Raw genomic sequence first — 115,343 nt, 5'->3', positions numbered from 1 at the left:
TATTTCTGAATTGCTGTTCGAGACAATAGAATCAATTTGGACATCAGGGCGAGGGATTACGTGGGTAGAAATTAATTGACCAACTCTTTGAGCGGCAGCTGCGCCTGCATCGACAGCCGATTTAACTGCAGCAACTTCTCCAATTACTTTTACAGTTACTAAAGCACCTCTAACTTTTTCTTTGCCAATTAGTTTTACATTGGCTGCCTTCACCATAGCGTCGGCAGCCTCTATTGCTCCTATTAATCCTTTGGTCTCTATTAATCCTAAGGCAAGTTGCATAAAAAATTACTTAAGCTTTTGGGCGTTTAGGAAGAATTAATTCAACGTCTGAATGAGGACGAGGGATGACATGAACGGAAACTAGTTCGCCTACCCTTTGAGCTGCTGCTGCGCCTGCATCGGTAGCAGCTTTAACAGCACCAACATCACCACGAACCATAACAGTTACATAACCGCCGCCAATAGTTTCTTTACCAATCAATTCTACTTTTGCTGCTTTAACCATGGCGTCGGCTGCTTCGATTGCACCGACTAAACCTTTGGTTTCAATCATGCCAAGTGCATCAAGTGTCATATATTGCTCCCAATTTTAATGAAATTCTTACGGAAAATAGTTGATATATGTAAAAATGTCAATCAAAACTAAACTTTACTTTTATTGTTATTTACTGTTTTCAAATAATCTTGAAGTAATATATACGCTGCATTCATATCGAGTAAAGTTTTATCTCTTCTTTTCTTTTTTGAGGTAACGGATTCAATAATGTTTTTCCTGGCTATTTCGGATGTATATCTTTCATCTAATAGTTCAACTTTCAAATTAAACTTTGATTCTAAATTATCTTTAAATTTTTTCACTAAAGCTGAAATTTTAGCTTCACTGCCATTTTCTTTTAGTGGATTACCTAGAACTATTTTTACAATATTATTTTTTTTTATGATAATATCTAATTCCTTAAAGATTTCCTGGTTATTTGGTAGTGTTGTAAGAGGATAAGCAAATAAATTCAAAGGATCTGTTATTGCTAGTCCAATTCTCACTTCTCCATAATCAATTGCAAGTATTCTTTTTTCTTCCATTAATCTAAGATATAAAATTATTAAGTGTCTGCATCAAATCTTTCAACACTAAATACACCGCGGATCTTTTTTAATCGTTCTATTAATTTATTAAGATGGTCTAAATCTCTTACATAGACAGTGATAGCTCCTTTGAACATAGAATCACCGGTAACAATATTAACAGATTTGATGTTTGTATTCTGGTATGTTGTAATACTATTAGATATGTCTTTTAGGATACCTGGCAAATCATCTCCGCGGATACTGATGCCGGCAACGTAAAAAGTTCCATTGGATTTTGGCCATTGAACAGGTACCAATCTGCTTTCCCCATTTTTAACCATATTAATTAAGTTAATACAATCTTTTCTATGAATTTTTATCCCCTCTCCTATTGTAACGTAACCAATAATTGGATCGCCAGGAATTGGGTTGCAGCATTTTGCATAACTGTAAGCAAAACCTTTTGTGTCGCCTTCCACTATAATACCGCCTGCAGTACTGCGAGCAATTTTAGCAAATTTTTCAAATTCAATTTTTGCTTCTTCTTTTTCCTCTAATCCATAAGATGGGTTTAATACTTGTTCTAAGTTAATCTTATCCTGTGCTATAGAAATAAAAAATTGCCGGTGGTTATCGTACTTAAGTTTTCTAATAAGCTTTGTCAGTTCATCATTAGAAAAAGAAAGCTTTAGTTTTTTTAATTTCTTTTCCCAAATTTCTTTACCAAGTTCTACAAGTTTTTCCTCTTCTTTATTAAGGTATTTTCTTATAAGGCTTTTAGCTTTATGAGTTGCTACAAACTGTAACCAGCTTTTATTTGGGCGCTGATTTTTTGAAGTTATGATTTCAACTTGGTCGCCGCTGTGCAAAATAGTATCTAGTGGAACAATTTTCCCATTAACTTTAGCACCTATACATGTATAGCCTATATTAGAGTGAATATCAAATGCAAAGTCAACTGGAGTTGAATTAACCGGCAGTCTACGCAAATCACCTTTAGGAGTAAAGATATAAATTTCATCTTGATAGAGATTTAGCTTAAAGCTTGCAAGAATTTCCTTGGTCGCTTCATCTTTAGAAGCATTTTCAAAAATGTCTCTTACCCAATTTACCCACTCTTCAAGGTCTTTATCATTTGTTACTAATCCTTCTTTATACTTCCAGTGCGCAGCCACTCCTTTTTCTGCTATCTCATGCATTTTTCTTGTTCTTATTTGCACTTCAACTAACTTGCCTTCAGGACCAATAACAGTAGTATGGATTGACTGATAATTATTTTTCTTTGGAATAGAGATAAAGTCCTTAAAACGATCCGGAATTGGTTTATATAATTGGTTTATTATACCTAATACATAATAACATTCATTAGGGTCATTTTTTTCGAGAATTATTCTTACTGCCAGCAAGTCATAAATATCCTCAAAAGGACGATTTTGTTTAATCATTTTACGATAGATACTATATAAGTTTTTTGGGCGAGAAACAAGTTCATACGCAATTTTATGTTCTTTTAACTTTTCTTTAATTGGCTTTGTAAACTTATTTAAAAAGCTTTCGCGTTCCTTGCGTGTATCTTTAATTTTTTTAGCGATATCTTCATAAGCTTCCCTATTTAAATACTTAAACGCTAAGTCTTCATACTCCCACTTAATTGCACCTAAACCAAAACGATGAGCAAAAGGAGCATAAACCTCTAAAGTTTCTTTTGCAATTCTTCTTTGTTTTTGAGGATGTACAAATTCTAAAGTGCGCATATTATGAAGTCTATCTGCAAATTTAACAAGGATTACTCTTACATCCTTAACCATAGAGAGGAGCAATTTCCTGTAGTTTTCAGCTTGAGTAATTTCTTGACCTTTAAAAACCCCACCAATTTTTGTTACACCATCAACAATCTCAGCAACCTCTTTACCAAATTCTTTTGAAATAAAATCTAAGCTCGTGTCCGAATCTTCTACTACATCGTGTAACAAACCACTTGCTACAGAAATATCATCAAGTGGAATTTCACGGGCTATAATCATAGCCACTTCGTAAGGGTGATAAAAATATGGTTCGCCAGAAGCACGAAAATCATTTTTGTGAGTTTCATAACTAAATTGGAATGCTTTACGTATAAGATTTTCATTAACAGAGGGGAGGTTTGATTTGCACGCTTCTAACAAATCTTCAAGCATTCTTTCATGCCGAACACTTATAGCGGTCGATGTATCCATTACTTAACTCTTCAAAAAATCATTCTCTTATTAATACCTAACTATAATGAAATTTTGACTATTTAACAATACCAGTCTTGTAAAGGTTCTAAATAGTACCAAAAGTTCTATCTCCAGCATCTCCTAAACCAGGCAATATGTAGCCATTCTTGTTTAATTGCCTATCTAAAGATGCGGTATAGATAGGTATATCAGGATGTTCATTTTGCAATTTTAGGACACCCTCTGGAGCAGCAATTAAATTAACCAGCATACATTTTTTAGCTCCTCTTTCCTTTAGGAAATTAAAAGCAGCTGAAGCACTTCCACCAGTAGCAAGCATTGGGTCAAGAAGTATGGTTAGTGATTTATCAGAAAATTTTGGGGTTTTATAGTAATAATCAACTGGTTTAAGTGTTTTTTCATCCCTTTGTAAGCCTATGTGTCCAACATTAGCGTCAGGAATCATTTCTAAAAATGGTTCAACTAAACTCAACCCTGCACGAAGCACGGGCACCAAAATAACTTCATTTTTTAATTTGTAACCAGTTGTAATTTCTAAAGGCGTTTCTACTTTAATTTCTGCAAATTCTAAATTCTGACTGACAGCAATTGCTAAAGAAAAGCTGATTCTTTTTAGTGCTAATCTAAACTCATTAGGCTGAGTATTTTTATTACGTAAAATTGTTAAGTCCCTTTTAATAAATGGGTTATCAACTATAGTTAAATTTTTAAAATGCATTTTGAGTTACTTTTCTCCCTAATATGGATAAGATGTTTATAAAAGGTGAGGCAGGCGGTGTATAATTATAATTTATATTCGCCAAAGTCTCTATTTTGTTTTTATTTAAAATAAATGATGAAATCATATCACCAAAGCCTATTACTTCTTTGCCACCAAAGAAATTTGCTCCTAAAACTTGATGACTAAACTTATCGTAAATTATCTTGCCAAACACTTTACTGCTTTCAGGCATCACTTTTACTAAATTTTGAGCAACTGCAATAACAACAGTATAATTAAACTTCGTTCTCTCTAATTCTTTAGTACTTAATCCAACTGAAACTAAAATATTATCAAAAATTTTTACCGCAATATTTTTGATTACTGGCTCTGCTTTTAAATTACCACCTGCTGCATTTTCTCCAGCAATGTGTCCATACTCGTGAGCAATTGTAGCTAAAGGTATGTAATCGTATTGCTTTGTTATAGCATTAAGTACTTCGATATTATCCCCAGCTGCAAATATTGAAGAGTCGCTTGTTCTTAATTTATTGTCAGTTCTTATGCCGCCATAATTACCCAATTTTAATGAACTACTAACGGCTAAATCAACATTTGGGACAAAACCAATTGCTACCAATACTAGGTCAATCTCTAAAATATTACCCAAAATGTTTACACCTACCACTTTATTATTTTCAGTAATAAATTTTGCATTGTCTACTTTGCCATAAAATTCAACATTGTTTTGTTTTAATTTTTCCAGTATAAGATGACGTGTTTCAATTTCAATACCTGGAAAAGGCAAATCTTCTTTTTCAACTATTATTACATTATAACCAAGTTTTACAAATGCTTCTGCTGATTCGATGCCAATATAACCTGCGCCAATAACTAAAACATTTTTTACTGTGTTGTCAGTCAAATAGTGTTTTATCTTTAAATAGTCTTGTACTGATTTTAAGCTAAAAACATTTTTAAAATTATTTAATAAAGGTGGATAAGATTTTGCTTTGGACCCAGTAGCAAGAATAAGAGCATCATACTCAAATTCAGTCAAGAAATTTGATTTTAAGTTCCTTACAAAAATTTTTTTCTTCTTAGTATCAATTTTTTCAACAAAATGGAAGTTATAGACCTTTACATTTTTTTCTTTTTGGAAAGACTCAGGATCAAAAAAAACAATATTCTTATAATCTTTAATTTCACCAGAGAGAACGTATGGCAGTTCGCACGTACCAGTAGAAATAAATTCGCCAGCCTCAATTAAAATCACTTCTGCAGAAGGATCCACACGTTTTGCTTTTGCAGCAGCACTTGGACCTGCAGCATTGCCGCCTACAATAATAATTTTTTTACTAGATTTTTTATACATAATTCAGCGGTTATAAAAATCGCATTAAATATAAAGATTTTCGTGGAATAAAATAAAATTGTAAGTTGATTTACTTTTCACGAAAAGAAAGTGTAATAGGTACCCCTTCAAAGCCGAAGTGGGACCTAATCTTTTTTTCAAGAAATCGTTTATAATGCTCTGGTATGTATTTATGTTGATTAGCAAAGAAAACAAAAATAGGGTAATGACTACCAACCTGCGTCACATATTTAATTTTAATCTCTTTACCTGTAGGGGTAGTTGGGGGCGGGTTTCTTTTTATTTCTTCCAGCATTATTTCATTTAATTGGCTGGTTGGTATTTTTTTCTTTCTCTCTAAATATATTTTTTTGGCTAAGTCGATAATCTTAAATATTCGTTGTTTAGTTAATGCAGAAACAAATATAATAGGTACGTAATCGAATGAACCTAATTTCTTATAGATGCTTTGTTCATAAAACCTTGCAGTGTTAGTTTGTTTTTCTATTAAATCCCATTTGTTAACTGCAAGTATAATACCTTTTCTTCTCCTCACCGCTTCTTGAATTATTTTTTGGTCTTGGGAATCCAAACCTTGCTGAGCATCGATTAATAAAACAGCAACATCAGAATGCCACAATGCTTTGTAAGTTCTAACATTAGAGTAAAATTCAATGTTTTCCTTTATCTTGGATTTTTTTCTTAAGCCCGCTGTATCAACCAAAATGATTTCTTCCCCATAGTATTTTAGAACAGTATCGATACTATCACGTGTTGTACCTGGAATGTCAGTAACAATACTTCTATCATAGCCAATCAAAGAATTAACTAATGATGATTTGCCAACATTTGGTCGACCAATAATTGCCAATTTAAGCACATCTTTTTCTTCTGTTTTTTGCTCAACAAATTCAATTTCCTTCACTAGATCATCTAATAAATTGCCAAGATTTCTGCCATTCAATGCCGAAACATCATACAAATTTTTCAATCCAAGTTTATAAAATTCTGCTTTGTAAGATTCCAGCTGTGGAGTATCAGCTTTATTTACTAAGGTATAAATCGGTTTTGCAGATTTTCTAAGAATACTTGCAATCTCAAAATCAATAGGGGTTAAGCCAGCTTTACCATCTACAACAAAAAAGATAGCATCAGCTTCTTCCAGAGCAATTTGAATTTGTTCTCTAATAGCTGACTCAAAGGTTTCATCAGAGTTGGGGATGTATCCACCAGTATCTATCAATCTAAAAATTTTCCCGTTCCAATCCACTTCTCCATAAATTCTATCACGTGTTACCCCGCTAACATCATCAACAATAGCTTTTTTAGTTTTAGTCATTCGATTAAAAAGTGTAGACTTACCAACATTTGGTCTCCCAACTATAACTACTAAAGGTATTTTCATTATTGAGTTGTGCAAAAAAATTAAAAATTATAACGTAAATTTAATTTAGGATAGTAATCTGTCCTAATACCATATGTAGTTTTAGTTAACTCAGCTGAAATTGAAATATGTTTATTATAACTATGGGCTGTCCACACTGCATCTATAGCACTAATTAAATGATTCAAAAAGACAACGATTACAGCTTTAGATGCAATATCGTAATAATCATTGGCTTTGCCTCGTAAGCCTGAATAATAGTGGAAATTTGGTGTAACCGGGTCACCATAATTAAATTGAGGTGGGGCGTCATCCCAGCCTTGATTAAATTGAGGGTATTTACCTATTTCTTCATAATACTGTTGGTCGCCATGACGGGGCAAAGTATGAGAATAATAGCCGCCAATATCGCGTTCCATTCTATTAAGCTCAGACCAATTAACTTGTTCCCAAGGAGGAAGGTTCTGTTTATCTGGATAAAAAAGTTGGTAAGGACCTCCTGGCGGGTCTTTTGGAGCTAAATGTTCTAAGGCATACTGTGCATACCTTACAACACTCCAGTGCTCGTCTGCAAAATTTTGAAAAAAGTTTGTTTGGTCATCACCCTTTTTGTTATAAATTAAGCCAACAGTAACTGCGGTTACTTCAGCAACAAAGAAAATACCTGCTTTAATGTAACTTTTCGAATAAAATTCTCCTGTGCCTGGCACTATTAAGGAAAGTAATCCTGCCAAGAAAGGTGATTTGGTGTTTTTAATTCCGGAGTCATTTAATTCATTTATCTTTTCACTGTTAAGATAGGCAGAGTAAGAATCAAAATTAAGAACGCCTGTTAAGGGAAATTTTTGGTTTTTTTGCGCAAACAATAGTGTTGAAAAAGTAATAGACACAAATAAGAAGATTCTTCTCATTTTATAACCTCATTCATTAAAAATTAAAATCGAATAAAATACCTCCATAAAAGCTCCATTCTTTCCCGTAAGTTACTTTTTCATTTAATATTGTTCTACTAAATTTATCAAAAGCATATGCTGCATCAAAGAAAAAGCTTGTAGGGAACAAGTAAAAAGAGTTCATTTTTATTCTAATCTCTGCACCTAGTCCTTTTTTAAAATCCTTAAACGTTGGGAACTCCCCTGTCCATGCATTACCAAAATCGCCGTATACTGAAAAATAAATTTTATCTACATAAAGGTGCCCAACTCTAGTATCAATATTTTTCCACAAAGGGAATCGATAAGAAATATTTAACCAGCCAAGTTTATTGCCACTAACTGAATAAAACGGATAACTCTTCATACCCACTAATCCGCCTAAGTAAAAATCAAAAAAGTCGGGTACAGGTGGACCTAAGATTGCAGCAGCTCTAAATGTAAAATTAAGTGTATTTCCCTTTCTCAACTGCAGATACTCTTTCCAATTTAATTCTACTTTATGAAAATTATAATGTTGATAAACCGGCTTTAAAATGCCGTCTACAATTTCATAAGTGTTATCTTTATTGTATCTATTGAACTCATAATCATATTTAATCTCAAATTGTCTGCCAATAGGATTAATATCGCTATCAACTGTTGGGACAATACCATTGTGATTAAATTTAACTTGTATATCACTGCCTATTAAATATGTATCGTTAGTTGTAGGATACAGTATAGAAGTTTTAGGGAAGATAAAACTACCTATTGTAGCAGAATATTGGCTAAAAATAAATCTTGTTTCAATATAATTTCCTTCTGTAAAAATTTTATTCTTTGCTGAAAGATCAACTTCAAATAAATTGTAAGTTACATCGGTATTTGTGTTTTTAGTCGGGTCAAGCGGGTCAAAGGTCAACTGTGTGTTAGTTTTTCTGCTAACGCTATATAGTTCTAAGGTTAATTCAGGATATATACTAAAGCTGCTTAATATTGGTAATTTATCTCTGTAATTGAATTCTAAAAAAAGGTCCCTTTCAAATTTTTTATTTATTGAACCTCCAGCAAAAATGCTGTATTTGTTTAAATAATCAGTCGATGAAACATACAAACCAGGTTTTATTCTGTCCACAAACGTATTGGAAGTAACATAATTGTCATATCTAATAAAAGGGAAAAAACTAAGTTTAGAAAAAAAGCCGCTGTATTTTTCCTCTTTATATTTTGGAATATTGTAATCGTTGTAATTAATTAAAGAGTTCATATCAAAACGGGATAAATCGCCATTCGGTTTGTCACCGCCAAGTGGTGGGTTATTAGTCCAGACATATTTTTTTGCAGTATCGACTAATCTCTGTTGCTCATTAGACAGATAAAACAACTTAAATCCATCTGAAGTATAGCCTGCGTAGACTAAATTATTACTATCGTCTACAGTTGGCATAAAGGCACCACCGATAACATTTGTTAATTGTATGCTTACTTTATTTTTCATATCGTATTTGTAGATATTAAATATTCCTGTTATATCAGAAGAGTAGACAAAATTACCATCTTTGGTAAATGCAGGATTTCTGTTATCGTGCCCATTTTTAATAATCACCGAATAATTAGCACCTGAGGTATCGATTTTTGATATTTCTCTTGAATTAGAGTAAGAATAATCAAAAATAACATAACTATTATCAGGTGAAAACTTTGGATTAAAAACCTGTTCTCCATTTTCAAATAAAGTTAATCTCTTAAAATTTGTTCCATCAATATCAACCATACCCAAATTTGTTGTACCATCTTTTTGGTAGATAAAGACAATTTTTTTGCCATCATTTGAGACTGATGGGTTATTAGCTCTCATGCCAAAAGTGATTCTTTTCTCTTCATCTTTAGATATGTCGTAAATGTAAATGTCATGAATATTTGCCCACTTAGGATTATCATCACCCAACTTAGCATAAACAATTTTATTTGTGTTGGGTATAATACTTACTGTTGAATTAACAAGATTAACAAGTTTTCTAGATTTTTTAGTTTTAATATTGAGTAAATAAATTGAGGACAAAGAAAGATAATCGTTACCTTTATTACTAACATATATTATTTCATTATTTTTATAGAAAATGGGATAGAAATTGCCAAATCCTTCGTTTTCTATAATTTCTCCTTCGATTTTATTCAACTCCACATCATGAATTCTTTTTTTATAGTCGGATATTAAAAATGATTTCCACTCATTATAAATCTGATTGCCATCTTTTCCCAGCACCTCTTTAAAAGCAGCATCAATAGTAAAATTAAAGGTATTGCCAAGTTTATGTGTAATTTCTCTAAGTTTATTTTCACCATATTTTTGTGATATATATCTTGTTAAAGCAAAGCCGGCGTTATAGACAGATTCATTTCCCAGACTTGTTTTTCCAAACACACCCATTTGATTCCAAGTAAGTAATTTATTGTCCAACGCATAACATCTTAAAATCATATCGCGATGAGTATCCCAGTTATCATAATTAAATTCTTTACGCATATATTGGGCAGTACCCTCAGCAAACCATGCAGGAATATTAACTGTTGGAATTGGGTAAGTGACAATTACATTAGGGAATCCATAAAGTATATCAGGTCTACGTTTTTCTTCATAATTTAAGAACTGGAAATAAAAGGCTGGTATTGTTCTCGCCATTTTCATTCCAGCTTGGATTTGAACCATGTGTGTAAATTCATGTGAAATTACATTACGAAGCCAATTGTGAGAACCTCTTAAATCAAAATCTAATGCCGAAGCCCAGATTTCAATTTTATTGTCAAAAAAGTAAGTAGCACCATTTGAATAGTCATCAATATCTTTAATTACAAAGTGTACTGGTTCGGGTTCGTATTGGTACAAAGAAGTAATAGGTCCCCATACTTCATCTGCAATTTTAGCTATCACCCTTGCTGTTCTCTCAGCTTCAGGATGAAAGTGAACAAAAACATGTTTTCCTTTTATTGTTAGCCATTGATAGTTAGGGTTATATTCATTGAATTGTGCATTAATAACTAAAGGTATACAAAAAACCATAAAAAGTATTTTTTTCATTTACTACCTTAAGAGTATTAAGGAAAAGAATTTACTTAATAATAGCAACTTTAATAACTTTAGTAGCTGTCTTGCCCGTTACAGAAGTTACCTCGATGTGAGCCAGGTAAATCCCACTTTGAATATTGGTAACATCCCAAATAGTATCATGATCAAAACCGCCTACTGCCTTGTCATTTAATTTTGCAACAAGGTCGCCTGAAATATCAAATATTTTTATGCTTACGTCAGAATCTTCAGATACATAATATCTAATATTAGTAGTATTACCAAAGACTGGATTAGGCCAGTTATAAGCTCTATCTAACGGGAAAAACTCAACTTGTTTTTTTGAAACCCCGGCAGCATCAACAAAGGAATTATTTAATGAATTTGAAAACTCTGCCCACCAATTTTTTGAATCGATGTAACGCCCGATAGACCATGTATATAACGTATTAGTTTTATCAACAAGGCTAAGTGCAGTCCAGTCTAATATAGAAGCTGATGGGTACAAAATATGCTTATATAATATTGGTGTTACTATGCTCTTGGTCCCAGAAGAAATTGGGAAAGGGAGCAGAACTTTACCAGTCAGAGGATTAATTGCGTATATGTTTCCATTATCCGCAAAAGCCAATATAAACACCTGCGTTTTATTCTCAAAAACTACAGTCAATGGTGTAGCTACAAAATTAGCATGATTAGGTTCAACAAACGGGAAAAAGTCTGCTTTCGAGCCCTCCAAATTATACGCTTCAAGTTTATCTCCGTTATTAAAAACAATATAGTTACTACCATCGTCAAACAAATTAGCTAACGAAAAATCTGATATGTTATTCTCTGATTTAATATTAAACTCTTTTTTAAGAGCCCCGTTTTCTATTATATAAAAATTATTACCTTCAGTTAGAACTACATTTATATAGTTACCAGCTTCACTTTTTGTAAGAACACATTTTTTAGGTTTCTCCGGAAATTTTATTATTGTTTGATTTGCATCCATAAAAGTATTAGCAGTGAGAAATGAATAATAAGTTGAATTTTGACTTGAGCACACTTGTACTATAGGTTCAGTCGAAATTTTTGTATAATTACCTTCACTTACATTATTATCATTTAATAAATCTTGAATATTAGCTTTAACTATCTCGCCGTTTGCTGTACCGAAAATTACAAACCAGTTACTGTTAATTTCGTTAATAGTTATTGGCGATGTAACAGTTGAAGCAAGTTGGTAACTTTTAAGATTTTCTGTAATACCATCCGAAATCAACACATTTAATTTGTTTTGTATAGAACCTATAACATACTCATGTTCTGCGATTTGAATTGCTGCAGGGTATTGATCGCTGAAATTGTAAAAGGTTTTAGTTTCACTGCCATACTTATTTGTTTTAATCAAGTTTTTATTTACCAATAAATACACATCATCATTAATGCTATTAAAAGGTGTTAGCATCAAAGTGGGCAAATCAGGTAAATTTAATTGAGTTTTAGCAAGTAAAACTAAATTACTATCCGAGAATGACAATTTAAAAGACATCCTATTGCCAGCAGGGGAAAAGTCCGACAGCGTAATCAAGCTATTTGCACCTGTGTATGAAATTGTACTAGGCTTTGTATAAGGGCCAAATATATTTTGATAATATTTTGAAGGGTTATCTTTATACCACATATCCTCTTGGGTTGCCTGTCCTTCAACCTGGTCACCAAAAATATCAGTAAAAATTTGTCCTATATCGGCAATACCATCAGCTTCAACTACAGAGACACCTCTGTGATTAATATCCACATTTATTTTATTATCGGATAAATTATTAGCAATAACACTTTCATCGATATGCCAGATTAAAATGCCATTTCCAGGTACTGCCCAATCAAACTCATCCACATCAGTAACTACGCCCTTTAGAGTATCTGCGCTGTACCATTGAAATCTTCCTTCATCTTGTTGTTTTGTAAAAGAAAAAGACTGATTTCCTATTTTATAATTAATATGAATTCCATCTTTATTCACATCCCGCTGGCGGTTCTCAACCAAAAAATATTCGTTTGAATTTATTGGTATTTTAAGAATTGTTGTGTCAGATACACTCGCTGCTAAGTTAGCAAGTAGATTAATATTTGTTTGAGCGTAAGATATATTTACAGTCACAGGCTTTGCCCAGCCAAGGAAAATTTTTTCCCAAGCTGAGGGTTCAGGTGGAAAAGCTCCGCTGTAAGCAAATATTGCTGCCCCATCCATTAATCCAAATCTTCCTATTGCACTTCGTCCCGTTTCAGTGTTGAATAAATCGGGCAGACCTAAATAACTAGCAATACTCGCAACAATTAATCCGTTGGTAGTCATTTGGAACAGAACAGTAGAATTCAACTGTTGAACTTCACGTGATTCAGTTGAAGGCAGAATTAGCGAGTTTTTTATTTTAAAATTACTATTAACAACAAACCCGTCAAAGTTCTCACCAAAAATCGACTGTAATGATTTTAGTCCCAAGTAAATTGACGGCAAATCACGTTCATAACCAAGGCTTCCGGGTAACTGAATATCACGTCCAACACCCGCATGGAAAATTATAAACAGGTCGTATTTGCTAAAATCAAAATTAGGATTTTGTTGACTTACAAGCTGCCAGACTTCCTGTGCAAACAATCCTAAATTTGTTATTTGATTTGGTGTATCAGAGGGTGGCGAATATTCTCTCATTATTTTAGAAACAGTAACAATGTTAGGTAAAACTTTATAAGAAATATTAAGTTTATTTTTGGAGACCTTCTTAAAATAGTTCTTAGCAAACTCAAGATGATTAGAAAAATAAGAAGCATCAAAAGGTAAAGGGTCCATTATTGTATCGCCATAGTTTTGAGAATAAATTGACCCAAATTTACCATTACCATAAGTATTTGGGTCATCATCCTGCATAAATTCTACCATAACGGCAAGGATTTTTAGAGAATCGGATGGCGAAAAAGACTTTACAGGAATTTGCGGATAATAATTTAACTTGCCGAGCATAGATTGAGCAAATATGCCCAGTCTAACACTGGGCAAAGCACTCAATCCAATTATTAAAATTATTAAGGGAATCTTAATGTTCTTCATTTATATTATATTCCGCGTGGAAACCCCTTTTCGGTTTTTGGCTTAGCACCCCATCCAATTAATAAAGTAAATCTCAAAGTATTTGAGAGAGGATGATTTGCGCCATTTTTGAAGACATCTGTAGTGATATAGCTAAAGTCAAATCCATAAAGGTCATATCTAATACCAGCACCAAGAGTAACAAATTTTCTATTACCATAGGAAGGATCCTCGTAGAAAAAGCCCGCTCTTAATGCAAACATAAATTCTTCTGGTTTGCCATACCAATATTCAAGACCCATAGAAGTTTGAACTTGCCTCAACTCTTGACTTAATGGTTCATCTACCCAAGAAGTAAATATTGCCTTATAAAATTCATCTCTAGCATGCGTACTATCGCCAACCCCAACTAAGAGTTTAGAAAAATCAAGTGTATAAGTAAGCGAATTATAATCATCTTCAAATGGTCTAATTGCAAAGCCTAATCTAAAATTAGTAGGAATAGGGTCGGCTTGCGCTTGGTCTATATAATAGATTTTGGGACCAATATTACTAATATTTATACCCATGCTAAATCTGTTTCCGAAGTCACCTATTAAAGGTAAATTAAAATGTTCTGGGCGCCACATAGTAGCAATATCAAAACTAACTGATGTTGCTACTCCTTTACCTTGCTCTTGTTCAGTAGGTTTATCAGAAAGACGGCTATGAATAAGTCTAAAATTAAACCCAATTCCCCAGTCGTTGCTCAATTTTGTAGCATAACCCAAAGTTAGCGCTGCATCAAAAGAGCGAAAGGTACCAAGTGGTGTCGGGTCATTGGATCCGGTTCTAACAAATTCACCAAAATTCATATATGTTATACTTGCTGTAATACTGCCGTTTAGGTCATCAATGTACTGTCTATAAGTTGCATAATCATAGAATAAATCAAGATTAAATTGAGGCAGCCAGTTACTATGAGTAATAGAGATTTCAGAACCGGATTGAAAAGCAATTCCGGCAGGGTTCCAAAAAATGGCAGCTGAATTATCCGCCAAGCCGCCACCAGATTCTCCTATTCCGCCCGCTCTTGAATCCGGAGCTAAAAGCAAAAACGGAACAGCGGTCTCCCCCTGACTATAAATTCTCTCAATGTTGCCAAAATACATTAATAACAATGTCCCTATTATGAAAATCCTTTTCATTTATTTTTTACCTCCTAAGTATTTTTCTTCCTTTTTATTTTTAAATTATATTCAAGTTGTTTTCTATTAATAATACAAGTTAATTTTATCTAATTACTGCCAATTTTCCAAGTACGTTTTGAGTGTACTGTCCATCAGATGAACGAACTATTAATTTATATAGATATACTCCATTTGCTATTAAGTTGCCATCTTCATCTCTTCCATCCCAGTCAATTTTAACAAATTTATCAGCAATATAGTCTTCCTTAATTTCTTTTATCATTCTGCCGGCTATTGTATATATTTTGATTTTAACGTCTATCGGTTTATTTAAATTATGCTGGAATGTAAAAGTAGTATTTGACATAAAAGGATTTGGATAATTAACAACATTTCTAATAACAAGGTCGTTGCCAGAGACAACTGTAAAATTGCTTTCCTTAGTTGTCAAGTTATTAAAGACATCCCATGCTTTTATTTTTATATTGTAATCTCCAGGTTCAAACCCAGTAAATTTATACTGAATAACACCTGACTTCCCGTTTGAGTTAACATCACTAATGAAATAATTTGAAAAATCAATCGGATTATTTTCATCACCGTTTAGTATGCCTTCTAATTTATGACCCAATCCAGTTCCAGTGGTATTTAATCCAGTCTGATCTGAAAGTTTTACGAACAAAGTAAAATCAGAGTTCACAATATTAGAAGTCGATTCAGAAATCTTATCAAAATATATTTCAATATTTGGACCTTTGCCATCGTTAACAGCATTAGGATTAGTACCTCCGACTATTATCTTGTTGGTAAAACCAACACCATCATTATTTTCATTGAAAATATAAGAAACTATTCTACCATTTTTATTTTCATAAGAAATATCTTTAGGCACAACAAAACCTGTCTGAAAAATACCATTATCAACATTAACGCGGCCTCTGTAAATCAACCCGCCTTGCAAAGTGACCGTATAGTTCATCTCTTTAATAAATACTTGTCTATCAGAATCATACACGCTAACAATAGCATTGCCACTAAAATTATTAATTAGATTATTAGCCGAAACTGAGCCTCGTATATTAACCTCACTTAGGGCACTTATTTGAATATTATTATTTAGCGGAAAATGATTTACAGAATCTATAATTGCAGGTAAAATAGGTTGATCTAACCTAAGAGTTGGGTCGCAAAACAAATGATATTTTTCATCGTTATCTAAAGTCCTGTGCTGCTTAACATAAAAATAAGCTTTGCCAATTCTAATTGGTAATCCCAAGCTGTCCTTTGTACGAAATAAATTAGAATATAGAGAATCGTTTATTATTGCATTTAAGTTTGAGTAGACTAGCCTAGCTGCAGTAAAAGCGCCAATAGCACCAGAGTTTGGTTTGTTTACCAGCAATTCAGTCGAGCTTTGTTCCGATGGGTCATCGTACCTGCCAAAATCACATGTAGCAGCTGTTAAGAAAAAATAATCGTTATTTTTTAATTGCGGAATGGTAGTTGACTTTTCAAAAACTGACTCGTGAGTCCACACATCGGGGTTACCATGCCCAATAAAATTTAAGATTAGCGTTCCATTATTAATTGCATCAATAATAGCTTGATTAACTGCTGGTTTTCTTCGACCTAAGCCAGTATATACTGTTGGGTATAAAGCAAGATAAATTTTATTTTGATCAAAAAATGAAGGTATTCTAAAGCGGGAGAGATTTTCAGATTGACTGGTATGAATGCTTCCATCGTCAACACCAGTTGCTGCTGGTCCATCGTCTGCTACTAAAGTAATAGTATTTCTCCATAACCCCATATCTAATTTTGTTTCGTAAGCAATAATTTTATCAACAATAGCCTTAGCATCGTCTAAGTTTTGAACGGGCAATCTTCCTATTGCTAAATCTGCTTTTAAATCACTGCCCGATACCCTAGCATAAAAATCATCAGTAGGATAAGAATTTATTTCATACAAAGATTCTTTAGTCTCGTAAGCTGGAATAAAATTGTTAGATTTTTTTTCAGTATTGTAATAATCATAAGAGCCATCACCAAACAATAGAACGTAAAAAGGTTTTACTTGCCAATTATCGTAAGCAAATTTTAAAAAATCCCTTATAGCTGAAGGGTCTAACGAGCCGCAAGAAAATTGATTATAAATATCATCAACATAATATAAAGAAGTAGATATTCTTGATGGCGACTGAGAATTTTTATAATCTCTTAATCTTTCAGCTTCTGCTTTAAATGACTTATCTGAAATGATTATAAACTCAGTTCCAGTTAAATCTGCTTTCAAATTTGTTGTTTGTACATTTACAATATTAACAGGTGTCTGAAAAGCAGTTTCAGTTACTGCTAAAAATTTTCTTACATTGCCCGACTGTGCGCTAATTTGAAAATTGCACTGCCCGCCACTAATATGTGCATTAGAAATTTGAGATACGTTAGCATAATCAGTCACATCAAAAATTAGAATATTGCTGTTTGAAAAGTTTGAAAGTCCAAACTGGATATTAGCAGTGGTATCCCGAGAAAAAAACAAAATTTGGTCACCAAACGCCTGCAAATATTTTGTATATGTAATTTCAAAATAATCAATTGCTAATCTAGCGTTTGACGCTGAAGTTTCAATAGCAAATTTTAGTGAGCTGCGATTATCAGTTAATGTTCCATTAAAGACTGCACTACCTATTCGTTCAGTTCCTAAATAATATGATGCTGGAGAACTGCCCGGCAAAGAACTTGAATAAATCAATGTGTTTGACTCACTAACTAAAAAGTTTAAAACGGTCTGAGAAATATTCGCAACTCTAAATTGATAATATATTTTAGAACCTGGCACTATTCCATCTAAAGTATTTAAGTAAACCCTTGACTTAGTATTAAAATCCAACTCATCTCCAAAATAATCTCTGCCGGTATGACCAATATTTGTACTATCCTTATCATTTTGCTTAAAAGCAAGCGTAGTCAGTTGAGAATAAAAATTATTAGCGTTAACTGTAGGCTGAAAATTCATTCTTTTGCCAGGATTTCCGCCAGCTGTTATCCAATAATAATTTTTTTTTGAAAATGGGTTTTTAACCCTTACAATTTTTTTAAATGAGTTGCTATATTCCCAAAATTCAGTACCTCTGCCATAAAATAATATATAATCATTTTGGTCAAATTTACCATCTTGCTCGCCACTAACATAAATAGCAATTTCGTTTAATTTATTCGGCCTGTTCACATCTGGGTTTTCAGGTAATTGATAGCCACCATTATTATATATTTTTATTGTTCTTGGGTCAACAGAGTTAGGGTCAATACCCATAGATTGTAATGTGTTTCTATCTATTCTATAAATGCCCTCTGTCGGGGCTTCAAAACGATACCAATTATTGTTTGAAGCAAAAGGATCATCGGAAATTTTTAGTGCTCTTTTTGCTGGTACTCCCCAATTTTTTGCTATTGGCCAGTTCAATACAACTTGTGAAAGACTTTGATCTCTTATTAGTTGAACGGATGTCGGCACTAAAGCAAAATTGATTGTAAAGATAATTTTACTATATACTCTAATTTGATTAGAACTCGCATCAAATTGAATTGGATAAACTCTAACAGTCTGAACAGGTAAATTACGCACTAAGCCATAATCGCCAAAAGATACAACATTATTAAATTTTGTCGTTAAATATTCTTCAGTAAAAGTTAAATTACCTGGTGAACTTTCAACGTATGCCGGCTTAATTTGACCTTGCATTGTTTTGTATTCAACAGAATTTATTGAAATTCTATTGCCTGATTTGTCAGGAACACCAATATTAACTTCTCTAAAAGGAATTAAAGGACTACCAGCCTTCATTAAAGGATTAAGAGTTCCATTAGCAAGATTAAAGCTGTAATATTTTTGTCCCTTTATCGTAACAAGTGTGGTGTCTAAAATTTGGGGGCTATATAAAATAGTAATTGACTGTGATGATGATGAGATAACTTTTACATCTTGTGGTAGTACAACAGAACTGAAAATTAAAAGGAGAAATATTATAGAGAATATGGCTTTCATCAACCGTTCGATATTTTTAAGAAAATATTGTTAATAAAATAATAAGCTAATTATCAGACGTAGCCAAATGCTCTATAAAATTCCTCCAAATTTGAGCCCTAATTTAGGCAAGTGCGCCTACTAATGTCAAGTCAATTTATTTAATTTATCTGCTATCTCTTCCTAATCAACATATTTTATTTTATGACTCACACATAAATACGATTTTCATTACTTGATACAATAAAGTTGTTAATTGTGCCAATCGCTATCATTAAAAAACTAACCGGGTGTAGAATTAAGTTGGTTAAAATTAAAGGCCTAGCAATTCTTTATTTTTCTTCATTGCCTCAATACAAAAAGCAATATGTTCATCTAAAGGAATGCCTAGTTCTTCAGCACCCTTCAGTATATCTTCTCTGTTTACTGAACGTGCAAACGCTTTATCTTTCATTTTCTTTTTTACTGATTTAACCTCAACTTCTTCAATAGATTTATTTGGCCTAACATAGGTAACCGCTGTTATAAATCCTGCTAATTCATCACAAGCAAAGAGAACTTTCTGAAGTTTTGTATTACGAGGGATTCCGGTATAATCTGCATGAGACATTATAGTTTTCCTAAAATCTTCCGAAAATCCTTTTTCTTTTAAAATCTCATTTCCTTTATATGGGTGTTCCTCCGCAGTAGGATACATTTCATAGTCGAAATCGTGAAGAAGAGCTACATTGCCCCAAAGTTCAACATCTTCATTAAATTTTTGAGCATACGCTTTCACACATGCTTCTACTGCAAAAGCATGCTTAAGTAAACTTTCGCTTTTAGTGTATTCACGAAGAATTGATAAGCAGTAATCTCTATTTCTTTCCAAATTATTTTCCACTATGTACTCCTTTGTTTGAAGCAAATAAATTAAAAGAGGGGCAAAGCTTTCCAATAACACATTCATTACATTTAGGCTTTCTTGCTATGCAAATTTTTCTACCATGCGATGCTAACCAATGCGAGGAGTTTATCCAATATGATTCGGGAAGCAGTTCTTTTAACCTCATTTCAATTTTCAGTGGATCTGAAGATTCAATAAACCCCAATAAATTAGAAAGTCTTTTAACATGAGTATCAACAGCGATGGAAGGTATTCCAAAAGCATTGCCTGCAACTACTGCGGCAGTTTTTCTGCCTACACCAGGTAATGTCGTGAGAAGTTCAAAATCATTAGGCACTTTGCTATTATAATTTTCGACTAAACTTTTACAGCATTTTTTTATTGATTTTGCTTTTTGCTTGTAAAAACCAGTAGAAAAAATATCTTTCTGTAATTCCTCATCAGGGGTTTTTAAGTAGTCACTTGGAGTTTTATATTTTTTGAAAAGACTTTTTGTTACTATGTTAACTCTTGCATCAGTACATTGTGCAGATAATATAGTAGCAATTAATAATTCAAATGGATTTGAAAATTCAAGAGCGGATTTAACATTAGGGTACTCTTTCGAGAGAATATCAAAAATTTTTTTAGCTCTTGTTTTTTCAGATTTATTAATCATTTACTTTTTATATATAGAAAACGTCTATAAACTTTGTAGCGCGTACGGGATTCGAACCCGTGATCTCCGCCTTGAGAGGGCGGCGTCCTAAACCACTAGACGAACGCGCCATTTTTTGTTACATACAAAATTAATCTTTACATATTTACATTTCCATATTATGTAAACATTTTCATAATAAAATTCTCTTTCAGCTTTCTTTCTTGCAACATCTTTCCTTTTTAACGAAGAAAAAGAAAATTATACCGCTCTATAATTTCTTGATTATAATTGCTGTTAGGTATAATTAAAACATATTTTGATGAATAAAGAGCTTGCAAAAAATACTTTTTCAAGAATTGATTAAAGAAATCACTGCGGGTCAATATAACATAGTTATTTAAAATGCCTTTTAATCCATTTAGTTTCATAACATCAAGCTTGTGATAGAGGACATAATAATCAACATCTCGCTGGTCCATTGTTATAAATGTTAAGTTAGGAAATAAATATTGAAGACCTCTTGCATAATAATTAACTGTTGGGTCTAAAAAAATAATTGGTAAATTTTCACTTTCATTCTGATTAATATACTTTTTGATAAGCTCAGACAATTCTTCTATTGAGGAATCGTTATACTTAATCCTTGATATTGCCATTAAATATGAAGATGTTGTTCGTTCGTACCACACTTGATAATTTTTAATTTTACGAGTCATTGGATTTAACATACTTTCTATTGATGGTTTGCTATACGGCAAAAAAAGAAATATTAGAATATCCAGAAAAATAGAAAGTATTAGCGGCTTAACTGTAATTAAGCCATCCTTAAGAAAAAAGCCAAAAATAATATACAAGGGAAGTATAATTATCAAAAAGTATCCTTTTGAATAGGCCACAAAAGAAAACAAAAATAATGGAGGAAGCAGCCAGAATAATAACAACCACAAAGTTTTTTTATCAATTTTCAGTTGTTTGTTTTTTAGTTTCTTAATATTAATTAGTAGTACAATTCCAACTACCACATAAGGGACTAAAATATAAATTAGATAAGAAGACATTTGATAAAAGTTTTGCATTAAAGAGATTTTCGGGAGCGGGCTATTTTCATTGTACAATTTTAAATAATTACTTAAACCACCCGCTGAATCTATCATAGGTACAAACCATAGTAAAAATGCTAAAACTGCAATAACATGGCTAATCAATATTTTTTTGATTTTATAGTTTTTGTAAACCTTGAAAACAAAAAAATAAGTATAAAAAGTAATAGCCATCAAAACGCCTGTTGTTTGCCTTATGCCACAGCCAATTGCAATAATTGGAGGTATTAATAAAAAGTATTTGCTGTCTATTAAAATGAAAATCACAAAAACCGAAAAAAACCAATCAAAGCTGTATGAATCTGTAACTGAGCCGTAAAACCAGACCATAGGATTGGTAATAATTAGGAGGGAAATTATTATAGATGCAATTTGACCAAATATTTTTCTTAGCAGCATATAACTAAAAAAGGCAGCTAACGAAGAATAAACAATCGAAAGAGTAAGCATAGCTGTATGAATATTTCCTAAAACTTTAGACAGTGCAGAAATTATTTTGACATGTAAGAAATAACCTGGTAAATGGGGCCTGGTAAATTCCAGCGAATAAGAAATTGAACCTAAGGCAAAACCTACCGAATCCCAATCAACAAAAAAATGTTCTAAATAAATCAGGCGAGTAAGAACTGTAATTAAAGAAAAAAATAGAGCTGTAATTACCTCTTTATGAAGTCTAGGAAGTTTTAATTTTAATACCATTATAATTAGCTAAAAAGTGATGTCAGTTTATTTATGCCGGATACAGGATCTTGTGTAAAGTTAACACGTATTACATTTCTATTTTTATCCAACAATGCCTCCCTGTCACCAAGCGATTGTGCACTAATTAAAGTACCGAACGAAAAAGAGGAGTCGTTATAGCCAGCTTTTTCAGGTATAGGAACATCATGATAGATATTAGAAGTAAACTGAATAAATAATCCTTTTCCTCCATCGCCTTTATGTAACTGTCCAGTAGAATGCAAAAAACGAGGTCCTATACCAATAGTAACTGCAGACTTATATTTTTTTTGCAAAGCAGTTCTCAAACTTTGTAATGAACTAATTACTTGATTAGTTGGGTTTAGATATGCATGAATTGCAATGTAACTTCTACCTAAACTCGAGCTATCGTTAAAGTTCATAAAGAAATTGGAAAAAGCTTCTTTGATTGTTTTATATTTTTGTGAAGCTATAACTTCAATGTCATTTTCTTTAACTGAGATTTCAAGTAAAGGGAGTTCTCCTTTTTCTTCAAATTGTCTCATCATTTTCCGTGCTGAAACTTTAGCCGCTTCTACATTAGGCTGGTCAAAAGGATTAATACCAAGCACCCAGCCCATTATTGATGTTGCTACTTCCCAGCAGAAAAATTGTTCACCCAACTCATAAATATCGTTTAATTCAATTTTAATTAAAGGATGTTTTGCTTCTTCCAATAGTTTTATTTGCTGCTCGTTAGAATTGTCGCCTTTTAATTTAATATTAACAAACAATCGATCGGCGCTGTAGAATTCAGGTGGTAAAACACTCTCTTGATCCACAGGCAAAATTCCCTTGCCGGATTTTCCCAGGCTTTCAGCTATTAATTGCTCCAGCCAAGAGCCAAAAGATTCAATTTCCTTAGAAATGATAAAAGTCAACTTGTCAACTCCTTTAACAGCTAATTCTGCTATTGCGGCACCTAAGACTGCCGAGGGTATATTATGCACGTTTTCTTCACTTAAAGAATTAAATGATAATTGGGCATTATTTAAAAGTTTTTTCACATCTATCCCTAATAAAGCTGCAGGTACAATTCCAAATAGTGATAGTGCTGAATATCTACCCCCAATATTTGGATCATTCAAAAAAATTTTTCTGAAATTTAGTTTCTTGGCAATTTCTTCTAACCCACTGCCAGGGTCCGTAATAGCGATAAAGTGCTTCGGAGCTTTTTCTTTACCTAATTTTTGAGATACCAAATTGAAGAAGTACTTCATAAAAGAGATTGTTTCTATTGTGCTACCAGATTTTGTAGAGACTATATAAAGTGTTTTTTGTGAGTCAAACTTTTTCTCATAATTAAGTATAACTTCAGGGTGTGTCGAATCCAATATACTTAAATGTAAGTAACCCTTTTTAGTACCAAATGACTTACTAAAGACTTCTGGTGCAAGGCTAGAGCCACCCATTCCCAATAAAACAGCTTCCGAAAAACCGTTGTTAATAATCTCGGTAACAAAGTTGTTCAATGAATGAAGTTCCGTTTTGGTCTTTTCTGGAGAATCTAACCAGCCTAATCGGTCTGATATTTCTTTTGGATTATCACTCCATATTGTGTAATCATGAGTTAAAATTCTTTTTAAAATATCTTCAGACTTTAGTTTTTCGAGCCGATTTAACACATTTTCATAAAAATTGTGTAAATGTACCTCAACGTTTTTTGATTTGATGATTGTATTTTGCAACATTGTAACCTTCTCCAATTTTTTTTAAGAAATTATTAGACACCATAATTTATTTATATATGATTGATAATGTTTACTTAATTAAAAAAATTCCTTATTGCAACTCATAAATAAAATAGTTCTGCAAAGCAAATTATCTTTTACTTAAGCCATTGAAAGAATGAATAAGGCATCATCTAATTGCTAAAAGTAACAATTGGACGCCTAATTTGAAAAAATGATCTTTCATACGCAAAATGTAAAGAAAGATTTATCTAAACTAAACAAGCAGATCAGTGCTGTCCAAAATAATTTTGAAATCAAATCCCGAAGGGATGAATTACCAAATAAATTTAGAAAACTTCATGATTTTGGACTATTCTACTTGTCTTGTAAATCAATCCCTATCTCGTCCATACGGGACTTTTAACTTCAGTTTGATATTTATTTATTCTATAACTATATAATCCCTAAAGGGATTACATTGGTTTAAGCATAATCAAAGCTTTATTATCCCCTCAGAACAAAATATTTATAGGATATTGTAAACAATACTTTTTACAGGCTGGATAATTCTTATGCGCAGCAAGAGTTTCTTCTGCAGACAAATTGGAGTTATAAATGGCATACAAAAATTATGAAAAATTTACTCGATAAAAGATTAGAATCCCTCAGTTAAATTAAACTGCCAAACCCAGCTTTTGTCTACTCTATCTAATGGTTTCACATAATCAATTTCACCAATTGCATAACCAAACAAATTTACACGTATAGTAAATCCAACACTTCTAACTGGTTTTCTACCGTTACCTGAAAGTGCAAGCTTCATTCCCTTATCCCAAGCCAAGCCAGCATCGTAGAAACCACCGAAGTCTATTGGGAAGTAGCCGTAGAAACCTTCACCAATGCCAAATAAACCCAGCAATGGGAATCGAAGTTCAATATTTGCTACAAGAATTTTACTACCCTGCAATCTATTTATTAGAGGGTCAGGAGATAATAAATCAGCATTATATTCTGCATTACTAAAAGAATTGTAATCATAACCGCGTACGAGTCCAGGATAACCCAAATAGTAAGGTAACAGCCTATAATTTTCGGCATCAACACCATATCTGCCAGCATGCAATACTCTAAAAGCCAGCGTAAATGGTCTAACAGGCATAAAATACTGTCTATAATCCAATAAGGCGCTATTAAAAGACAAAGTACCTACAGAAGGTGTAATCTCTGCTCTCCATCTTGAACCGATTATTGGAGCGGTAGCACCAAAAATGCTATTATCATAAACTAAAGCCGCATCTGCCTGCCACAGATTAATATCAGTATCAGTTGGCAAATCCTGAGTATCATCTTTAATTATATTTCCGTACGAAGAGATAATAATAGTTCTAACTGTATTACTAAAACTCACATTTGTAAACCCTGCACCCAACTCCATCCTGAGAGTTTCACTAAAAGGGTACATGATAATACCATTTATTGTTCGGTTGGTTTGTTTGAAAGTAAAGTCTTGCTCTTTGTATACAAGCGAACCATTTAGTGTATCGAAGCCAGCAATGTAGCCAGTGTTAAAATAAGGTATTTGTTGAACTGCAACCCCCCAATTAATTCTATGAGCAGTGTTTACATAACTTAAAAGTCCACCTACATTAGAAAATCCTCCACCAATTTGTAATTGGAACGCTGTAGCTAAGTTATGATTTCCTAAAATATCACTCCAGTACAAAGCAATGCCCCCGCCCACATAAGTACCAAATCTATCAATTCCAACCCCAGCTGATGGTTGAGCAAAACCAACTAAATGTAAAGAAGCATCATAATCAGTGTAGGTAAAAGATGAAGTATCATCTTTAGCAAGTGAGAAGTCATTAAGGTTATTTACAAGCAAATTACTTTTTCTTTTTACAGGAGGCAACGTTTCAACAAACTCAGGGTTGTAATTTTCAGTTGCCGCAACTTGACTAAACATTTTTTCTGGATCCATAGAATAAATTTTATATTTACCTTTTTCATAAACACTATAGACTAATTTATTAGTTTTCATCGCTGTTGAAATAGCAGGACTTAAGCTTGTAATCCCGCTAACACCTGTGAAAAGAGAGGTAATTTTTGAGATTGTATTTGTATTTAAGTCATAACGATAAATGTTAGAAATACCATCTGCATCAGAGATAAAGAATATGTGTTTGCTGTCTGCCGACCATTGCGGGTTTATATTTTTGCCTTTTTCAAATGTATTTAATTCAGAAATTTTCTCGGTTTTCAAATCATAAAGTGCAAGTTTATAATTTCCAAAATCAAGAGAAGATAAGTTAGTAGAAAATCTATCCGTAGAAAAGACTATTGTGTTTCCGTCGGGTGACCAGGCTGGTTGTAAATCGGCATAAGCATCATTTGTAATTCTTTTTGTTGTTCCATCATCGAGATTGTATATAAACAGATCAGTAAAACCATTACTTAATGCAGAAAAAACAATTTGTTTGCCATCGGGTGACCAAGACGGTGAAAATATTTCACCTAACTCTTTAAACCTTATCTCTTTTTCAATTTCACCAGTATTTACATTTAAGATTGACAAAACGGGTCTGCTATCTACAACAGAACTAAAAACAAATTTTTCCCCTGATGGGTCCCATGCACCTGCCGAGTTAATAAACTCAAGATTTTCTAAGTGGGTATTTAATACTGTTTTTAGTACTGTTTTTTTTATCTCTCCAGTCTGTGCATCAGCTAAAAAAAGGTCGATTGAAAACAAATCTCTAGATGAGAAAAATAAAATATATTTGCCGTCGGGACTTATAACAGGTGAAATATTTAGGTCCTCACCATACTTTTTAGCACCAATTAATTGTGGGCCATAAACTGAAGCTGAATCTGTTAGCTGTTTGAGTGCAGCGTAATTATCACGAATTGCCTGGTGCCATTGTTTAGACAGAGTATCAATTTTAGTTGAAAGCACGGTATCTATTGCAAGTCTTAAGTCTCCTTTTCTTACCGCAACTTTTAATATATCTACAAGTTTATCATCACCATATTTACCACCAATATAAGATAGTAATGCCTGCCCATAACGATAAGGGAAAAACTTTGGGTTAGTTAAATCATCAATCGTCGGTATTGTATCTTGAACAGCGTCTCTCATCCACATAGCTGTGAACGGATCAACAGGACCAATAGAAAAATATTCAGCCATTCCTTCAATAAACCAAAGCGGTAAACGATTAATATTGTTAAGACCTGTCCTAGCACTGCTATCAGCCTTAGTAGCAATATCGAACTGAAAAGCATGTACTAATTCATGTCCTAATACATGATCTGTTTCTTTTAATGGTCCAGCAAAAGGCATAACTATTCGTCTTAACACAGGCTCAGTAACACCTCCAGTTCCAATTCCTATTGTACTGCCACCTAAGACGTTAGTTACACTAAACATTGGAAAACTTGAATATAAAATTAAAGGTTGTCTTCCTTTAAGTGTGTCACCTGTTAATTTTGAATGCCGATTGTACCATCTTTCAGCCATTTCAGCTGCATATTTTGCTGCTTCTTTCTCTTCTTCATAATAATATATATCAAAATGTTTAGTCTTTATCATCTTAAAATCCGGCGTTTCATAATTAACCTTGTTTCGCCCAAAATATTGAGAAACTACTTTTGATGGGCTAAAAACTATCAAGGCTAAAAATGATATGGCAAAGAAATATTTTTTCATGGTTATTTCCTTGTTGTTAAAAATAATTCTTTCCACGAAGTGGTGGATTTTCATACTTTCATTTGACAATGCAAGTTTAATATCAGATTAATTTTAATACTAATCAATTGTTGCTTTTTTACATTAACAAAAAGTTATAGTTCCTTTTTAAAATTATTCAAAAATTGATAATTTATTTAAGAATTAAAGATGAGCAAAACCACTTATTAAGATTCGAGAAAGAGAAAAACAATATGGCTGCAAGGGTCAAACACAACTTTTTATGAGACAGGGATAAATAAGTACTTTTAGATTACTATAACTTATTTAATTCCGTAAACTGGCTTCATTGAAGTAAAAATTGTTTCTAAATCAGAATATTTTGCTTCCCAGCCAAGCAATTCTTTAGCTAATTGGCAACTTGCTACAAGTTCTTTTGGATCGCCTTTTCTTCTATTAACTACTGAATAATTTATCTTTCTATTAGTAACTTTTTCTGCCGCTGCTATAACCTCTAAAACAGAATGACCAGTACCAGTACCAAGATTGACCACTATATTTTCATTTTTTTTGTATAAGTAATCCATAGCAAGTATGTGCGCAGATGAAAGATCGTTAACATGGATAAAATCTCTAATGCATGTGCCATCAACAGTTTCGTAATCGTTACCAAAGACTTGCATGGACTCTCTAATATTAGCAGCAGTTTCCATAACAATCGGTGAAAGATTAGCTGGGTTTTTTTCTTTGCCTTTTACTCTGCCTTTAATATCATAGCCTGTTGCATTAAAGTACCTCAACGCCGCATATTTAATTCCATTCAATTTACTAAACCATTCAAGATTTTGTTCAATGATTAGTTTTGTAAAACCATAGTAATTAGTTGGATTTTTAGGATGTTTTTCATCAATAGGCAGATACCGAGGTTCTCCGTAAACTGCAGCAGATGAGGAAAAGACAAAAAAATTTATATTATGTAATAACATTTGCTTAATAATATTCAGTGTACCGCAAATATTATTTTCAGCATAATTAATTGGGTTGTTCATCGAATCACCTGCTGCTTTAAATGCAGCGAAATGAAATACAACATCAAATTCATTAGTAAAAAGTTTTTGTAGGTCTTCTATTTTTCTAATATCGCCTTCTATTGTAACAGCAGTTTTAGGTACGTTTTCTTTTAGGCCGGTAGTAAAATTATCGAATACAAAAACATTATAGCCTAATTCTACTAAATCGTGGGCAACATGGCTACCAATATAACCGGCTCCTCCTGTAATCAATATGTTTTTTATTTGTTTCATATACATTTTTGATAAAAAATGAGCAGTACAAATATAGTATTTGATTTAAACATCCGTACAAATTATAAAGTGTTACTAAAAAAATGAGAAGATTCATGTGGAAATACGAGATTAAAATAATATTAACATGTTATGTTCTTGTAAAATTAGTCAACTGTTTTATTAATTCTGCAATAGAATGGCATTTATATTTATTTGTATTTATTTCTAAATGCCATAATAATTTGCCATTAAAATTTTCTACTTTAACTACGCCTAAGGCATCTTTTTCAGATTGGTTTGCAGTTATTCCAATTCTTTCCAATGCTCTTTCTGTCCAAAAAACTTCTGTTTTACTGCCAATTACTTGCAAGCCAAATCTCCTTTTCGCGTTAGTCTCAAACGTCCCCCTATGCAGTTGAAATCTAACCCCATTTTTATTGAAAGCATTTTCGAAGTGACCATTTAACACCAGGTCCTCTGGAGTATCTATAATCATTTTTTTCTCTCGACTAATCAGGAAAACAGCATCAGCAGTTTGCAATGCAAGGTCAATATCGTGAGAAGAAAGAATAATGGCTCGGTTAAGTTCTTTCGATAATTTTCTAAGTAAAAGAATAATTTCTATTCTAGTTGGTGCATCTAAATATACAGTGGGTTCATCGAGTAAAATTATGGGTGTATATTGTGCAAGTGCCCTAGCAATCATAACTTTTTGGCGTATACCGTCACTTAATTCCAAAAAACTATTGTTCTTAACCGAAGTCAAACAGGTCATATCAATAACATCATTAATAATTTTAAAATCCTCTTTATTTAGTACGCCTAGCCAATTATTATATGGGTAACGGCCCATACTTACTATTGAATAAACTGTTGCGTTAGTTACGCTAAGAATTTCTGTCAAAACTATACTAATTTTTTTTGACAGCTCTTGATTGGAATACTCGGTTATGCTTTTGCCATCAATAAAAATGTCACCATTAATTGGTTTTTGTATTCCGCATAATGTTTTCAATAAAGTAGATTTTCCGCATCCATTAGGACCAAGCAAGCAGATAAAGTCACCAGGATAAATTGAAAAATTTAAATTATCTAAAAGCACGTTAGCGTTTCTTTTATTTTCTTTATAACCGATTGACAAATTATTCGTATATAGAATTGCCTTTTTCTCTTCCATTTTACTCAGCTACCAGATAATATTTTGTTTTTCTTTGTTTAATGATAATCCAAATGACAATTGGAGCTCCTAGAAGAGAAGTCACAGTATTTATTGGAATAGTTTGGCTGCCACCTGGAAGTTGCGATAAAATATCACAAATTAAAGTCAAAATACTGCCAGACAGTGCAACAGAAGGTATTAAAATTTTATGATCAAAATGGTTCAATAAATTTTTTGTCACATGTGGCACTGCAATACCAACAAAAGCAATAGGTCCACAAAAAGCTGTAATTGCACCACCTAGCACGCCAGCAATTACAATAATAAAAATTCTCATTTGGTTTGTCCTCACTCCCAAACTCTTAGCATAATTTTCGCCGAGAAGCAGCAAGTTTAGCTGTTTGGATAAAATGAAAGAGAAAGCTAATCCAATAAAAATTACAGGTATTAAAAAATAAAGGTCTTTCCAAACAACATTTCCGAAATTCCCCATTCCCCAAATAACATAGCCTTGTAAGTTTTCTGGAGAGCTAAAAAATTTTAGAAAATTTTCTATTGAAGAAATAACATAACCAATCATAAGTCCAAGTATTAGAAGTGTTATGTTATTACTAATTTTTCTTGCAATAATCATTATTACAAGCAAAACAATTAACGCGCCGAGAATGGCAGCTATTGTAATACTTAAATTGCCAATCAAACCGCCAAGAAAAAATAAATTAATTCCAAAAGAGCCTGCAGTTAAAATTACCAATGCTACTCCAAAACTTGCACCAGAACTAATGCCCAAGACAAATGGGTCGGCTAAAGGATTTCTGAAAAAAGTCTGCATAATTAAACCACAAACAGATAGAGCGCTGCCAGCTAAAACTGCGGTTATCGCTTTAGGTAGTCTAAATTCTGTTATTATAGTCGACCAGGTAGAATTTAATTCATTTGAACCGAGAATAATTTTGACTACCACTCCAAGTGGAATTTTTACAGGACCCAATACCACATCTAAGGTAAACGAGATTAGAAATAATATTACTAAAAACAACGCTATATATTTATCTTTTTTGGATAGCGACATTACTTATTCTCTAATCTTTTGTAATAGAACAATTTGTATCCAGGCAAAAGTTCTGGGTGAAATATTTTTATAAGGTCAGATAACAAAATATCGCAATTAACCACGCTATCCTCCCAGTACTGATAAAAGCCGTACTTATTAACCAATCTGTTGTAGTTGTATATATTTTTTGCTTGATAGGCTTTAAACTTTGCATTGCGTGGGTCGTTTTTTAATGCGTCACTAAATTTACTCCAGAACAAAACATTAACCCAAAAATCTGCGTTATGAGCTTTTGCAAAAACTTGCTCGTAAGTTAGCCTTAAACTTCCTGTTGAATTGTCATCCTTCCAAATATAATCTGCACCTGCATCTTTCAATAAATTAGCCATAAAACTTTTACCGCCTGGTTCAAACCATATGCCTCCTACAAGAGCTTCAGTAAAAACTGTTGGTCTATTCTCTATATTTTTCGTCATGCTAACTAATTTGTTATACTTTAATGCAAGGCTGTCAAAAATTTTGTTTGCTTTGCTTTCATAATTAAAAAAAGCAGCAATGAACTTTATCCATTCCGCTCGTGCTAAAGGTGTTGTTTCAAGATGAATAGTAGTGGATGCTACTTTTATCCCAAATTCAATTAATTTTGGATTAGCATCTACGAATGGATTGCCATTACCATAAGTTAAAATTAGTCCCGGCTTCAGTTTATATATTTCTTCGATATTTAAGTTATAAGATTCGCCCACTTCATAAATTTTCCCTGAATCAATTAAGCTCCACACCTTTGGTGAGCTTACATACTGAAATTTATCTACAGCAATAAGTTTATCCAACAAACCCAATCTTTCAAGGAATCCAATATAAAGAGATGAAAGAGAAATTATAGAATTTATTGGAATCCTAACAATCATCGCTTGCGAATAACCATTAGGTATAGGTGAATCTTTTGGTAATAGTAAATACTGAAAGATTAACTTATGTTTTTCATCAGCAGAAAAAATATTAATTATTTTGTAATCATTGGTGTATTCAATACTAAAATTTTTAGAATAAATTACTTTGGTTTCAGAATAGGCTTTCGTTGAATTATTTATTTTACTGCCGCTTAAATTATTATTAGGTTTTTTAGCAGTACATGAATTTAAGCTTAGTAAAAGTGTTATAACCAAAAAACAAATTAATTTTGAAAACATAGCTCTATAAAAAATTAGATATTCATTAACAAATCTCTGTACCAAAAGCCACCATCAAAGTTTGTATTTTCTTTTTTATTCTTTGATTCATACTTCTTATATACCAAATCTCCGATGCTGAAATTTATTGGTTTATTAAAAATTGGCCCATCGAAAACGAAAGAATGGAACTCGCCGTTTTCTCCACATGGATCAACGTTAGAAGGCAACTCATTTAATAAAGAATAATCAATTACTTTCCCTGCAAAAGTTTTATTTAGGTATTTTTCATTAACGCAAACTATAATTGCTTTAAATCCGAGTTCAATAAATTCTTTTATAAGTTCAGTTGTTGACCTCCCCCATAACGGAAACAAACCTTTCATAGAGACTTCTGATAATTTTTGTTCACGATATTGCCTCAAATCCTCTAAGAAAATATCACCATATACTGAATAATCAATTCCTTGTTTTTTCAAGCCAATAAGTTTTTTCTTCATTATATTATTGTAGACTTTTAGTGTAGGATTTTCAGGCAAAAAGATTTCTTTAAGTTCAACACCAATACTTTTTGCTTGAGCTTCTAACAATTCTATTCTTACACCGTGCATCGACACTCTTTTGAACACTTTATTTACAGTTGTCAACAAGTATTGAACTTTTACATTTTTTTCCTTCAGACAATAATATAGGCAAAGAGCACTATCTTTACCGCCACTCCAATTAAAAACTGCATTTTTCATAAATTTTCAAATGTAATTTCAAGAATATTTAATAAAAAAGAATTTGGAAGCACAATAGCATTTCTCACATTATTCTTAGCTTTTTACCCGAAAGCCTCGAATAAAAAAATAATGGCAGGTCTTCTGACTTGCTCATTTTTTACCGGCCTTCACATCCTAAATTTCATAAAACTTAATTAGGATATTGACCCGCGGGTGGTAAAAAATTTATTGAGCTCACAGCAGCGGGCACTGTCAAGGACTTTCACCTTGTTCCCTTTTAACCCGGTCATACGGGACATACAACCGAAGACCATTATTTGTACCATTAATATAATTTTATTTATTGCATCAGACAAGAGAAACTTTTTTCTTAAACATCTCATTTTATCCCACAAAAGTGTCTACATAAGCAATTTGTGCGTATCGTTAGAAACTTTAAGAGCCAGCACTCGTCAAAATTCAACGTAAAGTTTTTTCTTTTAGTAAGACCATTATATGTTAAGAATTAACAAATATATTAAATAACATAACTTAATTTGCAAAAGAGAATAAATCTATGTATGTTTCGAACGTTTTATTAAAAAGTTTGAAAAATATGACAAACAAAATAAGTGATTCAAAAAAAGATCTGATATTACAAACTGCACGAAAACTTTTAGCTAAAAATGGATTTGCAAAAACTACTTTAGAAGATATTGCAAACGCATTAGGCATGAGAAAATCATCTTTATATTACTATTATGCAAATAAAGATGAGCTTTTAGAAGAGGTGATGGAAAAAGAACAAAAAAATTTCTGTGCAATTATTGAAGACACATTAAAACAAAGCCGGTCAACAATTGAAAAAATTATTAACTACGAAATAGCAAAGTTCAACTACGTTAAAGAAACCATAAAAATGCACGAGATAAACACAAATATATTCTTAGAAATAAAAAGTAAATTATATGAACATATTAAAGAAGTTCATCAAGCAGAAATTGAAATGCTTAAAAAAATTTTAAATGAAGGAATTAAAAAGAAAGAAATAAAAAAATGCGATACCCAAAAAGTAGCCGAACTAATATCAACTTTATCTGAGGCTTTAAGGCATCGTGAATTTTATTTTTCCTCATTTAGTGTTAATAAGTCAATTGATTTTACAAATGCAATCGATGAAATGATTTTTGCTGTTAAACTCATATTTGACGGTCTTTCTACTAAATAAAACAAATAACTAATTATGAAAATTAGGAGGATTACTTACGTGAAAAAAATTGTGCTGTCAGTTCTATTTTTTGCGTTTATTAAATTTAACTATGCTCAGACCAACCAAACAACATTTCTTAGCTTAGAACAGGCAATCAATCTTGCTTTAGAAAAAAATGCGGATTTAAAAATTGCTGAAATGGAAATTAATAAATCTGAACAGAAACTTAGAGAAGCAAGAAGCGGGCTTTTTCCAAAAATTGATTTAAGTGGTCAATATCAACGTTACATTGAGTTACCAGTTTTATTTTTACCACCTGGTTCACCTTTTGGCACAACACTTAAAATAGGATCGAATAATTCATACTTAGCACAAGCTTCTTTGTCAATTCCACTTTTTTCTTGGTCCCTTTATGAAGGTATTGGCTTAGCCTCCGATGGTTTAAAAATTGCACAAGAAAATTATCGCAGCGTTAAAAACAAAGTTATTGCTAATGTCAAAAAAGCTTTTCTATCAGTTCTATTAGCGAGAGAGACAAAAGATGTAATGCAACAAAGTCTTAAAAATGCGCAGGATAATTTCGAAAATATTAAAAGACTTAATAAAGCTGGTCAACTCTCAGATTATGATGTCCTTCGAGCTGAGGTCCAAGTAGAAAATCTTAAACCTACTGTGCTTCAAATGGAAAACAATTATAAACTTTCTTTAGAAGCATTAAAAGTCGCAATTGGTCTCAATTCAAACGAAGAAATTGATGTTACTGGTGAAATGGATTTTCAGGAGCCTTATGAATTGCCCAATCAAAAAGAGGTGATGGACAAACTATTAGCAAACAATCCCGATTTAGCAATTCTAAATAAACAAGTGGAATTGAACAATAAAAACCTTTCACTTGAAAAATCAGCTTATTTACCTACGTTAGCTGGATTCGGTAATTATCAATACCAGGCACAAGCCAACGATTTTAAATTTTCTGATTATAGATGGGTTAAAACTTTTGTGCTTGGTTTACAACTTCAAGTTCCTGTTTTCAACGGCTTTAAAACACAAGCAAGAGTTAGTCAAGCTGAAATTGGATTAAACCAAGCTGAAGAACAGAAAAGAAATTTTACTGAAGCTCTTAAAACTCAGCTTTTAAGCGTGCTTTATCGTCTTGAACAAGCAGTTAAAAGGATAGAAGGACAAAATAAAACTGTTCAACAAGCTACTGAAGGGTATGAAATTGCTAAAAGAAGACTTGAAAATAACCTTGCCACACAACTCGAAGTAAACGACGCTGAACTTGCTCTCCGACAGGCAAAGTTAAATCGCCTGCAGGCTATTTACGATTTAAAGGTCGCAGAAACTGACCTTAACACACTATTAGGTAAAATTAAATAAGAGATATTAGGAGATAAACCCAATGAAAAATGTGAGAATAATACTAATAATATTTCTTTCTTTACTTGTCTATACAAACTGCTCAAAAAAAGAAAATGTTCAAAATAAAAATAGCAGTGAAGTAATACCTGTTGACGTTACAGTAGTAAAAAAATCAACAATTCAAAGAGATATTGAGCTAATTGGTACGCTTGCTGCTTGGAAAGAAGCAAATTTAGGTGCACAAGCAACAGGCAGAATAGAAAAAATTTATGTGGATGAGGGTTCTAGAGTGAAAGAAGGTGATTTACTTTTTGAAATGGATGATACTCAACTCGCTCAGGCAAAAATTCAGTATCAGCTTGCAAAGGATAATTATGAGAGATTAAAACCACTTTTTGAAACTGGTTCAATCTCACAATCGCAATTTGACCAAGTAAAGGCTGCATACGAAACAGCACAAAAAACTTATAACCTGCTTTTAACAAATACTCAGTTCCGAGCACCATTTAGTGGTGTTATAACAGCAAAAAAACTAAATGATGGTGAAGTTTTTTTGTTGGCACCCGGTGGAGTTGGAGCACCAACTATTGTCTCATTAATGCAAATCAATCCGTTAAAACTTTTGCTTAATGTAAGCGAAACCAATTTAAGAGATATAAAAATGAATCAAACCGTTGAGGTATCTTCAGAAGTTTATCCTAATGAAATATTTAAAGGATATATTACAAAAATTAATCCGGCAATTAATCCCGCTTCAAGAACCTTTGAAGTTGAAGTTAAAATTCCCAATTCGGAAGAAAGGCTGCATCCAGGAATGTTTGTCAGTGCAAAAATATTAATTGGAACAACTGAAGGTATTATCATACAACGTTCTGCTGCGCTTAAACAGTTGGGTTCTTCTGCTTACTATGGATTTATTGTTAAAAATAATATTGCTAAAAGAGTTGAACTTACCTTAGGAAAAGAATTTGATTCATTAGTTGAAATAACCAAAGGCTTAAATGAGGGTGATTACCTTGTTACAAGAGGACAAGGTTTGCTTAAAGATGGAAGTAAAGTAGAAATTAAAAGCAAAGCAGAATAAGGAGTTAACGATGAACTTACCTGAAATATCGGTTAGACGGCCAATTACAACAATAATGCTATTTATGGCGATAATCATTATTGGCTTTGTTTCATTTGAAAGATTACCAATTGACCTTTTCCCAGAAATTGAACCGCCGGTTATAAGTGTACTAACCCAATATCCAGGCGCTAGCGCTCAAGATGTTGAGCTAAACGTTAGTAAAAAAATAGAAAGTGGACTAAGTTCAATAACCAATCTTAAAAAAATAAGTTCCACTTCTATCGATAATATTTCTGTCGTTACTCTTGAATTTGAATATGGCTCGAACCTCGATGAAGCTGCAAACGATATTAGAACAGCTTTGGAATTTACTAAAAGAAATCTGCCCGACGATGCTGAAGATCCGATAATCTTTAAATTCAGTACAAATATTTTTCCTATACTATTTATTGCTGTACAAGCAAACGAAAGCTACATAGGCTTAAATAAATTAGTAGAAAACCAAATAACCGACCCGTTAAAAAGGGTTAATGGTGTGGGAACTGTCCAAGCATTTGGCGGGCCTGTGCGTCAAATTCTTGTAAATGTTGACCCTAAAAAATTAGAAGCATATAATATTTCTGTGGCTCAGATTGGACAAGTACTTCAATCAGAAAATGTTAACCTCCCATCCGGTACAATAAAAATGGGAGACATGGAATACAACCTCCGAGTACCAGCAGAATTTACAAACGCTAATGAAATTAAAAACATTGTAGTAGGTGTACAGAACGGAAGAGCAATATACCTAAAAGATGTTGCAGTTGTAAAAGACAGCTTAAAAGATAGAACAATAAATGTAAGACTAAATGGGGGCAAAGGTTTATATGTAATCGTTCAAAAACAATCAGGTGCTAACACAGTACAAGTAGTTAAGGATGTAAAAGCAAAATTAGAACAGCTTAAAAAAAACCTGCCTGCTGATGTCAAATTAAATATAATTCAAGATTCATCCGAATTTATTATTCAATCTGTTAACAATTTAACCGAAGCAGTATTACTAGGCGGTTTATTTGTTATTATTGTAATACTCGTATTCTTAAGGCAATGGCGAGCAACTATTATAATTGTACTTACTTTACCAGTATCGTTAATAGGAGCTTTCATTTATCTTTATTTCACTGGAAACACAATTAATATTATTTCACTTTCATCTTTATCTATAGCAGTAGGATTAGTGGTAGATGATGCAATCGTAATCCTTGAAAATATCACGCACCATATAGAAAGAGGTGCACGACCTCGAGAAGCAGCAATTTTTGCTTCGTCTGAAGTAGGGCTTGCAGTAGCAGCTGCTACATTCACAATAGTAGCCGTATTTTTCCCTCTTGTCTTTATTTCTGGTATTGCAGGTATTTTGTTTAATCAGCTTGGCTTTCTTGTAACCGTAATGATCTTAGTCTCATTATTAGCTGCTATTACGTTGATACCTATGCTTTCTTCTAAATTGCTAAAATCCAAAAAAGAAACAAAACCCATAACAAATCCACTACTCAAAAAAGTAGATTCAGCTTTAGCTAGAATGCTTAATTCATTAGATAATTTCTATAAAAATATTTTAGAGTGGGCATTAAATCATAAAAAATCTGTCATTTTTATATCTTTAATTATTTTTATTGGTTCATTATCACTAATTCCTAAACTGGGCTCTGAATTTATACCAAAATCTGACTCATCCCAATTCCAGCTAACAATCGAACTTGAACCAGGAAAAAGATTAGAAGAAACAGTCGAATACGTTAAAAAAATTGAACAAATCGTAAAAAAAGATTTTCCGGAAATTGTTTATATGTCGGCTCGATCTGGTGTAAATGATCAAGGTTTTTCATCTATACTCTTTGGTCAAAGTGAGGGCACAAACATAGCTACTTTACAATTTAGAACTACAAAAATCAAAGAGAGAACCCGCTCTGTTTTTGAAATGGCAGATGCACTGCGAGAAAAGTTAAAACCATTTGTTGGAATTAAAAGTCTCAGCATTAATACTGCTGGAGCTGGTGCCTTTTTAACTGGTGCTACAGGTGCTCCAATTGAAGTTGATATTATTGGTCCAGACTTGGAAGAGTCGTATAAAATAGCTAACAAGCTCAAAGATTTTATGACAAAACTAAATGGAACTCGTGACGTGAGAATTGATATTGGAGACCCAAGGCCTGAACTCCAAATTATCTTACAAAGAGATAAATTGGCCCTCACCGGCTTAAACACTGCAATTGTTGGTAATACATTAAGAAACAATTATTATGGCCTAACGCCAACTACATTTAGAGAACTTGGTGATGAATATGATATTTTTATTAGTCTACCTCCAGAGAAGAAAAACAACATCTCAGATATCGAAAATTTACCAATTAAAACATTACTTGGAACTACAGTTAGATTAAAAGATGTTGGGAGAGTTGTGCAGGCATATTCACCACCTACAATTAAAAGAAAAGAGCAAGAAAGAGTTATTGCAGTTCTTTCCGATGTTGCGGGTCGTTCTTTAGGAGACGTAACAAACGACATAAAAAATTATGCATCAAAACTTGAGCTGCCTCCTAAAACTACAATTGAATATTCTGGACAGATAGAACAGCAAAGTGATGCATTTAAAGATTTATTCCTACTACTTATTCTTAGTATTATCCTTGTTTATATGGTTATGGCAGCTCAGTTTGAATCCTTAGTTGATCCATTTATTATTATGTTTTCTGTACCTTTTGCATTTACAGGTGTTTTTATTGCATTGTACATTACAAATATACCTTTTAGTGTGATTGCTTTCTTAGGCAGTATAATGCTAATTGGAATTGTAGTAAAAAATGCAATCGTACTCGTAGACTTTACAAATATCACAAGAGCAAGAGGAGTAGAATTACGTGAAGCTATTATTTATTCGGGAAGGAACAGACTGCGACCAGTGTTAATGACAACTTTTACTACTTTATTAGGGCTATTTCCATTAGCTATCAGCAGTGGCGAAGGCTCTGAAATTTGGAAACCTCTTGGCATTTCTACAATTGGCGGTTTATTCTTTTCATCTCTAATTACACTTGTTCTTGTGCCAGTGCTATATTCAATTGTAGAGACAAGAATCAAAAAGAAAAAAGAAATCGATTAAAGGAGAAAAACATGAAAGCTGTAATGATAGTATACAATCATGGAATCACCGAAGAAATAAACGAAGCTTTAGAAAATTTAGGAATAAGAGGTTTCACAAGATTTTTGAATGTGCATGGGCAAGGCAGCCAAAAAGGTGAACCGCACTTGGGTACGCACATCTGGCCCAGTCAAAATGCTGTTGTATTTACAGTAATTAAAAACGAATTGGTTGATCCTTTATTAGAAAAAATTAAGGAAATAAATAAAGAGGCCGAAGAGCAGGGCCTGCATGCATTCGTATGGGATGTTGAGAAGATGGTGTGATTATTTTATATGATACATAAAAATAATTCTCTTAAAATTGGTTTAGCGCTCGGCAGCGGTGCTGCTCGTGGATTAACTCATATTGGTGTTTTAAAAGCTATTGAAGAGCACGGAATAAAAATAGATTATATCTCCGGAAGCAGTATTGGGGCTTTAATTGGAGCGGCTTATGCCATTGGAATGAGTGCACAGGAAATTGAAGATATTGCTATACAGACTGACTGGAAACTAATGGCAAAAATATTTTTACCCTCTCTGTCTTTATCCTCCATTGTAAACACGAAATACCTATCAGAATTTTTAAGCACTTGGTTTGGCAACAAAACCTTTGATGATCTTAAAATACCCTTCTCAGCGGTTACAACAGATATTCAAACCGGAAGGATGGTCGTCTTAGAAAAAGGCGACTTACTTTCTGCTATTAGAGCGAGCATTTCCATTCCCGTAATTTTTTCACCTGTAACAATCGGTAAATACAAACTTGTTGATGGCGGATTAGTCAACCCAACTCCAGTTGATGTAGTTAAAAAGAAAGGGATTGATAAAGTAATCGCAGTTAATCTGAGAAGATTTGGAACTTACGGAATCGGTCAAGAAAACGGTAAACAAATTCCGGAAGTAAATAAGAAAGTTAAAGAGTTATCATTAAACGAAAAGATACAATACTTTATCAAACACCCCATTAATTTTCTGAATGATAATTCGAATGAAAAAATCCCCGACCCCAAAATTTGGAGTGTGCTTTATCAAATGTTTATCATCGTGCAAGTTCAAATTAGTGATTTAACAATGCAAATCGCCAAACCAGATATTCTTATTGAACCGAATACAAGTGACTTCAAAGTTTTTGAGTTTAGCAAAGCAAAGGAATTAATTGAAGTTGGTTACTCGACAGCAAAAAAACAATTGAAGAATTTTGACTGACCGCAAGTTCAATATGAAATATGTAGCAGTGAAATATTGTATTTGTATCTTTTTAATGACTACTCTTTTTGTTGCCTCTTCAAGTTTTGAAGATAATGATAAAGATAAGCTGTCAAACCAAAATGATACTAAAGGAACTCAATTCCTTGTTGCTGGTGAAGAGCTGACCTATGAAGTTAGCTGGTGGTTTATCAAAATTGGAACTGTACGCACAATTGTAACTGAAATTAAAAAGCAAAACGACGATTATATAATCAAAGCTTCTGCTTTTATTGATTCCTATTCTGGACTTCCCTTTGTTAACCTGCATTCAATATTTGAAACAGAAATGGATAACAACTGTTTTTCAAATTCTTTTATAAGTAAAACAAAAGACGGTGAAACTTGGCTGATAACCAAATATAAATATGACAGAACAAACAATAGGCTATTTGTTGAATACGGGAGGGTTAACAATAAAAACGATAATGAATTCAATATAGAAAAAGTTGATACCGTTACTATTCAAGAAAAAACACAAGATGGACTTTCTCTTCTATTTTTTGCACGTGCTAATGTTAGAAAACGTACAGAGGTGAAAGTACCAACAATGATTAACAGCACAAAAGGGATTACAATACTTAATTTTTACAATAAACATACAAAAGCAGAAATAGATGCAGTTAACTATCCAATAGATGTTATTGAATTTGACGGCAAAGCACAATTCAAAGGAATATTTGGTCTTACTGGTCCATTCAAAGGTTGGTTCAGCAACGACTCTGCTAAAATTCCAATACGAGCAAAAATGAACGTAATACTTGGCAGCATTAATATTGAGCTGATTAAATGGAAAAGAGATGGCTGGATGCCGCCTAAAATATATGAGAAAGAGAAAGAGTAATTGTTCAATAAAACAAGTTATCAAGATGGCTAACGATAATCTATATACATATAACAACTGTACTCTTAAATAAAAATCATTCCCAAAAAATTTTGGAGGTCAGACTTAACTTTTTTAACCGCATAAGTGTTAATTGCTATTTAACAGACTGAATTTTGGGGGTTTAATTGTAACAACAATACAGCATATTTAAATTAACTTGACTCTGTAGCATAATACGGGCATTATATTTATACAGCAGTTCTTTATATTAATGCTTTTGTAAAAGAATTGACAAAATTTTAAAAATGAGTTCTATACTTTACAACTGTCAAAATTATTTCTCTAGTATATGAATTTGTAGATTATGAAAATTAGAATAATATATATAACATTATTTGCAGTGTTAAACTTACTTTTAACCATAACTCAAGTTTCTGCACAGCAAAAAGATTTTGGAGTTAGAGTTGGTACCAATCAATCAAGAAGGGATGTGACCAAACTGCATTTTTTCGAGGTATATTATATAACAAAGCCTCCTTTTATTTTTTCAGGCAACGGTTCTTCTTTTCCATTAATGTTTAGGCTAAATATCTCAATTGGACTGCTTTATGATGACTCAACCAATTCTATGCTTATCTCTGCTGGTCCAATATTAGAACTAAATCCCTTTACTGATAAAATATTATTTACAGCAGGTATAAATCCAAGTATAATGACAAATCATAGCTTTAGCAATTTAGAATTAGGAGGCTCATTTAATTTTATAAGTCACATTGCACTAATGGTTAAACCATTCAGCAAAATTGGAATAGCATACAGATTCGAACATATTTCAAATGCAAGTTTATATGAAACTAACCCTGGAGTAAATATTCACTTTTTGGAGATTCATTATATAAGATAAAAAATGACGTTTACCTTACGAAAATAGGTAAACCATTATTTTGACTAATAGTTTACTTTCACTAAATTTGTTATTACAAAAATGAAAATTATATAATGAAGAAAGACAGAGAGCTCATACTTGATTTAATTGAGGAGAAGATTTTTAATAACAGATTCCCTAAAACCTCAATAAATTACATCGCATCGACAATCAAGATGAGCAAAAAAACAATATATAAAAACTTTAAATCAAAAGATGAACTGCTTGAATCTCTGATTAATAGATTTACTTTACAAATTTCAAATGAAATGGAATCGATTATAAAAAAAAATATTAACGCAGTAGAAAAGATTGCTTTGACAATATATTTATTAAAAAAAATCTCTGAAAAATTATGTGACAAAATGATTGAAGAAATTCACATTCACCACCCAGCTTTGTGGCAGAAGATTGAAAAATTTAGAACTGATGTTTACTACAAGAACTTACTAAAAATTTTTGCTCAAGGAATTGATGAGGGATACGTGATTGAAATTCCGCCATTAATTATAATGAATGTTTTTCAAAGTGCTGTTCAATCAATAATTGATCCTAGTTTTATAATATCACATAGTTTTTCTTTGACTGATGCTTTCAAATTTACGCATAAGCTATTATTGAATGGAATTTTAACTGAAAAAGGTAGAAAAGAATTAGAAAAATTAATTAGAAAAAATAAAATGGATTTTAAGCTCAATTCTTAATATTGAGTTAATTAATTACTTAAAACAATTAAAATTTCTTTGGCAGCGATAGAAAGCGAAACAATGATAGGCATTTTATGAATTTAGCAATTATTGGCGCAGGAGAGAGTTCAAGATTGAAAGCAGAGGGCTTGAAAATTCCCAAGCACTTGATAAAATTAAATGGCGAATACCTCATTGAAAGAATTATAAGAATAGGCGGAGAAAAAGGATTCGATAAGGTTTTTTGTATAATAAATTCACACGAACCTGAACTTAAAAATTATTTGCTTAATCATAAGTTTAATATCTCCGTAAGTCTTATAGTTAAAGATACTGAAAGTTCAATGCACAGCTTATTTGAAATGTCACAGTATCTTTCAAATGAACCTTTTTGTTTAGCAACCACTGATACTGTCTTCTTAGAAAATGAATTCTCTAACTTTATCAATTACTGCAAATCAACTGAAAAAATAGATGGAATACTTGCAATAACAAAATTTATTGATGATGAAAAACCATTATGCGTTAGCTTAGATAATGAAAACAACATAATAAATTTCAGCGATTCAAAGGAAGGTTATTTTTGGGCTACCGGCGGAATCTATTACTTTTCAAACAGAATTTTTGAACTATTGCCAGAAGCACTGAACTTGGGAATTGCCAGACTAAGAAATTTCCTGCGCCTACTTATTAGAAATAATTACAAATTAAAAGCCTACTCATTTTCAAAAATTGTCGATATAGATCATGTTAAAGACATAAAAATTGCCGAAGAACTCATATCATCCTATCACGCTCAATTAGAGGAGAAAAAATAAGTTGACCCGATTTCAGTACATGATATATGGCCTTCAAGAGTTCTCACTGTTAATAAAAGATATAAGTGTTCATTTCAAATCAGTAAAAGATAACTGGGAGGAAACTCTTCAAGAGATGTACTTAATTGGTACAAGGTCATTTTTCCTAATTTTTCTTGGTGGTTTGTTCACTGGTGTAATTCTTGCAATTGAGACTGGACATCAATTGGAAACATTTGGCGCTACTGCTTGGATAGCTAAGACGGTTTCATTAGGTATGGTTCGTGAACTTGGACCAGTAATTACAGGTTTATTATTAGCTGCAAGAACAGGTGCTAAAAACACATCAGAAATAGGCGCTATGCAGCTTAGCGAGCAAATAGATGCATTGAAAGCATTTGGTGCTAACCCAATAGAAAAGCTGGCGGTGCCAAGAACTATAGCTGCACTTACTATGTTTTTGCCATTAACATTAATTGCAGATATTGTAGGAATTGTAGGGGGAATGCTAGTTTCTAATCAAACTTTCAATAGCGATATAAATGTTTTTTGGCACACTGCAATTGTCTCCTTAAAAATGAAAGACCTTTTCGTTGGATTCTTAAAGCCATTTTTCTTCGGATTCTTTATAGCAACTATTAGTTGTTATTTTGGACTTACAACTAAAGGAGGAACTACTGGGCTCGGGAAAAATACAATAAACGCCGTAGTCTATTCTTCTGCAATAATATTAGTGATTGACTTTATTTTTACTAAAGTAGTATGGGAGTTACTTTAAATTCTATGATAGAATTAAAAAATATATCTGTGACCTTAAGTGATAATCTTATTTTAAACAATGTTTCACTTACAATTGAAAAGGGGTTGAACACAATTATCCTCGGTCCAAGTGGTGCTGGCAAAAGTTCAATACTAAAAATTATACTTGGCCTATGGTTACCCGATAGCGGCGAGGTTTTATTCGAAGGTAAGAATATATGCAAAATGAGCAAAGAAGAAATCTTGCAAATAAGAAAAAAAATTGGAATGGTATTCCAAGGCAATGCACTTTTCGATTCATTAACAGTAGCTGAAAATATTCTTTACTTTTTACCAGATAAGAAAAAATTCACTGAAAAAGAACTTAAACTTAAAATTGAAGAACTACTTTCATTCGTAAATCTTTCTGGTACTGAAAATTTATATCCAGAAGAATTAAGTGGCGGAATGAAAAAAAGGGTTGCAATCGCAAGAGCATTGGCCTTTAATCCTCAGGTTATACTGTTTGATGAACCAACTACTGGATTGGACCTCATCAACACAGCGTCAGTCCTCGTTTTAATTGATAAGCTAAAACAAAATGGAACTACATCTGTTGTAGTGACACATATTTTAGATGATGCTATTGAGGTGGGCGATAATTTCGTTGTTATTAATGAAGGCGTTATTGTAGGCTCGGGTACGCTAAGTAATATACTGAAATCAGAAAATCCATTTGTTCAAGATTTTTTCAAGAGATTTATTAAAACAAATAATAATCCATTTGTTAGAATATCTAAAGAGGTTTTATAAATGTTAAACAAGAACACCAAAAATTACAAACTAAAAGTAGGCTATACAGTCTTTATTGGACTAGTGATATTTTTCATTTTTATAATAATGGTAGGTACTGAAGGTTATTATTTTTCTAAGACTTATAAGCTTAATTTACTCGTTAAAAATACTGGCGGGCTTATTGAAGGAAGTAAAGTATATTTAGGCGGACTAAAAATTGGACAGATTGACAAAATCGAGTTTACTTCTGTTAACAACCAAAATCTCGTCCTAATCAGATTAAATCTGCTTAAAAAATACTCTCAGCAAATTACTGTTAAATCTTATGCAACAATTGAAACAAGCGGCTTACTTGGAGATAAATTAATTAATATTTCTCTCGGTAATCCAACAGAAAAAGCCCTTAACGAAGGAGATTACTTGCCCGTTAAAGAATCTTTTTCACTTGATAAACTCTCAGATAAAATCGAGCCCTTAATTGAAAATATTGACAAATTCACTTCAAATATAGCCTCTATAACTGATTCACTAAGAAATGAAAAGGAAGGATTTGTCAAATTAATGCTGGGTAAAGAAACCACCAAAAGCTTAGAGAAAATTTTGACTAATCTTAATTCTTTTACGACAAGCATTAACAATAAAAATGGTACGGTAGGAAAACTAATCAATAACGATGAACTTTATTCTAATTTATCAGACTTAACAACAGACCTCAAATCATTAACTGAAACTATTAATTCGGGAAAAGGTACTGTGGGCAAATTAGTTAAAAACGATTCATTATACGCCAATCTAAATAATCTTTCATTTAGGTTAAATAAGGCTTCTGAATCGCTGCAAAATGATTCTACTTTTATTGGCGGAATGATAAAAAACAAAGAGGGCTACAAAAAGCTCTTATCGTTAATAGATGAACTCAACAAACTAATTACAGATATAAAAGAAAATCCAAAAAAGTATGTTAACCTTTCAATATTCTAAATGAGGAAAAATGTTACAAGTTGCAGGAATTAGGAGAGAACAGTTATACTCACCCAACCACGTGGGGAACGATGCACTTATTTTTATGCAAACCGTAGAACAACTTACTGAATTAGGGGTTATTGTAAAAATTTATGAAGAACAGGATTTAGGTACTATTCAAATAAAAGAAAATTTCATTTTCTCAATGGCGCAGGGTGTTGAAGGAACAAAAAGGTTACTTGAATTAGAAGAAAAAGGAAAGTTTATAATTAATTCACCTCGTGGATCTATCAATAGTTACAGAGCAAACATGGTTAAAATTCTGCCTTCAAAAGGAATACCCTTTCCTAAAAGTTATGTTGTTTCTATTGCGGAAAAGAATAAAATCACATTTAAAAGCTTCAATGCACGAAAAATCTGGGTTAAGCGTGGTGATGTTCATGCTGTTCACAGAGAAGATGTTACTTTAGTTTATTCAGAAGATGAACGAAAAAATATATTCCTTGAGTTCGAAAAAAGAGGAATTAAAAAGGCTGTTTTACAAGAACATTTATACGGTGATGTAATAAAGTTTTATTCAATAGTTGGCAGACCATTTTTTCACTGGTACTATTTGAACGGCATTAATCATACCCCATTTGAAGAAGGAAAACTCATAGAGTTAGCAAACAAATCAGCTGTTGCTTTAGGACTGGATATTTACGGCGGGGATGCAGTAGTTTCTGACAACGGAGATATTTCAATAATCGACATAAATGATTGGCCTAGTTTTGCACCTGTAAGAGAAGAAGCAAGTAAACACATTGCAAAATTAATCTTCCAAAAAATAAAAAGTCTGTAAAAAATTATCGATTAAATAAAACGGCAGAGTTATATGGAAACAACTACAACAAAATTTACAAAAATTATTACTGCTATTCCGGGTCCAAAATCATTGCAACTATTTAATGAGGAACAAAACTATATTGCTCCTGGAATACAAACCATAGCTACAAGATCTAAAATTGCCATTGACAAAGGTGAAGGTTGTTTTGTTTACGATGTAGACGGCAACAGATATATTGACTTCTTTGTGGGAGTGGGAGTTGCAAGTCTCGGATATAATCACCCAGTCTACAATAAAATGATGAAAGAGCAACTCGACCACATTCATGTAGGAAGCTTTACTTCGGAAAACAGGGTAAAATTAACTAAACTCTTATCTGAAATAGCAGTTGGTGATTTGAAATGGAGTCAGTTCTACAGCGGTGGGGCTGAGGCGGTTGAAGCTGCACTAAGAATGGCTAAATCTTATACAAAAAAAACAGAATTCATCGGATTTTGGAACGGATTTCACGGTAAAACCCTTGGCGTACTTGGTTTACTTGGCGATAATTTCAAATTTGAACTCGGTCCACTCCCACCAGGCGTATATACTACACCGTATGCAGATTGCAGACATTGCGAATTTAATAAGACTTTCCCTGAATGTAATTGGGAATGTGTTAAACATATTAGAAAAAAAATTCGTCATGAAACGACAAATGATATTGCAGCAATAATTGTAGAACCAATTCAAGGAACTGCAGGTAATGTTGTACCAGCACCTGGATTTTTAAAAGAATTAAGGAAATTAGCAGATGAAATTGGAGCACTATTAATATGCGATGAGATGATTACAGGGTTTGGCAGAACAGGAAAAATGTTCGGGATTCAGCATGAAGATGTTATACCGGATATTATAACAATTGGGAAAGGATTTGGTGGCGGCTTCCCTATTACTGGGGTTATGTCCCGCAAGGAAATAATCTTTGCTAAACCTTTTGGAAACCCCAGCGGAAGTTCTTCAAGTTATGGCGGCAATCCATTAGCATCTACCGCTGCTTATGCAACTGTTAAAACAATTGTTGAAGAAGGATTAGTTGAAAACTCAGCAACAGTTGGCGCTTTTATGCTTGAGAAGTTCAATGAGATGAAATCAAGAATTCCGATTATTGGTGATGTACGTGGTAAAGGATTAATGATTGGAATTGAATTGGTAAAAGAAAAAGATTCAAAAGAAAAACTTGATAAGAAATATACTGAAATGGTCTTTCAGGAATGCTTGAAACGTGGACTAATTGTAATGGGATATAACGCCGACATTCGCGTTTACCCGCCTTTAATTATTAATAAAGAAATTGCTGAAGAGGGAATCCAAATTATGGAGGAAGCTTTTACCTATGTTGCTGAACAAATACAAAATTGAATCAACATATAAATCATTAGATACAGAAGAGTTCTTAGATAAAATTTTTTACCGCAGAATTGGTTATGGAATGGCAGTAATATCCAAAGCAATTGGTATCACTCCAAATACCATAACTCTAACTAGTGTATTTTTTGGCGTTATTGCTGGACATTTATTTTTTTACCGAAACATTATTATAAATTTAATCGGCGTACTCCTACTTATTACAGCTGAAGCGATGGACGGTGCAGATGGTCAATTAGCCCGGCTTACAAATACTTACTCACGTTACGGGAGAATATTCGATGGCTTCGCAGGCAATCTGTGGTTTATTAGCATTTACCTTCACATGTCAGCAAGATACGTAGTTGAAGGTGGAACAGCAAATATATTTATCATTGCTTTAATCTCTGGCATTAGCCATTCATTCCAAAGTGCAATGGCTGATTATTACAGAATATTTTATTTGTACTTCACTCAAAACAAAAATAATGATATTGACGATATTAATGAGGTTAGAGAATCTTATGCGAAACTAAGTTGGATTAAAACACCAATTAAAAAATTACTCTTAAGAGTATATATAAATTATTTGCGTCAACAGCATCTCCTATCAAAAAGTGTTAGAAAACTTTATAAGCATACAATCGAATATTTCAATGGACAAATGCCTTCCTGGTTCGTTAATGAGTACAGAAAATACAACAAACCAATGATAAAATACCAGAACATTTTGACTACTAATACTCGGATGATTGTTTTATTCATTGCATTATTTTGGGGAAATATTCTACACTATTTTCTTTTTGAGTTAATAATACTAAATATTCTGCTTGTTTACTTTGTAATTAAAGAAGAAAAAATCCACTCTTATCTGCTTAGTTTTACACAGAACAAAACAGGAACCGACCATGTTTAATGGTGCAATTGTAGGATTCGGAAAAATAGCAAGGACTAATCATTTAAGTGCGTTTTGCTCTGATAAACTAAAGGATAAAATCAATATTACTTCAGTTGTAGAAATTGACAAAGACACAAGAGAAAAAAGCGAAAAAGAATTCAGTCACATAAAATTTTATGAATCGTTAGACGAAATGTACTCTAAAGAAAAAATTGATTTTATTGATATTACTACACCGCCAAACTATCATAAGGAAATAATAAACTGGGCGGTAGAAAAAAAACTCCATGTTATATGTGAAAAACCTTTCACAATTTCTTACGAAGAAGCGAATGAAGTTTATAGAAAAATTATCAATTCCAACATCTTTTTCATTCCATGCCATCAATATAAATACTCTCCTCTTTGGCAGGAATACAAATCTTTTTTAAAAGAATTAGAAGACAAATCCAAAGTACTTTTACAATTTAATGTCTTCAGGGCAGGGGCAGACAAGGGATTGAACCCAACTTCGTCCCCTTGGCGATTAAATAAAAAAATTAGCGGCGGAGGGATTTTAAGTGATATTGGCTTCCATTATTTATACTTATCCACATGGCTCTTAGGAAAACCCAATAAAGTTACAACAATTAATTACAATCTTGCCCACAATACTTTTAACGTAGAAGATAGTTCAGAAACTATTTTGGAATTTGATAAAGGTGTTGTCCAAATTAATCTCACTTGGGCTTATCATTCTCGATTGAACGAAGCTAAATTAATCTCTAATAATGGAAGCATTTTTTACTACGGAAACGACCACGCAATAAAAATTAAAAATGGTAAAGAAGAAAAAATTCCCGTGCCTAATGTTTCGGATAAGTCAAACTACACTAAACTTTACGAAGAGCTGTTTCTTGATTTTATAACCGCTTTAGAAAAAAAAGATTACCATAAAAATGGACTAACAGAGGCTTACTACACAACTTATTTATTAGATAAATGTTATGAATCTTCCAGTACAAGAAGAACAATTGCATTATTAAATGAATAAAAAATTCAGACTCATACTGCTCTTGGTTGGTATAGGCATTTTTACCTATTTAGTAATTGATTTTGGAGTAGAAAACATTATTGTCAATTTGCATAAAACTGGATGGTATTTCATTCCTGTCATCACTATTTGGGCTTTCGTATATTTATTTAACTCTTTTGCTTGGAAATTAATTATAGGTAACAACAACAATATACCCTTTCACAAAATAATATCTATAACCATCAGTGGATTTGCTCTCAACTATATAACTCCATCAATTGCCGTTGGTGGAGAACCATACCGAATAGCAGAACTAAAAAATCTAATTGGCACAAGCAGAGCAGTGTCTGTTACTTTACTTTATACAATGATTCATATTCTTTCTTCATTTCTTTTTTGGATGATTATAATTTTACTGGCCTTAGCTTCACTTGCTCTTTCTCCAATTACAAAAATTATTCTTATCTCTGTCCTTTTGCTTTTTTCCATTGTTGTATATTTAATTATAATGCGTCACAAAAAAGGAATTGTAAATTCATTATTAAACGTAACGTTAAAAATTCCTTTTGTAAAAAAATTAACAGCACCACTTTCAAGTAAAGTTACTTCAATACAAAAAGTAGATTACTATATAACAGAGCTTTATTTAAATCGAAGAAGAAAATTTTATCAGGCACTTTCATGGGAAATTTTAGCAAGAATAATCGGTTCACTTGAAAATCTTTTCATACTAAAAGCAATTGGAATAGACATCACCTTTCCTGAAGCCCTGTATATAAGTGCAGTTTCTACTTTTATCATAAACCTATTTTTCTTTATGCCCATGGAGTTAGGCTCAAGAGAAGGTGGATTAGCTTTAGTGCTGGGAACCATTAAAATCTCTTCAGCTCTCGGCATTTATGTTGGCTTAGTAAATAGAATACGTGAGCTGTTCTGGATTTTAATCGGTCTAATTTTAATTGCACTAAGCGGCAAAAAATTAAACAAAGAACTACTAAAAGAAATAGAATATGAAAAAAGCAATTCTGTTTGATTACGGTGGAACTTTGGACACCGATGGTATTCACTGGTTCGAAAAGTTTTACGAAGCTTACCATCATTTTCGTGTTCCTATTGTAAAAGAAAATTTAAGAGAAGCTTTTGTGTATGCAGAAAAAAAATGCTCTTTGGTAATAGAACGTGAATTCGGTCTAAGAAAAACTTTAAAATATAAAATCGAATTTCAGTTGGAATACCTATATAAGAATTTTTATTTATCAAACGTTTATGATTTTATTATAGATGAGATTACAGAATACTGTTACTTATCTGTAATTAAAAATGTAAATGCATCAAAAATAATTTTGGAGTCATTATCTTCAACTTACAAGCTGGGAATTATATCTAATTACTATGGAAATTTAGAGACCGAATTAGAAGAACTGTCACTGAAAAAATATTTTAAAGTTATCATTGACTCAGCCGTTGTGGGAGTAAGAAAGCCCGATTTAAAAATTTTTGAAATAGCAATCAATCAAACAAATGCTTTACCTTCTGAAACTATTGTAATTGGCGATTCATACGAAAAGGATATATCACCTGCCAAATTACTAGGCTGCTTTACAATTTGGATAAACAATAAAGGATGGTCAATACCACAAGAAACAAAAGATGCTGACCTAATAATTAAAACAATAATGGAGTTGCCAGATGCACTAACTAAGACAAATTAAATAAATTTTAAAATTTACATAAGGAGAGAGAGATGAAACCAAATCAAATTCAAAAGCCTGAAGGCAAATTAGGTGTTTTAATTGTAGGACTAAATGGAGCTGTATCAACTACTTTTTTGGCTGGGGTTCACTCAGTTAGAAAAGGATTAGCTAAACCAATAGGTTCATTGACTCAAATTGGTACTATCAGAATTGGGAAAAGATCTGATAATAACTTCCCCTTAATCAAAGATTTTGTTCCCTTAGCTTCAATTAATGACTTAGTATTTGGAGGCTGGGACATACGAGATGAAAATTGCTATGAGGCCGCAAAATATGCAAAGGTACTTTACGATTCAGACCTCAACAATGTAGCCGAAGAATTAAAATTATTGAAACCTATGAAAGGCGTTTTCGATAAAAACTATGTGAAGAGGTTAAATGGCAACTACGTAAAAGAAGGAAATAATAAATATGAACTAATGATGAAATTAAGAGATGACATTCGAAAATTTAAGGAATCAAATTCATGTGATAGGTTAGTAGTCATTTGGTCCGCTAGTACCGAAACTTACATTCCTCTTAGCGAAGTTCATCAAAGTAAAGATGCCTTTATTAAAGGAATGCAGGAGAATCACCCCGATATTTCACCAAGCATGCTTTATGCCTATGCCGCTGTATCTGAAGGTGTGCCGTATGTAAATGGCTCGCCTAATTTAAGTTCTGACATCCCAGCCATAGTTGAATTAGCAAATGAGATGAATGTACCGCTTGCAGGGAAAGATTTTAAAACAGGACAAACCCTAGTTAAGACAGTTATAGCCCCAATGTTAAAAGCTAGATTATTAGGATTAAGCGGATGGTTCTCAACAAACATCTTAGGTAATAGAGATGGTGAAGTCCTGGATGACCCCGGCTCATTTAAAACTAAAGAAGAAAGCAAGCTTTCTGTTATTGATTCAATATTACAACCAAGTTTGTATCCTGACTTATATGGCAACTATTTTCATAAAGTTAGAATAAATTATTATCCACCGCGAGGAGATAACAAAGAAGGATGGGATAATATTGATATTTTTGGATGGCTTGGATATCAGATGCAGTTAAAAATTAATTTCCTTTGCCGCGACTCTATTTTAGCGGCTCCTATTGTATTAGACTTGGTTTTATTTGCTGACCTTGCACAACGAAGCAGCATGAAAGGAATTCAAGAATGGATGTCGTTATTCTTCAAAAGTCCAATACATTCCCCTAATGTTATCCCAGAACACGATTTATTTATCCAAATGATGAAACTAAAAAATACATTACGAAATTTGATGAACGAACCTCTTATAACTCATCTAGATTCTAATGGAGTTCAACATATTGTTGAAATCCCGGAATTTTATGACTGACTTAACTAAACATAAAAATAGGGGCTGGTAAATTCAGCCCCTATCTGCTTTACTTTTTTGAAACTATCTCGCTGCTTCTTTTTTTGTATCAAATATAAAAATCAGAAATTATTTTTTAGGACCAATCATTTTTTCTGGTCTAACAATTTCATCAAATTTTTCTGCTGTTAAAAGTCCAAGTTCAACAGCAGCTTCTTTTAATGTCTTATCCTCTTTGTGTGCTTTTTTTGCCACCTTTGCAGCATTATCATAACCAATTATCGGATTTAAAGCTGTAACCAGCATTAAAGAATTCTCAAGGTTCTTCTTTATGTTCTTTAGATTCGGCTTTATTCCTACAACGCAATTATCCGTAAAACTTTCGCATGCATCAGCAAGCAATCTAATAGACTGTAAGAAATTAAATGCAATAACAGGCATAAAAACATTTAATTCAAAATTACCACTTGCTCCAGCAAAATTAATCGTAACATCGTTACCAAAAACCTGATAACAAACCATTGTCATTGCTTCTGCTTGAGTTGGATTAACTTTGCCGGGCATTATTGAACTTCCCGGCTCATTCTCAGGCAAGATAATCTCGCCTATTCCGCAGCGAGGACCTGAGCCGAGCCACCTAATATCATTTGCAATTTTGACTAAAGATGCTGCTAAAGTTTTTAATACACCATGCATCTCAACTATAGCATCTTTGCCTGCCATAGCCTCAAATTTATTGGGAGCAGTTTTAAATTCTTTTCCAGTTAATTCAGAAATCTTTTTTGCAACCCTTTCAGCATAATCCCCTACTGTGTTTAGTCCCGTTCCTACGGCAGTGCCGCCTAATGGAATTTCAAGCAGTCTTTTTAAACTATCTTTAATTCTTTCTAAACCGTTAGTAAGCTGTTGTGCATAACCAGAGAATTCATTCCCCAAAGTAAGGGGTGTAGCATCCATTAAATGTGTTCGGCCAATTTTAATAATATCTTTAAATTCATCAGCTTTTACTGCAAGTGCATCTCTTAACTTTGTTACCATTGGTATTAAACGCCGAAAAATCTCCTCCACTGCTGCAATATGAATTGCTGTTGGGAAAGCATCGTTAGTTGATTGTGATTTGTTAACATCATCATTTGGATGAATAGGCTTTTTACTTCCCATTTGTCCGCCAGCCATTTCAATAGCACGATTGGAAATTACTTCATTAACATTCATATTGGTTTGAGTTCCACTGCCTGTTTGCCAAACAACAAGCGGGAAATGGTCATTTAATTTTCCTTCAATTACTTCATCTGCAGCTTTTACAATTAATTCGGCTTTTTCAGAAGATAACGTCCCTAATTCTTGGTTAGTAAGAGCTGCTGCTTTTTTAACTATGGCTAACGCTCGAATTAATTCAAAAGGAAACCTTTCTCCGCCTATTTTAAAGTTCATTAATGACCTTGCAGTCTGAGCACCATAATATTTGTCAACAGGGACTTTTACTTCTCCCATGCTATCTGTTTCAATTCTAAATTCCATTTTTTTCTCCAATTTAATTTCATTTTATTATTAAATCAAAATTAAGTCAATCATATCTGAAATTCAATTCATTCCATTTTTTGGTTTTTAATTCAACCCAAATTTTCTATCAGCATGCTGAGAGGTTAGGGAAATTTAGGTTAAACAGATTTTGAGGTTAAATTAGGTTAGCAATTTTTATCTCTAATTCAAAGGGATATTCTCAATTCTTCTTGCACCTACATAACGTTGTTTATAGTATGGTTCATCCAAAGTTGAAATAGTTACGCCCAAAGAACGGCTTGCGTGAACAAATTTATCATCGCCCAAGTAAATGCCGACATGCCCTGGATAGCTTTTTCGTGTTGTATTAAAAAAAATTAAATCACCAAATTGCAAATCATTTTTGTTATTCACTTTTTTGCCCACTTTAAATTGTTCACTTGCAGTTCGTGGGAGCTCAATTGATACAGAAGATTCAAAAATTTCTCTCGTAAAGGCTGAGCAGTCGATGCCATTATCAGAATTACCACCATACTTATATGGTGTATCAATAAATTTAATTATTTCGAATAAGATTTTTTCGCGAGGAGTGAGGGCTACGTTAAAGCTTTTAAGCTTTTCATAATTTTCAATAAATTTTTTTGTTTCGAATGGGCTGTCAGAATTTTGAGGTGGGGGCACATCAAACTCAGTGCTATCGCTTGTTTGGTTATCATAAACTGATATTTCTGGTCCGTTATTTAATGAGGAAGTAGTAATAAAGTCGTTTGCAGTATCTTTTACAGCTCCATTTTTTTCCGAAGTAAATTTAACAGAATTGGAGTTTGACTTCTCCTCGCTTTCGTTAGATTTAGAATATCTTTCTGAATAAGAAGAGGAAGAACACGATAAAACAAGAAAAATGAACACTGGCCACAAAATTAAAATAAATGACTTAGTGTTTTTCACAGTTTATTTTCAACCTAAATAAGCTCTTAAATTTTTACTTCTTGATGCGTGTCGTAATCTGCGAATTGCTTTCTCTTTAATTTGACGTACTCTTTCTCTTGTCAAATTAAACTTTTCCCCTATTTCTTCGAGTGTTAGGGAGTGTTCTTTGTTTAGGCCAAAATAAAGTTTAACTACTTCAGCTTCTCTTTCAGTTAAAGTAGATAAAGCGCGTTCAATTTCTCTTCTGAGGGAATCCGACATTAATAAATAATCAGGTGAGGGCTGCTCTTCATTTTCAAGAACATCAAGCAAGCGATTTTCTTCTCCTTGAACGAAAGGCGCATCCATAGAGATATGCCTACCAGAAATTCTAAGAGCATCTGAAACTTCAGAAATATCCATATCAAGTTCTGAAGCCAGCTCATGAGCGCTGGGTTCTCTTTCGAACTCTTGCTCTAAATTGCTGTAGGCTTTGCCAATTTTATTAAGTGCACCCACTCTGTTTAATGGAAGTCTAACTATTCTTGATTGTTCAGCTAAAGCTTGTAAAATTGATTGCCTAATCCACCACACAGCATAGGAGATAAACTTAAATCCTCTTGTTTCATCAAACCTTTTTGCAGCTTTGATTAATCCTAAATTACCTTCATTAATCAAATCACCAAGAGATAATCCTTGATTTTGATATTGTTTAGCAACGCTAACAACAAATCTCAAGTTTGCTTTAACTAATTTTTCAAGTGCCTTTTGGTCGTTCTTTTTTATTCTAATAGCAAGTTCAATTTCTTCTTCGGGAGTAAGAAGATCGACCTTGCCTATTTCCTGTAAATACTTATCTAACGATTGACTTTCTCTGTTGGTATATTGTTTAGTAATTTTCACGGCACATCCTCCTTATTTGTTAATATTAATAGAATCTACGATACCAACTATAGAAGCATCAACGGGTGCCATATCTACATCGAGTGGAATTACCGCCTCACTTGCTGTTACATAATAAATTACTTCGCCTGGCCCTGCACCAATAGTATCGAGTGCAATAATTGGCTCACCAATTTTTTCATTTTCTGAATTGATAGGTTGTACTAATTGCATTTTATAACCAGTTACAGTGCTATACTTTCTTGTCGCCCAAATTGTACCAATAATTTTACCAAGATACATTATGCATCCGCAGTTTCTTCTATTTTTTCTTTGATGGCTATATCAAGCTTATCTACAATAGCCATAATAACAGCATCTACAGGCTTGTTTTTTGTAAATGTTGTTTGTCTTGCTGAAGAACCCTGAGCAACAAGCACAACCTCACCTACACCAGCTCCAACAGAATCTACGGCTACTACTGTCGCTTCTTTTGGTGTAAGGTCTAAATTAAGGTGGCGCACAATGAGAAACTTGGCACCAACTAAATTTTCATCTTTGCGGGTCGACCAAACAGTTCCAATAACTTTTCCTAATATCAAATTAACCTCGTAATTGTTCTAATGAAATAATTTTTAATCCAGTCTTTTTGTATCTCGAAGTTTGACCTGTTAGAATTGGCAACTTATTATTTTTTGCAACACTACAAAATAATGCATCTCGTACTGTCGCAACTTTATTAAAAAATTCTGAAACGTTCAAACTGTATCGTGAATTTATTCCTAAAATTTTTAACGACTTCATAAGAGAATCTACAGCTTCCTTTTCAAAATCTTCCTTTGCAAAAAAATATAATTCGGAAGAATTCAATACAGTAGTAAAACATACACCTTTCATCATAGCAATTTCAAGATAAGAAAATGAATTCCCATTGTAAGTTAAATGGTCAATTAAAACATCTGTTTCTATAAGATATTGACGAACGCTCCTCATTAAAATTTCACTTTCTTTTTAAATTTGTTTGGTAATCTACCTTTACTTTTCAAAAAATCGAAAATTATATTTTCTGGTAATGATTGTAACTTTTTAATTTTGCTAATAATTTTTTGTTCGGCTTTATCAATTGTCGGGACAGCATAAATATCTACTTTTATTTCTTTCACATTACTTTTTCTTAGTTCGCTTAATTTATCAAAAGGCAGTATAATACTGCCATCATCTTTAATTTTCGATTTAAATGACAACATAATTTTTTGGTTAGATTTCAAGAAAACTTTCTCCCATTAAATTGTTATTTATTTTAAAAAAATGTGCTACAGTTTGAGCTACATCAGAAAAAGTTTTTCTTGTACCAAGATTTTTACCCGGTACACCTTTTTGGAAATAAAGTAGTGGAACGTATTCTCTGCTATGGTCTGTGCTTGTAGAAGTAGGATCATTACCATGATCTGCAGTAATAATAAGTTTATCACTATCATCTAAAATATCTAATATAGTTTGTAAATGATTATCAAACTCTTGCAATGCCCTATAAAATCCTTCTGGGTCTAAGCGATGACCATAGTAAACATCAAAATCAACAAGGTTAGCAAAAATAAAACTATTATTTTCTTTCTTTGTATTGTCAATTATTTTTTGGATACCTTCAGCATTGCTTTTAGTCTTTTCTTGTTTAGCAATGCCTCGGTAATTAAAAAGATCATTAACCTTACCAATTCCAATTGTTTGTATTCCAGCATCGTATAAATAGTCTAAAATAGTTGGACTAAAAGGATCCAGCGAAAAATCTTTTCTATTTGTAGTTCTAGTGAAACTGCCTGGTTTACCCACAAATGGTCTGGCAATTACTCTTCCCACAGCATTTTCATCAACCAAAACTTTTTTGCGGGCAATTGAACAAATTTCATATAGACGTTGTAATGGAATAACTTCTTCGTGAGCTGCAATTTGAAAAACTGAATCTGCTGAAGTATAAACAATTGGATAAGAAGTTTTAAGATGCTCTTCACCTAACTCTTTTATAATCTCAGTGCCAGACGCAGCTTTATTACCTAAAATTCCCCCAACTTTAGTTTCTGAAATAAATTTATCGATAATGTTTTTAGGGAAGCCGTTAGGAAATAAAGGAAATTCTTTGTCTACTTTTAAGCCTCCCAATTCCCAGTGACCTGTTGTAGAGTCTTTTCCTATTGATACTTCAGCCATTTTGCCATAGGATGCTAGCGGGAATTTTTGTGACTGCAAGCCTTTAATTGGTTTAATATTGCCAAGTCCAAGTAAAGTGAGGTTAGGCAGTGACAATCCTCCAAGTTTATCGGCCATATTACCCAACGTATCACTTCCTTTATCGTTATATTTCTCAGCGTCGGGCAGTTCGCCAATTCCAACACCATCAAGTACAATTACAATAAAGTTTTTCATAAGATTAGTTTGTGATTTTAACAGAGTTTCCGCCTTTTTCTTGAGCTTTTTTCAAAGCTAACTCTGCATCGTAAAGAATTTGATGAACATCTGTTTTTCCAGAAGTTGAACTAATTCCAATAGAAACTGTGAAGGTGGTCTGTTTAGAAACAACTGCAATTGGTTTACGCGCTATTTTAATTCGAAGTTTTTCTGCCCATACAAAAACATCTTTAGGAGAAGAATTAAAAAAGTATACTCCAAAAACTCTTTCTTTCAGGCGTCCGAAAATATTTAATGGTGTCATCTCATCTTTAATCATTTGGGATATTGCTTTTAAAACCTTTGGGAAGGGGTTTCCTTCAAAGAGCGAATCTTGTTCTAAAAATTCATCTATACTAATTAAAGCAACTGCACCTGGAATTTTAAGTTCGCTTGCTTTTACGAGGTCTACAGTTAGTCGTTCAACAAAAGAATCGTAGTTCAATGCCTTCGTTTCAATATCTACCGAGAGTAAATTTTTAAGCAAATTAATAGTAGAATAAGAGTATAAAATAAAAGCAAACATTTTCATTGAATTCTTTACAAAATTTACATCTTCGTTTGAATATGCATTTTTCTTAAGACTTTCAAAGCACAATACGCCGTAATTTTTATCATCATAAACCATTGGTATAGCTAAAAATGAACCATCGAAGCTAACTTCTTCCGTTTGAGAGAAGCGGGGATAATCGGAATTTGAAGTATCATCTATTTTTACAGGTATTCCGCTTAAAATTGCCTTACCTACTAGTGTTCTCCCCAAATCAATTTCAAGATTTTCGCCTATGTATTTAAGTGAAGTCCGATTAACAATTTTTGTTGTTTTAAACTTTTGTTCATCAGCGTAATAATAAACAAAAGTAAATGCATCCCATGGAATTAGGCCAGAAACAGAACTTTCTAACGTAGTAAAAAGTTCGGATTCGGTTTCAAATTTTTTATCATAACTAAGAACGCTTAGCAGAGCTTTTAATCTTTGTTCTGCAAGAGTTTCACTAAATTTCTCTTCAAACATCGAAATTATTATTGAAATAATCCTTACTACTCTGCCTAAAGAAAAAACCGATTCAATTCCAAAAGCGTCATTCACTTTTGAGTCTAATGCTAAAATACCTGCAAGAGACTTCCCATAAAATAAAGGAACCCCCACAAAACTTTTTATTCCTTGGGGTGCAGTGTAATATCGTATAACATCAATTTCTGCTGTCGGTGAAATATCTGTTAAAAGTTCAGGCTCTTCTTTTTGAATTATTTTACCTAATATGTCGTCTTCCAAATCAAATTTCTTTCTTGCAATATGCGATGAACTAGATACAAACCTTTCTAAAGTAAGTCGTTTTTTTACTTTATTGTACCAGAAAAAAACAGCACTATGAGCCATAAAAGCATCTTTAACCACATTTAATATCTTTTCCAGCACGAACCCAAACTGTTCATCTTGGTTAACATCATGGGGAAATTCCTCATGAACAATTTTATCAAAGTGTTCTTTAAAGTTTTGTGGTTTAAAGACATCTTTCTTATTACTTGTTGCAGTTCGGCTAAAATTATCCTGCGTTAAAATTTCAACTGTTTTATTAGGTGAAATAATTTGAAATTCTTCTCCCTCATCAGTTTCGTAATCAGTTGCATGTGTTGTTGAATCTTTTGGTGGTTTAGATATTGAAGAGGTACTCTCAATGGGAATCGTTGTTTCGGCTTTTACAGAATCTCTTAAAAAAATTATAAAGGCAACATAAATTACAAGAATGACAGACGAGATTATGCGAAGCATTAAATCATCTGTTAAAAAAGGAATTGCAATCAGCACTGGAATGAAAATAAATATTAAAAGTCTTTTCTTGTATTTATCGGTCATTACAAACCACACTAAATAGAAAAAAATTAAAGCAGGATTAAATACAGTGCCAATAATACTAAACTTTTGTTAAATATTCATTACAAGAAGAGTGCTTTTAGACGACTAATAATTTCTTTCTTCCCGTATTTTGTAACTGATGAATAAGCGAACAGATTTTCTTTAAAAATAAGTTCAGGGAAATATTTCCTAATAACACTCATTGATTTTTCAATTTCTGATTGAGATAACTTATCAATCTTATTTAGCACAACAAGGTAAGGAATATCAAAATTTTTTAAATATGAATTTAGAATCAAATCATTCTGTAATGGGGCATGCCTGCTATCAATTAAATGTATTGCAATTCTTTGATTTCTTTTTAATGAAAAGAATTGCTGCAGTAAATTTTTCCAATGTATTTTTTCTTTTTTTGAAACTTTAGCGTAGCCAAAACCAGGTAAATCTACAATATAAAATTTATTGTTCACAATATAATAATTAATACTGCGGGTTTTACCTGGAGTTGAACTTGTCATGGCAATTTTTGTAGAGAACAAAGAATTTATAAAGGAAGACTTTCCTACATTTGACCTGCCACAAAGAATTGCTTCTGGAAGTATTTTAGTGGGTAGTTCTGAAAGGTTATAAACAGATTTTAAAAAATTTATTTCAAGCATAAAATAAAAAAGAGCAGCTGAAATCAGACTGCTCTTCAAACTAAAATTTAATTAGCAATTGTCAATCTTTCTTTTTTTTACTGCCTTTTTTAGCAGTTGAATTTTTGGTGCTACCTTTTTCAGTATTAACAGAAGAAGCTTGACTTGATTCTTGAACAGTTTCTTCAACTACATTAGCTTCTTCAATTAACTCTTCTTTTTTATTTTCCACTTTAGTATCGTCTTTCTTTTCTTGTTTATTTTGTTCAGCTTTTTCAGTTTTTTCTGTTTGACGATTTTTTGCTTTTTCAAGGTTAATCTCGCCATAGTCAACTAGTTCAAGAAAAGCAAGTTCTGCTGCATCACCTTTACGTCTGCCCAATTTAACAATTCGGGTGTAACCACCAGGTCTATTGCCAATCTTTGTAACAATATCACTAAACAGTTCCTTTACTATACTTTTATCTTTAATTTGCGAAGCCACATATCTTCTTGAGTGCACAGAATCATTCTTAGCTTTTGTTATAAGTGGTTCTACAAAAGTTCTAGCTTCTTTTGCTTTTGCAAGTGTAGTTTTAATTCTTTTATGACGAAGCAGTGAAGTTGCTATAGCTCTTAATGTGGCAAGACGGTGGCTATGCGTTCTTTTAAGCTTTCTTCCTTTTACTTTATGTCTCATTTAATTTTCTCCAGGAATAAACTATTTGTTTTCAGGAACATCTTTTAAATACTTATCTACGTCCATGCCGAACTCTAATCCATAATTTTCAACAATTTCGATTAGTTCAGCAAGGGATTTTCTTCCAAAGTTTCTAAATTTAAGCATTTCATTTTCATCTCTTCTTACAAGGTCACCTAAAGTTTTTATGTTAGCAGCTTTTAAGCAATTATGTGACCTCACACTTAATTCTAAATCGTCTACACTTGTCATTAAAATTTTTCTAATACGTTCAGTCTCTGCATCTTCCTTACTTTCGACTTTAACTTCCTCTTGTTCGGTATCGAAGTTAATAAAATAATTAATGTGGTCTTTCAATATTTTTGCAGCATTAGAAACTGCTTCTTCAGGAGTTATAGAGCCATCAGTTTTAACTTCGAGAGTTAATTTTTCGTAGTCGTTTCTTTCACCAATTCTAACGTTTTCAACATCGTATTTTACGCTTACAATAGGAGTAAAGATAGAATCAATTGGGATAAGTCCTATAGTTTGATCTTGTATTTTCTGTTCACTGGCTGGTACATATCCTTTACCCATACCAAAACGTAGTTCCATATTTATCTTTGCGTTGTTATTGAGTTTAGCTATGTGCTGCTCTGGGTTTAAAATTTCGATATCGGGACAAGCATTTTGCAACATCTGTGCAGTAAAATCGGCAGGTCCAGATACAGAAATTTCCATTGCAGTAGTTTTTTTATTAATTAATCTCATTCTTATTTTTTTAAGATTAAGAATAAGCTCTGTCATATCCTCAACTACGCCAGGTATAGTAGAGAACTCATGCAAAACTCCTTCAATCTTAACAGCAGTAATTGCAGCGCCAGTCAATGAAGATAGTAAAACTCTGCGCATTGCATTGCCCAAAGTAACACCAAATCCACGTTCTAAAGGTTGAAGAAAAAATTTGCCGTAGTTTTTAGAAATAGATGATTCGTCTAAAACTACACCTTCTGGCATTTTTATAAACGGATTGTTCATGTAGAATCCTCTTTATTAATTAGATATTACTTAGAATACAATTCAACGATTAACTGCTCATTAGCATTAAGCGGAATATCCTCTCTTTCAGGAACATTAAGAAAAGTACCGGAAAGAGTTGCTTTATCTATAGAGAGCCAGTTGTACATATTATCTTTTGTTCTTCTCAACGAGTTGTGAATTACATCCAACTTCTTACTCTTCTCACAAACAGAAACGACATCGCCTGGGGCTAAAGAATAAGAAGGAATGTCTACAATACGTCCGTTTACAGTAAAATGTCTATGAAGAACAAGCTGTCTGGCAGCTTTACGCGATGGTGCAAAACCTAATCGGTAGACAGTATTATCAAGTCTTCGTTCAAGTAATTTAACTAAGTTCGCACCAGTGACACCCTTTTGTCTGTTTGCTTTTTCAAAATAATTACGAAATTGCGTTTCTACTAATCCATAAATTCTTTTAACTTTTTGTTTTTCTCTCAACTGAACGCCATACTCTGAAAATTTAGAGCGGCGGCTTACTCCATGCTGTCCTGGAGGATAATTTCTTTTTTCAATAGGGCACTTTTCAGAAAAGCATTTACTTCCTTTTAAGAACAACTTTTGTCTTTCTCTTCTGCATAATTTGCAACTAGAACCAATATATCTTGCCATCTAATTTTCTCCTTTAAACTCTTCTCTTTTTTGGTGGTCTGCAACCATTGTGAGGTATTGGTGTATTGTCTTTAATTGATAAAATCTGAAGACCGGCAGTGCTTAATGCTCTAATAGCTGCTTCTCTACCAGCACCTGGTCCTTTAATATAGACATCTACTTTTCTCACACCAAGATCGTAAGCCTCTTTAGCAGCAGCTTCAGCAGTTGTTTGAGCTGCATATGGTGTGTTTTTCCTTGAACCTTTGAAGCCATTTTTGCCAGCTGACGACCATGAAATTGTGTTACCATAAATATCAGTAATAGTAACAATAACATTATTAAAAGATGCTTTAATATGTGCAACTCCAACTGAGTCCACATGAACTTTCTTTTTAGTTTTTTTAACTACTTTAGCCAAATTTGTTCTCCTATAAAAAATTATTACTTCTTAGCTGGGGTTTTCTTCTTTCCAGCAACAGTTTTTCTTTTACCTTTTCTTGTACGTGCATTTGTTCTAGTTCTTTGACCTCTCACAGGCAATCCTCTTCTATGCCTAATGCCACGATAACAACCAATATCCATTAATCTTTTTATATTTTGCTGAATCTCACTTCTTAGAGCACCTTCAACTTTGTATTCAGCTGTCATAATCGACCGAATACGGGCAATTTCCTCTTCAGTAAGGTCTTGAACTTTTTTATCCGGGTTTACATCAGCTTTTGCTAAAATATCATAAGCTGTCTTTTGACCTATTCCAAAAATGTAAGTAAGGCCAATGAATGCTTTTTTTTGTTTAGGTAAATCGATACCAGCTATTCGAGCCAAATTAATAACCTCCTGCTTAGGTTTTAACCTTGTCTTTGTTTATGTTTAGGATTTTTGCAAATAACCCTTACCACTCCTTTGCGTTTGATTATTTTGCAATGTTCACAAATTTTTTTTACAGATGATCTGACTTTCATTTTCACTCCACTATTTATATCTATATGTAATTCTGCCTTTATTTAAATCGTATGGTGACAATTCAATTGCTACTCTATCGCCTACTAATATTTTAATAAAGTGCATTCTCATCTTACCCGAAATGTGGGCTAAAATTTCATGCCCATTATCCAATTTAACTTTAAAATGGGCATTTGGTAAAGTTTCTACTACTACTCCATCAACCTTAATAGCACCTTGCTTTGCCATATATTAAATTTTGGTTAAAATTTCCGGTTTATTATCAACTATAGCAATTGTATGTTCAAAATGTGCTGATGGCGAACCATCACTTGTATAAACTGTCCACCCATCACTGGCAACTTTTACTTTGTACGAGCCGGCATTTACCATTGGCTCAATTGCTAAAGTCATACCATTTTTTATTATTGTACCGCTACCTTTTTTACCAAAATTTGGAATTTGTGGGTCTTCGTGCAAATACTTCCCTACACCATGACCACAAAGTTCTCTTACCACTGAGAAGCCATTTTTTTCCACGTAATTTTGTATAGCATAAGAAATATCACCAAGTCTATTATTAACCACAGCTTGTTCAATACCTAAGTAAAGAGCTTCTTCAGTTACTCTCATTAGTTCTTTTTTTTCATTCGAAATGTTCCCAATGGCAACAGTTAAAGCAGCGTCACCGAAATAACCATTTTTTTCTACGCCCACATCAATCGAGAGAATCTCACCTTCTTGCAAAATTCTGTCGCTAGGAATTCCATGAACAACTTCATCATCAATTGAAGAACAAATTGAAGCCGGAAAATTAAACGACCCAGCTTGTGAATAACCTTTAAAAGCAGCCCTTGCGTTGTTACTTAAAATATAATCTTCTGCTATTTTATCTAACTCAATTGTTTTTACCCCCGGTTTAGCATATCTTTTAAGCAACTGCAAGGTTTCAGCTACAATAACGCAACTTTCTTTTATTTTATCTATTTCTTTTCTAGTTTTAATTAAAATCACATCAACACGCTTTAAAATCTTCTACCTCTAAGTTTCCCACCTTTCATAAAGCCATCATAATGACGCATCAATAAATGAGATTCAATTTGTTGTAAAGTATCCAGTGCAACACCTACAATAATTAACAGGCTTGTTCCTCCAAAAAAAGAAGCAAAACTGCCTGATACTCCGAAACGAGAAACAAACGCAGGTAAAATTGCCACTATTGCCAAGAAGATTGAACCCGGCAAAGTTATTTTAGTTAAGATATTATCTATAAACTCACTGGTTTGTTTACCTGGTCTAATTCCAGGGATAAAACCGCCTTGTTTTTTCATTGTTTCAGCTACCTCTTGCGGGTTAAAAGCTATAGCAGTATAAAAATAAGTAAAGAAAACAATCATCACTGCATATATTGCCGAATAAGTAAATGACCTGTAAGTAAAATAACCTGCAATTGAAGCTGCAAAATCGCTATTAGGGAAGAACGATAGTACAGTACTTGGCAAAAACATTATTGCTTGAGCAAATATAATTGGCATTACTCCAGCAGTATTAACTCGTAATGGGATGTACTGAGTTACTCCGCCATAAACTTTTCTACCTACAACACGTTTAGCATATTGGACTGGTATTCTTCGCGTACCTTGCGTTACTAAAACAACACCGGCAATAACAAGTACCATAAAAGAAAGAATAACTACTTCAATTACGAGATTCCTTTGTCCAGCTGATAAAAGTCTATATTCATCCAGCACCGCAAAAGGAAATCTATTTATAATTCCAATAAAAATTATTAATGAAATACCGTTGCCGATTCCCTTATCAGTTATCTGCTCACCCATCCACATCATAAATATTGTACCAGCCACAAGAAAAATAATTGTAGAAATTGACCAACCAATTCCTCTAACTGCCTCTGGTACAACAGGCATATTGTTATAGTTTAGACTTAGAAGATGAATAGTTACTCCCCATGCTTGCATAGCAGATATTATCACTGTTCCGTATCTAGTCCATTGAGTTATTTTCTTTCTGCCTTCTTCACCTTCTCTTTGTAGTTTTTGTATATAAGGAATAACAGCACCAGCGAGCTGCAAAATTATAGATGCACTTATATATGGCATAATACCAAGTGCAAAAACTGCAGCATTTGAGAATGCACCACCTACAAATAAATCATATAACCCAAATAAATTATTAGAGGAGGTATTCGACATAGCCTCTGAAAGTAAGTGAGTATCGATGCCAGGCAGTGTAATATGTGCACCGACTCTCACAATAAGTAATAAGGCTAAGGTATAAATTATCCTTTGTCTAAGTTCATGAATTTTAAAAATATTTCTAAATGTGTCCTGAAATTTGCTCATTAATCTTTAATCTCTTTTATGGTTCCACCTAAGGATTCAATTTTTTGTTTTGCTGAAGCACTAAAAGCATGAGCTTCAACATTAATTTTTGTTTTAAGTTCACCGTTCCCTAAAATTTTATATGGTGCTGCAGCCTTAGAAATAACTTTATTTTTATATAGAACAGTCGGATTAATATTACCATCTTCAACTTTCTTTGTATCAATTAATTTTTGCAATTTATTTAAGTTAACCACTTGATAAGAAATGCGAAAAGGATTTCTAAAACCACGTTTCGGCACTCTTCTTTGCAAAGGCATTTGTCCACCTTCAAACCAAATTTTATACTTAGCACCGGATCGTGACCTTTGACCATTCATACCTCTTGTAGCAGTTCCACCGTGACCCGAGCCTTCCCCGCGTCCGATTCTTTTAATTTTCTTTTTAGAGCCAGCAGCATATTTTAGATTACTTAAGATATCCATTTAATTACCCTTAATTCTCATTAATTTCTTCTACTTTTAAAAGATGAGATACTTTTCTAATCATTCCGCGTATTTGCGGTGTATCGTTCTTAATTACAAAATAATTTGGTCTACCCAATCCCAAAGCTTCAATTGTAAGCTTTTGTCTCTTAGGTCTATCAATAATACTTCTTATTTGTGTAATTTTGAGCTTCTTCGCCATGTAAATCCCCAAATTACATATTAAAAAGTTCGTTAACTTTCATTCCTCTCTTATATGCCATTGTTCGAGCATCAATAATTGAAAGTAATCCATTTAATGTAGCTTTTACCTGATTATGAGGATTACTTGATCCTAATGACTTAGTCAAAACATCTTGTACACCTGCTGCTTCAAGTACAGCGCGAACGCCGCCGCCTGCTATTAACCCCGTACCAGGTGATGCAGGTTTAAGTAGAACCTTACCAGCGCCAAATTTACCAATTACTTCATGTGGTATAGTTCCTTTAATAACAGGAACTCTATAAACATTTTTCTTTGCGTCATCAATCCCTTTTGAAATTGCGTCAGTTACTTCATTAGCCTTTCCAAGTCCAATACCAACATGGCCATTGCCATCACCAACCACAACAATAGCATTAAAACTAAACCTTCTACCGCCTTTAACAACCTTGGCAACTCTGTTTATGTGTACAATTTTTTCTTTAAGATTTTCCAGACCTGTTATTCTTTGATTTTTCAAGCTAACCTCTTCTAATTACATTTTTTAATTTACACCAACTTTTTAAGCTGCCGGGGGAGGATTCGAACCTCCACATACGGCTCCAAAGGCCGCTGTCCTGCCTTTAGACGACCCGGCAAGAACTTTTACAAGGAGGTTCAAAATTGCAGCCCTCCTTCTCTTGCACCTTCAGCTACCGCTTTAACTCTGCCGTGATAAGCATAGCCACTTCTGTCAAAAACAACTGTTTTTATTCCTTTTTCAGCGGCCTTTTGAGCAAGAAGTTTACCAACCAATTTACCTTTTTGAACTTTACCCTTTATTGTTTTTATCTCGCCAGAAATTTCTTTAGACAGGGAAGATGCTGCAGCCAATGTAATACCCTTTGTATCATCTATTAATTGAGCATAGATGTTATTTAAACTTCTAAAAACACTTAAGCGAGGACGTTCAGCTGTGCCAAAAACTTTTTTACGTACTCGAATTTTCTTTCTTTCTCTTATTTTATTGTCCTTAATAAACATTTTTATTAACTCTCCTAAATATTACTTTCCGGCGGTTTTGCCTGCTTTTCGAATTAATATTTCATCCGTATATTTTATACCTTTACCTTTGTAAGGTTCTGGTTTTCTAAATGACCTTATTTTGGCAGCAACCATACCTACTAATTCTTTATCATAACCTGAAATTTTAAGCTGAGTAGGCTGAGGTACTTCTATTTTAATACCCTCTGGCGGTACAAAAAAAATAGGATGGGAGTACCCCAGACTAAATAAAATACCGTTCCCTTTTGCTTCTGCTTTATAGCCAACACCAACAATTTCTAAACTTTTAGAATAGCCCTGAGTTACACCTGTTACCATATTTTGAATTATTGCTCTCGTCATCCCGTGTAAAGATTTATTTATTTTTGTATCATCAGGACGTTTTACAACCAGTTCATTATTATTAATTTCTATTTTCATATTAGGGTGCAACTTAGCAGAAAGCTCGCCTAACTTACCTTTTACATGCAAGATGTTTTTTTCAAGCTTTACTTGCACGTCCTTAATTTTAACTGGTTTTTTACCAATTCTTGACACTTTTTCTTACCTCAATTTTATTATTACCAAATATGGCAAATCACTTCGCCACCAACATTTTCTTTACGTGCTTGTTTATCGGTTAATAGCCCTTTAGGAGTTGAGATAACTGCTATACCGAGTCCGTTAAGCACTCTTGGAAGTTTATCTTTGCTTGAATATTGTTTTAAGCCCGGCTTACTTATTTTTTTTAATCCAGAAATCGAAGAAATTCCATTTACGTATTTTAAATGAATTCTTAGAATATTTTGTTTGTTATCTTCGATAATATTATAGTCCCTAATAAAATTATTTGCCCTCAAAATTTCAGCTAATCCAACTTTCATTTTAGATGAGGGAACATCCACATATCTTTTCTTTGCTTTAACAGCATTCTTAATTCTTGTTAAAAAATCTGCTATCGGATCATTAATATTCATTTAGATTCTCCTACATTTACCAACTTGATTTTTTTACACCAGGGATTTCGCCTTTCAACGCCATTTCCCTAAAGACCAATCTCGATACACCAAATTTCCTGTAAAAACCTCTTGGCCTGCCCGTAATTAAACATCTATTATGAATTCTTACAGGCGATGCATTACGAGGAATTTTTTGCAATCCTTCATAATCACCTTTTTCTTTTAGCTCTTTTCTCAATCGAGCATATTTTTCTACTAATTTTCTTCTTTTATTTTCTCTTGCTATTAAACTTTTTCTTGCCATTTTATATCCTTAATTAATTTCTTTTCTGCGAAAAGGTACACCGAAAGCACTAAGTAACTCATATGCTTCTTTATCAGATTTGGCAGTAGTAACAAATGTAATATCCATACCCAAGATTTTTGATACTTTATCAACGTTTATCTCTGGAAAAATAATTTGTTCTTTAATACCAATTGTATAATTTCCTCTGCCGTCAAAAGACTTATCAGATACACCTCTAAAATCGCGCACACGAGGCAAAGCAATAGTTATAAATCTATCTAAAAATTCATACATGCGAGCTTTGCGTAAAGTTACCTTTGCACCTATTTTCATTCCTTCGCGTAACTTAAAATTAGATATTGATTTTTTTGCAGTTCTAATAGATGGTTTTTGACCTGTTATTGTTTCTAGGTCCTTAACTGCTTCTTCAAGTATTTTAGGGTCCTGCACTGCAGCACCTACTCCCATATTAATAACAATTTTTTCCAAACGAGGTACTTGCATTACATTTTTATAAGAAAACTGTTCTTTAAGCTTAGGAACAATTTCCTTTTTAAATTTTTCATAAAGACGCGGCACAGGTGCTTGTTCAGCAGTTGCTGTCTTTTCTACATTAGTTTCTTTTTTGGATTTAGTTTGTTTTTCTTTTGCCATTTCCTTTAGTTATCCTCAATTCTTAAATTAGGATTAAAAATATTATAACATTTCTCCGCTAACTTTGCTTATTCTAACTCTTTTCTTTTTACCTGTTTTATCATCAATAATCACTTTAGAACCTATCCGAGTAGGTTCGTTAGTTTTAGGGTCTATAATCATCACATTAGAAACATGAATAGGCGCCTCTTTTTCTATAATTCCTCCCTGAGGATTTTTTTGATTAGGTTTTGTATGTCTTTTTCGAATATTAACGCCTTCTACTATAATTCTGTTTTTATCAGGGAAAACTTTTAATACTTTGCCAGTTTTGCCCACATAATTACCAGCAATAACAATAACATTATCATTTTTTCTAATTTTCATTTAATCTACCTCTTATAATACTTCTGGTGCTAAAGAAATTATTTTCATAAACTTTTTATCCCTCAACTCCCTTGCGACTGGGCCAAAAATACGAGTTCCTCTAGGCTCATTTTGAGCATTAAGTAATACAGCAGCATTTTCATCAAATCTAATATAAGAGCCATCATCTCTTCTCACTTCTTTTTTAGTTCTTACAATTACAGCTCTAGAAACTTCACCTTTCTTAACCCCTCCGCCTGGCAAAGCCGATTTGACTGAAACAACAATTAAGTCGCCAACGCTTGCGTAGCGTCTGTTACTACCGCCGAGCACTCTAATACATTTCACTCTTTTTGCACCAGAGTTATCGGCAACCACCAAATTTGTTTCTTCTTGTATCATAACCCAAATAATCTCCCAAAACTTTATTTCGCTTTTTCAATAATTTCAACTAACCGCCATTTTTTTCTTTTGCTTAATGGACGGGTTTCCATAATCTTTACAGTATCTCCAATTCCAGCCTGATTAGATTCGTCATGAGCCATTAACTTCGTAGTTTTTTTAAAGTATTTCTTGTAAAGTGGGTGAGAAACTTGTCTCTCAATTGCAACAACAATGCTCTTATTCATTTTGTTGCTAATTACTTTTCCTACTCTAACTTTTCTCGCGTTTCTTGCAGTCTGCATAGGTAAAAAAATACTCCTTATTTATTTTCTTTTTTCTCTTTTTGAGAAAGATTTTCTTCAATTTGTCGCTGTTTAAGTACAGTTTTCAAACGAGCTATATCTTTTTTAACTAATCTTAGTTTAGCAGTATTAGTTAAGTTTTTTAATTCATGCTGGAATCTTAAATCAGTAAGATTGATTTCTTCTTCGAGAATGCGTTTTTTAATTTCTTCGGTTGACATCTCTCTTATTTCATACATTTTCATAGTATAAGCCTCAAATCTTTTATTGTTCGTAATCTGTTCTAGCAACAATTTTAGTCTTAATAGGCAGTTTATGTGAAGCTATTGTTAATGCTTCATAAGCAGTGGTTTTGTCAATTCCGCCTACTTCAAACATTATTCTGCCGGGTTTAACAACAGCAACCCAAAATTCTGGCGCTCCCTTTCCTTTACCCATTCTTGTTTCTAATGGTTTTTTAGTTACAGGTTTATCTGGAAAAATTCTAATCCAAACTTTTCCATCTCTTTTCATCTTTCTTGAAAGAGCGACGCGGCATGCTTCAATTTGTCTACTTGTAATCCAAGCTGCTTGCAATGCTTTTAAACCAAAATCGCCAAAGTTAACTAAGTGTCCCCTAGTAGCTTTCCCGCTTCTTCTGCCTCTATGTGCTTTTCTATATTTAACTCTTTTTGGCATTAACATGTTATGATATCTCCTAAACTTTAATAAAATTCATATTAATCAGATAATCGCTTGCCAAGAATTTCACCTCTGCAAATCCAAACTTTAACACCAATTGAACCATAAATAGTTTGAGCAGTAGCTTTAGCATAATCAATATCAGCTCTCAATGTATGCAAAGGAATTCTACCTTCTTTGTATTGTTCAGTACGAGCCATTTCAGCACCACCTAATCTACCAGAACACATAATTCTAATACCTTCAGCACCCATTCTCATAGCTGATGTTATTGCTGATTTCATGGCTCTTCTAAATGAAATTCTCCCTTCAATTTGTCGAGCTATGTTTTCTGCGACCAAGTATGCATCGAGTTCTGGTCTCTTTATCTCTGATATTTGTATTTTTATTTCTTTATCAGTAATGGTTTTTAATTCTTGTTCTATTTGAGCAATCTCTTTACCGCTCTTGCCTATCACAACTCCTGGTCGTGAAGTATGAATTGTAATTATAATATTTTTAGAGGTCCTATCAATTATGATAGTAGATACTCCAGCATTTTGTAAACGTTTCCTAATGTAATCTCTTAACTTTTTATCTTCCAAGAGCTTAGCCGAGTAACTTTTGCTTTCGTACCAGTTAGAATCCCAACCTCTAATTATTCCAACTCTTAGACCAATTGGATGTGTTTTCTGACCCAAAAATTCCTCCTAAAATTAACTTTTTGTTGCTACTACAATTGTAACATGATTTGATCTTTTTCTTATTCTGTAGGCTCTACCCATTGGAGCAGGTGAAATTCTTTTTAAGGTAGGACCTACATTCACGTAAGCTTCTTTAATAAATAATTCTGAAATATCATGTTTGTTGCTTTCATCTTTGTTCATCAAATTTGAAACTGCAGAGCGTAATACTTTTTCAGCGTTTTTTGAAGCATGTTTTGGAGAAAAGTGTAAAATTTCAATAGCTTCTGATACTGATTTACCACGTATTAAATCAATTAACAATCTCATCTTTCGTGGGGAAGAACCAATATACTTATGTGTAGCTTTAGCTTCCATTAAAAACTCACCTCAATTTTGTAGTACAATTTTATCCTGCAACCTTAGCTGCTTTTTCTGCTTTTGTTCCAGGATGACCTCTAAAGATTCTTGTAGGTGCAAATTCTCCTAATTTGTGACCAACCATGTTCTCAGTAATATAAACAGGAATCATTTTGTTTCCATTATGAACAGCAATAGTATGACCTACAAACTCCGGTGTAATTGTGCTTGCCCGAGACCATGTTTTAATTATCTTTTTTTGGTTGGTTTGATTCAGTTTTCGAATTTTTTCCAACAATTTAATACTAACAAAAGGTCCTTTTTTAACTGAACGAGGCATTTTTCACCTTATTTCCTTCTCTTAATAATATATTTATTAGAAAGTTTATTTTTCTTACGTGTTTTAAGTCCCTTAGCTTTTTGACCCCAGGGGGAAACTGGATGACCTCCGCCAGATGTTTTTCCTTCTCCACCACCCATTGGATGATCTACTGGGTTCATTGAAACACCTCTATTGTGTGGTCTAATTCCTAACCATCTGCTTCTGCCAGCTTTTCCAAGACTTATATTTTCGTGGTCAATGTTGCCAACAACTCCATAAGTAGCCAAGCAGTTCACATCTACCATCCTAATTTCTCCAGAAGGCAGTTTTAACTGTGCAAATTTTCCTTCTCTAGCAGTTAATTGTAAAGAAGTACCGGCTGCCCTTCCTAATTGACCACCTTTGCCGGGTTTTAGTTCAACATTATGCACAAAACTACCTAAAGGAATTTCTTTTAGAGGCAATGCATTTCCAATTTTAATTTCGGAACCAGGACCCGATTGCACTTGATCACCAACTTTCAAACCATCGGGTGCTATAATATATCTCTTCTCGCCGTCCGTATAATGAAGCAAAGCTATTCTTGCAGAACGATTCGGGTCATATTCAATCGAAAAAACTTTTGCAGCAATTCCGAATTTGTCTCTTTTAAAATCTATTATTCTGTATTTTCTTTTATGACCACCGCCTCTATGCCTAGATGTTACTCTACCTAAATTATTTCTACCACCAGATTTTTTAAGAGGACTTAAAAGTGACTTTTCTGGAGTAGTTTTAGTAATCTCCTCAAATGTAGAGTAGCTCATAAATCTAGTGCCAGGTGTAACAGGTTTTAATTTTCTAATGCCCATTTAATTTACGCTCCAGTTTGAAATAACTATACTTGACTAAAAATATCTATTTTTTGGCCAGCCTTTAATGTAACTATTGCTTTTTTAAATCGCGGCGTCTTACCAGTAAAGCGGCCTTTTCTTGTAAACTGTGTTTTTGATTTACCCTTGTATCTTATCGTATTTACAGAAACCACATCAACATTAAACTTTTGTTTAATTGCCTGAGCTATAGCAATTTTGTTAGCATTGTACGAAACTACAAACCCATATTTAGTTTCATCTTTAGCAGTTATGTTCGACATTTTTTCTGTAATTAAAGGTTTTATTAGTATATTATGCATAGTTTATACCGACCTAATTAAAAGTACTTTCTAATAATTGCAATGCGCTTTTTTGCACCAGTAAAATTTGATTATTTACAATATCATAAGCAGAGGCTTTATTAGCTTCTAAAATATTAACCCTTTCTATATTTCTGCCGGATTTAAAAATGTTTTCTCTTTTTCCGTTAGTTAATAATAAAGTTTTTTTACCAGTTAGCTTTAAGTTGTTCAAAAGTTCTACAAACCTTTTTGTCTTTGGCTCCTCGTAATCAAAATCTTCTACAATCATTATTTGATTTGCCTTAGCCTTATAGGAAAGTGCTGATTTTCTCGCTAATGAAATTACTTTTTTATTTAAGTATTGCCTATAATCTCTTGGTTTAGGACCGAATATTGAACCTCCGCCTATCCAAAGAGGGGAACGTATAGTACCAGCTCTTGCCCCGCCTCTACCCTTTTGACGCCATGGCTTTTTACCTCCTCCTCTAACCTCACTTCGTTCTTTCGCTTTATGGGTACCCTGTCTTTGATTAGCTAAATACGCCTTAACTGCCAAGTACAATACATGGTCGTTCGGTTCTATTTCAAAAATTTCTTTAGGAAGTTCTACTTGTTCTTCAGATTTAGTACCATCAATTTTGTAAACATCTAGTTTCATTTTAGACACACAGAATTATTTATTTATTTCGACTATTGAATTTACTGCACCTGGTACAGCACCTTTAACAAAAATTATGTTCTTTTCTGGTATAACTTTTACAACTTTCAAGTTTCTTACTGTAACTTTTTCATTGCCCATTCTTCCAGCCATTCTTTGTCCCTTAAATACTCTGGAAGGATAAGAGCTAGCACCAATGGAACCCGGTGCCCTAACCCTATCACTTTGACCGTGAGTTGTCATTCCGATTCCGCCAAAGCCATGCCTTTTTACAACTCCTTGAAATCCTTTGCCCTTACTCTTGCCTGTAACTTTAACTTTATCGCCGACTTGAAATAAATCTACTTTCAACTCATCGCCAATTTTAAATTGAGAGACATCAAAATTTCTAAATTCTTTTAGTATAGCTGGGGCTTTTAAATTGAACTTTTCAAAAACAACTTTTTGAGCCTTATTTACTTTTTTATCTTTCTTTTGTCCATAACCAATCTGTAAAGCCTGGTAACCGTCTTTTTCTTTTGTTTTAATAGCATAAACAGTACATGGGCCAGCCTCAAGAACTGTTACAGGAATAATATTACCATCATCAGAGAAAATATTAGTCATTTGGATTTTTTTTGCTAACAAGCCTGGCATAATAATTATCCTTATAGCTTTATTTCAATATCAACTCCCGCCGGTATTTCTAACTTGCTAAGAGCATCGACGGTTTTGTTATTAGAGTTATGAATATCGATTATTCTTTTATGAGCTCTAATTTCAAATTGTTCACGAGATTTTTTGTCAACATGCGGAGAACGCAAAACTGTAAACACTGTCCGTTTTGTCGGTAACGGAATAGGACCAGACACAATAGCACCTGTACTTTTAACTGTTTTAATAATTTTTTCTGTTGACTTATCAATCAAAATATGATCATAAGACTTAAGTTTAATTCTTATCTTTTGACCGGGCACTTCATTATCTCCTTTTTCATTCATAAAGAAGGGAAAGCAAAAAAACTTTCCCTTCAAAACATGTATTTCTACTTAATAATTTTGGTTACGAGACCCGCTCCTACTGTTCTACCGCCTTCACGAATAGCGAATCTCAAACCTTCTTCCATAGCAATTTCAGCAATTAGTTCTACTTTCATATTCACCTTATCACCTGGCATAACCATCTCAGTTCCTTCTGGTAAAGTAACAACACCAGTTACGTCAGTTGTTCTAAAATAAAACTGAGGTCTATAACCTTGGAAGAACGGGGTATGTCTTCCGCCTTCTTCTTTTGAAAGAATGTAAACTTCACCTTCGAAAACAGTATGTGGAGTAATAGAGCCGGTTTTTGCCAAAACCATGCCTCTTTCAATTTCTTTTTTATCAATACCTCTTAAAAGAATACCAGCATTATCTCCGGCAATTGCAGCATCTAGTTCTTTTCTAAACATTTCAATACCAGTTACAACTGTTTTCTTGTGCACTCCAAGACCAATTAATTCAATTTCTTCACCTAGTTTAACCTGTCCTCTTTCAACTCTACCTGTTGCAACAGTACCACGACCAGTAATTGAGAACACATCCTCAACTGGCATGAGGAAAGGTTTATCAATATCTCTTTGAGGAATAGGGATATATTCATCGACTGCTTTCATCAAATCCCAAATGCATTGATATCTTGGGTCATCAACAGGTGCATTAGCCATACCAGCTTCTAAAGCTTTCAGAGCTGACCCTTTAACAATTGGTATTTCGTCACCAGGAAATTCATATTGATTTAGTAAGTCTCTTAATTCAACTTCTACTAATTCTATCAACTCAGGATCATCCACCATATCTATTTTGTTTAAGAAAACAACTATTCTTGGTACACCTACTTGACGAGCTAAAAGAATATGTTCTCTTGTTTGAGGCATAGGACCGTCAGTAGCTGCAACAACTAAAATGGCTCCGTCCATCTGCGCTGCACCTGTAATCATGTTTTTAACATAATCAGCATGACCAGGGCAGTCAACGTGAGCGTAATGCCTATTTTCTGTTGAATATTCTACGTGAGCAGTTGCAATTGTAATACCTCTTTCTCTTTCTTCTGGTGCATTATCAATACTATCGAAAGTTCTAACTTGGGATAAACCCTTTTTAGCTAAAGCCATGGTGATGGCAGCAGTTAAGGTAGTCTTACCATGGTCAACGTGTCCGATAGTACCGATGTTTACGTGAGGTTTACTACGATCGAATTTTTCTTTTGCCATCGAATAACTCCTTGTACTTTTATTTTCTAATTAATTATTTGTTTAAGCTATATAGTTTCAATAGACTTTTTAAGTTGAGACTTTTCAGTAATTTCCTCTGCAACCGATTTCGGTACTTCGGAATAATGTGAAAACTGCATAGTATATATAGCGCGTCCTTGCGTCATAGATCTCAGTGTAGTAGCATAACCAAACATTTCTGCTAATGGAACGATAGCTTTAATAACTTGAGCGTCCTTTCTTGCGCTAAAACCTTCTATTTTCCCTCTTCGGGAATTTAAGTCTCCCATTACATCTCCTAAGTATTCTTCTGGAGTTGTAACCTCAACATTCATAATTGGTTCTAAGATAATCGGACCAGCTTTAAGGGCACCGTTTTTAAATGCAATTGAAGCTGCAACTTTAAAAGAAATTTCATCGGAATCAACTTCATGATATGAACCATCAAATAGCTTTGCTTTAATGTCCACCACTGGATAGCCAGCCAACACACCATTTCTCATTGCTTCTTGAATTCCATTGATAACCGGGTTAATATACTCTTTAGGAACAGCACCGCCAACAATAGCATTTTCAAATTCAAAGCCTTTGCCAGGTTCATTAGGTGAGAGTTCAATCCATACGTGACCATATTTACCTCTACCTCCACTTTGTTTAATAAATTTACCTTCAGCCCGGACAGTTTTAGTAATTGTTTCTCTATAAGCGACTTGTGGTTTCCCAACATTAGCTTCAACTTTAAATTCTCTTTTCATTCTATCAACAAGAATTTCTAAATGCAGCTCTCCCATCCCGCTAATTAATGTTTGTCCAGTTTCCTCATCAACTTTCACCTTGAAAGTCGGATCTTCATCTGAAAGTTTAGTAAGAGCGTCGGATAATTTATCTTGGTCAGCTTTAGTCTTAGGTTCAATTGCAATTTGAATAACAGGTTCAGGGAATGCCATTTTCTCTAAAACAATGGGATCATCTTCTGTACACAAAGTATCACCTGTTTTTGTATGTTTTAGTCCAACTACTGCTGCAATATCACCAGCTCTTACCTCATCCATATCTTCTCGATAATTAGCATGCATTTGCAAAACTCTGCCTACTCTTTCTTTTTTATCAGAAATTGAATTATAAACGTACGAACCAGCTTTAAGCATTCCTGTATATACTCTTATAAAAGTTAATTTACCCACATAAGGATCTGTCATAATTTTAAAAGCAAGAGCCGAAAATTTTTCATTCGGATCAATTTTTCTAGCAACGTTATCATTTTTATGAATATGATGCGCTTTAAGATCGCCTAAATCTAAAGGAGATGGTAAAAAATCAACCACGGAATCAAGTAATTTTTGCACGCCTTTATTTTTAAATGAAGAACCACAAAGAACGGGGACTATCTTTAGTTCTATAGTTGCTGTACGCAAAACCTTTTTAATTTCCTCTTCTTGAATTTCTTGTCCCTCAAGATACTTTTCAAGCAATGTATCATCAACATCAGATACTGCTTCGAGCATTAGTGTTCTATATTTATTTGCTACAGGCAACAAGTCAGGTGGAATTTCTTTATCTTCAAAAGTTGCACCAAGTGTATCTTCGTGGTAAATGCGTGCTTTCATAGACATCAAATCTATAATACCGACGAACAGGTCACCTTCGCCAATTGGTAAAGTAATGGGAATTGCATTAGCACCCAGTTTATCTTTCATCATCTGAACAGCATTGTAAAAGTCAGCGCCTATTCTATCCATTTTATTTACAAAAGCTATTCTCGGCACACCATATTTATCTGCTTGTCTCCACACAGTTTCTGATTGAGGTTCAACGCCACCGACTGCACAAAACAGAGCAATTGCGCCATCGAGCACTCTTAGCGACCTTTCAACTTCAACGGTAAAATCGACGTGTCCCGGAGTATCAATAATATTAATTTGATGTCCTTTCCAAAAGGTAGTAGTAGCAGCACTAGTTATTGTTATACCTCTTTCTTTTTCTTGTTCCATCCAATCCATAGTAGCAGCACCGTCGTGTACCTCACCAATTCGATGGACTTTGCCTGTATAATACAGTATTCTTTCAGTCGTTGTGGTTTTACCGGCATCTATATGAGCCATAATACCAATGTTACGAACCTTATCTATGTCAACTCTTTTTTGATTCATTTAACTTTTAATACCCTTTCCTTATTAATTTACCATCTAAAGTGTGCAAATGCTTTGTTTGCTTCTGCCATTCTATGAGTATCATCTTTTTTCTTAATTGCATTACCTTCACCATTTGCAGCTGCCATTAGTTCTGCTGCAAGTTTTAGAGACATTGATTTATCTTTTCTTTCTCTTGCGTAAATTTTAAGCCAGCGCAATGCTAATGCAATTCTTCTTTCTGGTCTAACTTCCATAGGCACCTGATAAGTAGCACCGCCAACTCTTCGACTTCTAACCTCTACTAATGGTTGAACATTTTGAACTGCTTTTTTAAATATCTCGATAGCAGGCTTTTTAGTTTTCTGCTCTATTAATTCAAACGATTTGTACAGTGTACGCCTAGCAACAGATTTCTTGCCATCCCACATCAAATAATTTATAAATTTAGCTACTAAGACGTCGTTATATTTGGGGTCTGGCTTTAAAAACTTTTTTTCAGGTTTTCTCTTTCTCATAATAGTAACTATTTAGCTTTTGGTTTTTTAGTACCGTACTTGGACCGGCCTTTTTTTCTATCTTCTACGCCGCTTGTATCAAGAGTACCACGTATAATATGATACCTTACACCTGGCAAATCTTTAACTCTTCCACCTCTTATCATAACGATTGAATGTTCTTGCAAGTTATGTCCTTCACCAGGAATATAAGCAGTAACTTCGATACCATTTGTTAACCTTACCCTTGCCACCTTTCTTAAGGCGGAATTAGGTTTTTTAGGGGTAGTAGTATAAACTCTCGTACAAACCCCTCTTTTTTGTGGACAAGCTTCTAAGGCTGGTGCCTTATTTTTAGATGCAACAACAGTTCGTCCCTTTCTTACCAACTGATTTATTGTTGGCACGCAAAAACCTCCAAAAATTAATCTTTTAATAAAAATTCAGACTTTTAATTTAGATATAATACTAAATATTGTCAAGAAAATCAGTCTTTATAAGTCAGCTTTTTCTTCAACTGAAGTCTGTTCACTTACTATCTGCTGTTCAGATATTTTTTCTGCTTCAACTTCCTCTTCAGTTAATATTATGTTTCTATATTTTTTCAATCCAGTTCCTGCAGGGATTAGGTGACCCATTACAACGTTTTCTTTAAGTCCATTTAATGTATCTACCTTTGCCGCTGTAGCAGCATTAGTTAATACTTTAGTTGTTTCTTGGAAAGAAGCAGCAGAAATGAAGCTTTCCGTAGAAAGTGCTGCCTGGGTAATTCCTAATAATACGTTTTCAAAAGTAGCTGGTTCAGCATCTCTAAAAACAACCGTCTTTTTATTTTTTCGAGTTAAATCGGCATTTATTTCTCGCATCTTAGATTTTGGAACTAACTGACCAGCTTTTAATTTGCTTTGTCCTGGATCAATCACGTAAACCATGTTCTTCAAGCTTTCATTTTCTTCAATAAATTTATTTCTATCAACTAAATCCTCTTCAATAAATTTAGAATCACCGGATGAAATAACTTTCAGTTTCTGCAGCATTTGTTTTACAATTACCTCTATATGCTTATCATTTATTTTAACACCTTGCAATCTGTAAACATCTTGAATTTCGTTTACAAGGTATTCTTGAACGGCGTTAGGTCCCTTAATTTTCAAAATGTCGTGGGGGTCTATCGGTCCATCTGTAATTTTCTCACCAGCTGGAATTTCATCACCCTCTTGTACTAGAATATGTTTCCCATAAGGAACATTATATACTTTTTCTATTGAACCATCTAAAGAGACAACTATAATTTCGCGCGAGCCTTTTTTTCTAGCGCCAAATTTAACTATACCTTCTATTTCTGAAACTATAGCCGGATCATGAGGACTGCGGGCTTCAAATAACTCTGTAACTCTTGGCAAACCACCTGTAATGTCTCTTGTTTTAGAAGCTTGTTTAGAAATTTTAGCAAGCACCGTTCCTGCATTTATTATTTCGCCCTCTTCAACTGACAAGTAAGCACGAGTTGGTATGTTAAATATTTTTTCATTTCCATTATCATCAACAATTGCAATACTTGGTGTTAAGTTTTTATCTTTAGATTCAATTACAACTTTTTGAACGTGGCCTGTTTGTTCATCAGCAACTTGTTGGATAGTAATGTTATCAATCAAATCGATAAATTTTACTCGTCCGCCTACATCAGTTAATATTACAGAATTATACGGGTCATGGTTATACAGCGCTTGGCCTTTTTTTACTTGCTGCCCATTTTCAACTAAAAGTTCTGCGCCGTAGGGAATTTCAAATTTTTTAATTTGGCGGTTATCCTCATCATAAATTCCGATAGTGCCCCTTCTTCCTATAACAACTTTAACTTTCCCAAAGAAGTCAGTTTTTTCAACGTAATTTATTCTATCAAATCTAACTGTACCGGCAACATTAGTTTCCACTTGAGATTGGCTAGCAATACGAGAAGAAGTACCACCCAAGTGAAAAGTTCTTAAAGTTAGCTGGGTACCAGGCTCACCTATTGATTGAGCCGCTATTATTCCAACGGCTTCGCCTATTTCAACCAGGTCACCAGTAGTTAAATTTCTACCATAGCATTTAGCACAAACACCTCGTTTTGATTCACAAGTTAAAACTGTTCTAATATAAACTTGGTCAATGTTTGCCTCATCAATTCTTTCTGCAATTTCTTCTGTAATTAATTCACCAGCTTCTATAATTAATTCATCGTTCCTCGGGTCATAAATATCCTCTTGTGCCACTCTACCTGTAATTCTTTCAGCAAGTGGTTCTCGTTCAAGTTCCACATCTTTTAATGCTGTAATATATACGCCACGAATAGTACCACAATCGATTTCAGAAACAATAACATCTTGAGCAACATCACATAATCTTCTTGTTAAATATCCAGCATCTGCTGTTTTTAATGCGGTGTCAGCCAAACCTTTTCTTGCACCGTGAGTAGATATAAAATATTCAAGAACTGACAGCCCTTCTTTAAAATTAGCAACTATTGGGTTTTCAATTATTTCACCCGATTGACCAGTTAAGCTTTTCTGTGGTTTCATCATTAACCCACGCATTCCTGCTAACTGACGAACTTGTTCTTGAGAACCTCTAGCGCCAGAATCAACCATCATGTGCAGTGGGTTAAAACCTGACTGATCTGTTTTGAGTCTATCCATTAAATATTTTGATACGTTATTGGTAGTATGTGTCCAAACGTCAATAATTTTGTTATATCTTTCAGCGTCTGTTATCAAACCTTGTTCATGTTCGTTCAAGATACTAGAAACTTTTTTATTCGATTCTTCTATCAACTTTTCTTTTTCTTCGGGTATAAGCATATCGCTAAAGCTAATGGATATACCTGCTGCTGTTGCATATCTGTAACCAAGTTCTTTTAAGTCATCCAAGAATTTTGCTGTTACTACATTACCCAGCTTAATGAACATTTTGTAGATTAATCCACTGAAGATTTTTTTGACAAGCAATTCATTAATAAATCCCATTTCTTTAGGTACAATATCATTAAATATAACTCGTCCTGGCGTAGTTTCTATAAATTGGTCGTCTATTTTAACTTTAATTTTAGCATGGAGATCAACAATTTTATTATCGTAAGCTATAAGGACTTCTTCTCTGCTACCAAAAATTTTACCTTCGCCTTTTGCACCAGTTTTAACCTTAGTTAAATAGTAACATCCAAGCACTATATCTTGAGTTGGAATAACAATTGGGCTGCCATTTTGTGGAGAAAGGATGTTATGACTGCTAAGCATCAACAAAGCAGCTTCTAGTTGAGCTTCGTAAGACAGAGGTACATGCACTGCCATCTGGTCACCGTCGAAGTCAGCATTAAATGCCGTGCAGACCATTGGGTGTAATTGAATAGCTTTACCATCAATTAAAATAGGTTGGAAAGCTTGAATACCCAATCTATGTAGAGTAGGTGCTCTGTTAAGTAAAACAGGATGTCCATCAATTAATCTCTCAAGTATTTCCCAAATAATAGGATCTTTTCTATCAACTGCTTTTCTTGCACTTTTTACTGTTTTATAATGACCTCGTTCTATCAATTTTCTTATGATAAAAGGCTTGAACAGTTCTACTGCCATATCTTTGGGTAATCCGCATTGATGTAATTTTAATTCTGGTCCTACAACAATAACAGAGCGGCCAGAATAATCAACACGTTTTCCTAATAGGTTTTGCCTGAATCTACCTTGTTTGCCTTTGAGCATATCGCTCAAAGATTTTAATGGCCGATTACCGTCACTACGCACAGCGCTTGCTCTTCTAGAGTTATCAAAAAGAGCATCAACAGCTTCCTGAAGCATTCTTTTTTCATTGCGTAGTATGACCTCAGGTGCCTTTATGTCTATAAGTCTTTTTAAACGATTATTTCTAATAATAACTCGTCTATACAGGTCATTTAAATCACTTGTTGCAAATCTTCCACCTTCTAATGGAACTAATGGGCGTAATTCTGGAGGAATAACAGGTATAACACTTAAAACCATCCATTCAGGTTTATTTACAACTTTACCTTCTTCTTCTCTAAATGAATCGAGTACTCTAAGTCTTTTTAAAATATCAGTTCGTTTTTGTTGAGAAGTTTCAACAGCGAGCTGAGCTTTCAACTCTGCAAAAGTGGCTTCAATATTTGTTCTCTTTAATAACTCTTTAACCCCTTCACCGCCTATTTTTGCAACGAATTTTTTGGGATCGTTATCGTCAAGCGCATCGTTATCATGAGGCAATGAATTTAATATTTCGTAGTATTGGTCCTCAGAAATTAAGTCCTTATAGCTAAGTCCAGTTACCCCTGGGTTTAGAACCACATAAGATTCGTAATAAATTATTTTTTCTAGTTCTTTGGTAGATATTCCAACAATATTACCTATTTTAGATGGAAGAGCTTTAAAGAACCAAATATGAACAACAGGTACGGCAAGGGAAATATGGCCCATTCTTTCTCGTCTAACACTTTTTAGAGTAACTTCAACGCCGCATCTATCGCAAACAATACCTTTGTAGCGGATACCTTTATATTTTCCACAAGCGCATTCCCAGTCTTTCACAGGCCCAAATATTTTTTCACAGAACAATCCATCTTTCTCGGGCCTAAAAGATCTATAATTTATTGTTTCTGGTTTTGTAACTTCGCCATGTGATCTAGTAAGAATATCATCAGGACTTGCCAAGCTAATAGTAATTTTTTCTATTTCTTTTATCTTGGTTTCTTGGGTTTTTAACCTCATTTTAATCTCCTTCTAACTAGTTTAACTAGTTAATTTTTACGTTAAGGCCCAGGCCTTGTAGTTCTTTAATCATAACATTAAAGGCTTCAGGAATATTTGGTTCAGCTATATTTTCTCCTTTAACAATAGACTCATAAGTTTTTGCTCTTCCGGCCACATCATCACTCTTCACAGTAAGTATTTCTCTAAGAGTATGAGCAGCACCATAGCCTTCAAGAGCCCATACTTCCATTTCGCCAAATCTTTGTCCACCAAATTGTGCTTTACCGCCAAGCGGTTGTTGAGTTATCAGTGAATAAGGACCTATTGATCTTGCGTGGATTTTATCATCAACCATATGACCTAATTTCATCATGTAGATATAGCCGCATGTTACCTTTTGATGAAATCTTTCGCCCGTTCTGCCATCGTATAACCATGTTTTACTTCCTTCATACAAATCAGCTTTTTTAATCCATTCCTCTACATCGGTAACCTTAGCGCCGTCAAAAATTGGAGTTTCAAATTTTACGCCTAATTTATGACCAACCCATCCAAGAGCAGTTTCATACAGCTGGCCAAGATTCATTCTTGATGGAACGCCTAATGGATTAAGAACTATGTCAACTGGTGTACCATCTTCATGATAAGGCATATCTTCTACAGGAACAATTTTGGCAACAACACCCTTATTACCATGTCTGCCTGCCATTTTATCGCCTACAGATAATTTTCTTTTCTTTGCTACATAAACTTTTGCAAGCTGTACAATTCCTGGCGGCAGCTCATCACCGGATTGGATTTTCAATTTCTCTCTTTTATAGTCTTCTTCTATATCAGAAAGAAGATTAAAATAGTTAGTATAAAGAGTTTTAATTAACTCGTTAGTTTGTTTCCTTTCAAACCAATCTTGAGTGTAATCTAATTTCGTAACATCTTCGAATGAAGAAAAAGTAGTTTCTTTAATTAAAGAGCCACTTCTTAAAACTATCGCACCTTCTAAGTCTCTTATTCCAGTTGTTGTTTTGCCAAGTGTAATTTTAGTCAATTTATCAACTAATTTATTGTAATAATGTTTTTTCTTTTTCTCATAGTCAGCATCTAACGCTTCTAACTGCTTCTTTTCAATTTTTTTAGATTCTGCATCTTTGCGCTTTCTGCTAAATAATCTTGTTTTAATTACGGTGCCTTTAAGACCTGGAGGCGCTTTGAGCGAAGCGTCCTTTACATCTCCAGCTTTATCACCAAATATTGCTTTTAATAATTTTTCTTCGGGGGTTGGGTCCGTTTCCCCTTTAGGTGTAATTTTCCCAATTAGTATATCCCCTTCCTTTACTTCAGCACCTTCTCTCACAATACCAAACTCATCTAAATCTTTAGTTGCTTCTTCACTTACATTAGGGATATCTCTCGTAAGTTCTTCTTCTCCTCTTTTTGTTTCTCTTACTTGTAATTCAAATTCTTCTATATGAATTGAAGTAAAAACATCCTCAGCAACTAATCTTTCACTAATAATAATTGCATCCTCAAAATTATAGCCACGCCAAGGCATGAATGCTACAGAGACATTTCTTCCTAATGCTAATTCTCCTTTTTCAATAGCCGGACCATCGGCAAGTACATCGCCCTTTTTAATTTTTTGACCCGTAAAAACAACCGGTTTTTGATTGAAACATGTTTCTTGATTAGTCCCAGCAAATTTTGTTAAAGTGTAAGTAACTCTCCTTTCATCATCAAAATTTACTATTGTAAGTGGATCATCAGGGTCTGTATCGTATTTTACAATAATTTTACAAGCATCAGCATATTCAACCTCTCCATTATCTTCAGCGATTATTACAGAACGCGAGTCTCTTGCAACTTTTTGTTCCATACCTGTACCAACAATTGGTGCCTCAGGTACTAATAGTGGCACTGCTTGACGTTGCATGTTCGAGCCCATTAATGCTCTATTTGCATCATCATGTTCTAAGAACGGAATTAAGGCAGCAGCTGCACTAACTATTTGAGCAGGGGCAACATCCATATAGTGAACTTCCTCAGGTGCAACTACTGGGAATTCTCCCTTGCGTCTACATTTTACTCTTTCATTGATAAATTTACCCTGCTCATCGATTGGAGCATTAGCTTGAGCTATTGTAAATTCGTCTTCCTGATCAGCGCTTAAGTAGTCAACACTGTTAGTAACCTTTCCATCTTTTACTTTTCTGTAGGGGGTTTCAAGAAATCCATAATTATTTACTCTTGCATAAATTGTTAATGAGGAAATAAGTCCTATGTTTGGACCTTCAGGTGTTTCAATTGGACAAAGTCTACCATAATGGGAATGATGAACGTCTCTTACTTCAAAGCCTGCTCTTTCTCTTGTTAAGCCACCTGGACCTAAGGCTGACACTCTGCGCTTGTGAGTCAGTTCAGAAAGTGGATTTGTCTGGTCCATAAACTGGGACAATTGATTAGTCCCAAAGAAAGCATTTATTACACTTGTAATTGTTCTTGCATTTACAAGGTCCTGTGGCTGCATATTTTCGTTATCACGCATATTCATTCTTTCTTTTATTGTTCTTGCCATTCTTGCAAGACCAACATTATACTGTTGCATTAATTGCTCGCCCACAGTTCTAACTCTTCTATTACCAAGGTGGTCAATATCGTCTACAGGGACATTACCATTTTTTAGTTTAATAATATTTTTCATTATTGCAATAATGTCCTCAAGAGTAAGCACTTTAACATTAGAAGGGATGTTTAAATTCAGTTTATCATTCATTCTAAAACGGCCTACTTCTCCCAAGTCATATCTTTTTTCATTAAAGAACAATTTATCAATTAGACCTTGGGCAGTTTCCAAATCAGGTGCTTCTCCTGATCTTAGTTGACGATAAATAGCATAAAGAGCTTCCTCTTTATTAGTAGAAGTATCTTTCTTAAGCGTATTTATAATTAAGTCTTGTTCAAATGAGGTTTCAAGACTAATCAATTTGACGGAATGAATAGGCGATTTCTTTATACTTTCAATTACTTCTTCAGTTAATTGTCCTTCTTTTGCAACATAAATTTCACCAGTTTGGGTATCGATCACATCTTCGGCGGAAATTCTACCAGTATGATCGTCTATATTTAATTTTTTTACAGGGACTTCTTCTATAAGATTAAACAGATTTAAGATTTGCTCGTCGGTCTCATAGCCCAAAGCTCTAAGCAAAGTAGTAGATGGGAATTTTTTTCTTCTATCTATATAAACATAAAGTACATTATTAATATCAGTAGCGAACTCAACCCACGAACCTCTAAAAGGAATTATTCTTGCTGAATATATTGGAGTTCCATTAGGGTGAACAGTTTGAGAGAAAGCGACCCCGGGTGAGCGGTGAAGCTGGCTTACAACAACTCTTTCAGCGCCGTTAATAATAAATGTACCTCGTTCGGTCATAAAAGGCAAATTACCAAGATAAACCTCTTGTTCAACGGAATTAATGTACTCACCAGTCTCATCGTCTTTAGTAGAAAGTCTCAATTTAGCTTTTAGAGGAGCGGAGTAAGTTAGACCTCTTTCTTCACATTCAGCTATAGAAAATCTTGGCTTTTCAACATTGTATTCAATAAAATCAAGGCGATAGAACTCTTTGTTATCGAAGATGGGAAAATTTACATTAAAAACTGCTTGAAGCCCTTTGTTCTCTCGCTTAGAAGGCGGAGTTTTTAGCTGAAGAAAATCTTCAAACGACTCAAGTTGAATATTAAGTAAATCCGGAACCTTCAATGCTGGAACAATCGAACCAAACGAAATTCTATTCGTAGTTTTGTTAATTTTATTTTTTTCCAACTCTTACCTCCCAAGTTGAATTATATGTTTCTTTCATGCTCAATGAAAGAAGTGGTAATGCAGTTAAAACTGTATTACCACTAAATTTGAAAAACGGAATTTATAACAGACTGACTTACTTTATTTGAACAGTTGCACCTGCCTCTTCAAGCTCTTTTTTGATCTTTTCAGCCTCTTCCTTAGATATAGCTTCTTTAACAGTTTTTGGAGCACCATCTACTAAATCTTTTGCTTCTTTTAAACCAAGTCCCGTATGAGCACGTACTACTTTAATTACATTAATTTTCTTATCACCAGCAGATTGAAGTATAACATCGAATTCGGTTTTTTCTTCTGCAGGCGCTGCAGCTGCTCCAGCTGCCGGTGCACCTGCCATAATCACTGGTGCTGCAGCTGTTACTCCAAATTCATCTTCTAAGGCTTTTTTCAGTTCAGCTGCTTCAACTAAAGTAAGCCCTTTAATTTTTTCTACTATTTCAGCAATTTTTTCTGACATTTTATTACTCCTCTTTTTAATTTCATTTACAAATAGTTATGCTGCTTGTTTTTTGCTTATTTGGTCAACAACACTTACCAAATCTCTTATAACAGAATTAATAGCGCCTACTATTCCAGATGCGGGCGATCCAACACTGCCAATAATACTTGCCATGATTTCATCTTTCGTAGGCATAGAAGCTAATGTATCCAGTTGATTAGCATCGTAATAGGTCGATTCAATATAACATCCCTTGAACGAGAATTTTTTATTTTCGTCGTAATATTTTTTTATAATTTTTGCAGGAGCTACAAAGTTTTCCCCCGCAAACGCTACACCCGTCATACCAACAAGATTTTCAAGTAATTTATCATATCCACCGGTTTCTTCGAGTGCCTTTCTAAAAAGAGTATTTTTCAACACCTTATAAGTTACACCCTCTTGTTTAAATGACCTACGCAAGGAATTAATATCAGCGACGTTAATTCCGCTATAATCAACAAGGAAAACACCAGTAGAATTGTTAATTAACTCTTTAATCTGCGATATGACCTCGGCTTTTTCAGTTTTTTTCATCTTACTCCCAATTTCTTGCTTGAAATCAGTTCATAAAGTTAGAAGCATTTATTTTTTGAGTGCGTAATTTCTTATTTAGTTGCAATACTTGGTTCATCTTTAGTGATTTTTAAACCTGGTCCCATAGTAGTAGATAAGTACACACTTTTAATATACTGTCCTTTTGCAGAAGAAGGCTTTAATTTCACAATTGTTTGCAAAAATGAACGAGTATTTTCTACTAATTGTTCATGAGAAAACGACAATTTACCAAGAGAAGAGTGAACAATTCCAGCTTTATCAACTCTAAACTCTATTTTACCCGCCTTAATTTCTTTAACTGCTTTAGCAACGTCATTTGTAACAGTGCCGCTTTTAGGATTAGGCATTAAACCTTTGGGACCAAGGACTTTACCTAATTTACCTACCTCGCCCATTGTATCAGGTGTTGCAATTATAACATCAACATCAGACCAACCATTTTTTATTTTTTCTATATATTCTTCGAAGCCAGCGTAATCTGCTCCAGCTTTAAGTGCTTCTTCCGCCAGCGAACCTTTTGCAATTACAAGAACTTTAACTTTTTTACCTGTCCCATGGGGTAAGGATACAGTTCCACGTACCATTTGGTCAGCATGACGAGGGTCGACACCCAATCTAACAGCGCAGTCTAACGACTCAGTAAATTTAACCTTAGAAATTTCTTTCAAAATTTTCACGGCTTCTTCTAAGGTATATTCTTTTTGTAGGTCAACCTTTTTAATAATATCTTTGTTTCTTTTTGTAGTTGGTTTCATTTTACCATCCTAAGATTTAATCTTCAACTGTTATTCCCATGCTTCTTGCTGTTCCGGCAATCATACTAACAGCACTTTCAATATCATGAGCATTTAGGTCTTTTAATTTCATTTCAGCTATTTCTCTAACTTGAGCTTTAGTAACTTTCGCCACTTTAGTTTTATTAGGTTCAGGTGAACCTTTTTCTATTTTAGCAGCTTTTTTCAACAGCACCGCTGCAGGGGGTGTTTTTGTAATAAAAGTAAAAGACTTATCAGAATAAACAGTTATAACAACTGGAATAATCAGGCCGCTTTTATCAGCAGTTCTAGCGTTAAATTGTTTACAAAACTCCATAATATTAACGCCTTTTTGTCCTAAAGCCGGACCAACAGGTGGCGAGGGATTAGCTTGTCCCGCCGGTATTTGAAGTTTAATATAGCCTTCAATTTTTTTTGCCATAATATTACCTTTAATGAATTTACTTTTCTAGTTCAGCTTGAACAAAGTCGATTTCAACTGGGGTCTTTCTCCCAAAAATAGAAACCATGACTTTTATTTTCATTTTTTCTTCATTTACTTCTTGCACTACACCCGAGAAATTATTAAACGGACCATCAATAATTTTTACAAAATCCCCGGCTCTAAATATTGTTTCAGTTCTTTCTGTCTCATCGCTTTGAGAAATACGGCCGACTATTCTTTTAACTTCTTCAGGCATAAGTGGTATGGGATTCTTCTTGGTACCTAAAAAACCCATTACCGAAGGAGTGTTAATAATAAAGTCCTTAGCCTTTATATCCAGGTCAGCGCAAACTAATATGTAGCCAGGGAAAAAATTTTTCTTTTTTGTTTTTTTCTTACCATCTTTAACTTCGAAAACTTTTTCGGTAGGAACAAGTATTTCAAAAATTCTAGAACGTAGTTCCTCGTTATCTTTTAATTCTGATTCAATTAAAGACTTAACCTTGTTCTCGTGGCCAGAAAAAGTCCTAACCACATACCATTTAGCATTTTGATTTTCCAAGACTAGAATATTCCTTTTAGAATTTGAGAAATTGCCATATCAACAACATAAGTAAAAGCAGCTAAGATTAAACATACGACAATAACAATTGAAGTTGAGTCTTTTAACTCTTCTTTTGTTGGCCAAGTTACTTTTTTCATTTCCTTGACAACATCATTAACGAAGTTAATTATTTTCTCTTTCATATTAGGTCATTATAAAATTTTCTATTTGCACGTCAGGAGGGACTCGAACCCCCAGCCTGCGGTTTTGGAGACCGCTGCTCTAGCCAATTGAGCTACTGACGTAGTTATTTAGTCTCCTTAAAAATTACGTGTTTTCTGGCTATGGGGTCATATTTTTTATATTCAGCGCGGCCAGGGTGATTTCTTTTATTTTTAGTAGTAGTATACCTATAACCAGTACCTGCTGTGCTTTCAAGTGTAATTATTTGTCTAACGTTTTTAGATTTAGCCATTATTTCACCAAAAATTAATTTTTACTTTAAAACGAACATGTATAAAAACTTTTCGTACTTTTGAGCTGATGACCGGGATTGAACCGGTGACCTCTTCCTTACCAAGGAAGTGCTCTACCAACTGAGCTACATCAGCATCATTTAATTTCAAAAAAATATAAGAACTTCGCGTGAGCGGGAGACGGGACTCGAACCCGCGACCAACAGCTTGGAAGGCTGTGACTCTAGCCAACTGAGTTACTCCCGCAAAGTTTAATTTCAAGTGGGCGGCGAGGGATTCGAACCCCCAAAGGCATTCGCCAACGGATTTACAGTCCGCCCCGGCTCTCCAACTCCGGCGTCCGCCCCTAATAATTCACAGCATCGATTTTTGACGAGCTTCAAAAATAGTGGGATATATTATAAAATGCAAGAAAACTAAGATGGTTATTTCTACCTAAATAATTTTCAAAATATTTAAGGTAAACTTTAAAATTAGGGCTGCTTGACTTTCGGAATTATAACCTCGTACCACAACAAGGGAAAATCAAAGACAGCCCTTCAGATTTAGTCCATCATCATTCTTAAAAAGGAAGAGCTTCCATCTTCAAAATCTTCATTTTTTCTTCTCTTTTTGTCATTAACTTCAAATGCATCTAACTGGTCAGAACTACTATTAGAGGCAAGGCCATTATCTTTTTTTCTCAAATCATCAGTATTATTCTTCCAGCGAAATATAGTTGGTATATCCAAATCAGCATGGTCTTTAAATTCATAAGCTTTAGCATCGAAGCCACCTACAGCAGACACTTTTTGTGGTTTTTCTCTTTCTATTTTCTCTTCTTTTTGATTGTTTGATGCAGAAAGTGCACCATGAGAATCAAAGCCTGTGGCAATAACTGTGTAGGAAATATACTCACCCATTTCTTCTTTGCTAACCAAGCCGAATATAATATTTGCTTCTTCACCTGCAGCTTCGTATAAAACTTTATTTCCTTCTTCAATTTCCTGCATTGTCATATTTGGAGAACCTGTAATATTAAGTAGAATATTTTTAGCACCTTTAATAGAAACTCCTTCCAATAGTGGTGAACTAATAGCTTTTTGAGCTGCTTCAATCGCCCTATTTTCACCGCTCGAAATTCCGCAGCCCATAAGTGCCTCGCCGCTATGTTTCATTACTGAACGGACATCAGCAAAATCAACATTTATAATGCCTGGAACAGTAATAATATCTGCTATTCCGCGGGTAGCTTCATATAATACTTCGTTGGGTTTATCAAATGCTGTTAGTGCCGTAACGGCACTATCCAGTATGTTTAATATTCTTTCATTTGGAATAACAATTAAACTATCAACATATTCTCTCAATTCTGCTATACCTTGAATTGCATTTTGTGTTCTTAATTTCCCTTCCCATCTAAAAGGTTTAGTAACTATTCCAATTACAAGCGCACCTTGACTTTTAGCAATAGAAGCCACAATTGGAGCGGCTCCTGTACCTGTACCCCCTCCCATTCCAGCTGTAACAAAGACCATATCGCTTCCTCTTAGGGCGTTTTCAATTTTATCTCTGTCTTCTTCAGCAGCTTTTCTTCCTACATTAGGGTCAGCTCCAGCACCTAATCCTTTTGTTATATTACTCCCAATTTGGATTTTAACCTGGGCTAAATTTCTCTGTAGTACTTGAGCGTCTGTGTTAATTGCAATGTATTCAACTCCAGATAGTCCCTTTTTAATCATGCTTTCAATTGCATTGCAACCTCCACCTCCTACGCCAACTACTTTAAGTACAGCAGACATAGGGCGTTCTTCTTCTCTGTCGAGAGCAATAAATTTTAATTTGCTTTTGTTATTGTTATCATTCATACTACCTCCTTGTTGTGGTTTATTTATAATTCGTCAAAAAATTCTTGAACTTTTTTTAAAAATGAGCTTAACTTTATTTTGTTTTGTTTTTTTTCTTTTTTTAAACTTTCACTCTCAGATGTATCGCTTCCGGGAATACCGCGAACTAACCCGGCAACAGTGGCAAATTCTGGACTGCTAATTTCATCAGCTAATCCCGTTCCTAAGTCCATAGGCACACCAATCCGTGCCGGCAATCCAAAAACCTCTTCGGCAAGATCAACACTACCTTTTAGTAATGAGCCGCCTCCAGTTAAAACTACACCTGCCTTAATTCTATTTTTAAATCCAATCTGCCTTACTTCATTTTCAATCAAAGAAAACAATTCCTTCATTCTAAGATTTATTATTTGAGTTAGCAGTGTAATTGGAATTTTAATATTACCTCTTGCACCTACTCCTTTTATGTAAATGTCTTCGTCTTTTATTATAGATTCTTCTGTAGCATAACCATATTCTTTCTTTAATTTCTCTGCTTCCAGGGAAACAATTCCCAATGCCTCTCGTATATCATTAGTTACCTGATTGCCTGCAACACCTATTACTTTTGTGTGTTTAATGCTTTTATTGTGAAATACAGCTATATCAGTTGTCCCACCGCCGATATCAATTAGTAAAACCCCCAGGTCTTTTTCATTTTCATCCAACACAGAATAACTCGAAGCAATTGGCTGCAAAACATAATCTTTAACAAGGAAGCCAGCTCTTTCTACAGATTTTTTTATGTTTTGCATTGCTGGTATTGAAGCCAGCACAACATGGTTTACAGCTTCTAATCTTGAGCCGGACATCCCAATTGGATCTTCTATGCCTCCTTGATAGTCAACAAAAAATTCTTCTGGAATAATGTGAAGTATTTGTCTATCTGAAGGAATCCGTATAGTTCTCACATCAGCTTTTAATCTGTCTAAATCTTCTTTGGTTATTTCTTTTTCGGGATTATTTATTGTTACATAATTTCTGTGTCTTAGACTCGTAATATGTTCGCCGGCTACACCCACATTTAATTCTCTAACGCTCATTCCTGCTCTGTTCGATGCCACTTCCATTGCTTCTTTAATAGCCTCGGCTGTTTTCGAAATATTAGCTATCAATCCTCTGTTTAATCCTTCTGAAGGAGCTACTCCAAAGCCTAGAACATTTAATCCGCTATCAGTTTGTTCGGCTATTACAGCGCAAACTTTTGTGGTTCCCAAATCTAAACCAGCAACAATATTTCTCTTCATGATTTATTTCCCCCTGTTGATAAATAATCGCTCTTAACGCCCAAGTATATATGCCCGTTAAATCTTAAGTCGAGGTACTCAAGATAATCTTTCAAATTATCTATGTTAATGTTATTCCAAAGACTATTTAAGTAGGCTACTTTTTTAATTTCATTGCTTCTGCCAATTACTACAGGAAATTGCAAAGAAGAAAACAACATTAAAATATCTCCACCTCTTCTCATGTTTATTTCAGACAATTCATCATACATTCCAGGGTTTAGCAATTTTACTGCAGAAATGATTTTTGAGGCAATCAATACATCGTTATTATTTTTTAGTGTAGAGAAAAGTTTAATTTCATCAAGCTGTTGTGGATTTGAAATTACTGGATAATCTATTCTGCGTGTTCCGTTCAAAATTGGTATTACTTGAAGTTCATCAGTCAGTAAATATTGAGTACTGTCTTTCATTAATATTGACTCGAAATTCTTTTCATTTATAAAGACAGAAACTTTATTATAAGCATCATATTTTACATCCACACTTGCTATGTATGGATGTTTTTGAAATCTGTCTTTAATTATTTGCAGTGTGATGTCCTTGTAATTTTTCTTATCCGTCAAATTTGCAAATTCTAAATACTGTTCTTTACTTAAATGGTTATTTCCAATTAATTCTATGAACTCTATTGCGTAGTTTTGGTCACTACCAACATTAACGAATAAATAAAATAAAGTACTTGTAATTATTATCAAGAACAATACACTCCATATTTTAACTTGCTTTTTCATTTTTAAATGCTCATGCACGTTTAGGCTGTTTATTTTTATAAAGGGCAACAAACTTTTCGCCGTACTTCCATATATCACCAGCGCCCATAGTAATAATTATATCATCCTTTTTACAAATGTTCATCAACAAATCGGGTATCTTAGTTTTATCAGGTTCATAATAGACATTTTTGTGGCCAAAATTTTTAGCTGAGTTGGTAATAAGTTCACCGGTAATTCCCTCGATAGGTTTTTCTCTAGCGGGGTAAACATCTGTACAAACAAAGATATCACTATTTAAAAAGGACCTGCCGAATTCAGCATAAAAATCTTTGGTTCTAGAATAAAGGTGTGGTTGAAAAACTGCGATTAATCTTCTGTTCCATCCGGCTCTAATTCCTTCAAGTGTTACATTAATTTCAGTCGGATGGTGAGCATAATCATCAATAACCATAATATCATTATCATACTTACGTTCGAATCTTCGATAAACACCTGAGAAAGATTCAAGAGCTTTCTTAATAATTTCAAAGTCTACACCCATTTGAGTTGCTATACAGACAGCAACTAAGGAATTTTTAACATTATGTACACCAGGAATATTAAGTTTAATTTTACCAAGATTTTTCCCCAGATAAATAACTGAAAACTCACTCGAGTTTTCTTTGAATTTCAGGTCCACTGCACGTATATCGGCTTGTGGAGATAATCCATACGTAAAAATTTTCTTATTAATTTCAGGAATAATATCTTGGAGAGCGGGTTCATCAAGACAAAGTACAACAAATCCATAAAAAGGAACTTTATTAGCAAATTCAATGAAAGCGGCTTTTATGTCATCAAGATCCTTGTAGGTGTCCAAATGTTCTTTTTCTAAAGTTGTAATCGCTGCAATTGTAGGTGTAAGTTTTAAGAAGGTTCTATCAAACTCATCGGCTTCAACTACTATAAACTCACCTTTGCCTAATCTTGCATTTGTTCCCCCCAAGCCACTTAGTTTTCCGCCTACGATAATAGTGGGATCAATTTTAGCTTCAGTTAAGACTAATCCAACCATTGAAGTTGTGGTAGTTTTGCCATGCGTTCCAGCAATTGATATTCCATGCTTCATACGCATACATTCCGCAAGCATTTCAGATCGTTTAATAACAGGTATTTTACGTTCAATTGCAGCCTTTACTTCTGGGTTATCTTGACTAACAGCAGAAGAATAAACAACAACATCCACATCCCTAATGTTATTAGGTGAATGCCCCTCATAAATTTTTACACCCAATTTTTCTAAATGGTCAGTTATTTCGGTTTTGTTAAGGTCTGAGCCGGTAATTGTAAATCCTTGATTTAAGAGTATCTCAGCAATCCCACTCATTCCTATACCGCCAATACCAACGAAGTGAATCTTTTTTACTGCAAGCATCATCATAATTTTTTCAGTCCCTATTAAAAGTTTCAGCAAGCTTAATTGCATCAAGTGCAATATTTTTTGCAGCATTAGGTTTAGAAAACTTTTTTATGTTTTGTGAAAATGATTTTAGTTTGTTTTCGTCAAATATTATTTCCATTATCTTATCAACAATTTTTTGATTTACCTGGCTATCCTCAACAATTTCAGCTGCGTCATTATTTTTAAGAGTGATTGCATTTTTATACTGATGATTTGCTGCTACGTTAGTCGATGGGACAAATATAACTGGCAATCCAAGATATGATGCTTCGGCAATAGTGGTAGCGCCAGCTCTGGCAACCAATAAATCTGCAGCAGAATAAGCGACAGCCATATCATCAATGAAAGGAACAACTTTTACATCAGCAGAGTTAAGATGCTTGTATCTTTCAAAATAAAAACTGCCTGTTTGCCAAATAATTTGAATATTCTTTTCCAATAAATTTATTAGATTATTTTTTACGGCTTCATTAATTGATAAAGCTCCACCACTTCCACCCAATATTAACAATGTTTTCTTGGCGTTAGATAATTGAAATTTTTCTAAAGCAACTGATTTGTCAATTAACTCTAAATTTATTCTTACAGGATTTCCCGATAATTTAAGTTTACTTTTATCTCTAAAATAATTTTTAGAATCTTCAAAGGTTATATGAATTTGGTCAGCTTTTTTTTCAAGTAATCTGTTAGTTAAACCAGGATAACTGTTCTGCTCCATCAACAAAATCCGAGAGCCAAGAATTGAAGCGCTCCAAATAACTGGACCCGAAACATAAGCACCTGAGCCAATAGCAACCTGAGGATGAAACTTAATACAATAAAATAATGATTGAGACAGAGAAACAAGTAATTTTAATGGAAACAAAATATTGTCTATACTAAACTTTCTTGTAAAACCACTTATCCAGATTGATTTAAAATTAAATCCAAGTTTAGGAACTATACGAGATTCCATTTTACCTTTAGCTCCAATAAACAAAATTTCTGATTCCGGTTTTATCATTTTAATTTGCTGTGCTACAGCTACAGCTGGATATAAATGGCCACCAGTACCGCCACCTGCAAACAAAAATCTGTAAATCGTTTTCAATATTTTTACACCTGTGCTAATTTTAATTCGCTTGTTTTAAGTGACTGATTTGCAACATTAATTATTATCCCAACCGAAACTGCAAAAATCATTATAGACGTTCCTCCAAAACTTATAAATGGCAGAGTAATACCTGTCGTTGGAATTAAACCAATAACCACAGCAGTATTTACAATTACACTCATCATAATATTTACAGCAAGGCCAAATGCCAACAGTTGTCCAAACTTATCTTGAGCTTTTTTTGCTATAATTAAAGCAGCAATAAATAACACGAGATATAAAATTAAAACCAATGCTGCTCCTATAAAACCAAGCTCTTCACCGATTATTGAAAAAATAAAATCGCCATAAGATTCAGGCAAGAACAAGTCACTTTGGCGACTATGTCCTAAACCAACGCCAAGCCAATAACCACTTCCCAAAGCTATTTTAGCTTGCATCACTTGAATATTAGCATCGCCACCATTAATAAAACTTTCATAAAAAGTTAAAATTCTTTCGCGAGTATGCTTTATCAAAAACATTAAAAGCACTGCAGGCGTCCCAAAACTTAGGGCAGTAAAAATAATATGCTTTAATCTTGCACCGCCTACATAAAGTATAGAAAAAGAAGTAATGGCAATTATTAAAGCGTCGCTAACCTTAGGCTGAAAGAAAAGTAATGTACAAACAAAAAGGACCCAAAACAGACAGTACATAAAGCCTTTCTTAAAATCCGAAATTAAATCACCTTTCTTTTCTATTAATTTAGCAATGTGAATAATAACAGCAATCTTCACAATTTCTGATGGCTGAAAACCTATAAAGCTTAACTCTATCCACCTAGAAGCACCTTTATAACGAGGCATAAATAAGGTGACAATTAATAAACATGCCGCAATCATCAGTATATATTTACTATACTTTCTGTAATAATCATAAGGCAATAGTGGAATTAGAAACAACAAAGCTATTGCAACAAGGACTTTCCAAATATGTGAACCAAAGAGGTAATACATGTTGTTAAACTTCGATGCACTGTATGTACCACTTGCAGTAAAAACCACTATGGCACCAAGCAACATTAAAATCAAAACAATGGTTATAAGCAGTCGAACTAATTTTTTCATTACACTAATCCATTCACAACTTGTTTAAATACATTTCCCCTGTGCTCAAAGTTTTCGAACATATCAAAACTTGCGCAAGCAGGGGATAAAAGAACGATTGTACCCGGCTGGGCTTCTTTTCTTGCCGTTAAAACGGACTCTTCTAAACTCTTTTGAAATTCAACTTCAACAATGTCTTTGAAGTAATCGTAAATTTTTTGCGCAGACGAACCTATTGCATATATCTTTTTAACTTTTGTTTTTACCAATTGTCTTATTTGGTTGTAATCATTTCCTTTATCTTTGCCTCCAAGAATTAAATATATTGGTTCCGAAAAACTTTCAAGGGCGTACCAAACGGAATCAACATTAGTTGCTTTAGAATCATTGATATACTTTACGCCGTTAATTTCCCTTACAAATTCTAACCTATGCTCTACCCCTTCAAACGAAAATAGAGCATCTCTAATTTTGTTGTTAGAAATGTTAAGCATTTTAGCCACATTAACCACGGCTAATGCATTTGCAACATTATGCATACCTTTTATTTTAAGTGCGTTGGTATTACAGACTTCTTCAATAAATCCATTTTTTGCAAAGAATATTTTCCCTTCTTTATAAAAGCTTCCATTCAGTAATTCTTTTTTAAGAGAGAATCCTAATCTCTTTACTTTTTTATTAATTACGTCGGCGTATGTATTCTCATCATCAGCATTAAAAACAAATAAATCATTTTCATCTTGGTTTTTAGTTACGTTGTATTTAGAATTCCGATATTCATCAAAACTGTTATTGTATCTATCCAAATGATCAGGAGTGATATTTAAAATCACAGCAACGGCGGGTTTGAAATTTTCAATAAAATCCAGCTGGAAACTAGAAGTTTCCAGCACTATAAAATCTTTTGAAGAAACATTTAATGCTAAGTCAGAGAAAGCCTTACCAATATTGCCAGCGGCATAAGCTGTGTAGCCACTTTTCTTCAGAGTATGAGCACAAAGTGAAGTAGTTGTTGTTTTACCATTAGTACCAGTTATCGAAATAATTTTTGCATTGCAAAACCAAGATGCAAATTCAATCTCGCTTACTATTCTAATTTTATTTTGTTTTGCTTTAGTTAAAATCTCAGAATTTGACGGAACACCGGGGCTTGTCACAATAAAATCACATTCAAGGGCTTTGCTGGTGTGACTACCCAGTTCATAATCAATCCCTTCATTTTGGAAAATCTCTTTATATTCAATCAATTTTTGTTCACTATCACAATCACTAACAAAAGGAATTGCACCAAGCATTTTGCATAACCTTGCAGCAGCAACACCGCTTTCTTTAGCGCCTATAATCGATATTTTTTTACCTTTTATGTTAATCATCTTACCTTAAACGATGCTAAGCTTAAAATGGCTAAAATTATTGTTATTATATAAAATCTTATTACAATTTTAGGTTCTGGCCAACCGCATAATTCAAAATGATGATGTATTGGTGCCATCTTAAAAACTCTTCTACCTTCACCGTATTTCTTTTTTGTATACTTGAAGTAAACACGTTGAACAATTACAGACAATGCCTCTAAAAAATAAAGACCACCTAAAATTGGTATTAAAAGTTCTTTCTTTATTAGAATGGCTATGATACCAAAAGCACCTCCCAAAGCCAAAGAACCTGTATCTCCCATAAATACTTGAGCAGGGTAAAAATTAAACCATAAGAAACCTAATCCTGCACCTACAATTGCTGCAATAAAAACTGTTAGTTCCCCCGAACCTGGCAAATACATAATATTTAAGTAATCAGCATAGATTATATTACCGGAGACATAACTAATGATTGCAAGTGCCATCATAACAATTACAAAAGAACCAATTGCCAAACCGTCCAATCCATCAGTTAAGTTTACTGCATTTGAAGTTGCTGTAATTATAAATACAACGGATGGTATATACATATAAGAAAAATCGAAATTCAAGTTCTTAAAGAAAGGAAGAGTAGTTTGTGTATTAAAGGGTGCAAACTCTGGCAAAAAATAAATTGCACCTCCAATTACTAAACCTACAATTACTTGTCCAAGAAGTTTATATTTAGCAATCAATCCCTTAGGATACTTTTTTACAACTTTTAAATAATCATCTAAAAAACCAACAGCACCAAGAAACAAAGTGCCGAAGAGCACCAAATCAATGTAAATGCTTTTTATATCGCCCCATAGTATCACAGGCACAAAAACGCAGAATAATATGATAATCCCACCCATTGTAGGGGTACCAGCTTTTTGCTTATGTGTTTGCGGTCCGTCATCTCTTATTTTTTCTCCAATTTGTTTTTCTTTCAATTTTTTTATGACTTTCGGTCCCACATAAAAAGCCATAAAGAGCGCAGTAATAGCTGAAAGTGCAGACCTAAAAGTAAGGAACCTAAACACATCAAAACCAGGCGGGTTAAAAATCTTGTTTATATAATCAAATAAATAGTAAAACATTATCTATATTTTTCCTCAAGTATTTTAACGAAATCTTCCATTTTCATTCCACGTGAACCTTTTACAAGAATTACAGATTCAGTGAAATCACTTTGATTAATTTCATCTATTAATTCAGTTCTAAAATCAAAATGTTTTGCATAAACTTCAGTATTCTTTAAAGCGTTATGCAAAAACTTCATCATTAACCCAAGTGTATACACTGTATAATGTTTATTATTTGGAATAACGATTTCTAAATCCTCGTGCAGCTTTGGCGATGCCTCACCAAGTTCAAGCATATCTCCTAAAATCAAAATTTTCTTTTTATATACCTTTATTCTTTCAACTAGATCAACAGCTGCTTTTACTGAATCCGGGTTTGCATTGTAAGTATCATCGATTAAAACAATTTTCTTTTTGATTTTTACATTAAGCCTTCCTTCAGGCGGTTTTAATTTTTTAGCAGCATTAATAATTTCTGTTTTATTAAGACCTAATTCTAATGCAACTGTTGCTGCCGACAAAAAATTCTCGGCATTTGATTTTCCGTAAACAGGCAAAGAGACTTCAATTTTTTTATTATTATATCCAATCGAAATTTTTGTTTCGCCAAATTCACCAATTGAAACAATTTTACCTCTGTAGTCGGTCATACCTCTAAAACCATAAGTTATTTTGTTTGCTAAGTTTTTGGTTTTAGATTTAATAATGGGGTCATCATAGTTCACAAAAATTTTCCCACCTCTTTTAATTGTTTCTTCAAATATTGCAGATTTTTCTGCATAGACGTTTTCTCTGTTGCCAAAGAATTCCAAGTGACTATCGCCAATATTGGTAATTAGTGCATAATCCGGCTGTGCAATTGAAGCAGTATAAGGTATCTCACCAAAGTGGTTAGTTCCTAATTCTAATACTAAAACTTCAGTTTTATCGTCTGCACTAAAAATTGTAAGTGGCACTCCAATGTGATTATTGTTATTAGCTTCGGTTTTAACCACTTTAAATTTTTGTGCTAATAAATGTGCAATTAATTCTTTTGTTGTTGTTTTTCCATTACTACCTGTTAGTGCAACTACTTTAGCGGACAATTTATTTCTCCATATTTTTGCTAATTCACCAAGAGCTACAGTTGTATCAGGTACTATAATCAAAGTTACATTTAACGATAACAAGTCATTTATTTTATCTTCGTTCAAAACAACAGCAACAGCATCTTTACGAACCGCCTCTTTTATGAAATCGTGTCCATCAAATTTTTGTCCTTTAATTGCAAAAAATATTGCTCCCTTTTCAATGTTTCTCGAATCGATTGAAACAAGTGAAGTTGGAACAAACAAATGTTCATTGTGAATTTTCGCCCCCGGTATCAATAATAAATCTTCTAATGTTATTTTGAGTTTTGACATTATTTTAAATATTTCTCCGCTATTTCTTTATCGGAAAAATGATATTTAATACCATTAATTTCTTGGTAATCTTCATGACCTTTTCCAGCAATAAGAATAACCGAATCGGGGTCAGAAGAAAGAATTGCTTTTTTAATTGCCTCTTCTCTATCAACAATAGTCTCATAATTTTTAGTTTTAATTCCGGTTACTATTTCCTCTATTATTTTTACAGGGTCTTCTGTACGCGGATTATCTGAAGTTACAAACACGTAATCACTCATTTCAGTTGCAATTTTGCCCATTACTGGTCGCTTAGTCCTATCCCTATCACCACCGCAGCCAAACACAGTAATAATTGATCTTTGTCCTTTAACAATATGTTGAATTGCACTTAATGCCTGTTTTAGACTGTCAGCCGTATGTGAATAATCAACAATAACTTTTTTAGCACCGCTGCTTACAATTTCAAATCTGCCTGGTACTTGAGGTGTTTTAGCAATTCCTTTTATCGCTGTCTCGGGTTCAACTCCTGCAACGACAGCTGTTGCAAAAGCAGCTGTTGCATTATAAGCGTTAAAATGACCAACTAGACTGGTAGACAAAAGGTAATCTTTTTTAAGATACTCTATTGTAAATGATGTGCCATCTAAAGAATATTCAATGTTTTTTATTTTAAACTCGGCCTCATCACTACCGTAAGAATGTTTTAATGCTGAAGACGTCTTGATAATTTTAGATGAATTTACATCATCTTTGTTATACACAATATTATTATTAGGAGTTATCATATCGAATAATATTTTTTTGGAGGCCAAATAGTGGTCAAATGTTTTATGGTAATCCATGTGGTCTGAAGTAATATTAGTAAAAACGGCAAAATTAAAATCCAAATAATCAACTCGATGCAGGTCAAGGGCTATTGAGCTCACTTCCATAACACAGTGAGTGCAATTTTCCTGCACCATTTTTTTCAGCAGTTTGTTAATTGTGTTAGGTTGCGGTGTAGTTAGATTAGTATTAATTTTTTCATCTCCAATATAACTTGCAATAGTACCGATAAGGCCAGTTTTATATCCTGCATTTTGAAAAACATTTTTTATATAGAAAGCAGTGGTAGTTTTACCTTTCGTTCCCGTTACACCAATTAGAGTTATTTTTTTAGAAGGCTCATCGAAAAAATGATTTGAAAACTCAGCAAAAGATTTTCTTGAATTCTCCACTACAATTTTAACCGTATTGGTATGAGTAAATAACTGTTCCGGTAAGCTGCTATCTTTTTCAGTTACAATTGCACATGCACCATTATTAATCGCCTCTTCAATATATTTATTGCCATTATCTTTCAATCCTTTTATTGCAAAAAAGATAGAATTTTTAATTACCTCGCGTGAGTCGTTAGTTAGTTCAGTTACTAATTTATCTTCCGGTTTACCAACAACTTGTATAACTTTAACTAAATTTAAAAGCTCAACTAGTTTCATTTAATTTAAATTTATTGATGAGAACTTTATATTAGTTCCACACTGCAGTACGCAAATGCTATCTTTATTTATAGCCGTACCGGGTATAATACTTTGAGAGATAACTTTACCGCTACCAAGAATTTTGTATCTAATTCCAAGTTCACTCATAACTGAAATAGCATCTCTAATTGATTTATTTAACAAGCTAGGCATAGTAGTTCTATTTGCAAAGTTAAAACTGTCATTTTTCTTTAAGCTTTTGTTTTTAACTGGCACATCAAAAAAATCAGTATTACTTTTTAGTTGTTTTGAAGTAATAAAATTATTTATCAGGTTCTCATCTCTAATAATCTTCTTTTTTTCTCTTAGTAGGTTCACATCAGATTCAATAATTCTTTGCATAACATTTTTAAAGACTGGGGCAGCGACCAAGCCGCCATACTTTCCAACTGCAGGCGAATTATATAAGATGAGACAAATCAATTGGGGGTTTTCTGCTGGCAAAAATCCAACAAATGATGAGTTATACTGATTATTGGAGTAAGAATTATTTATTAATTTTTGCGATGTACCGGTTTTTCCACCTACGAGAAAATCATCAAATCTGGCTTCTCTGCCTGTTCCTTCTTCTACCACGCCAATAAGTAACTTTCTCATTTCCTCAGAAGTATTTTCAGAAATTACTTGTCGCACCTTAACAGGGCGATTCTCATAAATTAAGTTTCCCTTATAATCTGTTATTGACTTTACAAGATAAGGTTGGAATAAAAAACCACCATTTATTAAAGCGCTGTAAGCAGTTATAAGTTGTAATGGAGTTACTGAAATTTCATAACCAAAAGATAAAAATGCTTTAGTTAAGCCAGAGAATTGGTCTGGCTTTTTTAATAATCCAGAAGCTTCTCCGGGCAAATCAATTCCTGTAGGATTACCAAAACCAAAATCCCTTAAACTTTTATAAAGCAGTTCATCATTTATTCTTTCAGACAATTTGGTCATGCCAATATTACTAGATTGTTCAAGAATCTCTTTTACAGTCAGCTTAGAAAATTTATGTGTATCCTTTATTTTTACACTTTTGTACTGATATTCTCCGTTTTCTGTATTTATTATTTCATCTTCTTTAACAAGATTATTATTAAAAAGAATCGACATAATAAATGATTTAAAAGTAGAACCTGGTTCATAAGTATCTGTTAATGCTCTGTTTCTACGAGAATCTGCATCGAATAAATTATAGTTTGCAGGGTCATATGTAGGAACATTAGCCAACGCATAAATTTCACTGTTATTGGGGTTCATTATAATTCCTACAGCAGATTTAGCATCATATTTTTTAAGTCCATTAATCAATTCTTCTTCAAGTATTTTTTGATAATTTCTTTTTATTGTAAGTATAATATTATCACCTGGAACTGGCGGACGTGAAACATTGTCATTTACAGATACAGGTCTTCCTACGACGTCTCTTTCAATTAAATATTTTCCGTCAACACCAGCTAGTTTATCGTTGTAAGTCTTTTCAATCCCAGCTACGCCTTCCATTTCATTGTTAACAAAACCTAGCAAATGTGAGGCAAGACTTCCGTAAGGGTAAACTCGTGTATAATCATCCTGATAAAAAAGACCATCAATTGTAGTATCTTTTATTCTAAGAGCTAAATCCATAGTAACTTTTTTTTCGAGACATACATTATTATCTCCATTTAATATTAATTTTTTGTAGTAGTTCTTATCCTTGTGAAAAACTTTAGAGAACAAGGAAGAAATTTTGTCTATTTTCTTTTCGTTCATCATTCTGGTATCCACATAAAAGGAAACATTGTCCTTAGTAAAACTCATTACCTCGCCATTTGCGTCTTTAATAATTCCCCGTTCAGCCTTAATTAATCTATATTTATTTTGTTGTCTATCAGCTACCAAAGTATAGTAGTCGTGATTGACAATCTGAACCTGATATAATCTCTGTAAAAGGAATCCTATTATTAAAAAGACAACAAGAATTACTGAAAGTACTCTTGAATTATTCATATTTCTGATTTACAACACGTTGAATTTGTTTTACAAGGTTACTGTTAAGGTAAAGAACTTCAAATTGCTCAGTAGCTCTTATAAGTCCTAAAGAATCCTCAGCTATTTTTACAATTCTTTCTTCGGTAGATAATTTTTGAACATCTACTTTCATTAATTCTATTTTATTTTTTCTTTCGGATAGTTGTTCAGCAAGTTTCAGTTTTTTTAGATTTAGTTTTTTTATTTCAGAAAACACCATAACGTATACGAACAGTATAAATGATCCAAGCGCAATTAATAAAATTGTTCTTTTCAGTAACATACTTTTAAGCTATTTTTTCTATGGCTCTTAATTTAACGCTTCTAGCTCTTTTGTTAATTTCTATTTCACTTTTAAGAGCTACTATGGGTTTTGGTGTCAATATTTTAACACGTTTTTTTTTACCACATACACAAATAGGCGTGCCGGGTGGACATATACAATCACTGGCTTCAAGTTTAAATTTCTCCTTTACAATTCTATCTTCTAATGAATGATAAGATAACACAACCATTCTTCCACCTATAGCTAAAAGGTCAATAGATTTTTCCAAAAATATTTTTAACTCTTCAAGCTCATTGTTTACAAAAATTCTAAGTGCTTGAAATATTCTGCTGAGGGTTTTCGTTAAATATCTTCTATTAGTTATTCTTTCTATAATAAATCTCAATTCTGCAGTAGTTTTAATTGCCTTTAACTTTCGTGCTTTAACGATTTCTCTGGCTATTTTTTTTGAATTTTTTTCTTCACCGTAATCGAAAAAAATCTTTGCTAGATCGTTCTCAGAAAATAAATTTATAATTTCTGAGGCTGGAACACCTTGATTTTTGTTCATCCTGAGATCAAGATTTGCTTCTTCTCTAAAAGTAAACCCGGCTTCCGGATTATCCAATTGGAAAGAAGAAACACCTAAATCTGCAAAGATGCCATCATATTTTTCAATGAACTCGATTTTAGAAATTTTATCGATATCAATAAAACTTGTATGATAAACTGTAACTCTTTTATCGTTCTTAAATTTTTCTTCACAAAATTTAAATGCATTGTAATCTTTATCTGTTCCAATAAGTTTAGATTTTTTGCTTAGTATCTCTAAAAACTTTTCCGAATGTCCCCCGTAGCCAATAGTGCCATCGAAGTATATTCCTTCTTTTCGAGTAATAAGTAATCTCTTACTTTCTTCAACCAATACTGGAACATGATAAATCATTTGAATCTTTTTTGCATAACTTGTTTTGCAATTTCTGCATAAGGCTTTTCGTTTTCTTTTTTATGTGCTTCATAAATATCAGGATTCCAAATTTCTATTTTTTTATTTTGTCCTAATATTAACACATCCTTTTCAATAGCTGCAAACTCAAGTAAGTTTCTTGGAATTAGCAATCTGGACTGAGAGTCGAGCTTATCCTCAGCGGCTAGTTCTAACAGCATACGTTTAAAAATAGATTCCTCAATATCAAAATCATCAAGCTGGTCGATTCTTTGTAAGACTTCTTGTTTCCAATAATCTTGAGGGTAGATGTCTATACATTGAACAATACCCCTAGTCATAAAAAAAGTATCGTTGGCTTCAGGATTAATGTACTTTCTGAATCTTGCTGGAATGCTAACTCTACCTTTTGAGTCAACCGAATATTTAAAGCTGCCTATAAACATTATTCACCACCATTTGGGAAAATTAAACACTTTTACCCACTTAATAGCAAAATAACAGTTTTTCTAATGGATTGTCAAGATTTTTTTTACAAAAAATAGTTTTAAGTAATTTTTAATGGTGAATAAGGTAAGCACTGCAAAGCTCAAAGCATTTGAGTGGGTAAAAGTGGGATAAACTAAATCCAAAAAGGAAATGAATTTTAGGAATTACTATTATAGTCACTGCTGTCCAAAATAATTTTGAAATCAAATCCCGAAGGGATGAATTACCAAATAAATTTTGAAAACTTCATGATTTTGGACTATTCTACTTGTCTTGTAAATCAATCCCTATCTCGTCCCTACGGGACTTTTAACTTCAGTTTGATATTTATTATTCTATAACTATATAATTCCTAAAGGGATTACATTGGTTTATGCATAATCAAAGCTTTATTGTCCCCTCAGAACAGAATATTTTTAGGATAAAGGACAAATAAATAGATTAAGTCCATTTAGGAACGAAATAAAAAATATATTGGACAGATATGATTATAGTTTGAAAATGAATTAAAATTGGTTATAAGCTTGTAACTACGCAAGTAAAATTTCTTTAAAAAATTGTGTTAAAATAAAAAAGTAGCTTGAGCCACCTGGCGGACTTGAACCGCCGACCCGCGCATTACGAATGCGCTGCTCTACCAACTGAGCTAAGGTGGCTTTTCGTCTTATCTTAATTTCTTTTTATGACGATTCTTACGTAGCCTTTTTTTCCTCTTGTGTGTGGCCATCTTATGACGTTTTCTTTTTCTACCACAAGGCATATCATTCCTCCTATTTATGTGATTTCAATAATTCCGCCGCTTTTTTGCCTACATCAGAATTTGGGTTAATTTGAACAGCCTTCTGCCACCACTCCTTTGCCTTCTCAACATTGCCAGCAGCTAAATTTACAATGCCAAGATTTAAGTGAGCTATTTGATGTTTAGGCTGATATTTTAGCGCTGTTTCCATTGCATCAATTGCATCATCTATTTTGCCAAGCTGATAATAACAAACCCCCATATCAACTCTTACATCTGCATCAGATGGATATTTCTTTAAATATCGAGTATAGTTTTGAATTGCTGCATCGTATAACCCAGAATCGTTTTGTAAATGCGCCAATTTTAAAAGTGCTTCATAATCCTCTGGATTTTTATCTACTATTGATTGCAAATTTTTTATCTCATTTATATTATTTAGGTCAACACCTTTATGAATCTCATTAAAATTATTAGAAGCTGTCGATTTACTTGGTCTTACTACATCAAAAGTGCCGGAAAAGAATAAAATAGCAAAACCGACAATCAACAGCGAAAAAGTTAAATAAACTAATTTTGTGGTTGATAATATAAGTTGTGGCTTGTTTTCTTTAAGCTCAATTTCTTTTTTGGCTTTAGATGACTTTTTGCCTTTTATAGATTTGCTTAATGGCTTGCCGCAATTTTTACAAAATTTAGCATCTATTTCGTTACTCTGACCACAGTTTGTACAAACTGTAAAATTGTTTTTTTCATTGTTAACCATAAATTATTCGACCAGTGTTTAACGAAGTCTCCAATAAATTAAAATTGTACCAAAAGCTTTTCAATTAGACTCTTCTTTTTGCAAAGTTAATTTCATGCCTTGGTCTACAGCAGATTTGAAATCTTTAGAAAATTTAAAAACTGGCACGTAATGTTCTTCTACATACACTTTTTCACCAGTTCTGGGGTTTCGCGCATAACGAGCTTTCTTTTTTTTAACTTTATAACTTCCAAAACCTCTTATTTCAATTCCTTTCCCTTCTTTTAGAGATTGAATAACTGTATTTAAAAAACCCTCAATAATAGCTTCAGTCTCTAACTTTGTTAACCCAGTACCAGTTGCAACTATTTCAACAATATCTGCTTTCGTCATTTAATTCCTCTGTTTATTTAAGTAATTTCTTGAATGAATAAAAACTCAATAACTTGCTAACTGCAAGCAAGTTTGTTAACATATTTCGGACTAAAAGATATCAAAAATAATTTACTTTTCCAATTTGTGATATATTCTAATTTGTTGTTTCTAAATAAGATAAGCAATTTTCTGTCTCCTTCAAATAATCTTCTTAAATTAGAACGTTTCAATAAGATTGTATCAATATCAGACACATAAGCTACACTTTGCACAATAAAGCAATCAAAATTACCAACATTTTTTTGGTACGCATATTGCGTTATAAAAGCGAACTTTGGAGAAAAAAATGACTTTACTACCAATAATATATACAAGCGTTTTGTTGTTCGCCGCTTTAATGCTAATAATTATTTTCTTTTCGTATTTAGCCTTTAAGCTAAAAGGCGAAAAGCTGAACCCAGCTATGAAATACAAAAATGAAATTGCTAATTATAAATCAGTTGAGTTATTAAAAAATTTAGCACCAAATTATGATTCTGCTACCCCTAAAAAAGTACACTATCACGAACAGCAGTATTACTACGATGATAGAAACAGCCAAAGAAGTAATGAGTACAAATATAGTGAGAGAAAAAGATTTGCCTCACATAATATTATTAAAAATAAGCCAACTTATAGCGAAGACAGAATGAAAATTTTAAATGAAATTAATTACAAGGATACCTCTTATAAAAAGAGAAATAGACTTGATATTCACTCAAATAATATTTCTAATGTAAACATGTTTAGCTTTTACGACAATGATTAGCAAAGAAAATAAATTTAGTTTCCAATCAATACTTCTGACAAAATAAAGTAGAAATTTAACCTTCAATGCTGAGTACGTTTTATTCGAAAGAATAAGATCACACTAAATCTGAACAATATAATATAACAATCAATTCATGAGCAATAAAAGAAGTTAATCAAGGGGAAAAATTATCCCGCTTTAATAATGAATTTGAAATCCTTCAGTTTAGTATTTCTTTTATTATATTTTTATTTAAAAACTATATTTTTTTATGGAATTAATTAATTATGCTTACGTTGCATTAATAACTTTTGTGTTTCTTGCTGTAATAGCAATTGGTATATCTTACCTTTCTTATAAAAAGAAACATGCTCACACAAACCAAGAAAATCTTGGCACATCTGCTCCTCAAAATATTATACAAAAACAAATTGTGCATGAACATAAATCTGCCGCAAACAAAATTGAGCATGACCAAAATAGACAAATCTTACACGCAGAGAAGAAAATAGAAATTGGCAAACAGGAAAAAAATAGAGATGAAAAGAGTAAAAAAAATTCAGAACAAGAGGTAAACATTAATAGTGAACGAATGCAAGTTATCAAGGACCTCTCAAATAAAAAAAGCTCAAATACAAAGCATGGTCATTTTTCATCAAGAATCAATAAGCAAATCGATAAAAATGATGATGAATTTTATACCCCAAATACAGACATAAACAAATAATTACAAAAAGAAATGAAAAAGAATGTCTTATACATACGTAATATGGTTTGTAATCGATGCATAAAAGTAATAAAGGAGGAGTTTGAAAAGCTAAACATTAATATCGTATCAATCTCTTTAGGCGAAGTTGAAACTGAACAATCAATCGATAATTTGCCAATTGAAAAGATAAAAAAAGTTCTAAGAGAAAATGGATTTGAACTAATTGAAGACCGTAAAGCTCGTATAATTGAAAAAGTAAAAAAGGTAGTAATTGACTCGATTTATAATGATAAGTTAATTCAAAACAGCAATATTAATTTTTCAAAATTAATTGAAGATGAAATTGGATTAGATTACAATTACATTAGTCGACTATTTTCATCTCTCGAAAGCATCACAATTGAACAATATACGCTGCTTCAAAAAATTGAGCGAGCTAAAGAGCTACTCAAATACGGAGAATTAACACTAAGTGAAATTGCCTATAAATTAGGCTACAGCAGCGTTCAGCATTTATCAAATCAATTTAAAAAAATCACCGGCTTAACTGCTAGTCAATTTAAAAACCTCACTATCAATATTAGAAGACCCATAGACCAAGTAAAATAAGCAGCTCAATTAGTAAAAAATATTGTAACTTTTTTAAAAAATTATATTACGCATAAGTTTTCAAAAGTGAATAATTTTGACTTGGAATAAAACTTAGGAGGAAGAAATGACCACAAAAGATTTCAAAATAGAAGGCATGAGTTGTCACCATTGCGTAATGGCAATTGAAAAGGAACTTTCTAAATTAGAACTTGAAAGCAAGAACGTGGAAATTGGAAAAGCTAAAGTAGTTTATGACGAAAACAAGATTAACGAACAATCTATAATAAATGCAATAGAGGAAGCCGGTTATAAAGTTATAGGGTCTAACAATGGCTAAATTTAATTTACCTGTTGAGGGAATGACATGTGCTAGCTGCGTTGCACGTGTAGAGAAAATTGTAAGCAAATTCGATGGCGTAAAGAATGTATCAGTAAATTTTGCTTCTGAGAAAGTAAGTTTTGAAACTGAAAATGCAAATGTTGACTTAAAAGAAATTGCCGATGCAATTGCAGAATACGGCTACAAACTTAAATATGATGAGGCTCATGAACAAAAAAAGCAAGAAAATATGCTGATTAGTGAAGAAGAGGATTCCTACTATTATGAATTAAAAAAAGATTTCTTTGTTTCGTTGGCTTTTACAATTCCTATATTTCTGCTTTCTATGGCATCAGAATTTAGTTGGCTCAAAGGTATCAGCAAAGAAACAATTCAAAAAATACTTTTGATTTTGACTACACCTGTAATCTTTAACCCAGGAAAAAGATTCTTCAAAATTTTCTGGAACAATCTCAAGCATTTCTCAGCAGAAATGAATACTCTTGTAGCTATAGGTACTGGTGCAGCTTATATTTATAGTGTAATTGCTGTTTTGTTTCCGCGTTTTATAACTTCAACCGACAAAGCACCTCATGTTTATTTTGAAACTGCTGCAGTTATTATTACTCTTATTTTATTGGGACGGCTATTAGAACACAAAGCTAAAAGAAAAACAAGTGGTGCAATTAAAAAACTGCTTGAGCTTCAGGCACAAACAGCCACTATTATTGTAGATGGACAAACTAAAGTAATAAATATAAATGAACTTCAGAATGGTAATGTTGTTGTTATTAAGCCTGGAGAAAAAATCCCTGCAGATGGAATTGTAATTACGGGCTCTTCAACTGTTGATGAATCAATGCTTACAGGCGAAAGTATGCCCGTTGAAAAAGCTCCCGGTTCTAAAGTATTTGGAGGAACAATAAATAAAACCGGCTCTTTTAATTTCAAAACCACCGCCGTTGGAAACAATTCGGTGTTAGGACAAATTATCAAACTTGTCGAAGAGGCTCAAAGCTCAAAAGCACCTATTCAAAAATTAGCTGACAAAATATCGAGTATCTTTGTACCAGTTGTTATTTTAATAGCCACTGTTACTTTTATTGGTTGGCTGACCCTTAGTGCAAATAACAATTTTAATAATGCATTAATAAATTTTGTTGCAGTATTAATTATAGCCTGCCCCTGTGCGCTTGGTCTTGCTACACCTACTGCAATAATGGTAGGGACTGGTAAAGGAGCTGCTTCTGGAATTCTAATAAAGAACGGTGAAGCTTTAGAACTTGCACATAAAATCACCACAATTATATTAGATAAAACAGGTACAATAACTCTTGGCAAACCTCAGGTTACTGACTTTTTAACAGAAGAAAATTCTGAAGAGGATACTTTACAAATTATTGCTTCACTGGAAAACAAATCTGAACATCCTATT

At 33.3% G+C, this 115,343-nt stretch carries 116 protein-coding genes, 7 tRNA genes and 1 riboswitch (2 of these 124 only partly in view); of the genes, 25 read left to right on the top strand and 98 right to left on the bottom strand.

Annotation, left to right across the window (positions count from 1 at the left end):
• From ABRY23_07610 to ABRY23_07500, 23 genes are all read right to left on the bottom strand, one after another.
• A protein-coding gene (locus ABRY23_07610; protein MFA3782911.1) for a BMC domain-containing protein crosses the window boundary here: on the bottom strand, positions 1-282 show its beginning. Its footprint begins 393 nt before the window's first position; only the first 282 of its 675 coding nucleotides appear in the window; the start codon lies at positions 280-282; its stop codon lies beyond the left edge, outside the window.
• Positions 283-292: 10 nt separating this feature from the next.
• Positions 293-577, bottom strand: a complete 285-nt coding sequence (eutM, locus tag ABRY23_07605; protein ID MFA3782910.1) for an ethanolamine utilization microcompartment protein EutM — start codon at positions 575-577, stop codon at positions 293-295.
• A gap of 68 nt (positions 578-645) precedes the next feature.
• Positions 646-1,083 carry a Holliday junction resolvase RuvX gene (gene ruvX / locus ABRY23_07600; protein ID MFA3782909.1) on the bottom strand — a complete coding sequence of 146 codons (438 nt, stop codon included), beginning with the start codon at positions 1,081-1,083 and terminating at the stop codon, positions 646-648.
• A 20-nt stretch (positions 1,084-1,103) separates the two neighbouring features.
• Positions 1,104-3,284, bottom strand: coding sequence for a bifunctional (p)ppGpp synthetase/guanosine-3',5'-bis(diphosphate) 3'-pyrophosphohydrolase (locus tag ABRY23_07595; GenBank protein ID MFA3782908.1), 2,181 nt, complete (start codon positions 3,282-3,284; stop codon positions 1,104-1,106).
• Positions 3,285-3,372: 88 nt separating this feature from the next.
• Positions 3,373-4,005 carry a uracil phosphoribosyltransferase gene (gene upp, locus ABRY23_07590; protein ID MFA3782907.1) on the bottom strand — a complete coding sequence of 211 codons (633 nt, stop codon included), beginning with the start codon at positions 4,003-4,005 and terminating at the stop codon, positions 3,373-3,375.
• Positions 3,995-5,362, bottom strand: a complete 1,368-nt coding sequence (locus tag ABRY23_07585) for an FAD/NAD(P)-binding oxidoreductase (GenBank protein MFA3782906.1) — start codon at positions 5,360-5,362, stop codon at positions 3,995-3,997. Before ABRY23_07585 ends, upp begins: the two co-directional genes overlap by 11 nt.
• Positions 5,363-5,432: 70 nt before the next feature.
• A complete protein-coding gene (der, locus tag ABRY23_07580) occupies positions 5,433-6,746 on the bottom strand; it encodes a ribosome biogenesis GTPase Der (GenBank protein MFA3782905.1) in 1,314 nt (437 codons plus the stop codon).
• Positions 6,747-6,766: 20 nt separating this feature from the next.
• Complete coding sequence (locus ABRY23_07575) at positions 6,767-7,636, bottom strand: hypothetical protein (GenBank protein MFA3782904.1); 870 nt, start codon at positions 7,634-7,636, stop codon at positions 6,767-6,769.
• 16 nt (positions 7,637-7,652) lie between these two features.
• On the bottom strand, positions 7,653-10,718 hold the full coding sequence (locus tag ABRY23_07570) for a biopolymer transporter Tol (GenBank protein MFA3782903.1): 3,066 nt from the start codon (positions 10,716-10,718) through the stop codon (positions 7,653-7,655).
• A gap of 31 nt (positions 10,719-10,749) precedes the next feature.
• Complete coding sequence (locus tag ABRY23_07565) at positions 10,750-13,803, bottom strand: T9SS type A sorting domain-containing protein (protein MFA3782902.1); 3,054 nt, start codon at positions 13,801-13,803, stop codon at positions 10,750-10,752.
• 5 nt (positions 13,804-13,808) lie between these two features.
• Entirely contained in the window at positions 13,809-14,969 is a 1,161-nt protein-coding gene (gene porV, locus ABRY23_07560) for a type IX secretion system outer membrane channel protein PorV (protein MFA3782901.1), read from the bottom strand.
• An 85-nt stretch (positions 14,970-15,054) separates the two neighbouring features.
• Complete coding sequence (gene porU, locus ABRY23_07555; protein MFA3782900.1) at positions 15,055-18,996, bottom strand: type IX secretion system sortase PorU; 3,942 nt, start codon at positions 18,994-18,996, stop codon at positions 15,055-15,057.
• A gap of 292 nt (positions 18,997-19,288) precedes the next feature.
• Positions 19,289-19,858, bottom strand: a complete 570-nt coding sequence (locus ABRY23_07550; protein ID MFA3782899.1) for an HDIG domain-containing metalloprotein — start codon at positions 19,856-19,858, stop codon at positions 19,289-19,291.
• Complete coding sequence (nth, locus tag ABRY23_07545) at positions 19,848-20,519, bottom strand: endonuclease III (protein ID MFA3782898.1); 672 nt, start codon at positions 20,517-20,519, stop codon at positions 19,848-19,850. Before nth ends, ABRY23_07550 begins: the two co-directional genes overlap by 11 nt.
• A 36-nt stretch (positions 20,520-20,555) precedes the next feature.
• Positions 20,556-20,629: transfer RNA gene (locus ABRY23_07540), tRNA-Glu, on the bottom strand.
• A gap of 111 nt (positions 20,630-20,740) precedes the next feature.
• Positions 20,741-22,300 carry a hypothetical protein gene (locus tag ABRY23_07535; GenBank protein MFA3782897.1) on the bottom strand — a complete coding sequence of 520 codons (1,560 nt, stop codon included), beginning with the start codon at positions 22,298-22,300 and terminating at the stop codon, positions 20,741-20,743.
• A gap of 5 nt (positions 22,301-22,305) precedes the next feature.
• Positions 22,306-24,033, bottom strand: coding sequence for a glucose-6-phosphate isomerase (locus ABRY23_07530; protein ID MFA3782896.1), 1,728 nt, complete (start codon positions 24,031-24,033; stop codon positions 22,306-22,308).
• Between the two features lie 637 nt (positions 24,034-24,670).
• Entirely contained in the window at positions 24,671-27,724 is a 3,054-nt protein-coding gene (locus ABRY23_07525; GenBank protein ID MFA3782895.1) for a hypothetical protein, read from the bottom strand.
• Between the two features lie 302 nt (positions 27,725-28,026).
• On the bottom strand, positions 28,027-29,007 hold the full coding sequence (gene galE / locus ABRY23_07520) for a UDP-glucose 4-epimerase GalE (protein MFA3782894.1): 981 nt from the start codon (positions 29,005-29,007) through the stop codon (positions 28,027-28,029).
• A 130-nt stretch (positions 29,008-29,137) separates the two neighbouring features.
• Positions 29,138-30,166 carry an ABC transporter ATP-binding protein gene (locus tag ABRY23_07515; protein ID MFA3782893.1) on the bottom strand — a complete coding sequence of 343 codons (1,029 nt, stop codon included), beginning with the start codon at positions 30,164-30,166 and terminating at the stop codon, positions 29,138-29,140.
• 1 nt (position 30,167) lies between these two features.
• The gene (locus ABRY23_07510; GenBank protein ID MFA3782892.1) at positions 30,168-31,220 is read right to left on the bottom strand and encodes an iron chelate uptake ABC transporter family permease subunit; all 1,053 of its coding nucleotides are present in this window, start codon (positions 31,218-31,220) and stop codon (positions 30,168-30,170) included.
• Positions 31,220-32,395 carry an ABC transporter substrate-binding protein gene (locus tag ABRY23_07505; protein MFA3782891.1) on the bottom strand — a complete coding sequence of 392 codons (1,176 nt, stop codon included), beginning with the start codon at positions 32,393-32,395 and terminating at the stop codon, positions 31,220-31,222. Before ABRY23_07505 ends, ABRY23_07510 begins: the two co-directional genes overlap by 1 nt.
• Positions 32,396-32,409: 14 nt before the next feature.
• Positions 32,410-33,117 carry a diphthine--ammonia ligase gene (locus ABRY23_07500; protein MFA3782890.1) on the bottom strand — a complete coding sequence of 236 codons (708 nt, stop codon included), beginning with the start codon at positions 33,115-33,117 and terminating at the stop codon, positions 32,410-32,412.
• 95 nt (positions 33,118-33,212) lie between these two features.
• Positions 33,213-33,429: riboswitch (cobalamin riboswitch) on the bottom strand.
• Positions 33,430-33,694: 265 nt separating this feature from the next.
• Here ABRY23_07500 and ABRY23_07495 point away from each other — a divergent pair.
• The 20 genes from ABRY23_07495 to ABRY23_07400 all read left to right on the top strand — a co-directional run bounded on the left by ABRY23_07495 (position 33,695) and on the right by ABRY23_07400 (position 54,069).
• Positions 33,695-34,306: a TetR/AcrR family transcriptional regulator gene (locus tag ABRY23_07495; protein MFA3782889.1), complete on the top strand. Its 612-nt coding sequence runs from the start codon at positions 33,695-33,697 to the stop codon at positions 34,304-34,306.
• A gap of 39 nt (positions 34,307-34,345) precedes the next feature.
• Positions 34,346-35,668 carry a TolC family protein gene (locus ABRY23_07490; protein MFA3782888.1) on the top strand — a complete coding sequence of 441 codons (1,323 nt, stop codon included), beginning with the start codon at positions 34,346-34,348 and terminating at the stop codon, positions 35,666-35,668.
• A gap of 22 nt (positions 35,669-35,690) precedes the next feature.
• Complete coding sequence (locus tag ABRY23_07485) at positions 35,691-36,734, top strand: efflux RND transporter periplasmic adaptor subunit (protein ID MFA3782887.1); 1,044 nt, start codon at positions 35,691-35,693, stop codon at positions 36,732-36,734.
• A gap of 10 nt (positions 36,735-36,744) precedes the next feature.
• A complete protein-coding gene (locus ABRY23_07480) occupies positions 36,745-39,858 on the top strand; it encodes an efflux RND transporter permease subunit (protein ID MFA3782886.1) in 3,114 nt (1,037 codons plus the stop codon).
• An 11-nt stretch (positions 39,859-39,869) separates the two neighbouring features.
• On the top strand, positions 39,870-40,163 hold the full coding sequence (locus ABRY23_07475) for a PG0541 family transporter-associated protein (protein MFA3782885.1): 294 nt from the start codon (positions 39,870-39,872) through the stop codon (positions 40,161-40,163).
• Positions 40,164-40,172: 9 nt separating this feature from the next.
• Positions 40,173-41,087, top strand: coding sequence for a patatin-like phospholipase family protein (locus ABRY23_07470; protein ID MFA3782884.1), 915 nt, complete (start codon positions 40,173-40,175; stop codon positions 41,085-41,087).
• Positions 41,088-41,100: 13 nt separating this feature from the next.
• On the top strand, positions 41,101-41,970 hold the full coding sequence (locus ABRY23_07465; protein ID MFA3782883.1) for a DUF3108 domain-containing protein: 870 nt from the start codon (positions 41,101-41,103) through the stop codon (positions 41,968-41,970).
• A gap of 346 nt (positions 41,971-42,316) precedes the next feature.
• Positions 42,317-42,856 carry an acyloxyacyl hydrolase gene (locus tag ABRY23_07460; protein MFA3782882.1) on the top strand — a complete coding sequence of 180 codons (540 nt, stop codon included), beginning with the start codon at positions 42,317-42,319 and terminating at the stop codon, positions 42,854-42,856.
• A gap of 95 nt (positions 42,857-42,951) precedes the next feature.
• Positions 42,952-43,581, top strand: coding sequence for a TetR/AcrR family transcriptional regulator (locus ABRY23_07455; GenBank protein ID MFA3782881.1), 630 nt, complete (start codon positions 42,952-42,954; stop codon positions 43,579-43,581).
• A gap of 77 nt (positions 43,582-43,658) precedes the next feature.
• A complete protein-coding gene (locus tag ABRY23_07450; GenBank protein ID MFA3782880.1) occupies positions 43,659-44,381 on the top strand; it encodes an NTP transferase domain-containing protein in 723 nt (240 codons plus the stop codon).
• Between the two features lies 1 nt (position 44,382).
• Positions 44,383-45,138 (top strand): MlaE family ABC transporter permease, encoded by a 756-nt coding sequence (locus ABRY23_07445; protein MFA3782879.1) that lies wholly within the window; start codon positions 44,383-44,385, stop codon positions 45,136-45,138.
• A gap of 5 nt (positions 45,139-45,143) precedes the next feature.
• Positions 45,144-45,911, top strand: a complete 768-nt coding sequence (locus ABRY23_07440) for an ABC transporter ATP-binding protein (protein ID MFA3782878.1) — start codon at positions 45,144-45,146, stop codon at positions 45,909-45,911.
• The gene (locus ABRY23_07435; GenBank protein MFA3782877.1) at positions 45,912-46,874 is read left to right on the top strand and encodes an MlaD family protein; all 963 of its coding nucleotides are present in this window, start codon (positions 45,912-45,914) and stop codon (positions 46,872-46,874) included.
• Between the two features lie 10 nt (positions 46,875-46,884).
• A complete protein-coding gene (locus ABRY23_07430; protein MFA3782876.1) occupies positions 46,885-47,697 on the top strand; it encodes a hypothetical protein in 813 nt (270 codons plus the stop codon).
• A 33-nt stretch (positions 47,698-47,730) separates the two neighbouring features.
• Positions 47,731-49,083 carry an aspartate aminotransferase family protein gene (locus tag ABRY23_07425; GenBank protein ID MFA3782875.1) on the top strand — a complete coding sequence of 451 codons (1,353 nt, stop codon included), beginning with the start codon at positions 47,731-47,733 and terminating at the stop codon, positions 49,081-49,083.
• Positions 49,058-49,984, top strand: a complete 927-nt coding sequence (locus tag ABRY23_07420) for a CDP-alcohol phosphatidyltransferase family protein (protein ID MFA3782874.1) — start codon at positions 49,058-49,060, stop codon at positions 49,982-49,984. The genes ABRY23_07425 and ABRY23_07420 overlap by 26 nt, the downstream gene beginning before the upstream one ends.
• On the top strand, positions 49,977-50,999 hold the full coding sequence (locus ABRY23_07415; protein ID MFA3782873.1) for a Gfo/Idh/MocA family protein: 1,023 nt from the start codon (positions 49,977-49,979) through the stop codon (positions 50,997-50,999). The genes ABRY23_07420 and ABRY23_07415 overlap by 8 nt, the downstream gene beginning before the upstream one ends.
• Positions 50,992-52,014, top strand: a complete 1,023-nt coding sequence (locus ABRY23_07410; GenBank protein MFA3782872.1) for a lysylphosphatidylglycerol synthase transmembrane domain-containing protein — start codon at positions 50,992-50,994, stop codon at positions 52,012-52,014. Before ABRY23_07415 ends, ABRY23_07410 begins: the two co-directional genes overlap by 8 nt.
• Positions 51,992-52,693, top strand: a complete 702-nt coding sequence (locus ABRY23_07405; GenBank protein ID MFA3782871.1) for an HAD family hydrolase — start codon at positions 51,992-51,994, stop codon at positions 52,691-52,693. The genes ABRY23_07410 and ABRY23_07405 overlap by 23 nt, the downstream gene beginning before the upstream one ends.
• 32 nt (positions 52,694-52,725) lie before the next feature.
• Positions 52,726-54,069, top strand: a complete 1,344-nt coding sequence (locus ABRY23_07400; GenBank protein MFA3782870.1) for an inositol-3-phosphate synthase — start codon at positions 52,726-52,728, stop codon at positions 54,067-54,069.
• Positions 54,070-54,177: 108 nt separating this feature from the next.
• Here the strand turns inward: ABRY23_07400 and fumC are convergent, their stop codons facing one another.
• The 75 genes from fumC to ABRY23_07025 form a co-directional block, all read right to left on the bottom strand.
• A complete protein-coding gene (gene fumC / locus ABRY23_07395; protein ID MFA3782869.1) occupies positions 54,178-55,569 on the bottom strand; it encodes a class II fumarate hydratase in 1,392 nt (463 codons plus the stop codon).
• Positions 55,570-55,752: 183 nt separating this feature from the next.
• The gene (locus ABRY23_07390) at positions 55,753-56,499 is read right to left on the bottom strand and encodes a C40 family peptidase (protein ID MFA3782868.1); all 747 of its coding nucleotides are present in this window, start codon (positions 56,497-56,499) and stop codon (positions 55,753-55,755) included.
• Between the two features lie 9 nt (positions 56,500-56,508).
• On the bottom strand, positions 56,509-57,363 hold the full coding sequence (locus ABRY23_07385; GenBank protein ID MFA3782867.1) for an RNA polymerase sigma factor RpoD/SigA: 855 nt from the start codon (positions 57,361-57,363) through the stop codon (positions 56,509-56,511).
• A gap of 12 nt (positions 57,364-57,375) precedes the next feature.
• On the bottom strand, positions 57,376-57,645 hold the full coding sequence (locus ABRY23_07380) for a EutN/CcmL family microcompartment protein (GenBank protein MFA3782866.1): 270 nt from the start codon (positions 57,643-57,645) through the stop codon (positions 57,376-57,378).
• Positions 57,645-57,944 (bottom strand): EutN/CcmL family microcompartment protein, encoded by a 300-nt coding sequence (locus ABRY23_07375; GenBank protein MFA3782865.1) that lies wholly within the window; start codon positions 57,942-57,944, stop codon positions 57,645-57,647. The genes ABRY23_07380 and ABRY23_07375 overlap by 1 nt, the downstream gene beginning before the upstream one ends.
• Position 57,945: 1 nt before the next feature.
• Positions 57,946-58,335 (bottom strand): PIN domain-containing protein, encoded by a 390-nt coding sequence (locus ABRY23_07370; GenBank protein ID MFA3782864.1) that lies wholly within the window; start codon positions 58,333-58,335, stop codon positions 57,946-57,948.
• The gene (locus tag ABRY23_07365; protein MFA3782863.1) at positions 58,335-58,610 is read right to left on the bottom strand and encodes a hypothetical protein; all 276 of its coding nucleotides are present in this window, start codon (positions 58,608-58,610) and stop codon (positions 58,335-58,337) included. Before ABRY23_07365 ends, ABRY23_07370 begins: the two co-directional genes overlap by 1 nt.
• The gene (locus tag ABRY23_07360; protein MFA3782862.1) at positions 58,600-59,763 is read right to left on the bottom strand and encodes a phosphopentomutase; all 1,164 of its coding nucleotides are present in this window, start codon (positions 59,761-59,763) and stop codon (positions 58,600-58,602) included. The genes ABRY23_07365 and ABRY23_07360 overlap by 11 nt, the downstream gene beginning before the upstream one ends.
• A 4-nt stretch (positions 59,764-59,767) precedes the next feature.
• The gene (locus tag ABRY23_07355) at positions 59,768-61,642 is read right to left on the bottom strand and encodes a GAF domain-containing protein (protein ID MFA3782861.1); all 1,875 of its coding nucleotides are present in this window, start codon (positions 61,640-61,642) and stop codon (positions 59,768-59,770) included.
• 80 nt (positions 61,643-61,722) lie between these two features.
• Positions 61,723-62,301, bottom strand: a complete 579-nt coding sequence (gene yihA, locus ABRY23_07350) for a ribosome biogenesis GTP-binding protein YihA/YsxC (protein ID MFA3782860.1) — start codon at positions 62,299-62,301, stop codon at positions 61,723-61,725.
• A gap of 61 nt (positions 62,302-62,362) precedes the next feature.
• Complete coding sequence (rplQ, locus tag ABRY23_07345; GenBank protein ID MFA3782859.1) at positions 62,363-62,959, bottom strand: 50S ribosomal protein L17; 597 nt, start codon at positions 62,957-62,959, stop codon at positions 62,363-62,365.
• A gap of 21 nt (positions 62,960-62,980) precedes the next feature.
• Entirely contained in the window at positions 62,981-63,976 is a 996-nt protein-coding gene (locus ABRY23_07340; GenBank protein MFA3782858.1) for a DNA-directed RNA polymerase subunit alpha, read from the bottom strand.
• 26 nt (positions 63,977-64,002) lie between these two features.
• On the bottom strand, positions 64,003-64,629 hold the full coding sequence (gene rpsD / locus ABRY23_07335; GenBank protein MFA3782857.1) for a 30S ribosomal protein S4: 627 nt from the start codon (positions 64,627-64,629) through the stop codon (positions 64,003-64,005).
• Positions 64,630-64,642: 13 nt separating this feature from the next.
• Entirely contained in the window at positions 64,643-65,029 is a 387-nt protein-coding gene (gene rpsK / locus ABRY23_07330) for a 30S ribosomal protein S11 (GenBank protein MFA3782856.1), read from the bottom strand.
• A 23-nt stretch (positions 65,030-65,052) separates the two neighbouring features.
• Entirely contained in the window at positions 65,053-65,436 is a 384-nt protein-coding gene (rpsM, locus tag ABRY23_07325) for a 30S ribosomal protein S13 (protein MFA3782855.1), read from the bottom strand.
• Between the two features lie 23 nt (positions 65,437-65,459).
• Complete coding sequence (rpmJ, locus tag ABRY23_07320; protein MFA3782854.1) at positions 65,460-65,573, bottom strand: 50S ribosomal protein L36; 114 nt, start codon at positions 65,571-65,573, stop codon at positions 65,460-65,462.
• A gap of 10 nt (positions 65,574-65,583) precedes the next feature.
• Positions 65,584-65,802, bottom strand: coding sequence for a translation initiation factor IF-1 (gene infA, locus ABRY23_07315; GenBank protein ID MFA3782853.1), 219 nt, complete (start codon positions 65,800-65,802; stop codon positions 65,584-65,586).
• A 3-nt stretch (positions 65,803-65,805) separates the two neighbouring features.
• Positions 65,806-66,567 (bottom strand): type I methionyl aminopeptidase, encoded by a 762-nt coding sequence (gene map / locus ABRY23_07310; GenBank protein MFA3782852.1) that lies wholly within the window; start codon positions 66,565-66,567, stop codon positions 65,806-65,808.
• A gap of 11 nt (positions 66,568-66,578) precedes the next feature.
• Positions 66,579-67,916, bottom strand: coding sequence for a preprotein translocase subunit SecY (gene secY / locus ABRY23_07305; GenBank protein ID MFA3782851.1), 1,338 nt, complete (start codon positions 67,914-67,916; stop codon positions 66,579-66,581).
• Positions 67,916-68,380: a 50S ribosomal protein L15 gene (gene rplO / locus ABRY23_07300; protein MFA3782850.1), complete on the bottom strand. Its 465-nt coding sequence runs from the start codon at positions 68,378-68,380 to the stop codon at positions 67,916-67,918. The genes secY and rplO overlap by 1 nt, the downstream gene beginning before the upstream one ends.
• Before the next feature lie 10 nt (positions 68,381-68,390).
• On the bottom strand, positions 68,391-68,582 hold the full coding sequence (gene rpmD / locus ABRY23_07295; GenBank protein MFA3782849.1) for a 50S ribosomal protein L30: 192 nt from the start codon (positions 68,580-68,582) through the stop codon (positions 68,391-68,393).
• A 13-nt stretch (positions 68,583-68,595) separates the two neighbouring features.
• On the bottom strand, positions 68,596-69,102 hold the full coding sequence (gene rpsE, locus ABRY23_07290) for a 30S ribosomal protein S5 (protein MFA3782848.1): 507 nt from the start codon (positions 69,100-69,102) through the stop codon (positions 68,596-68,598).
• A gap of 47 nt (positions 69,103-69,149) precedes the next feature.
• Positions 69,150-69,220: transfer RNA gene (locus ABRY23_07285), tRNA-Gln, on the bottom strand.
• A gap of 19 nt (positions 69,221-69,239) precedes the next feature.
• Positions 69,240-69,605, bottom strand: a complete 366-nt coding sequence (gene rplR / locus ABRY23_07280) for a 50S ribosomal protein L18 (protein ID MFA3782847.1) — start codon at positions 69,603-69,605, stop codon at positions 69,240-69,242.
• Positions 69,606-69,626: 21 nt separating this feature from the next.
• Positions 69,627-70,163: a 50S ribosomal protein L6 gene (gene rplF, locus ABRY23_07275; GenBank protein ID MFA3782846.1), complete on the bottom strand. Its 537-nt coding sequence runs from the start codon at positions 70,161-70,163 to the stop codon at positions 69,627-69,629.
• Positions 70,164-70,186: 23 nt separating this feature from the next.
• Complete coding sequence (rpsH, locus tag ABRY23_07270; GenBank protein ID MFA3782845.1) at positions 70,187-70,582, bottom strand: 30S ribosomal protein S8; 396 nt, start codon at positions 70,580-70,582, stop codon at positions 70,187-70,189.
• A gap of 16 nt (positions 70,583-70,598) precedes the next feature.
• Positions 70,599-70,868 carry a 30S ribosomal protein S14 gene (gene rpsN / locus ABRY23_07265; protein MFA3782844.1) on the bottom strand — a complete coding sequence of 90 codons (270 nt, stop codon included), beginning with the start codon at positions 70,866-70,868 and terminating at the stop codon, positions 70,599-70,601.
• Between the two features lie 9 nt (positions 70,869-70,877).
• Positions 70,878-71,504: a 50S ribosomal protein L5 gene (gene rplE, locus ABRY23_07260; GenBank protein MFA3782843.1), complete on the bottom strand. Its 627-nt coding sequence runs from the start codon at positions 71,502-71,504 to the stop codon at positions 70,878-70,880.
• Between the two features lie 42 nt (positions 71,505-71,546).
• Positions 71,547-71,870 carry a 50S ribosomal protein L24 gene (rplX, locus tag ABRY23_07255; protein ID MFA3782842.1) on the bottom strand — a complete coding sequence of 108 codons (324 nt, stop codon included), beginning with the start codon at positions 71,868-71,870 and terminating at the stop codon, positions 71,547-71,549.
• Positions 71,871-71,882: 12 nt separating this feature from the next.
• Positions 71,883-72,251, bottom strand: coding sequence for a 50S ribosomal protein L14 (gene rplN / locus ABRY23_07250; protein ID MFA3782841.1), 369 nt, complete (start codon positions 72,249-72,251; stop codon positions 71,883-71,885).
• 23 nt (positions 72,252-72,274) lie between these two features.
• Positions 72,275-72,535: a 30S ribosomal protein S17 gene (rpsQ, locus tag ABRY23_07245; protein MFA3782840.1), complete on the bottom strand. Its 261-nt coding sequence runs from the start codon at positions 72,533-72,535 to the stop codon at positions 72,275-72,277.
• Between the two features lie 17 nt (positions 72,536-72,552).
• Entirely contained in the window at positions 72,553-72,780 is a 228-nt protein-coding gene (rpmC, locus tag ABRY23_07240) for a 50S ribosomal protein L29 (GenBank protein MFA3782839.1), read from the bottom strand.
• A gap of 19 nt (positions 72,781-72,799) precedes the next feature.
• Positions 72,800-73,219 (bottom strand): 50S ribosomal protein L16, encoded by a 420-nt coding sequence (rplP, locus tag ABRY23_07235; protein ID MFA3782838.1) that lies wholly within the window; start codon positions 73,217-73,219, stop codon positions 72,800-72,802.
• A 35-nt stretch (positions 73,220-73,254) separates the two neighbouring features.
• A complete protein-coding gene (gene rpsC / locus ABRY23_07230) occupies positions 73,255-73,896 on the bottom strand; it encodes a 30S ribosomal protein S3 (protein ID MFA3782837.1) in 642 nt (213 codons plus the stop codon).
• A 15-nt stretch (positions 73,897-73,911) separates the two neighbouring features.
• Positions 73,912-74,256, bottom strand: coding sequence for a 50S ribosomal protein L22 (gene rplV / locus ABRY23_07225; GenBank protein MFA3782836.1), 345 nt, complete (start codon positions 74,254-74,256; stop codon positions 73,912-73,914).
• Between the two features lie 31 nt (positions 74,257-74,287).
• Complete coding sequence (gene rpsS / locus ABRY23_07220) at positions 74,288-74,578, bottom strand: 30S ribosomal protein S19 (protein ID MFA3782835.1); 291 nt, start codon at positions 74,576-74,578, stop codon at positions 74,288-74,290.
• Positions 74,579-74,586: 8 nt separating this feature from the next.
• On the bottom strand, positions 74,587-75,411 hold the full coding sequence (gene rplB, locus ABRY23_07215) for a 50S ribosomal protein L2 (protein MFA3782834.1): 825 nt from the start codon (positions 75,409-75,411) through the stop codon (positions 74,587-74,589).
• A 26-nt stretch (positions 75,412-75,437) separates the two neighbouring features.
• A complete protein-coding gene (gene rplW, locus ABRY23_07210; protein MFA3782833.1) occupies positions 75,438-75,734 on the bottom strand; it encodes a 50S ribosomal protein L23 in 297 nt (98 codons plus the stop codon).
• 13 nt (positions 75,735-75,747) lie between these two features.
• On the bottom strand, positions 75,748-76,374 hold the full coding sequence (gene rplD, locus ABRY23_07205; GenBank protein ID MFA3782832.1) for a 50S ribosomal protein L4: 627 nt from the start codon (positions 76,372-76,374) through the stop codon (positions 75,748-75,750).
• 15 nt (positions 76,375-76,389) lie between these two features.
• The gene (gene rplC, locus ABRY23_07200; GenBank protein ID MFA3782831.1) at positions 76,390-77,010 is read right to left on the bottom strand and encodes a 50S ribosomal protein L3; all 621 of its coding nucleotides are present in this window, start codon (positions 77,008-77,010) and stop codon (positions 76,390-76,392) included.
• 11 nt (positions 77,011-77,021) lie between these two features.
• Positions 77,022-77,354 carry a 30S ribosomal protein S10 gene (rpsJ, locus tag ABRY23_07195; protein ID MFA3782830.1) on the bottom strand — a complete coding sequence of 111 codons (333 nt, stop codon included), beginning with the start codon at positions 77,352-77,354 and terminating at the stop codon, positions 77,022-77,024.
• Positions 77,355-77,398: 44 nt separating this feature from the next.
• Entirely contained in the window at positions 77,399-78,604 is a 1,206-nt protein-coding gene (gene tuf, locus ABRY23_07190) for an elongation factor Tu (GenBank protein MFA3782829.1), read from the bottom strand.
• Positions 78,605-78,651: 47 nt separating this feature from the next.
• The gene (gene fusA, locus ABRY23_07185; protein ID MFA3782828.1) at positions 78,652-80,754 is read right to left on the bottom strand and encodes an elongation factor G; all 2,103 of its coding nucleotides are present in this window, start codon (positions 80,752-80,754) and stop codon (positions 78,652-78,654) included.
• 29 nt (positions 80,755-80,783) lie between these two features.
• Positions 80,784-81,251, bottom strand: a complete 468-nt coding sequence (gene rpsG / locus ABRY23_07180; protein ID MFA3782827.1) for a 30S ribosomal protein S7 — start codon at positions 81,249-81,251, stop codon at positions 80,784-80,786.
• A gap of 8 nt (positions 81,252-81,259) precedes the next feature.
• Positions 81,260-81,637: a 30S ribosomal protein S12 gene (gene rpsL, locus ABRY23_07175; GenBank protein ID MFA3782826.1), complete on the bottom strand. Its 378-nt coding sequence runs from the start codon at positions 81,635-81,637 to the stop codon at positions 81,260-81,262.
• Between the two features lie 87 nt (positions 81,638-81,724).
• Positions 81,725-85,987 (bottom strand): DNA-directed RNA polymerase subunit beta', encoded by a 4,263-nt coding sequence (rpoC, locus tag ABRY23_07170; protein MFA3782825.1) that lies wholly within the window; start codon positions 85,985-85,987, stop codon positions 81,725-81,727.
• Between the two features lie 25 nt (positions 85,988-86,012).
• Positions 86,013-89,792 carry a DNA-directed RNA polymerase subunit beta gene (gene rpoB, locus ABRY23_07165; protein ID MFA3782824.1) on the bottom strand — a complete coding sequence of 1,260 codons (3,780 nt, stop codon included), beginning with the start codon at positions 89,790-89,792 and terminating at the stop codon, positions 86,013-86,015.
• Between the two features lie 115 nt (positions 89,793-89,907).
• Positions 89,908-90,288: a 50S ribosomal protein L7/L12 gene (gene rplL, locus ABRY23_07160; protein ID MFA3782823.1), complete on the bottom strand. Its 381-nt coding sequence runs from the start codon at positions 90,286-90,288 to the stop codon at positions 89,908-89,910.
• A gap of 36 nt (positions 90,289-90,324) precedes the next feature.
• Positions 90,325-90,846 carry a 50S ribosomal protein L10 gene (rplJ, locus tag ABRY23_07155; protein MFA3782822.1) on the bottom strand — a complete coding sequence of 174 codons (522 nt, stop codon included), beginning with the start codon at positions 90,844-90,846 and terminating at the stop codon, positions 90,325-90,327.
• 71 nt (positions 90,847-90,917) lie between these two features.
• The gene (rplA, locus tag ABRY23_07150; GenBank protein ID MFA3782821.1) at positions 90,918-91,622 is read right to left on the bottom strand and encodes a 50S ribosomal protein L1; all 705 of its coding nucleotides are present in this window, start codon (positions 91,620-91,622) and stop codon (positions 90,918-90,920) included.
• 16 nt (positions 91,623-91,638) lie between these two features.
• Positions 91,639-92,064 carry a 50S ribosomal protein L11 gene (gene rplK / locus ABRY23_07145; GenBank protein MFA3782820.1) on the bottom strand — a complete coding sequence of 142 codons (426 nt, stop codon included), beginning with the start codon at positions 92,062-92,064 and terminating at the stop codon, positions 91,639-91,641.
• Positions 92,065-92,083: 19 nt separating this feature from the next.
• Positions 92,084-92,629 (bottom strand): transcription termination/antitermination protein NusG, encoded by a 546-nt coding sequence (gene nusG, locus ABRY23_07140; GenBank protein ID MFA3782819.1) that lies wholly within the window; start codon positions 92,627-92,629, stop codon positions 92,084-92,086.
• A gap of 2 nt (positions 92,630-92,631) precedes the next feature.
• Complete coding sequence (gene secE / locus ABRY23_07135) at positions 92,632-92,814, bottom strand: preprotein translocase subunit SecE (protein ID MFA3782818.1); 183 nt, start codon at positions 92,812-92,814, stop codon at positions 92,632-92,634.
• Between the two features lie 28 nt (positions 92,815-92,842).
• Positions 92,843-92,916 (bottom strand) — tRNA-Trp (locus tag ABRY23_07130).
• Positions 92,917-92,918: 2 nt separating this feature from the next.
• Complete coding sequence (rpmG, locus tag ABRY23_07125) at positions 92,919-93,086, bottom strand: 50S ribosomal protein L33 (GenBank protein ID MFA3782817.1); 168 nt, start codon at positions 93,084-93,086, stop codon at positions 92,919-92,921.
• Between the two features lie 63 nt (positions 93,087-93,149).
• A tRNA-Thr gene (locus ABRY23_07120) sits at positions 93,150-93,222 on the bottom strand.
• Positions 93,223-93,259: 37 nt separating this feature from the next.
• Positions 93,260-93,333, bottom strand: a tRNA-Gly gene (locus ABRY23_07115).
• A 16-nt stretch (positions 93,334-93,349) separates the two neighbouring features.
• Positions 93,350-93,433, bottom strand: a tRNA-Tyr gene (locus tag ABRY23_07110).
• Between the two features lie 199 nt (positions 93,434-93,632).
• Positions 93,633-94,868, bottom strand: coding sequence for a cell division protein FtsZ (gene ftsZ / locus ABRY23_07105; GenBank protein ID MFA3782816.1), 1,236 nt, complete (start codon positions 94,866-94,868; stop codon positions 93,633-93,635).
• Positions 94,869-94,957: 89 nt separating this feature from the next.
• Complete coding sequence (gene ftsA, locus ABRY23_07100; protein ID MFA3782815.1) at positions 94,958-96,199, bottom strand: cell division protein FtsA; 1,242 nt, start codon at positions 96,197-96,199, stop codon at positions 94,958-94,960.
• Positions 96,196-96,972, bottom strand: coding sequence for a cell division protein FtsQ/DivIB (locus ABRY23_07095; GenBank protein MFA3782814.1), 777 nt, complete (start codon positions 96,970-96,972; stop codon positions 96,196-96,198). The genes ftsA and ABRY23_07095 overlap by 4 nt, the downstream gene beginning before the upstream one ends.
• A gap of 10 nt (positions 96,973-96,982) precedes the next feature.
• Positions 96,983-98,371 (bottom strand): UDP-N-acetylmuramate--L-alanine ligase, encoded by a 1,389-nt coding sequence (gene murC, locus ABRY23_07090; GenBank protein MFA3782813.1) that lies wholly within the window; start codon positions 98,369-98,371, stop codon positions 96,983-96,985.
• A 10-nt stretch (positions 98,372-98,381) separates the two neighbouring features.
• Positions 98,382-99,485: an undecaprenyldiphospho-muramoylpentapeptide beta-N-acetylglucosaminyltransferase gene (gene murG, locus ABRY23_07085; protein MFA3782812.1), complete on the bottom strand. Its 1,104-nt coding sequence runs from the start codon at positions 99,483-99,485 to the stop codon at positions 98,382-98,384.
• A 5-nt stretch (positions 99,486-99,490) separates the two neighbouring features.
• Positions 99,491-100,597, bottom strand: a complete 1,107-nt coding sequence (locus ABRY23_07080) for an FtsW/RodA/SpoVE family cell cycle protein (GenBank protein MFA3782811.1) — start codon at positions 100,595-100,597, stop codon at positions 99,491-99,493.
• Positions 100,597-101,949, bottom strand: a complete 1,353-nt coding sequence (murD, locus tag ABRY23_07075; GenBank protein MFA3782810.1) for a UDP-N-acetylmuramoyl-L-alanine--D-glutamate ligase — start codon at positions 101,947-101,949, stop codon at positions 100,597-100,599. Before murD ends, ABRY23_07080 begins: the two co-directional genes overlap by 1 nt.
• Complete coding sequence (gene mraY, locus ABRY23_07070; GenBank protein MFA3782809.1) at positions 101,946-103,055, bottom strand: phospho-N-acetylmuramoyl-pentapeptide-transferase; 1,110 nt, start codon at positions 103,053-103,055, stop codon at positions 101,946-101,948. The genes murD and mraY overlap by 4 nt, the downstream gene beginning before the upstream one ends.
• Positions 103,055-104,443, bottom strand: coding sequence for a UDP-N-acetylmuramoyl-tripeptide--D-alanyl-D-alanine ligase (murF, locus tag ABRY23_07065; protein MFA3782808.1), 1,389 nt, complete (start codon positions 104,441-104,443; stop codon positions 103,055-103,057). Before murF ends, mraY begins: the two co-directional genes overlap by 1 nt.
• Complete coding sequence (locus tag ABRY23_07060) at positions 104,443-105,906, bottom strand: UDP-N-acetylmuramoyl-L-alanyl-D-glutamate--2,6-diaminopimelate ligase (GenBank protein ID MFA3782807.1); 1,464 nt, start codon at positions 105,904-105,906, stop codon at positions 104,443-104,445. Before ABRY23_07060 ends, murF begins: the two co-directional genes overlap by 1 nt.
• Positions 105,907-107,919 (bottom strand): penicillin-binding protein, encoded by a 2,013-nt coding sequence (locus ABRY23_07055; protein ID MFA3782806.1) that lies wholly within the window; start codon positions 107,917-107,919, stop codon positions 105,907-105,909.
• The gene (locus ABRY23_07050; GenBank protein ID MFA3782805.1) at positions 107,912-108,223 is read right to left on the bottom strand and encodes a hypothetical protein; all 312 of its coding nucleotides are present in this window, start codon (positions 108,221-108,223) and stop codon (positions 107,912-107,914) included. The genes ABRY23_07055 and ABRY23_07050 overlap by 8 nt, the downstream gene beginning before the upstream one ends.
• 4 nt (positions 108,224-108,227) lie before the next feature.
• Positions 108,228-109,151: a 16S rRNA (cytosine(1402)-N(4))-methyltransferase RsmH gene (gene rsmH / locus ABRY23_07045; protein MFA3782804.1), complete on the bottom strand. Its 924-nt coding sequence runs from the start codon at positions 109,149-109,151 to the stop codon at positions 108,228-108,230.
• Positions 109,148-109,597 carry a division/cell wall cluster transcriptional repressor MraZ gene (gene mraZ, locus ABRY23_07040; protein MFA3782803.1) on the bottom strand — a complete coding sequence of 150 codons (450 nt, stop codon included), beginning with the start codon at positions 109,595-109,597 and terminating at the stop codon, positions 109,148-109,150. Before mraZ ends, rsmH begins: the two co-directional genes overlap by 4 nt.
• 626 nt (positions 109,598-110,223) lie before the next feature.
• Positions 110,224-110,296: transfer RNA gene (locus ABRY23_07035), tRNA-Thr, on the bottom strand.
• A 114-nt stretch (positions 110,297-110,410) separates the two neighbouring features.
• Positions 110,411-111,145 (bottom strand): tetratricopeptide repeat protein, encoded by a 735-nt coding sequence (locus ABRY23_07030; protein MFA3782802.1) that lies wholly within the window; start codon positions 111,143-111,145, stop codon positions 110,411-110,413.
• Between the two features lie 60 nt (positions 111,146-111,205).
• The gene (locus ABRY23_07025) at positions 111,206-111,517 is read right to left on the bottom strand and encodes an HU family DNA-binding protein (GenBank protein MFA3782801.1); all 312 of its coding nucleotides are present in this window, start codon (positions 111,515-111,517) and stop codon (positions 111,206-111,208) included.
• A gap of 328 nt (positions 111,518-111,845) precedes the next feature.
• Between ABRY23_07025 and ABRY23_07020 the strand changes: the two genes are divergently transcribed.
• From ABRY23_07020 to ABRY23_07000, 5 genes are all read left to right on the top strand, one after another.
• A complete protein-coding gene (locus ABRY23_07020; GenBank protein MFA3782800.1) occupies positions 111,846-112,307 on the top strand; it encodes a hypothetical protein in 462 nt (153 codons plus the stop codon).
• Positions 112,308-112,560: 253 nt separating this feature from the next.
• Entirely contained in the window at positions 112,561-113,016 is a 456-nt protein-coding gene (locus ABRY23_07015; protein MFA3782799.1) for a hypothetical protein, read from the top strand.
• Positions 113,017-113,028: 12 nt separating this feature from the next.
• Positions 113,029-113,607 carry an AraC family transcriptional regulator gene (locus tag ABRY23_07010; protein ID MFA3782798.1) on the top strand — a complete coding sequence of 193 codons (579 nt, stop codon included), beginning with the start codon at positions 113,029-113,031 and terminating at the stop codon, positions 113,605-113,607.
• 106 nt (positions 113,608-113,713) lie between these two features.
• A complete protein-coding gene (locus tag ABRY23_07005) occupies positions 113,714-113,926 on the top strand; it encodes a heavy-metal-associated domain-containing protein (protein ID MFA3782797.1) in 213 nt (70 codons plus the stop codon).
• Positions 113,919-115,343: the 5' portion of a heavy metal translocating P-type ATPase gene (locus tag ABRY23_07000; GenBank protein ID MFA3782796.1), read on the top strand. Its footprint extends 792 nt past the window's final position; the window shows 1,425 of its 2,217 coding nt (coding positions 1-1,425); its start codon is at positions 113,919-113,921; its stop codon lies off the right edge, out of view. Before ABRY23_07005 ends, ABRY23_07000 begins: the two co-directional genes overlap by 8 nt.

This window comes from Melioribacteraceae bacterium 4301-Me (genome assembly GCA_041538185.1).
In the GTDB taxonomy this organism is placed as follows: Bacteria; Bacteroidota; Ignavibacteria; order Ignavibacteriales; family Melioribacteraceae; genus Pyranulibacter; species Pyranulibacter aquaticus.
The sequence above is the reverse complement of the archived record's forward strand: the minus strand, read 5'-3'. Positions and strand labels throughout refer to the sequence as shown.

Bases quoted from the DNA above. Each gene is read 5' to 3' on its own strand.
- ABRY23_07095 (MFA3782814.1), bottom strand. From the start codon at position 96,972: ATGAAAAAGCAAGTTAAAATATGGAGTGTATTGTTCTTGATAATAATT.
- ABRY23_07440 (MFA3782878.1), top strand. From the start codon at position 45,144: ATGATAGAATTAAAAAATATATCTGTGACCTTAAGTGATAATCTTATT.
- ABRY23_07460 (MFA3782882.1), top strand. From the start codon at position 42,317: ATGAAAATTAGAATAATATATATAACATTATTTGCAGTGTTAAACTTA.
- rsmH (MFA3782804.1), bottom strand. From the start codon at position 109,151: ATGATTTATCATGTTCCAGTATTGGTTGAAGAAAGTAAGAGATTACTT.
- rplA (MFA3782821.1), bottom strand. From the start codon at position 91,622: ATGAAACCAACTACAAAAAGAAACAAAGATATTATTAAAAAGGTTGAC.
- ABRY23_07025 (MFA3782801.1), bottom strand. From the start codon at position 111,517: ATGACGAAAGCAGATATTGTTGAAATAGTTGCAACTGGTACTGGGTTA.
- ABRY23_07425 (MFA3782875.1), top strand. From the start codon at position 47,731: ATGGAAACAACTACAACAAAATTTACAAAAATTATTACTGCTATTCCG.
- rpsN (MFA3782844.1), bottom strand. From the start codon at position 70,868: ATGGCAAGAAAAAGTTTAATAGCAAGAGAAAATAAAAGAAGAAAATTA.
- fumC (MFA3782869.1), bottom strand. From the start codon at position 55,569: ATGGAATTTAGAATTGAAACAGATAGCATGGGAGAAGTAAAAGTCCCT.
- rpmC (MFA3782839.1), bottom strand. From the start codon at position 72,780: ATGAAAATGTATGAAATAAGAGAGATGTCAACCGAAGAAATTAAAAAA.
- tuf (MFA3782829.1), bottom strand. From the start codon at position 78,604: ATGGCAAAAGAAAAATTCGATCGTAGTAAACCTCACGTAAACATCGGT.
- ABRY23_07420 (MFA3782874.1), top strand. From the start codon at position 49,058: ATGTTGCTGAACAAATACAAAATTGAATCAACATATAAATCATTAGAT.
- infA (MFA3782853.1), bottom strand. From the start codon at position 65,802: ATGGCAAAGCAAGGTGCTATTAAGGTTGATGGAGTAGTAGTAGAAACT.
- ABRY23_07470 (MFA3782884.1), top strand. From the start codon at position 40,173: ATGATACATAAAAATAATTCTCTTAAAATTGGTTTAGCGCTCGGCAGC.
- ABRY23_07015 (MFA3782799.1), top strand. From the start codon at position 112,561: ATGGAATTAATTAATTATGCTTACGTTGCATTAATAACTTTTGTGTTT.
- ABRY23_07480 (MFA3782886.1), top strand. From the start codon at position 36,745: ATGAACTTACCTGAAATATCGGTTAGACGGCCAATTACAACAATAATG.
- rpsS (MFA3782835.1), bottom strand. From the start codon at position 74,578: ATGCCTCGTTCAGTTAAAAAAGGACCTTTTGTTAGTATTAAATTGTTG.
- ABRY23_07530 (MFA3782896.1), bottom strand. From the start codon at position 24,033: ATGTTGCAAAATACAATCATCAAATCAAAAAACGTTGAGGTACATTTA.
- murD (MFA3782810.1), bottom strand. From the start codon at position 101,949: ATGATTAACATAAAAGGTAAAAAAATATCGATTATAGGCGCTAAAGAA.
- ABRY23_07080 (MFA3782811.1), bottom strand. From the start codon at position 100,597: ATGAAAAAATTAGTTCGACTGCTTATAACCATTGTTTTGATTTTAATG.
- ABRY23_07515 (MFA3782893.1), bottom strand. From the start codon at position 30,166: ATGGAAGAGAAAAAGGCAATTCTATATACGAATAATTTGTCAATCGGT.
- rplL (MFA3782823.1), bottom strand. From the start codon at position 90,288: ATGTCAGAAAAAATTGCTGAAATAGTAGAAAAAATTAAAGGGCTTACT.
- rpoC (MFA3782825.1), bottom strand. From the start codon at position 85,987: ATGAGGTTAAAAACCCAAGAAACCAAGATAAAAGAAATAGAAAAAATT.
- secE (MFA3782818.1), bottom strand. From the start codon at position 92,814: ATGAAAGAGAAAATAATTAACTTCGTTAATGATGTTGTCAAGGAAATG.
- ABRY23_07435 (MFA3782877.1), top strand. From the start codon at position 45,912: ATGTTAAACAAGAACACCAAAAATTACAAACTAAAAGTAGGCTATACA.
- rpsQ (MFA3782840.1), bottom strand. From the start codon at position 72,535: ATGCAGACTGCAAGAAACGCGAGAAAAGTTAGAGTAGGAAAAGTAATT.
- murC (MFA3782813.1), bottom strand. From the start codon at position 98,371: ATGATGCTTGCAGTAAAAAAGATTCACTTCGTTGGTATTGGCGGTATA.
- rpmG (MFA3782817.1), bottom strand. From the start codon at position 93,086: ATGGCTAAATCTAAAAACGTTAGACAAATAATTACACTTGAAAGCACA.
- rpsD (MFA3782857.1), bottom strand. From the start codon at position 64,629: ATGGCAAGATATATTGGTTCTAGTTGCAAATTATGCAGAAGAGAAAGA.
- ABRY23_07585 (MFA3782906.1), bottom strand. From the start codon at position 5,362: ATGTATAAAAAATCTAGTAAAAAAATTATTATTGTAGGCGGCAATGCT.
- rplR (MFA3782847.1), bottom strand. From the start codon at position 69,605: ATGTTTATTAAGGACAATAAAATAAGAGAAAGAAAGAAAATTCGAGTA.
- ABRY23_07020 (MFA3782800.1), top strand. From the start codon at position 111,846: ATGACTTTACTACCAATAATATATACAAGCGTTTTGTTGTTCGCCGCT.
- ABRY23_07415 (MFA3782873.1), top strand. From the start codon at position 49,977: ATGTTTAATGGTGCAATTGTAGGATTCGGAAAAATAGCAAGGACTAAT.
- rpsJ (MFA3782830.1), bottom strand. From the start codon at position 77,354: ATGAATGAAAAAGGAGATAATGAAGTGCCCGGTCAAAAGATAAGAATT.
- rplO (MFA3782850.1), bottom strand. From the start codon at position 68,380: ATGGATATCTTAAGTAATCTAAAATATGCTGCTGGCTCTAAAAAGAAA.
- rplD (MFA3782832.1), bottom strand. From the start codon at position 76,374: ATGAAACTAGATGTTTACAAAATTGATGGTACTAAATCTGAAGAACAA.
- ABRY23_07400 (MFA3782870.1), top strand. From the start codon at position 52,726: ATGAAACCAAATCAAATTCAAAAGCCTGAAGGCAAATTAGGTGTTTTA.
- rplN (MFA3782841.1), bottom strand. From the start codon at position 72,251: ATGATACAAGAAGAAACAAATTTGGTGGTTGCCGATAACTCTGGTGCA.
- ABRY23_07030 (MFA3782802.1), bottom strand. From the start codon at position 111,145: ATGGTTAACAATGAAAAAAACAATTTTACAGTTTGTACAAACTGTGGT.
- ABRY23_07355 (MFA3782861.1), bottom strand. From the start codon at position 61,642: ATGACCGATAAATACAAGAAAAGACTTTTAATATTTATTTTCATTCCA.
- rplX (MFA3782842.1), bottom strand. From the start codon at position 71,870: ATGAAAATTAGAAAAAATGATAATGTTATTGTTATTGCTGGTAATTAT.
- rplE (MFA3782843.1), bottom strand. From the start codon at position 71,504: ATGGCAAAAGAAAAACAAACTAAATCCAAAAAAGAAACTAATGTAGAA.
- ABRY23_07565 (MFA3782902.1), bottom strand. From the start codon at position 13,803: ATGAAGAACATTAAGATTCCCTTAATAATTTTAATAATTGGATTGAGT.
- ABRY23_07455 (MFA3782881.1), top strand. From the start codon at position 42,952: ATGAAGAAAGACAGAGAGCTCATACTTGATTTAATTGAGGAGAAGATT.
- rplV (MFA3782836.1), bottom strand. From the start codon at position 74,256: ATGGAAGCTAAAGCTACACATAAGTATATTGGTTCTTCCCCACGAAAG.
- rpsH (MFA3782845.1), bottom strand. From the start codon at position 70,582: ATGAATATTAATGATCCGATAGCAGATTTTTTAACAAGAATTAAGAAT.
- ABRY23_07505 (MFA3782891.1), bottom strand. From the start codon at position 32,395: ATGTTTTCAAAATTAATTTGTTTTTTGGTTATAACACTTTTACTAAGC.
- ABRY23_07360 (MFA3782862.1), bottom strand. From the start codon at position 59,763: ATGAAAAACTTTATTGTAATTGTACTTGATGGTGTTGGAATTGGCGAA.
- ABRY23_07535 (MFA3782897.1), bottom strand. From the start codon at position 22,300: ATGGTATTAAAATTAAAACTTCCTAGACTTCATAAAGAGGTAATTACA.
- ftsZ (MFA3782816.1), bottom strand. From the start codon at position 94,868: ATGTCTGCTGTACTTAAAGTAGTTGGCGTAGGAGGTGGAGGTTGCAAT.
- rplB (MFA3782834.1), bottom strand. From the start codon at position 75,411: ATGGGCATTAGAAAATTAAAACCTGTTACACCTGGCACTAGATTTATG.
- murF (MFA3782808.1), bottom strand. From the start codon at position 104,443: ATGTCAAAACTCAAAATAACATTAGAAGATTTATTATTGATACCGGGG.
- ABRY23_07405 (MFA3782871.1), top strand. From the start codon at position 51,992: ATGAAAAAAGCAATTCTGTTTGATTACGGTGGAACTTTGGACACCGAT.
- fusA (MFA3782828.1), bottom strand. From the start codon at position 80,754: ATGAATCAAAAAAGAGTTGACATAGATAAGGTTCGTAACATTGGTATT.
- ABRY23_07500 (MFA3782890.1), bottom strand. From the start codon at position 33,117: ATGAAAAATGCAGTTTTTAATTGGAGTGGCGGTAAAGATAGTGCTCTT.
- porU (MFA3782900.1), bottom strand. From the start codon at position 18,996: ATGAAAGCCATATTCTCTATAATATTTCTCCTTTTAATTTTCAGTTCT.
- ABRY23_07050 (MFA3782805.1), bottom strand. From the start codon at position 108,223: ATGTTACTGAAAAGAACAATTTTATTAATTGCGCTTGGATCATTTATA.
- ABRY23_07465 (MFA3782883.1), top strand. From the start codon at position 41,101: ATGAAATATGTAGCAGTGAAATATTGTATTTGTATCTTTTTAATGACT.
- rplQ (MFA3782859.1), bottom strand. From the start codon at position 62,959: ATGAGACATAAAGTAAAAGGAAGAAAGCTTAAAAGAACGCATAGCCAC.
- ABRY23_07340 (MFA3782858.1), bottom strand. From the start codon at position 63,976: ATGAACAATCCGTTTATAAAAATGCCAGAAGGTGTAGTTTTAGACGAA.
- secY (MFA3782851.1), bottom strand. From the start codon at position 67,916: ATGAGCAAATTTCAGGACACATTTAGAAATATTTTTAAAATTCATGAA.
- ABRY23_07570 (MFA3782903.1), bottom strand. From the start codon at position 10,718: ATGAAAAAAATACTTTTTATGGTTTTTTGTATACCTTTAGTTATTAAT.
- eutM (MFA3782910.1), bottom strand. From the start codon at position 577: ATGACACTTGATGCACTTGGCATGATTGAAACCAAAGGTTTAGTCGGT.
- rplW (MFA3782833.1), bottom strand. From the start codon at position 75,734: ATGCATAATATACTAATAAAACCTTTAATTACAGAAAAAATGTCGAAC.
- yihA (MFA3782860.1), bottom strand. From the start codon at position 62,301: ATGCTTGAAATAAATTTTTTAAAATCTGTTTATAACCTTTCAGAACTA.
- ABRY23_07510 (MFA3782892.1), bottom strand. From the start codon at position 31,220: ATGTCGCTATCCAAAAAAGATAAATATATAGCGTTGTTTTTAGTAATA.
- der (MFA3782905.1), bottom strand. From the start codon at position 6,746: ATGAAAATACCTTTAGTAGTTATAGTTGGGAGACCAAATGTTGGTAAG.
- ABRY23_07060 (MFA3782807.1), bottom strand. From the start codon at position 105,906: ATGAAACTAGTTGAGCTTTTAAATTTAGTTAAAGTTATACAAGTTGTT.
- ABRY23_07410 (MFA3782872.1), top strand. From the start codon at position 50,992: ATGAATAAAAAATTCAGACTCATACTGCTCTTGGTTGGTATAGGCATT.
- rplP (MFA3782838.1), bottom strand. From the start codon at position 73,219: ATGTTAATGCCAAAAAGAGTTAAATATAGAAAAGCACATAGAGGCAGA.
- mraZ (MFA3782803.1), bottom strand. From the start codon at position 109,597: ATGTTTATAGGCAGCTTTAAATATTCGGTTGACTCAAAAGGTAGAGTT.
- ABRY23_07005 (MFA3782797.1), top strand. From the start codon at position 113,714: ATGACCACAAAAGATTTCAAAATAGAAGGCATGAGTTGTCACCATTGC.
- ABRY23_07370 (MFA3782864.1), bottom strand. From the start codon at position 58,335: ATGAGGAGCGTTCGTCAATATCTTATAGAAACAGATGTTTTAATTGAC.
- rpmD (MFA3782849.1), bottom strand. From the start codon at position 68,582: ATGGCGAAGAAGCTCAAAATTACACAAATAAGAAGTATTATTGATAGA.
- galE (MFA3782894.1), bottom strand. From the start codon at position 29,007: ATGAAACAAATAAAAAACATATTGATTACAGGAGGAGCCGGTTATATT.
- rplJ (MFA3782822.1), bottom strand. From the start codon at position 90,846: ATGAAAAAAACTGAAAAAGCCGAGGTCATATCGCAGATTAAAGAGTTA.
- ABRY23_07450 (MFA3782880.1), top strand. From the start codon at position 43,659: ATGAATTTAGCAATTATTGGCGCAGGAGAGAGTTCAAGATTGAAAGCA.
- ABRY23_07475 (MFA3782885.1), top strand. From the start codon at position 39,870: ATGAAAGCTGTAATGATAGTATACAATCATGGAATCACCGAAGAAATA.
- ABRY23_07055 (MFA3782806.1), bottom strand. From the start codon at position 107,919: ATGAATAATTCAAGAGTACTTTCAGTAATTCTTGTTGTCTTTTTAATA.
- ABRY23_07010 (MFA3782798.1), top strand. From the start codon at position 113,029: ATGAAAAAGAATGTCTTATACATACGTAATATGGTTTGTAATCGATGC.
- rpsG (MFA3782827.1), bottom strand. From the start codon at position 81,251: ATGAGAAAGAGAAAACCTGAAAAAAAGTTTTTAAAGCCAGACCCCAAA.
- rpmJ (MFA3782854.1), bottom strand. From the start codon at position 65,573: ATGAAAGTCAGATCATCTGTAAAAAAAATTTGTGAACATTGCAAAATA.
- ABRY23_07525 (MFA3782895.1), bottom strand. From the start codon at position 27,724: ATGAAAAAATATTTCTTTGCCATATCATTTTTAGCCTTGATAGTTTTT.
- porV (MFA3782901.1), bottom strand. From the start codon at position 14,969: ATGAAAAGGATTTTCATAATAGGGACATTGTTATTAATGTATTTTGGC.
- ABRY23_07380 (MFA3782866.1), bottom strand. From the start codon at position 57,645: ATGTATCTTGGTAAAATTATTGGTACAATTTGGGCGACAAGAAAGTAT.
- ABRY23_07430 (MFA3782876.1), top strand. From the start codon at position 46,885: ATGTTACAAGTTGCAGGAATTAGGAGAGAACAGTTATACTCACCCAAC.
- upp (MFA3782907.1), bottom strand. From the start codon at position 4,005: ATGCATTTTAAAAATTTAACTATAGTTGATAACCCATTTATTAAAAGG.
- rplC (MFA3782831.1), bottom strand. From the start codon at position 77,010: ATGCCAGGCTTGTTAGCAAAAAAAATCCAAATGACTAATATTTTCTCT.
- ABRY23_07495 (MFA3782889.1), top strand. From the start codon at position 33,695: ATGACAAACAAAATAAGTGATTCAAAAAAAGATCTGATATTACAAACT.
- ABRY23_07575 (MFA3782904.1), bottom strand. From the start codon at position 7,636: ATGAGAAGAATCTTCTTATTTGTGTCTATTACTTTTTCAACACTATTG.
- ftsA (MFA3782815.1), bottom strand. From the start codon at position 96,199: ATGAAGAGAAATATTGTTGCTGGTTTAGATTTGGGAACCACAAAAGTT.
- ruvX (MFA3782909.1), bottom strand. From the start codon at position 1,083: ATGGAAGAAAAAAGAATACTTGCAATTGATTATGGAGAAGTGAGAATT.
- nth (MFA3782898.1), bottom strand. From the start codon at position 20,519: ATGATTAATAAATCTGAAAAAACAAGAGCTAAAAAAATTTTTGATATT.
- ABRY23_07485 (MFA3782887.1), top strand. From the start codon at position 35,691: ATGAAAAATGTGAGAATAATACTAATAATATTTCTTTCTTTACTTGTC.
- mraY (MFA3782809.1), bottom strand. From the start codon at position 103,055: ATGTTTTACTATTTATTTGATTATATAAACAAGATTTTTAACCCGCCT.
- ABRY23_07595 (MFA3782908.1), bottom strand. From the start codon at position 3,284: ATGGATACATCGACCGCTATAAGTGTTCGGCATGAAAGAATGCTTGAA.
- rplK (MFA3782820.1), bottom strand. From the start codon at position 92,064: ATGGCAAAAAAAATTGAAGGCTATATTAAACTTCAAATACCGGCGGGA.